Source organism: Allobosea sp. CCNWLY174, from assembly GCF_037120455.1.
Taxonomy (GTDB): Bacteria; Pseudomonadota; Alphaproteobacteria; order Rhizobiales; family Beijerinckiaceae; genus Allobosea; species Allobosea lupini.
On sequence record NZ_JBBBBQ010000010.1, the window covers coordinates 1 to 110,079 of the forward strand.

The 110,079-nt window shown below is 67.5% G+C and carries 114 protein-coding genes (1 of these 114 only partly in view); 55 read left to right on the forward strand and 59 right to left on the reverse strand.

What is annotated here, in order from left to right; translation table 11 throughout:
* From V7S63_RS23295 to rimP, 7 genes are all read right to left on the reverse strand, one after another.
* The coding region (locus tag V7S63_RS23295; RefSeq protein WP_336531989.1) for a methyl-accepting chemotaxis protein at positions 1-1,169 on the reverse strand (1,169 nt) is incomplete at its 3' end.
* Between the two features lie 172 nt (positions 1,170-1,341).
* The gene (gene truB, locus V7S63_RS23300; RefSeq protein WP_336531990.1) at positions 1,342-2,289 is read right to left on the reverse strand and encodes a tRNA pseudouridine(55) synthase TruB; all 948 of its coding nucleotides are present in this window, start codon (positions 2,287-2,289) and stop codon (positions 1,342-1,344) included.
* Positions 2,276-2,734 carry a 30S ribosome-binding factor RbfA gene (gene rbfA, locus V7S63_RS23305; protein ID WP_091835852.1) on the reverse strand — a complete coding sequence of 153 codons (459 nt, stop codon included), beginning with the start codon at positions 2,732-2,734 and terminating at the stop codon, positions 2,276-2,278. The genes truB and rbfA overlap by 14 nt, the downstream gene beginning before the upstream one ends.
* A gap of 100 nt (positions 2,735-2,834) precedes the next feature.
* Complete coding sequence (gene infB, locus V7S63_RS23310; RefSeq protein ID WP_336531991.1) at positions 2,835-5,675, reverse strand: translation initiation factor IF-2; 2,841 nt, start codon at positions 5,673-5,675, stop codon at positions 2,835-2,837.
* Positions 5,672-6,361, reverse strand: a complete 690-nt coding sequence (locus V7S63_RS23315; protein WP_336531992.1) for an RNA-binding protein — start codon at positions 6,359-6,361, stop codon at positions 5,672-5,674. Before V7S63_RS23315 ends, infB begins: the two co-directional genes overlap by 4 nt.
* Positions 6,362-6,377: 16 nt before the next feature.
* Positions 6,378-7,973, reverse strand: coding sequence for a transcription termination factor NusA (gene nusA / locus V7S63_RS23320; protein WP_336531993.1), 1,596 nt, complete (start codon positions 7,971-7,973; stop codon positions 6,378-6,380).
* 5 nt (positions 7,974-7,978) lie between these two features.
* A complete protein-coding gene (gene rimP / locus V7S63_RS23325; protein ID WP_091835838.1) occupies positions 7,979-8,677 on the reverse strand; it encodes a ribosome maturation factor RimP in 699 nt (232 codons plus the stop codon).
* Between the two features lie 243 nt (positions 8,678-8,920).
* On the opposite strand from rimP, the gene V7S63_RS23330 reads away from it, so the two are divergent.
* Positions 8,921-10,036 carry a DUF2336 domain-containing protein gene (locus tag V7S63_RS23330; RefSeq protein WP_100964534.1) on the forward strand — a complete coding sequence of 372 codons (1,116 nt, stop codon included), beginning with the start codon at positions 8,921-8,923 and terminating at the stop codon, positions 10,034-10,036.
* Here the strand turns inward: V7S63_RS23330 and trmB are convergent.
* The 3 genes from trmB to V7S63_RS23345 form a co-directional block, all read right to left on the reverse strand.
* On the reverse strand, positions 9,984-10,676 hold the full coding sequence (gene trmB / locus V7S63_RS23335; RefSeq protein ID WP_336531994.1) for a tRNA (guanine(46)-N(7))-methyltransferase TrmB: 693 nt from the start codon (positions 10,674-10,676) through the stop codon (positions 9,984-9,986). The genes V7S63_RS23330 and trmB overlap by 53 nt on opposite strands.
* 82 nt (positions 10,677-10,758) lie before the next feature.
* Complete coding sequence (metK, locus tag V7S63_RS23340; RefSeq protein ID WP_336531995.1) at positions 10,759-11,964, reverse strand: methionine adenosyltransferase; 1,206 nt, start codon at positions 11,962-11,964, stop codon at positions 10,759-10,761.
* A gap of 159 nt (positions 11,965-12,123) precedes the next feature.
* Complete coding sequence (locus V7S63_RS23345; RefSeq protein WP_336531996.1) at positions 12,124-12,537, reverse strand: helix-turn-helix domain-containing protein; 414 nt, start codon at positions 12,535-12,537, stop codon at positions 12,124-12,126.
* Between the two features lie 147 nt (positions 12,538-12,684).
* Here V7S63_RS23345 and V7S63_RS23350 point away from each other — a divergent pair, with 147 nt between their 5' ends.
* The 3 genes from V7S63_RS23350 to V7S63_RS23360 all read left to right on the forward strand — a co-directional run bounded on the left by V7S63_RS23350 (position 12,685) and on the right by V7S63_RS23360 (position 14,485).
* Positions 12,685-13,416, forward strand: a complete 732-nt coding sequence (locus V7S63_RS23350; RefSeq protein WP_158673584.1) for a LuxR family transcriptional regulator — start codon at positions 12,685-12,687, stop codon at positions 13,414-13,416.
* Positions 13,417-13,560: 144 nt separating this feature from the next.
* A complete protein-coding gene (locus tag V7S63_RS23355; protein WP_158673583.1) occupies positions 13,561-14,205 on the forward strand; it encodes an acyl-homoserine-lactone synthase in 645 nt (214 codons plus the stop codon).
* The gene (locus V7S63_RS23360; RefSeq protein ID WP_091835817.1) at positions 14,198-14,485 is read left to right on the forward strand and encodes a hypothetical protein; all 288 of its coding nucleotides are present in this window, start codon (positions 14,198-14,200) and stop codon (positions 14,483-14,485) included. The genes V7S63_RS23355 and V7S63_RS23360 overlap by 8 nt, the downstream gene beginning before the upstream one ends.
* A 103-nt stretch (positions 14,486-14,588) precedes the next feature.
* On the opposite strand, the gene V7S63_RS23365 is transcribed toward V7S63_RS23360, so the two are convergent.
* The 16 genes from V7S63_RS23365 to hslV all read right to left on the reverse strand — a co-directional run bounded on the left by V7S63_RS23365 (position 14,589) and on the right by hslV (position 30,222).
* Positions 14,589-15,008, reverse strand: coding sequence for a helix-turn-helix domain-containing protein (locus V7S63_RS23365; protein WP_091835814.1), 420 nt, complete (start codon positions 15,006-15,008; stop codon positions 14,589-14,591).
* Positions 15,009-15,114: 106 nt separating this feature from the next.
* A complete protein-coding gene (gene lnt / locus V7S63_RS23370; protein ID WP_336531997.1) occupies positions 15,115-16,713 on the reverse strand; it encodes an apolipoprotein N-acyltransferase in 1,599 nt (532 codons plus the stop codon).
* On the reverse strand, positions 16,710-17,702 hold the full coding sequence (locus tag V7S63_RS23375) for a hemolysin family protein (protein WP_336531998.1): 993 nt from the start codon (positions 17,700-17,702) through the stop codon (positions 16,710-16,712). The genes lnt and V7S63_RS23375 overlap by 4 nt, the downstream gene beginning before the upstream one ends.
* The gene (gene ybeY, locus V7S63_RS23380) at positions 17,699-18,211 is read right to left on the reverse strand and encodes an rRNA maturation RNase YbeY (protein WP_199777568.1); all 513 of its coding nucleotides are present in this window, start codon (positions 18,209-18,211) and stop codon (positions 17,699-17,701) included. The genes V7S63_RS23375 and ybeY overlap by 4 nt, the downstream gene beginning before the upstream one ends.
* An 83-nt stretch (positions 18,212-18,294) precedes the next feature.
* Positions 18,295-19,446: a PhoH family protein gene (locus V7S63_RS23385; protein WP_425285443.1), complete on the reverse strand. Its 1,152-nt coding sequence runs from the start codon at positions 19,444-19,446 to the stop codon at positions 18,295-18,297.
* Positions 19,447-19,557: 111 nt separating this feature from the next.
* Positions 19,558-20,913: a tRNA (N6-isopentenyl adenosine(37)-C2)-methylthiotransferase MiaB gene (gene miaB / locus V7S63_RS23390; protein WP_336531999.1), complete on the reverse strand. Its 1,356-nt coding sequence runs from the start codon at positions 20,911-20,913 to the stop codon at positions 19,558-19,560.
* A 124-nt stretch (positions 20,914-21,037) separates the two neighbouring features.
* Positions 21,038-21,835, reverse strand: a complete 798-nt coding sequence (locus V7S63_RS23395; protein ID WP_091835798.1) for a lysophospholipid acyltransferase family protein — start codon at positions 21,833-21,835, stop codon at positions 21,038-21,040.
* 96 nt (positions 21,836-21,931) lie between these two features.
* Positions 21,932-22,429: a GNAT family N-acetyltransferase gene (locus V7S63_RS23400; protein ID WP_336532000.1), complete on the reverse strand. Its 498-nt coding sequence runs from the start codon at positions 22,427-22,429 to the stop codon at positions 21,932-21,934.
* Positions 22,430-22,547: 118 nt separating this feature from the next.
* Positions 22,548-23,231, reverse strand: coding sequence for a tRNA (adenosine(37)-N6)-threonylcarbamoyltransferase complex dimerization subunit type 1 TsaB (gene tsaB, locus V7S63_RS23405; protein WP_336532001.1), 684 nt, complete (start codon positions 23,229-23,231; stop codon positions 22,548-22,550).
* 35 nt (positions 23,232-23,266) lie between these two features.
* On the reverse strand, positions 23,267-23,833 hold the full coding sequence (locus V7S63_RS23410; RefSeq protein ID WP_336532002.1) for a NifU family protein: 567 nt from the start codon (positions 23,831-23,833) through the stop codon (positions 23,267-23,269).
* A 93-nt stretch (positions 23,834-23,926) separates the two neighbouring features.
* On the reverse strand, positions 23,927-24,421 hold the full coding sequence (locus V7S63_RS23415; RefSeq protein ID WP_091835787.1) for a universal stress protein: 495 nt from the start codon (positions 24,419-24,421) through the stop codon (positions 23,927-23,929).
* Between the two features lie 249 nt (positions 24,422-24,670).
* A complete protein-coding gene (trpS, locus tag V7S63_RS23420) occupies positions 24,671-25,732 on the reverse strand; it encodes a tryptophan--tRNA ligase (protein ID WP_091835784.1) in 1,062 nt (353 codons plus the stop codon).
* A 53-nt stretch (positions 25,733-25,785) separates the two neighbouring features.
* Entirely contained in the window at positions 25,786-27,369 is a 1,584-nt protein-coding gene (gene murJ / locus V7S63_RS23425; RefSeq protein ID WP_336532003.1) for a murein biosynthesis integral membrane protein MurJ, read from the reverse strand.
* Between the two features lie 479 nt (positions 27,370-27,848).
* Positions 27,849-29,156 (reverse strand): ATP-dependent protease ATPase subunit HslU, encoded by a 1,308-nt coding sequence (gene hslU, locus V7S63_RS23430; RefSeq protein WP_100964506.1) that lies wholly within the window; start codon positions 29,154-29,156, stop codon positions 27,849-27,851.
* Positions 29,156-29,656 carry a GNAT family N-acetyltransferase gene (locus tag V7S63_RS23435; protein ID WP_100964504.1) on the reverse strand — a complete coding sequence of 167 codons (501 nt, stop codon included), beginning with the start codon at positions 29,654-29,656 and terminating at the stop codon, positions 29,156-29,158. The genes hslU and V7S63_RS23435 overlap by 1 nt, the downstream gene beginning before the upstream one ends.
* Positions 29,653-30,222 (reverse strand): ATP-dependent protease subunit HslV, encoded by a 570-nt coding sequence (gene hslV, locus V7S63_RS23440; RefSeq protein WP_091835770.1) that lies wholly within the window; start codon positions 30,220-30,222, stop codon positions 29,653-29,655. The genes V7S63_RS23435 and hslV overlap by 4 nt, the downstream gene beginning before the upstream one ends.
* Before the next feature lie 42 nt (positions 30,223-30,264).
* Here hslV and V7S63_RS23445 point away from each other — a divergent pair, with 42 nt between their 5' ends.
* On the forward strand, positions 30,265-30,792 hold the full coding sequence (locus V7S63_RS23445) for a hypothetical protein (protein WP_336532004.1): 528 nt from the start codon (positions 30,265-30,267) through the stop codon (positions 30,790-30,792).
* Here the strand turns inward: V7S63_RS23445 and V7S63_RS23450 are convergent.
* Positions 30,706-31,476 (reverse strand): isocitrate lyase/PEP mutase family protein, encoded by a 771-nt coding sequence (locus V7S63_RS23450; RefSeq protein WP_336532005.1) that lies wholly within the window; start codon positions 31,474-31,476, stop codon positions 30,706-30,708. The genes V7S63_RS23445 and V7S63_RS23450 overlap by 87 nt on opposite strands.
* A gap of 185 nt (positions 31,477-31,661) precedes the next feature.
* Here V7S63_RS23450 and hisB point away from each other — a divergent pair, with 185 nt between their 5' ends.
* From hisB to hisA, 4 genes are all read left to right on the forward strand, one after another.
* A complete protein-coding gene (gene hisB / locus V7S63_RS23455; RefSeq protein WP_291674022.1) occupies positions 31,662-32,249 on the forward strand; it encodes an imidazoleglycerol-phosphate dehydratase HisB in 588 nt (195 codons plus the stop codon).
* 78 nt (positions 32,250-32,327) lie between these two features.
* Positions 32,328-32,813 (forward strand): DUF2628 domain-containing protein, encoded by a 486-nt coding sequence (locus V7S63_RS23460; protein ID WP_336532006.1) that lies wholly within the window; start codon positions 32,328-32,330, stop codon positions 32,811-32,813.
* On the forward strand, positions 32,810-33,466 hold the full coding sequence (hisH, locus tag V7S63_RS23465; protein WP_336532007.1) for an imidazole glycerol phosphate synthase subunit HisH: 657 nt from the start codon (positions 32,810-32,812) through the stop codon (positions 33,464-33,466). Before V7S63_RS23460 ends, hisH begins: the two co-directional genes overlap by 4 nt.
* The gene (gene hisA, locus V7S63_RS23470) at positions 33,454-34,191 is read left to right on the forward strand and encodes a 1-(5-phosphoribosyl)-5-[(5-phosphoribosylamino)methylideneamino]imidazole-4-carboxamide isomerase (protein WP_336532008.1); all 738 of its coding nucleotides are present in this window, start codon (positions 33,454-33,456) and stop codon (positions 34,189-34,191) included. The genes hisH and hisA overlap by 13 nt, the downstream gene beginning before the upstream one ends.
* A 3-nt stretch (positions 34,192-34,194) precedes the next feature.
* Here the strand turns inward: hisA and V7S63_RS23475 are convergent, their stop codons facing one another.
* Both V7S63_RS23475 and V7S63_RS23480 read right to left on the reverse strand, forming a co-directional pair.
* Positions 34,195-34,980, reverse strand: a complete 786-nt coding sequence (locus tag V7S63_RS23475; RefSeq protein WP_336532009.1) for a transporter substrate-binding domain-containing protein — start codon at positions 34,978-34,980, stop codon at positions 34,195-34,197.
* A 202-nt stretch (positions 34,981-35,182) separates the two neighbouring features.
* A complete protein-coding gene (locus tag V7S63_RS23480; RefSeq protein WP_100964542.1) occupies positions 35,183-35,980 on the reverse strand; it encodes a transporter substrate-binding domain-containing protein in 798 nt (265 codons plus the stop codon).
* Between the two features lie 153 nt (positions 35,981-36,133).
* Here V7S63_RS23480 and hisF point away from each other — a divergent pair, with 153 nt between their 5' ends.
* From hisF to V7S63_RS23515, 7 genes are all read left to right on the forward strand, one after another.
* Positions 36,134-36,898, forward strand: a complete 765-nt coding sequence (hisF, locus tag V7S63_RS23485) for an imidazole glycerol phosphate synthase subunit HisF (RefSeq protein WP_092159819.1) — start codon at positions 36,134-36,136, stop codon at positions 36,896-36,898.
* Between the two features lie 3 nt (positions 36,899-36,901).
* A complete protein-coding gene (locus V7S63_RS23490; protein ID WP_091835745.1) occupies positions 36,902-37,222 on the forward strand; it encodes a phosphoribosyl-ATP diphosphatase in 321 nt (106 codons plus the stop codon).
* Between the two features lie 74 nt (positions 37,223-37,296).
* Positions 37,297-38,271 carry a type I pantothenate kinase gene (gene coaA, locus V7S63_RS23495; RefSeq protein WP_091835742.1) on the forward strand — a complete coding sequence of 325 codons (975 nt, stop codon included), beginning with the start codon at positions 37,297-37,299 and terminating at the stop codon, positions 38,269-38,271.
* A 32-nt stretch (positions 38,272-38,303) separates the two neighbouring features.
* Positions 38,304-38,831, forward strand: coding sequence for a DUF1697 domain-containing protein (locus tag V7S63_RS23500; protein WP_336532010.1), 528 nt, complete (start codon positions 38,304-38,306; stop codon positions 38,829-38,831).
* Positions 38,831-39,280: a YqaA family protein gene (locus V7S63_RS23505; protein ID WP_336532011.1), complete on the forward strand. Its 450-nt coding sequence runs from the start codon at positions 38,831-38,833 to the stop codon at positions 39,278-39,280. Before V7S63_RS23500 ends, V7S63_RS23505 begins: the two co-directional genes overlap by 1 nt.
* A gap of 61 nt (positions 39,281-39,341) precedes the next feature.
* Positions 39,342-39,692, forward strand: a complete 351-nt coding sequence (locus V7S63_RS23510) for a RidA family protein (RefSeq protein WP_100964486.1) — start codon at positions 39,342-39,344, stop codon at positions 39,690-39,692.
* A 94-nt stretch (positions 39,693-39,786) separates the two neighbouring features.
* Complete coding sequence (locus V7S63_RS23515; RefSeq protein ID WP_336532012.1) at positions 39,787-41,187, forward strand: hypothetical protein; 1,401 nt, start codon at positions 39,787-39,789, stop codon at positions 41,185-41,187.
* Here V7S63_RS23515 and V7S63_RS23520 read toward each other — a convergent pair whose 3' ends face one another.
* Positions 41,188-42,339 carry an aminotransferase gene (locus tag V7S63_RS23520; RefSeq protein WP_336532013.1) on the reverse strand — a complete coding sequence of 384 codons (1,152 nt, stop codon included), beginning with the start codon at positions 42,337-42,339 and terminating at the stop codon, positions 41,188-41,190.
* A gap of 260 nt (positions 42,340-42,599) precedes the next feature.
* Between V7S63_RS23520 and V7S63_RS23525 the strand changes: the two genes are divergently transcribed.
* The 3 genes from V7S63_RS23525 to V7S63_RS23535 all read left to right on the forward strand — a co-directional run bounded on the left by V7S63_RS23525 (position 42,600) and on the right by V7S63_RS23535 (position 46,854).
* Entirely contained in the window at positions 42,600-44,078 is a 1,479-nt protein-coding gene (locus tag V7S63_RS23525; RefSeq protein WP_336532014.1) for a cobyric acid synthase, read from the forward strand.
* 154 nt (positions 44,079-44,232) lie between these two features.
* The gene (locus V7S63_RS23530; RefSeq protein WP_091835720.1) at positions 44,233-44,829 is read left to right on the forward strand and encodes a TetR/AcrR family transcriptional regulator; all 597 of its coding nucleotides are present in this window, start codon (positions 44,233-44,235) and stop codon (positions 44,827-44,829) included.
* A gap of 57 nt (positions 44,830-44,886) precedes the next feature.
* Positions 44,887-46,854, forward strand: coding sequence for an SDR family NAD(P)-dependent oxidoreductase (locus V7S63_RS23535; RefSeq protein ID WP_336532015.1), 1,968 nt, complete (start codon positions 44,887-44,889; stop codon positions 46,852-46,854).
* Here V7S63_RS23535 and V7S63_RS23540 read toward each other — a convergent pair.
* Both V7S63_RS23540 and V7S63_RS23545 read right to left on the reverse strand, forming a co-directional pair.
* Positions 46,775-47,704: an NAD-dependent epimerase/dehydratase family protein gene (locus V7S63_RS23540; protein ID WP_336532016.1), complete on the reverse strand. Its 930-nt coding sequence runs from the start codon at positions 47,702-47,704 to the stop codon at positions 46,775-46,777. The genes V7S63_RS23535 and V7S63_RS23540 overlap by 80 nt on opposite strands.
* Entirely contained in the window at positions 47,701-48,720 is a 1,020-nt protein-coding gene (locus V7S63_RS23545; RefSeq protein ID WP_336532017.1) for an MraY family glycosyltransferase, read from the reverse strand. The genes V7S63_RS23540 and V7S63_RS23545 overlap by 4 nt, the downstream gene beginning before the upstream one ends.
* 80 nt (positions 48,721-48,800) lie before the next feature.
* Here V7S63_RS23545 and V7S63_RS23550 point away from each other — a divergent pair, with 80 nt between their 5' ends.
* Together V7S63_RS23550 and V7S63_RS23555 are read left to right on the forward strand one after the other, a co-directional pair.
* On the forward strand, positions 48,801-49,265 hold the full coding sequence (locus tag V7S63_RS23550) for an MmcB family DNA repair protein (protein ID WP_091835711.1): 465 nt from the start codon (positions 48,801-48,803) through the stop codon (positions 49,263-49,265).
* Positions 49,266-49,373: 108 nt separating this feature from the next.
* Positions 49,374-49,823: a hypothetical protein gene (locus V7S63_RS23555; RefSeq protein WP_336532018.1), complete on the forward strand. Its 450-nt coding sequence runs from the start codon at positions 49,374-49,376 to the stop codon at positions 49,821-49,823.
* Positions 49,824-49,828: 5 nt separating this feature from the next.
* Here the strand turns inward: V7S63_RS23555 and V7S63_RS23560 are convergent, their stop codons facing one another.
* The 3 genes from V7S63_RS23560 to V7S63_RS23570 all read right to left on the reverse strand — a co-directional run bounded on the left by V7S63_RS23560 (position 49,829) and on the right by V7S63_RS23570 (position 52,298).
* Positions 49,829-50,278: a group III truncated hemoglobin gene (locus V7S63_RS23560; RefSeq protein WP_336532019.1), complete on the reverse strand. Its 450-nt coding sequence runs from the start codon at positions 50,276-50,278 to the stop codon at positions 49,829-49,831.
* Positions 50,279-50,293: 15 nt separating this feature from the next.
* Positions 50,294-50,863: an ActR/PrrA/RegA family redox response regulator transcription factor gene (locus tag V7S63_RS23565; RefSeq protein ID WP_158673581.1), complete on the reverse strand. Its 570-nt coding sequence runs from the start codon at positions 50,861-50,863 to the stop codon at positions 50,294-50,296.
* Positions 50,864-50,948: 85 nt separating this feature from the next.
* Positions 50,949-52,298, reverse strand: coding sequence for an ActS/PrrB/RegB family redox-sensitive histidine kinase (locus V7S63_RS23570; RefSeq protein ID WP_336532110.1), 1,350 nt, complete (start codon positions 52,296-52,298; stop codon positions 50,949-50,951).
* Positions 52,299-52,482: 184 nt separating this feature from the next.
* On the opposite strand from V7S63_RS23570, the gene V7S63_RS23575 reads away from it, so the two are divergent.
* Both V7S63_RS23575 and V7S63_RS23580 read left to right on the forward strand, forming a co-directional pair.
* Positions 52,483-53,784 carry a polyhydroxyalkanoate depolymerase gene (locus V7S63_RS23575; protein WP_336532020.1) on the forward strand — a complete coding sequence of 434 codons (1,302 nt, stop codon included), beginning with the start codon at positions 52,483-52,485 and terminating at the stop codon, positions 53,782-53,784.
* A gap of 52 nt (positions 53,785-53,836) precedes the next feature.
* On the forward strand, positions 53,837-54,577 hold the full coding sequence (locus V7S63_RS23580) for a M48 family metallopeptidase (RefSeq protein ID WP_336532021.1): 741 nt from the start codon (positions 53,837-53,839) through the stop codon (positions 54,575-54,577).
* A 55-nt stretch (positions 54,578-54,632) separates the two neighbouring features.
* Here V7S63_RS23580 and V7S63_RS23585 read toward each other — a convergent pair whose 3' ends face one another.
* From V7S63_RS23585 to V7S63_RS23595, 3 genes are all read right to left on the reverse strand, one after another.
* The gene (locus V7S63_RS23585; RefSeq protein ID WP_100964460.1) at positions 54,633-55,643 is read right to left on the reverse strand and encodes an Lnb N-terminal periplasmic domain-containing protein; all 1,011 of its coding nucleotides are present in this window, start codon (positions 55,641-55,643) and stop codon (positions 54,633-54,635) included.
* Positions 55,644-55,680: 37 nt separating this feature from the next.
* On the reverse strand, positions 55,681-57,291 hold the full coding sequence (locus V7S63_RS23590) for a phosphoenolpyruvate carboxykinase (RefSeq protein ID WP_336532022.1): 1,611 nt from the start codon (positions 57,289-57,291) through the stop codon (positions 55,681-55,683).
* A gap of 212 nt (positions 57,292-57,503) precedes the next feature.
* Positions 57,504-58,253 (reverse strand): HugZ family pyridoxamine 5'-phosphate oxidase, encoded by a 750-nt coding sequence (locus V7S63_RS23595; RefSeq protein ID WP_091835685.1) that lies wholly within the window; start codon positions 58,251-58,253, stop codon positions 57,504-57,506.
* 147 nt (positions 58,254-58,400) lie between these two features.
* Here V7S63_RS23595 and V7S63_RS23600 point away from each other — a divergent pair, with 147 nt between their 5' ends.
* From V7S63_RS23600 to tsaE, 8 genes are all read left to right on the forward strand, one after another.
* The gene (locus V7S63_RS23600; RefSeq protein ID WP_091835682.1) at positions 58,401-59,102 is read left to right on the forward strand and encodes a response regulator transcription factor; all 702 of its coding nucleotides are present in this window, start codon (positions 58,401-58,403) and stop codon (positions 59,100-59,102) included.
* A 64-nt stretch (positions 59,103-59,166) separates the two neighbouring features.
* Positions 59,167-60,963 carry a stimulus-sensing domain-containing protein gene (locus V7S63_RS23605; RefSeq protein ID WP_442896509.1) on the forward strand — a complete coding sequence of 599 codons (1,797 nt, stop codon included), beginning with the start codon at positions 59,167-59,169 and terminating at the stop codon, positions 60,961-60,963.
* Positions 60,960-61,412 carry an HPr kinase/phosphorylase gene (locus tag V7S63_RS23610; RefSeq protein ID WP_336532023.1) on the forward strand — a complete coding sequence of 151 codons (453 nt, stop codon included), beginning with the start codon at positions 60,960-60,962 and terminating at the stop codon, positions 61,410-61,412. Before V7S63_RS23605 ends, V7S63_RS23610 begins: the two co-directional genes overlap by 4 nt.
* A gap of 106 nt (positions 61,413-61,518) precedes the next feature.
* Positions 61,519-61,920, forward strand: a complete 402-nt coding sequence (locus V7S63_RS23615; RefSeq protein ID WP_057189350.1) for a PTS sugar transporter subunit IIA — start codon at positions 61,519-61,521, stop codon at positions 61,918-61,920.
* A gap of 31 nt (positions 61,921-61,951) precedes the next feature.
* A complete protein-coding gene (locus V7S63_RS23620; protein ID WP_091835672.1) occupies positions 61,952-62,284 on the forward strand; it encodes an HPr family phosphocarrier protein in 333 nt (110 codons plus the stop codon).
* A gap of 276 nt (positions 62,285-62,560) precedes the next feature.
* A complete protein-coding gene (ahcY, locus tag V7S63_RS23625; RefSeq protein WP_442896510.1) occupies positions 62,561-63,961 on the forward strand; it encodes an adenosylhomocysteinase in 1,401 nt (466 codons plus the stop codon).
* A 475-nt stretch (positions 63,962-64,436) separates the two neighbouring features.
* Entirely contained in the window at positions 64,437-66,881 is a 2,445-nt protein-coding gene (locus V7S63_RS23630; RefSeq protein ID WP_336532113.1) for a sensor histidine kinase, read from the forward strand.
* Complete coding sequence (tsaE, locus tag V7S63_RS23635) at positions 66,878-68,494, forward strand: tRNA (adenosine(37)-N6)-threonylcarbamoyltransferase complex ATPase subunit type 1 TsaE (RefSeq protein ID WP_100964452.1); 1,617 nt, start codon at positions 66,878-66,880, stop codon at positions 68,492-68,494. Before V7S63_RS23630 ends, tsaE begins: the two co-directional genes overlap by 4 nt.
* 9 nt (positions 68,495-68,503) lie before the next feature.
* On the opposite strand, the gene V7S63_RS23640 is transcribed toward tsaE, so the two are convergent.
* From V7S63_RS23640 to rph, 4 genes are all read right to left on the reverse strand, one after another.
* Positions 68,504-69,715 carry an SMP-30/gluconolactonase/LRE family protein gene (locus V7S63_RS23640; RefSeq protein WP_336532024.1) on the reverse strand — a complete coding sequence of 404 codons (1,212 nt, stop codon included), beginning with the start codon at positions 69,713-69,715 and terminating at the stop codon, positions 68,504-68,506.
* Between the two features lie 190 nt (positions 69,716-69,905).
* On the reverse strand, positions 69,906-71,108 hold the full coding sequence (gene hemW / locus V7S63_RS23645; RefSeq protein ID WP_336532025.1) for a radical SAM family heme chaperone HemW: 1,203 nt from the start codon (positions 71,106-71,108) through the stop codon (positions 69,906-69,908).
* Entirely contained in the window at positions 71,105-71,752 is a 648-nt protein-coding gene (rdgB, locus tag V7S63_RS23650; RefSeq protein ID WP_336532026.1) for an RdgB/HAM1 family non-canonical purine NTP pyrophosphatase, read from the reverse strand. The genes hemW and rdgB overlap by 4 nt, the downstream gene beginning before the upstream one ends.
* Before the next feature lie 4 nt (positions 71,753-71,756).
* Complete coding sequence (rph, locus tag V7S63_RS23655) at positions 71,757-72,473, reverse strand: ribonuclease PH (protein WP_336532027.1); 717 nt, start codon at positions 72,471-72,473, stop codon at positions 71,757-71,759.
* Between the two features lie 137 nt (positions 72,474-72,610).
* Between rph and hrcA the strand changes: the two genes are divergently transcribed.
* Positions 72,611-73,693, forward strand: coding sequence for a heat-inducible transcriptional repressor HrcA (gene hrcA, locus V7S63_RS23660; RefSeq protein WP_091835651.1), 1,083 nt, complete (start codon positions 72,611-72,613; stop codon positions 73,691-73,693).
* Positions 73,690-74,346, forward strand: coding sequence for an ankyrin repeat domain-containing protein (locus V7S63_RS23665; RefSeq protein WP_336532028.1), 657 nt, complete (start codon positions 73,690-73,692; stop codon positions 74,344-74,346). Before hrcA ends, V7S63_RS23665 begins: the two co-directional genes overlap by 4 nt.
* A 3-nt stretch (positions 74,347-74,349) precedes the next feature.
* On the opposite strand, the gene V7S63_RS23670 is transcribed toward V7S63_RS23665, so the two are convergent.
* The 10 genes from V7S63_RS23670 to V7S63_RS23715 form a co-directional block, all read right to left on the reverse strand.
* Positions 74,350-74,703, reverse strand: a complete 354-nt coding sequence (locus V7S63_RS23670; RefSeq protein ID WP_336532114.1) for a cupin domain-containing protein — start codon at positions 74,701-74,703, stop codon at positions 74,350-74,352.
* 1 nt (position 74,704) lies between these two features.
* Positions 74,705-75,319, reverse strand: coding sequence for a LysE family translocator (locus tag V7S63_RS23675; protein ID WP_336532029.1), 615 nt, complete (start codon positions 75,317-75,319; stop codon positions 74,705-74,707).
* 121 nt (positions 75,320-75,440) lie between these two features.
* Positions 75,441-76,568: a DNA replication/repair protein RecF gene (gene recF / locus V7S63_RS23680; RefSeq protein WP_336532030.1), complete on the reverse strand. Its 1,128-nt coding sequence runs from the start codon at positions 76,566-76,568 to the stop codon at positions 75,441-75,443.
* 15 nt (positions 76,569-76,583) lie between these two features.
* Entirely contained in the window at positions 76,584-77,702 is a 1,119-nt protein-coding gene (gene dnaN, locus V7S63_RS23685; RefSeq protein ID WP_100964436.1) for a DNA polymerase III subunit beta, read from the reverse strand.
* A gap of 137 nt (positions 77,703-77,839) precedes the next feature.
* Positions 77,840-79,354: a chromosomal replication initiator protein DnaA gene (gene dnaA / locus V7S63_RS23690; RefSeq protein ID WP_244543846.1), complete on the reverse strand. Its 1,515-nt coding sequence runs from the start codon at positions 79,352-79,354 to the stop codon at positions 77,840-77,842.
* A 789-nt stretch (positions 79,355-80,143) separates the two neighbouring features.
* Positions 80,144-80,410, reverse strand: a complete 267-nt coding sequence (rpsT, locus tag V7S63_RS23695) for a 30S ribosomal protein S20 (RefSeq protein ID WP_091835631.1) — start codon at positions 80,408-80,410, stop codon at positions 80,144-80,146.
* A 169-nt stretch (positions 80,411-80,579) separates the two neighbouring features.
* Positions 80,580-80,975, reverse strand: a complete 396-nt coding sequence (locus V7S63_RS23700; RefSeq protein ID WP_336532031.1) for a RidA family protein — start codon at positions 80,973-80,975, stop codon at positions 80,580-80,582.
* Entirely contained in the window at positions 80,972-81,970 is a 999-nt protein-coding gene (locus tag V7S63_RS23705; protein WP_336532032.1) for a threo-3-hydroxy-L-aspartate ammonia-lyase, read from the reverse strand. Before V7S63_RS23705 ends, V7S63_RS23700 begins: the two co-directional genes overlap by 4 nt.
* Positions 81,971-82,088: 118 nt before the next feature.
* Positions 82,089-82,862, reverse strand: a complete 774-nt coding sequence (locus tag V7S63_RS23710; protein ID WP_336532033.1) for an enoyl-CoA hydratase — start codon at positions 82,860-82,862, stop codon at positions 82,089-82,091.
* A 118-nt stretch (positions 82,863-82,980) separates the two neighbouring features.
* Positions 82,981-83,442 (reverse strand): nuclear transport factor 2 family protein, encoded by a 462-nt coding sequence (locus V7S63_RS23715; RefSeq protein WP_336532034.1) that lies wholly within the window; start codon positions 83,440-83,442, stop codon positions 82,981-82,983.
* A gap of 84 nt (positions 83,443-83,526) precedes the next feature.
* Here V7S63_RS23715 and V7S63_RS23720 point away from each other — a divergent pair, with 84 nt between their 5' ends.
* Both V7S63_RS23720 and V7S63_RS23725 read left to right on the forward strand, forming a co-directional pair.
* Positions 83,527-84,384 carry a LysR family transcriptional regulator gene (locus tag V7S63_RS23720; protein WP_336532035.1) on the forward strand — a complete coding sequence of 286 codons (858 nt, stop codon included), beginning with the start codon at positions 83,527-83,529 and terminating at the stop codon, positions 84,382-84,384.
* Between the two features lie 69 nt (positions 84,385-84,453).
* Complete coding sequence (locus V7S63_RS23725) at positions 84,454-84,927, forward strand: SRPBCC family protein (RefSeq protein ID WP_336532036.1); 474 nt, start codon at positions 84,454-84,456, stop codon at positions 84,925-84,927.
* Here V7S63_RS23725 and V7S63_RS23730 read toward each other — a convergent pair whose 3' ends face one another.
* Positions 84,928-85,509: a chloramphenicol phosphotransferase CPT family protein gene (locus tag V7S63_RS23730; RefSeq protein WP_336532037.1), complete on the reverse strand. Its 582-nt coding sequence runs from the start codon at positions 85,507-85,509 to the stop codon at positions 84,928-84,930.
* Positions 85,510-85,514: 5 nt separating this feature from the next.
* Entirely contained in the window at positions 85,515-86,405 is an 891-nt protein-coding gene (gene mutM / locus V7S63_RS23735) for a bifunctional DNA-formamidopyrimidine glycosylase/DNA-(apurinic or apyrimidinic site) lyase (RefSeq protein ID WP_336532038.1), read from the reverse strand.
* A gap of 95 nt (positions 86,406-86,500) precedes the next feature.
* On the opposite strand from mutM, the gene ubiE reads away from it, so the two are divergent.
* The 3 genes from ubiE (at position 86,501) to V7S63_RS23750 (ending at position 89,795) form a co-directional block, all read left to right on the forward strand.
* A complete protein-coding gene (ubiE, locus tag V7S63_RS23740) occupies positions 86,501-87,262 on the forward strand; it encodes a bifunctional demethylmenaquinone methyltransferase/2-methoxy-6-polyprenyl-1,4-benzoquinol methylase UbiE (protein ID WP_336532039.1) in 762 nt (253 codons plus the stop codon).
* A 151-nt stretch (positions 87,263-87,413) separates the two neighbouring features.
* Positions 87,414-88,973, forward strand: coding sequence for a 2-polyprenylphenol 6-hydroxylase (gene ubiB / locus V7S63_RS23745; protein WP_336532115.1), 1,560 nt, complete (start codon positions 87,414-87,416; stop codon positions 88,971-88,973).
* 183 nt (positions 88,974-89,156) lie between these two features.
* Entirely contained in the window at positions 89,157-89,795 is a 639-nt protein-coding gene (locus V7S63_RS23750; RefSeq protein ID WP_336532040.1) for a L,D-transpeptidase, read from the forward strand.
* Between the two features lie 9 nt (positions 89,796-89,804).
* On the opposite strand, the gene V7S63_RS23755 is transcribed toward V7S63_RS23750, so the two are convergent.
* Entirely contained in the window at positions 89,805-90,689 is an 885-nt protein-coding gene (locus V7S63_RS23755; RefSeq protein WP_336532041.1) for an aldose epimerase family protein, read from the reverse strand.
* Between the two features lie 190 nt (positions 90,690-90,879).
* Between V7S63_RS23755 and V7S63_RS23760 the strand changes: the two genes are divergently transcribed.
* The 4 genes from V7S63_RS23760 to V7S63_RS23775 all read left to right on the forward strand — a co-directional run bounded on the left by V7S63_RS23760 (position 90,880) and on the right by V7S63_RS23775 (position 95,024).
* Entirely contained in the window at positions 90,880-91,776 is an 897-nt protein-coding gene (locus tag V7S63_RS23760; protein ID WP_336532042.1) for a 2-dehydro-3-deoxygalactonokinase, read from the forward strand.
* On the forward strand, positions 91,773-92,681 hold the full coding sequence (locus V7S63_RS23765) for a ribokinase (RefSeq protein ID WP_091835591.1): 909 nt from the start codon (positions 91,773-91,775) through the stop codon (positions 92,679-92,681). The genes V7S63_RS23760 and V7S63_RS23765 overlap by 4 nt, the downstream gene beginning before the upstream one ends.
* A 172-nt stretch (positions 92,682-92,853) precedes the next feature.
* On the forward strand, positions 92,854-93,375 hold the full coding sequence (locus V7S63_RS23770) for a retropepsin-like aspartic protease family protein (protein WP_336532043.1): 522 nt from the start codon (positions 92,854-92,856) through the stop codon (positions 93,373-93,375).
* A gap of 149 nt (positions 93,376-93,524) precedes the next feature.
* Positions 93,525-95,024 (forward strand): phosphomannomutase/phosphoglucomutase, encoded by a 1,500-nt coding sequence (locus V7S63_RS23775; RefSeq protein WP_091835584.1) that lies wholly within the window; start codon positions 93,525-93,527, stop codon positions 95,022-95,024.
* Between the two features lie 23 nt (positions 95,025-95,047).
* Here the strand turns inward: V7S63_RS23775 and V7S63_RS23780 are convergent, their stop codons facing one another.
* On the reverse strand, positions 95,048-95,503 hold the full coding sequence (locus V7S63_RS23780) for a pilus assembly protein N-terminal domain-containing protein (RefSeq protein WP_442896512.1): 456 nt from the start codon (positions 95,501-95,503) through the stop codon (positions 95,048-95,050).
* Between V7S63_RS23780 and V7S63_RS23785 the strand changes: the two genes are divergently transcribed.
* From V7S63_RS23785 to V7S63_RS23830, 10 genes are all read left to right on the forward strand, one after another.
* Entirely contained in the window at positions 95,405-95,719 is a 315-nt protein-coding gene (locus V7S63_RS23785; RefSeq protein ID WP_336532119.1) for a hypothetical protein, read from the forward strand. The two genes, V7S63_RS23780 and V7S63_RS23785, sit on opposite strands and share 99 nt — an antisense overlap.
* A 300-nt stretch (positions 95,720-96,019) precedes the next feature.
* On the forward strand, positions 96,020-96,184 hold the full coding sequence (locus tag V7S63_RS23790; RefSeq protein WP_091835578.1) for a Flp family type IVb pilin: 165 nt from the start codon (positions 96,020-96,022) through the stop codon (positions 96,182-96,184).
* Between the two features lie 159 nt (positions 96,185-96,343).
* Positions 96,344-96,856 (forward strand): A24 family peptidase, encoded by a 513-nt coding sequence (locus tag V7S63_RS23795; protein WP_336532044.1) that lies wholly within the window; start codon positions 96,344-96,346, stop codon positions 96,854-96,856.
* A gap of 125 nt (positions 96,857-96,981) precedes the next feature.
* Positions 96,982-97,758: a Flp pilus assembly protein CpaB gene (gene cpaB / locus V7S63_RS23800; protein ID WP_091835573.1), complete on the forward strand. Its 777-nt coding sequence runs from the start codon at positions 96,982-96,984 to the stop codon at positions 97,756-97,758.
* Entirely contained in the window at positions 97,755-99,239 is a 1,485-nt protein-coding gene (locus V7S63_RS23805) for a type II and III secretion system protein family protein (protein ID WP_336532045.1), read from the forward strand. The genes cpaB and V7S63_RS23805 overlap by 4 nt, the downstream gene beginning before the upstream one ends.
* A 28-nt stretch (positions 99,240-99,267) precedes the next feature.
* A complete protein-coding gene (locus tag V7S63_RS23810; RefSeq protein WP_336532046.1) occupies positions 99,268-99,996 on the forward strand; it encodes a CpaD family pilus assembly protein in 729 nt (242 codons plus the stop codon).
* An 8-nt stretch (positions 99,997-100,004) separates the two neighbouring features.
* Positions 100,005-101,252, forward strand: a complete 1,248-nt coding sequence (locus V7S63_RS23815) for a CpaE/TadZ family protein (protein WP_336532116.1) — start codon at positions 100,005-100,007, stop codon at positions 101,250-101,252.
* Positions 101,253-101,255: 3 nt separating this feature from the next.
* The gene (locus V7S63_RS23820; RefSeq protein ID WP_091835564.1) at positions 101,256-102,701 is read left to right on the forward strand and encodes a CpaF family protein; all 1,446 of its coding nucleotides are present in this window, start codon (positions 101,256-101,258) and stop codon (positions 102,699-102,701) included.
* 18 nt (positions 102,702-102,719) lie between these two features.
* Positions 102,720-103,700 (forward strand): type II secretion system F family protein, encoded by a 981-nt coding sequence (locus V7S63_RS23825; RefSeq protein WP_336532047.1) that lies wholly within the window; start codon positions 102,720-102,722, stop codon positions 103,698-103,700.
* A 12-nt stretch (positions 103,701-103,712) separates the two neighbouring features.
* Positions 103,713-104,690: a type II secretion system F family protein gene (locus V7S63_RS23830; protein WP_336532048.1), complete on the forward strand. Its 978-nt coding sequence runs from the start codon at positions 103,713-103,715 to the stop codon at positions 104,688-104,690.
* Between the two features lie 207 nt (positions 104,691-104,897).
* Here V7S63_RS23830 and V7S63_RS23835 read toward each other — a convergent pair whose 3' ends face one another.
* A complete protein-coding gene (locus tag V7S63_RS23835; protein ID WP_100963865.1) occupies positions 104,898-105,737 on the reverse strand; it encodes a tetratricopeptide repeat protein in 840 nt (279 codons plus the stop codon).
* 141 nt (positions 105,738-105,878) lie between these two features.
* Here V7S63_RS23835 and V7S63_RS23840 point away from each other — a divergent pair, with 141 nt between their 5' ends.
* The 3 genes from V7S63_RS23840 (at position 105,879) to V7S63_RS23850 (ending at position 108,589) form a co-directional block, all read left to right on the forward strand.
* On the forward strand, positions 105,879-107,264 hold the full coding sequence (locus V7S63_RS23840) for a leucyl aminopeptidase family protein (RefSeq protein ID WP_442896511.1): 1,386 nt from the start codon (positions 105,879-105,881) through the stop codon (positions 107,262-107,264).
* Between the two features lie 74 nt (positions 107,265-107,338).
* Positions 107,339-107,692: a MarR family winged helix-turn-helix transcriptional regulator gene (locus V7S63_RS23845; RefSeq protein WP_091835552.1), complete on the forward strand. Its 354-nt coding sequence runs from the start codon at positions 107,339-107,341 to the stop codon at positions 107,690-107,692.
* Between the two features lie 39 nt (positions 107,693-107,731).
* Positions 107,732-108,589 (forward strand): C40 family peptidase, encoded by an 858-nt coding sequence (locus V7S63_RS23850; protein WP_336532049.1) that lies wholly within the window; start codon positions 107,732-107,734, stop codon positions 108,587-108,589.
* 106 nt (positions 108,590-108,695) lie between these two features.
* Here the strand turns inward: V7S63_RS23850 and V7S63_RS23855 are convergent, their stop codons facing one another.
* Positions 108,696-109,640, reverse strand: coding sequence for a 2-hydroxyacid dehydrogenase (locus V7S63_RS23855; protein ID WP_336532050.1), 945 nt, complete (start codon positions 109,638-109,640; stop codon positions 108,696-108,698).
* Positions 109,641-109,653: 13 nt separating this feature from the next.
* Positions 109,654-110,079, reverse strand: the final stretch of a protein-coding gene (gene deoA / locus V7S63_RS23860) for a thymidine phosphorylase (protein ID WP_336532051.1). The gene runs 882 nt beyond the window's last position; 426 of the gene's 1,308 nt are visible here — the last part of the coding sequence; the start codon falls outside the window, past its right edge — the gene reads right to left on this strand; its stop codon occupies positions 109,654-109,656.

Below are 110,079 nucleotides of genomic sequence, written 5' to 3' on the forward strand. Positions count from 1 at the left end.
GCCGCGGTCTCCTCGAGCGAGGAGGCCTGCTCCTCGGTGCGCTTCGACAGATCGTCGGCGCCCGTGTTGATCTCGCGAGCCGCAATCCCGACATCCGACGCCGTCACCTGGATCGTCGACACCGTCGCTGAAAGGCGATCGACGGCTTCGTTGAAATCGGCCCGCAACTGCTCGTACTCCGCCGGGAAGGCATCCTCGATCCGGCAGGTCAGGTCGGCGTGGGCGAGGCGCTCCAGCCCGGCGGCGAGGGCGCGGACGATCGCCTCCTGTTGCCGTGCGTGGTCGCGTTGCTGCTCAGCCGTGCGCTCGCGCTCGGCCTGGTTGCTGCGGCGTTCGGCGTCGCTGCGCTCCGACTGCTCCCTCGCTTCGGTTTCCAGCCGCGCCTTCTCGATTGCTGCCTTCCGCAGCACGGCCACCGCGTCGGCCATGGCCGCGACCTCGTCGCCGCTGCGCAGCTTCGGCGGCTCGCTGGCGAGATCGCCGGCTGCCAGCTTCAGCATCGAATCCTTGAGCTGGCCGAGAGGCCTCAATGTCCGGCGCGTCAGCCAGAACAGCAGCGCGCCGCCGATCGCGGCGATGACGAGGCCGGCGATGACGTTGTTGCGGATCATCTCGTCGATGACGGTGAGGAAATCCGACTGCTTGATGCCGACATAGAGAATGCCGATCACTGCATTGTTCGACTTCTGGACGATCGGCTCGTAGATGGTGAAATAGGGGACACCGAGGATGTCGGCGGCCCCGGAATAGGTACGGCGCTCCTTGAAGACGGCGTCATTGGCTGCGCCTTGCGCCAGCTTGGTTCCGACCGCACGCCCGCCATCCGGCTTCTGGACGTTGGTCGAGACGCGCGTATCGCCCATGAACACGGTCGCGGTGCCGCCGGAGAGCGCCTTGACCTTGTCGACGGCAGCAAAGTTGCCGTTGACCGGCTCCGAGCCGAAATAGAGCTTGTCGCCCTCCAGCCGGGGCTCGCCCTTGGCGCTGAGGATATCCCGCAGCAGGTTGATGTTGACGGTCAGGCTGGCCTGAGCCCGCTCGCGCATGGCGTTGTCGGCGGCGCGGATCGAGACGATCACCGATGCCGCAATCGCGGCAGCGAAGATGGCGAGGCCGACGATCGCGAGCCGGTTGGAAATGGGTAGCCAGAGCGAGGCGAGCTTCTTCACGAACGGCTCCTTGAGGCGGCCGACATGGGCCAGCACTCAAGAACCCGTCGAAACAGGTAAATTTCGCTTTAAAAGGGCTCGAAATCGACCCTAAAGGCGCCGATTTTCAAAGAGTTCGTTCCATTCAGTACAAAATGGACCGCGGCATGGGTGTGTTTTTGAGAGTGCTCCTCTACAGGTTGAACACACGATGCGGGACGAACTCGCCCTGGGTAATCGAGCCCGTAGCGATCAGCACGCCGCCGCTCACCGCGTAGACGGCATCGGCCTCCAGCGGGGCGTCGCGGCCGCGCAGCAGCACGCTCTGGCCGCGCTTGAGCCGGAGCGCGGCGTCGCGATGCACCACGATCTCCGGGATCAGCTGCAGGGCCGCCGAGACCGGCAGCAGCGCTTCTGCGGCGCTGTCGCCGTCGCAGTCGCGCAGCGCCTCGACCGTCGCCGCGTCCGCCACCGCGAACGGGCCGACGCGGGTGCGGCGCAGATGCGCGACATGGCCGAGACAGCCGAGCGCCAGGCCGAGATCCCTGGCGATCGCGCGGACATAGGTGCCCTTGCCGCATTCGGCCTCGAAGGTCGTGGTCGGGCCGTCATGGCGGACGATGCGCAGCGCGGTGATCTCGACGGGGCGGGCCTCCAGCGTCACCTCCTCGCCGTCACGGGCAAGGTCGTAGGCACGCTCGCCGGCGATCTTGATCGCCGAGAACTTCGGCGGCACCTGCTGGATCGTGCCGGTGAAGCGCGGCAGCAAGGCCGCGATCGCCGGCTCGTCCGGCCGGAGCTCGGAGGTCGCGACGACCTTGCCCTCAGTGTCGTCCGTATCGGTCTGCGAGCCCCAGGCAACGGTGAACTCATAGGCCTTGCGCCCGTCCATCACGAAGGGGACGGTCTTGGTCGCTTCGCCCAGGGCGATCGGCAGAAGACCCGAGGCGAGGGGATCGAGCGTGCCGGCATGGCCGGCCTTCTTGGCGTTGTAGGCGCGCTTCACCACGGCGACCGCATGGGTCGAGGTCATTCCGATCGGCTTGTCGAGCACGACCCAGCCATGCACGTCACGCTTCTTGGGCCGCGGCGGCCGGCCGCCATCCGCCTCTGCCGGGCGGTTCTCATCAGTCGTCGTCATGGTGCTTGTCTTGCTGGTCGTGGTCCGTGCCCTGGTCGATGCGCAGCGGCTGCTTCAGGATGTCCTGGCGCACCTTGTCCGAATAGAGCAGCGCATCGATGCGCTCGGCCTCGGCGAAGCTCTCATCCTGCAGGAAGCGGACGTTCGGCGCATATTTCAGGTTCACCCGATGGGCGATCTCGCCGCGGATATGGCGCTTGTGCCCATCGAGGGCCTTCAGCACCGCCGCGACGTCCTGGCCGCCGAGGGGCATGATGTAGCAGGTCGCGAGCTTGAGATCGGGCGAGAGCCGGACCTCGGGCACGGTGATGACGTGCTTCGCCAGCACATCGTCATGGATGTCGCCGCGCGCCAGCATCTCCGCCAGCGCATGCCGGATCAGTTCGCCGACACGCAATTGCCGCTGCGAGGGCCCGGAGCCCTGAGTGTTTGGTTTCTTTGCCATGGTTCTCGTTCTCCGGGATCGGACCGGATGGACGGGTTTGAAACGTCATGGCCGGGCGAAAGCCCGGCCATCTCAAATCATCCGGGAGCAAGCGTGCCTGTCAGAGGCTGCGCTTGATCTCCTCGACGCGGAAGCACTCGATCACGTCGCCAGCGCGCATGTCCTGGTAGTTCTCGAAGGACATGCCGCATTCCTGGCCGGCGACCACTTCCTTGGCGTCGTCCTTGAAGCGCTTGAGCTGGGCGAGCTTGCCTTCGTGAACCACGACGCCGTCGCGGATCAGGCGGACATTGGCGCCGCGCTCGATCGTGCCGTCGGTGACGCGGCAGCCGGCGATCTTGCCGACCTTCGAGACGTTGAAGATCTCAAGGATCTGCGCATTGCCGAGCATGGTCTCGCGCAGGGTCGGTGCCAGCAGGCCCGACATCGCGTCCTTCACATCATCCATCAGGTTGTAGATGATGCTGTAGTAACGGATCTCGACCCCGGCCCGCTCGGCCGCTTCGCGCGCTTCCTTGTGGGCGCGGACGTTGAAGCCGATCACCACCGCACCCGAAGCCTGGGCCAGCGTGACGTCGGATTCGGTAATCGCGCCGACGCCGGACGAGAGTACGCGGGCGCGAACCTCGTCATTGCCGACCTTCTCGAGCGAGCCCACGATGGCCTCGACCGAGCCCTGCACGTCGCCCTTGACGACGAGCGGGAACTCCTTGCGGCCGGCGCCTTCCTTGAGCTCGCGCATCATCTCGGCCAACGAGCGGCCGGCACCCGAGCCGGCGCCGCGGGCGGCCAGCCGATCGCGCTTCTGACGCTCGCGGTAGTCGGTGATCTCGCGGGCACGGGCTTCCGACTCGACGACCGCGACGCGATCGCCGGCTTCCGGCGTGCCGTTGAAGCCGAGCACCTCGACCGGAAGCGACGGCCCCGCTTCCTTGATCTGGGCGCCGGTATCGGAGATCAGCGCGCGGACGCGGCCCCATTCGGCGCCGGCGACGACGATGTCGCCGGTGCGCAGGGTGCCGCGCTGGACGAGGACGGTCGCGACCGGGCCGCGGCCGCGGTCGAGCTTGGCCTCGATCACCGTGCCTTCTGCGGCGCGCTCGGGGTTGGCCTTGATGTCGAGCACCTCGGCCTGCAGCGCGATCGCTTCGAGCAGCGTGTCGAGCCCCTGGCCGGTCTTGGCCGAGACCTCGATCTCCAGCGTCTCGCCGCCGAGCGACTCGACCTGGATCTCGTATTGCAGCAGCTCGGACCGGACCCGGTCAGGGTTGGCGTCGGACTTGTCGATCTTGTTGATCGCCACGATCAGCGGCACCTTCGCCGCCTTGGCATGGTTGATGGCCTCGACCGTCTGCGGCATCACGCCGTCATCGGCAGCGACCACGAGCACGACCACGTCCGTCACCTTGGCGCCGCGGGCGCGCATCGCCGTGAAGGCGGCGTGGCCGGGCGTGTCGATGAAGGTCACCTTGGCACCGTTCGGCGTCGTCACCTGATAGGCACCGATATGCTGGGTGATGCCGCCGGCTTCGCCGGAGACGACATGGGTCTTGCGGATCGCGTCGAGCAGCGAGGTCTTGCCGTGGTCGACATGGCCCATGATCGTCACGACTGCCGGGCGCGAGACCAGGGTCTCGTCGGTGTCCGGCGTGTCGAACAGGCCTTCCTCGACGTCGGACTCGGCGACGCGCTTGACGGTGTGGCCCATTTCCTCGGCCACGAGCTGGGCGGTGTCGGCGTCGATCACGTCGGTGATCTTGTGCATCGCGCCCTGCTTCATCAGCAGGCGGATGACGTCGACGCCCCGCTCGGTCATGCGGTTGGCGAGTTCCTGGATGGTGATCGTCTCCGGGATGATCACCTCGCGCATCACGCGCTCCTTGGCGACATCCGAGGCACGATGGCCGGTCATGCGCTGCACGCGGCGACGGAACGAGGCGAGCGAGCGTGTCCGCTCGTCGTCCCCGCCCGTGGCGGTCGACAGCGTCAGGCGGCCACGCGGCTTATCGCCGACTTTCGGGGTCTTCGGAGCCGGAGCCGGGGCGCCGCGAGGTGCACCGCCGGGGCTGCCGCCAGGGCGACGGAAGGCGGGACGCGCCTCGCCATCATCGGGACGGCTGCGCGGCGCGCCTGCCGAAGAGGGCGCCTGGCGCGCGGGCCGGGCGACGAGCGGCTCGGCGGTCGCATTGGCATCGGGGCGCGGCGGGCGCGGCGAGTCCGAACGGGGCGGCCGGAAATCCAGGCGCGGCGGGCGGGCGCCGACATCGCGCGCCGGCGGACGCGGTCCGCCGAATTCGCGCGTCTCCCGGGGGCCGGACGGAGCAGGACGCGGCGTCTGGGTGTAGGACGGAGCAGAGGGAGCAGCCGAAGGCACAGCATCGCGCGGCGGCGCGGGCCGCGGCGGGGCAGCCTCTTCGCTCATGCGCTGGCGGGCCGCACTCTCGGCCCGGCGCTTATGCTCGTCTTCCTGACGCCTGCGGTCTTCTTCCTCGCGCTGGCGCGCCTGGGCGGCCTCGCGCTCGGCGCGTTCACGCTGCTCACGGGCGGCGCGCTGGCGCGCTTCCTCCTCGGCGCGGGCGCGGGCCTCCGCCTCGGTGGCGCGGGCGTCGGAGAGGGCGCGCTGGCGCGCGTCCTTCTCATCGTCCGAGAGCGTGCGCAGCAGCATGCTGCCGGCCGGGCGGCTGGCCTGTGGCGCGGGCTGCGGTGCCTGTGGCCGCGGCGGCGTCGGAGCCTGCTGCTGTGGCTGCGGGGCACGGGCAACCGGAGCTGCCACGGGTTCGTGGCCGCTGACGCGGCGCTTGACCTCGACGACGACCTGCTTCGTGCGCCCATGCGAGAAGCTCTGCCGAACCGTGCTCTGCTCGACAGGTCGCTTCAGCGACAACGTCTTGGGAGGCGTCACGCTCAAGGTCTTGTCGCCGGGGGTCTTGGTATCACTCATTCCGCTGTCGGTCCTGCCGGTTCGGTCTTCGTCTGGTCGCGTACGTCGGATTCAGCCGGGTCGATGAACGCCGTTTCGCCAGCATCGTTCATCCGAAAACGGATGAGCCGACGCCAGCGCGCGAGGAAACCCTCAGTCGCCGGACCCGGAGCAAGCGCTGCATGTATCACATGCTCACGCCCCAGCGCCAGTTCCAGTTCAGCCGCGGCGAAAATCGCCACGACCGGTATCTCTTTCGGCCCCGGTGCACGCCGCAGCGCCTGGCCGATCTTGCGCTTTCCGTCCTCGGCGCCGTCGCTCGCGGCGATCACCGCGGCAGGGCGCCCTGCTTCCGCCTGGGCCTCGACCTTGGCGAAGCCGGTCGAGACCAGTCCCGCCTTGTTCGCCATCGCCAGCGCCTGGATCGCGTCCCGGACCAGCAGCGCATCGACCTCGGCCGCCAGCTCGGGCGAAACCGTGACCTTCATCTTCAGCGAGCGCTCGAACGCGCGTCGCTTGACCGCTTCGCGGACTGCGGCAGCGCTGAGCGAGACCCAGACGCCGCGTCCCGGCAGCTTGCGCCTGATGTCCGGCACCAGGACATCGCCGGGGCCGACCACGAAGCGGATCAGGTCATCCGGCGCCCGGCCCTGGCGCGTCACCACGCAGGTCCGCTCCGGACCCTCGCGTTCGGCGCGCCGGTTCATCTCGCGCTGCCCCGGCTCAGGCCTGCGACTCCTCGGTCTCGGCCTCGGCCTCGGCTTCCGGCTCCGGCGCCTCGATCCAGCCCGCCTTGACGCGGGCGGCCATCACGATCGCCTCGGCGTCCTGCCGCGACAGGTCGAAGCCGTCGAGATAGCCGGAATGGCGGGTGCTCTCGCCGTCCTTGCGCTCGGTCCAGCCGACCAGATCGTCGGTTGCGCAGCCCGCAAGGTCCTCGACGCTCTTCACGTCGTTCTCGCCGAGCGCGACCATCATCGCGGTGGTGACGCCCTCGACCTCGCGCAGCGTGTCCTCGACCCCCAGCGCTTTGCGCTTGTCGTCGAGCTCGGCCTCGATCGTGGCCAGATATTCCTGGGCGCGATTCTGGATCTCGGCGGCGGTGTCCTCGTCGAAGCCCTCGATCGAGGACAACTCGCTCGGCTCGACATAGGCGACTTCCTCGACCGAGCGGAAGCCTTCCGAAGCGAGCAGCTGGCCGACGGTCTCGTCGACATTGAGGGCGTTCATGAACAGCTCGGTGCGCTGCACGAACTCCTTCTGGCGGCGCTCGGACTCCTCGGCCTCGGTCAGGATGTCGATATCCCAGCCGGTGAGCTGCGACGCCAGGCGGACATTCTGGCCGCGGCGGCCGATGGCGAGCGAGAGCTGCTCGTCCGGCACCACGACCTCGATCTTGTCGGCTTCCTCGTCCAGCACGACCTTGGCGACTTCCGCCGGCTGCAGCGCGTTGACGACGAAGGTCGCGACATCGGGCGACCATGGGATGATGTCGATCTTCTCGCCCTGAAGCTCGCCGACCACGGCCTGCACGCGCGAGCCGCGCATGCCGACGCAGGCGCCGACCGGGTCGATCGAGGAATCGCGCGAGATCACCGCGATCTTGGCGCGCGAGCCCGGATCGCGGGCGACGGCCTTGACCTCGACGATCCCGTCATAGATCTCCGGCACTTCCTGGCCGAACAGCTTGGCCATGAACTGCGGATGGGTGCGGGACAGGAAGATCTGCGGCCCACGCGGCTCGCGGCGCACGTCGTAGACATAGGCGCGGGCGCGGTCGCCGACCTTGAAGGTCTCGCGCGGGATCATCTCGTCGCGGCGGATGATCGCCTCGCCACGGCCGAGATCGACGAAGACATTGCCGTATTCGACGCGCTTGACCGCGCCGTTGACGATCTCGCCGATGCGGTCCTTGTACTCGTCATACTGCCGGTCGCGCTCGGCCTCGCGCACCTTCTGCACGATGACCTGCTTGGCCGACTGGGCGGCGATGCGGCCGAAATCGAAGGGCGGCAGCGGATCGGCGATCACGTCGCCGACCTGGGCGGCCGGATTGTGCCGCTTGGCCTCGTCGACAGTGATCTCGACGGCGCCGTTCTCGACGAGGTCGACGACCTGGAGATGCCGCGCCAGGCGCAGCTCGCCCGACTTGGTGTTGATCTCGGCGTGCACGTCTGTCTCGGCGCCGTAGCGCGAGCGCGCCGCCTTGGCGATCGCGTCCTGCATCGCGTCGATCACGATCTGCCGGTCGATCGACTTCTCGCGGGCGACGGCGTCGGCGATCTGCAACAGCTCGAGCCGGTTGGCGCTGACGGCCATGGCGCTCACTCCTCTTTCTGTGTGTTCTTCACCGGCCCCTTGGCGCCCTTGCCCGGCTTGCGGGCCTTGGGATCACGGGGGCCGAGCGACTTGCCGCGCCCGGGTACGGGCTGGGCGATCTCGTCGGCGGGCGGCATTTCCGGCGCCAGGCCCGATTTGCCGCGCCGGAGCGATTCGGTGACCAGCGCGTCGGTTAGCACCAGCCGCGCCTCGGCGATCAGGCGCATCGGGATCGCGACATCGCGCTCCTCGTCGGCCTTGGCGTCGTCGCGGCTCAGCAGGGCGTCGGTCCCGCTGGCGCCCCGCAGGATGCCGCGGAAGCGCTTGCGCCCGGCAAAGGGCTCGCTCGTCTCGATCTTGGTCAGGTGACCGGCCCAGCGCTCGAAATCGCTCGGCCTCACCAGCGGCCGGTCGATGCCCGGCGACGATACTTCCAGATGATAGGCCGTCTGAACGGGATCGTCGACGTCCAGCGCCGGCGAAACCGCCTGGCTCACGGCCTCGCAGCCTTCGACAGTCATCGTGCCGTCGGGCAACTCGGCCATGATCTGGACGGTGCAGCCGTTCTGGGCGCTGATGCGCACGCGCACCAGCCGATAGCCGAGATCCACGATCGCCGGCTCGATGATCGCCGCGACGCGCGCGGCGATGCCGCTCTCCACGACGATGCGCTCTTCCTGATCCTGGCTGTTCTGCTCGACCATCCGTATGGCTCGCCCGTCTCCCGCCGGCTCCAAAAAACACTCATGGGCGGTTCGGCCAATAAAAAAGAGCGGGCCGGTGGGCCCGCTCTTGATCGCCGGCTTACACCGAAACCAGAGCTGTTGGGCGCTATCTAGTCCCGTTTCCGCGATCTTGCAAGCCTGTCCTCGATTTCGACGATCCTGCTAACCGGCTGGTCATTCTTCATTGCTAGGAGAGGGGATGGTTGTGTGTGGGGTTGCGTGATGAGTCCTGTCGGCGCGTTGCTGCGCGATCTCGAGACGACGATGGCTCGCGGCTCGACCGACGAGCGCGCCGTCATCCTGTCACGCCTGACCGACCTCTTCCTGGCCACGGCCAACGAGATGGGCGAGGACCAGGTCGGCGTCTTCGACGTGGTCATCGGCCGCCTCGCCCGCGCGATCGAGATGAGGGCGCGCATCGAACTGGCGGAGCGGCTCGCTCCGGTCCCCAATGCGCCGAGCGGCGTCGTGCGCCAGCTGGCGCTCGACGAGATCGCGGTGGCGCGCCCGGTTCTCGTCGCCTCGCCACGTCTCAGCGACCATGATCTCGTCGCCATTGCCGCCGCCAAGGGCCGCGATCACATGCTCGCCATCACCGAGCGTCCGGACCTCGGCGAGCCGGTCACCGATTTCCTGATCCTGCGCGGCGGGCGCGTCGTGACCCACGCCGTCGCCGCCAATCAGAGCGCCCGCTTCTCGCGCCACGGCATGGGCGTGCTGGTCATGCGCGCCGCTCAGGACGACGCCCTGCAGGCGACGCTCGGCACCCGCGCCGACATCCCCGGCGATCTCGCCGAGCAGTTGCTGGCTGCCGCCAAGAGCTCGGCCCGTCGCCGGCTCGAAGCCTCGCTCGAGCCATCCCTGCTCGGCTCCGTCGCCGGCGCCGTCGAGCGCGGCGCCGAAGCCGTCTCGGCCCAGGCGACCATCGGCGACGAGCTCGGTCGCTTCGGCAAGGCGCTGGCGGACGTCAAGGCCCTCGACGAAGCCAGCAAGCTCGACGAATCCGTGGTGGCGCAATACGCGACCTCCGGCGCGATCGAACATGCGATCTGCGGCGTCGCCACTCTGGCCCGCCTGACCCTGCCGGCGACCGAGCAGATCGTCTTCGGCCCCGATCGCGACGCAGTGCTCCTGGTGGCGCGCGGCATGGGCTGGTCCTGGGAGACGACCAGGGCACTGATCGGCCTGCGCAAGGGCGACGGCAAGTCCGCTCCGGTGCTGGAGCGGGCCAAGCAGAGCTTCCGCAACCTGACGCCGGTGACGGCGCAGCGCGTGCTCGGCTTCCTCAGGATGCGCGACGGTGCGCAGTCAGATAGCTCGGCACCCGCCCGGCCTTGACCGCTTTGGCCTCGTAGCGGGTGCGGACCCAGCCGGGATAGGGCTGGCGCCAATCGTCCGCGCTCTCGTCGGTCCAGTCGAAATCAGGCGAGGCGGCGAGCCGCGCCAGCGTCCAGCCGACATAGTCGTCGATGTCGCTGGCGAAGCGGAAGCGACCGCCCGGCCGCAGCACCCTGGCGAGCAGGGATAGGGTCCGCTCCGAGACGAAGCGGCGCTTGCGCTGACGGCGCTTCGGCCACGGATCCGGATAGAGCAGGTCGGCCGCGTCGATGCTTCCTGCGGGCAGCTGCGGCAGGAGCAGCGCGGCATCGCCGTCCCAGAGCCGGATGTTGCGCAGGCCTTCCTGCTCGATCACGGCCAGGAACTTGGCCATGCCGTTGATGAAGGGTTCGACCCCGATGAAGCCGATCTGCGGGCTCTCGCGCATGCGCGCCAGCAGATGCTCGCCGCCGCCGAAGCCGATCTCGAGCCTGACGGCCTCGACGGGAATCGGAAAGAGCGCCTTCAGATCGGGGATCGGCCCTTCCGGCAGACGAAGCGCCGGCAGCGTCTCGGCGATGCGCTCGGCCTGGCCCTGGCGCAGTCCCTTGCCCTTGCGGCGGCCGAAGAAGGCCCGGTCTGGATCGTGCTGGTCGGTCATGGCCGCGCTCTAAACGTGTTCAGGCGAAAGAAAAAGGCCGGAGCACAAGCCCCGGCCTTCATGATCCTGCAGGCGGCGTGGATCAGGCGACGGCCTTCTTCAGCGCGTCGACCAGATCGGTCTTCTCCCAGGAGAAGCTGCCGTCACGGCCGGCCTTGCGGCCGAAATGGCCATAGGCCGCCGACTTGGCGTAGATCGGCTTGTTGAGGCCCAGATGCGTGCGGATGCCGCGCGGCGTCAGGTCCATGACTTCACCGAGCACGCTCTCGAGCCTGGCCTCGTCGACCTTGCCGGTGCCGTGCAGGTCGACATAGATCGACAGCGGCTTGGCGACGCCGATGGCGTAGGAGAGCTGGATCGTGCAGCGCTCGGCCAGCTTGGCGGCGACGACGTTCTTGGCGAGATAGCGCGCCGCATAGGCGGCCGAACGGTCGACCTTGGTCGGGTCCTTGCCCGAGAAGGCGCCGCCGCCATGGGGCGCCGCGCCACCGTAGGTGTCGACGATGATCTTGCGGCCGGTCAGGCCGGCGTCGCCATCGGGGCCGCCGATCACGAACTTGCCGGTCGGGTTGACGTGCCAGACGGTGTCCTTCGAGATCCAGCCATCGGGCAGGGTCTCACGGATATAGGGCTCGACGATCTTGCGGACATCGGCCGAGGTGAGCGTCTCGTCGAGATGCTGGGTCGAGAGCACGATCTGGGTGACGCCGACCGGCTTGCCGTTCTCGTACTTGACGGTGACCTGGCTCTTGGCGTCGGGGCCGAGCTTGGCGGCCGGACCTTCGCCGGCGTGACGGGCCTTGGCGAGGACCTCGAGGATCTTGTGGGCGTAGTAGATCGGCGCGGCCATCAGCTCGGGCGTCTCGCGGCAGGCATAGCCGAACATGATGCCCTGGTCGCCGGCGCCGACATCCTTGTTGCTGCTTTCGTCGACGCCCTGAGCGATGTCGGCCGACTGCGGGTGCAGCAGCACGTCGATCTTGGCCTTCTTCCAGTGGAAGCCGTCCTGCTCGTAGCCGATCGCGCGGACCGCCTTGCGCGCCGCCGACTTCACCTTCGACTTGATCTGCTTCTCGTCGAGATGGGTGCGGACCTCGCCGGCGACGACGATGCGGTTGGTGGTCGCCAGCGTCTCTGCGGCGACGCGCACCTGAGCCGGATCATGGCCCGCCTTGATCGCTTCCTTGAAGAACAGATCGACGATCTCGTCCGAGATCCGGTCGCAGACCTTGTCCGGGTGGCCTTCGGAAACGGACTCGCTGGTGAAGAGGTAGTTCTGGCGGGACACGGTCGGGATCCTTCCCAAGCTGCGGGGCGGGCGCCGGAGGAAACCTGCGCACGAATGAAAAATGCGCAGCGTCTTTTGCAGCGGAAAGGTTCGCCGTCAAGGCAGGAAATTCTTTTGACAGATATTTTGTTCGTTAAGTCGAACGAATAGGACGTGGAATCAGGCTGTTTCGCCAGGTTCATCCGCCAGGGCCTCGACAAGGTCGATGACGCGTCGCCGGACACGCGGGTTCTTGATGCGCACGAAGGCCTTGGAAAGTTGTACGCCCTCGCTGGTGGAGAGGAAGTCGGCGACATAGGCCGTCGCCGACGCGTCGGCGAAGCCGCCGGTGGCCACGTCGCCGGCCGGAGCGCCCTCGAAGAAGAAGGAGACGGGTACGCCTAGCATCTTGGCGATCTGCTGCAGGCGGCTGGCACTGATCCGATTTGTGCCCTTCTCGTATTTCTGCACCTGCTGAAAGGTCAGGCCCAACGCCTCGCCCAGCTTTTCCTGGCTGATTCCGGCCAGCATGCGCTGCATGCGTACCCGGCTGCCGACGTGACGGTCGATCGGATTCGGAAGTTTCTTCAGCATGGGCCTTTCACCTCGGGTCTCACTCAATCGCACTTCCGGCCGCGCGTCTACCGCCGGCTCTGGCAGGCCAGGAGCTGGTATGCATTGGTATGCGTTGATTCTTGGCCGTTCTGCGTTGAAGCTGCTAAGATCGGAAAAAGACGGGACATGTCGGGACGACATTTCAACGCGGGACGAGACGCGCTCGACTTCATCGATCGGCTGAGCACTCTCACCGATCCGACGACGGTCGTCGCCGCTTTGCGCGATAAGCTCGCCAGCTATGGCTTCCACGCCTTCCTGATCACCGGCCTGCCGGAAATCGGCGACCGGATCGATCCGCTCGTTCTCCTCAACGGCTGGCCGCCGGGCTGGTTCGAGCTCTATCTGGAGAAGTCGTTCTCGGATTGGGACCCGATCGCGGCCCATTGCAAGACGACGATCGACCCGTTCGCCTGGAACGATGTCTATCAGGAGGGCGCGGCGCTGCCGCGCCAGCGCGAGGTGATGCACCGGGCTCGCGACTTCAACATGATCGAGGGCTTCTGCGTGCCGATCCATGGCGAAGCGGGCTTTCAGGCCGTGGTCACGATGGCCGGCGATCGGCCGGACCTGTCGCGCCAGGCTCGTTCCGCGATTCACCTGATGTCGATCTACGCTCATGGCAAGGCCGCAGATTGCCTGCGGCCGGCACGGCTTGAGCATGTCCTGACCGTTCGCGAGCGCGAGGTGCTGACCTGGTTCGCGATCGGCAAGACGACGGAAGGCGTAGCGGAGCGCCTCGGCGTTTCCGCCGGCACGGCGGAGGCCCATTTCGAGAACGCCGCCAGGAAGCTCGGCGTCAGGGGCCGCACGCGCACGGTGATCGAGGCCTATCGCCGCGGCGAGATCAGCATCTAGGCGTGTTCCGTCGAGGCGGGACTACTTATGCGTTAGGAACAGCTGCTCGAATTCGGTCGATTTCGCCCGCTTCTTCCGGAATTCCGGAATACCCGTGAAACCTGAATGGAGCCAGCTTGCGTCCCTCTAGGGAGGGAAGCGGCGATGATCCACGTTATCGATGCCGGGAACCGGCACCTCTACCGGGCCGAGCTCGAGCAGCACTACCAGATTCGGCACCAGATTTATGTCGGCGAGCGCAAATGGATGGCGCTCGAGCGGCCCGACGGGCGTGAGGTCGACCAGTTCGACAACGCGGATGCGACCTATCTGCTGGCGATCGAGAACGGGCGCGTCATCGGCGGCACGCGGCTCGTCCCCACGACCTGCCCGCATCTGATGGCTGATGTCTTCCCGTTCCTGGCCGATGTGCGTGGGCTCCAGCGCGGCACCGACATCGTCGAATGGACGCGCATCTTCGTCGTGCCGGAGCGGCGCGGCCCCGACAGCAAGGTGCTGCATACCGTTCTGGCCGGGATGTTCGAGTATTGCCTCGCCAACGACATCACGGCGATCACCGTGGTGATGGAGACGTGGTGGATGCCGCGTTTCCTGGAACTGGGCTGGGAGGTCCGGCCGCTCGGCCTGCCGACCGTGATCGAGGGCATGAACTGCGTCGGCACGATCATCACGGTGAGCGAGGACGCCTATCGCCGTACCCTTGCCTTCAAGGACATCGAAGCGCCGGTCATCCTGTCGCGTCGCGACGCGAAGCGGACCCCGGGCGAGCGGAGGATCTCGCATGGCTAATCAGCATGACACCGGCAGCAGCCGCGACAAGATCGAATACGCCCTCGGCCTGCTCACCACCCTGCTGCGCAACCAGCCGGTGCATCAGGAACTGGTGGATGTGGCTCACCGCATGGACTTGCCGGACGAGCTCTGGCTCGCAGTGCAGATCCTGTCCATGTCTGAGCCGGACCAGGTGAAGCTCAGGGATTTCCTGCTGGTGAATCCCAGCCCGCAACTGCAGCGGCTCAATCAGAACACGCTCGTCCTGACTCAGGATACGCCCCCGGCCCTGCACTGAGCCGACGTCCCATCAAGGGAATTGCACTGTCCTTCCGGCCTTTCGCTCTGCGAAGTTCCGGAAAGACAGCACGCCTCGGCAGGAAATCCAGCGGTTCAGTGCGTCACTGCTCGATGGTGTCGATCGGCGCTTCGCCGAGCGATTCGACGAGATCGACGATACGCCGGCGCACGCGCGGGCTCTTGATCCGCACGAAGGCCTTGGTCAGCTGCACACCCTCGCTGGTCGCGAGGAAATCGGCGACATAGGTTGTGGCCGACGCATCGGCGAAGCCTTCCCCGACGCTATCGTCGGCGGGCGCCCCGTCGAAGAAGAAGGCGACGGGCACGCCCAGCATCTTGGAAATCTGCTGCAACCGGCTGGCGCTGATCCGGTTGGTGCCCTTCTCGTATTTCTGAACCTGCTGGAAGGTCAGGCCCAGCGCCTCGCCGAGCCGTTCCTGGCTGACGCCGGCGAGCATGCGGCGCATCCGGACGCGGCTGCCGACATGGCGGTCGATCGGATTCGGTACTTTCTTCAACATGGCAGCCGGTCCCCTTTTTTTATCCGGTCAGCCAGCCGGTGGCCCGTTGAAGGCCTGGCGCGGTTGGCCATTCGGCGGCGGTCCCGAAAGAAAGTTCCAAATGGGATTACCGTCGCCGCATTATTACTCCAGCGAGCATTAGGCTGGCAACTACACCTGCAAAGAAAAGGTCGCCGAAGCGGGAATAGGGCGTCGCCGGACCAGCGCGGGGCAGCGAGGTGTCGATGACGCCGGCCTCGCCGAGCGGCAACGCGGCGCGGATGCGCCCGTAATGGTCGGTCACCGCCGAGATCCCGGTGTTGGCGACGCGCACGAGCGGCAGGCCTTCCTCGATGGCGCGCAGGCGGGCCTGGGCGAGATGCTGGTAGGGCCCGCTGGTCTGCCCGAACCAGCCGTCATTGGTCAGGTTGAGGATGAAGCCCGGCCGCGGCCCGCTCGGCATCGCCTCGCCGGGGAAGATCACCTCGTAGCAGATCAGGCTCGCCGCCGGCGGCAGGCCGCGGATCGACAGCGGCGTGCGTCGGCTGCCCGACGCGAAGCCGCCCGGAACCGAGACGAATTCGGACAGGCCGACCGCCCGGATCAGCCGCTCGAAGACAGCAGGCAGATACTCGCCGAACGGGACGAGATGGACCTTGTCGTAGCTGCCGGTGATCGTGCCCTCGTCGTTCACCACCTGGATCGCGTTGTAGATCGGCGGCCGGCTTTCACCAGGCAAGGTTTCGCCGGCGCGGGCCGCGCCGGTGATCAGCGTCGTGCTCGGCGGCAGCAGCGCGGCGATCCGCGCCAGTGCCTGCGGCGTGCGCCCGAGCAGGAAGGGGAAGGCCGACTCCGGCCAGATCAGATGCGTCACATCCTGCACGCCCGAGGTCGCCGGGCCGGTCGCCCGGTCGCTGAGCGCGAGGTAGTGCGACAGGATCATCTCGCTGTTGCGCGGGCTGAACTTGGCATCCTGCGGCAGGTTCGGCTGCATCAGCCGGAGTTTGACCCCGCTCAGCGCCGGAACCGGCTCTGCAGGAATCCGCCAGGCGCCGAATCCGGCCATGGCTGCCAGCGCAAGCCCCGCCAGCGCAGGCGCGCGCCAGCGCCCTTCGCCCTTTTCGCCCGTTCCGAGAACGGCCGGCGCGGCCCCGATCGCGACGGCCAGCGCCGTCAGCCCGTAGAGCCCGATCAGGCTGGCGCTCTGGGCCAGCCAGGCCGGGCCGGCCAGCATCATGCCGTAGACGTTCCAGGGAAAGCCGGTGAGGACATGGCCGCGCAGCCACTCGCTCAGCGCCAGCACGGCCGCCAGCACCAGGATGCGCCCGGCGCCGGTCGGCCAGAGCGCCCGCGCCAGGGCGAAACCGGCAGCCGGGAAGACGGCGAGGAAGGCCGGCAGCGCCACGACGCCGAGCGGCATCGCCCAGGCGAACTTGTCGGCCTCGACCAGGAAGGCGGCGCCGAGCCACCACAAACCGGCGAGATGATAGCCGAAGCCCCACCACCAGCCGGCGCTCGCGGCCGCCCAGAGCCGCCCGCGCCGGGTTTCCACGACGGAGCCGTCGATCAGCCAGACCGCCGCGGTCATCGGCACGACCATCAGCGGCCAGAGATCGAGCGGGGCCAGCGCCAGCGCGCCGCAGGCGCCGCAAATGAGCGCGATCAACCGGCGCGGCCAGCCCCAGGCGAGGATGACGCGGTCGGCCAGCGCCGAAAGCAGCGTCATGCGGCGTCCGGCGCGGCTGGTGCCTCGGTCGCGATCGCATCGCGGCGATGGATGCGCAGGCGCTTGACCCGGCGCGGATCGGCGTCGAGCACCTCGAATTCGAGGTCCTCCGGCCCCTTGATCAGTTCGCCGCGCACCGGCACCCGGCCGGCCAGGGTCACGATCAGCCCGCCGAGCGTATCGACCTCCTCGGCAACCTCGGCGCTCGACAGGTCGATTCCGGTCGCCTGCTTCAGCTCGTCGAGGGTGGCGCGGGCATCGGCGATGAAGCGGTTCTCGCCGGCCGGCGCGATCGCGGGAGCTTCGTCGAGATCGTGCTCGTCCTCGATGTCGCCGACGACGATCTCGACCAGGTCCTCGATCGAGATCAGCCCATCGGTGCCGCCATATTCGTCGATCACCAGGGCGATATGGGTGCGCGTCGCCTGCATCCGGACGAGAAGGTCGACCGCCGGCATCGAGGGCGGCACGTAGAGCACCGGCCGCAGGATCTTGGCCTGGGCCAGCGTCATCGAGAGGTCGATGGCGCCCAGACTCGGGCCAGCCGGCGCCTCCGCCTCGCCGCGCAGCTTCCGGCCCGGCTTGGCCCGGGCTGCGATGAAGTCGAGGAAGTCGCGGATGTGGATCATCCCCCGGGGGTCGTCGAGCGACTCGCCATAGACGGGCAGGCGCGAATGGCCGGCGGTCCGGAACAGCGCCAGGAGGTCGCCGAGCGTCGCCTCCGAGGAGACCGCGATCACGTCGGCGCGCGGCACCATCACGTCGGCGACGCGGCGCTCGCGCAGGCTCAGCACGTTCGAGAGCATCGCCCGTTCCTGAGGCGAGAGATCGGTCACTCCGCCGCTGTCCTGCGCCAGCGCCTCGGTGATGTCCTCGCGGATCGAACCGCCCTGGCGCAGGCCGAGCCGGTCGAGGAAGTGGCCGAGCCAGTGCGCCAGGCCACGGCCCGTCGGTTCAGACGAGGAGGAAGATCGGGTGTCGTCGCTCATGACGCTGGCTGGGGCTTCTTGGTCTTGGACGCTGGGCGGGGCTGCATGGGTTCCGGCTCGGAGCCGGCATAGGGGTCGGCGATGCCGAGGCGGGCAAGCGCTGCGGTCTCCAGCGCTTCCATTCGCTGGGCCTCGGCTTCCGTCTCGTGGTCTTCGCCGAGCAGGTGCAGCAGCCCGTGGATCACGAGATGGCTGAGATGGTCGCCGAAGGGTTTCTCCTCGGCCTCGGCCTCGCGGGCGACGGTCTCCAGGGCGATCACGATGTCGCCGATCACCGGGCTCGATGCGATCCGCTCGGGCGGCGCGGCCGGGAAGGAGAGGACATTGGTCGCCTTGTCGAAGCCGCGCCAGTCGCGGTTGACGATGCGGATGCGCTTGTCGTCGGTGAGCAGCAGGCTGAGCTCGGCGCCCGGCAGCGGCTTGACTGGAGCCAGCGCCAGCCCGGCATCGACCGCGGCGAGGATCCGCGGTCGCAAATCGCCGATCTCGCGCCATTTCCGGGACTGCATGCGGATATCCAGCGAGGGCCCGCTTATGGCAGGCTCCGCTGCTGTGGTTCGCGGCGCAGCGCGCCGCGAACGAGGTCGGTCGGTCATCGCGGCCGCTCCCGCGACAGCATCCGCTTCAGCCCGTCGGCATCGCCCTCGGCGGGAGCCTCCGGCGCGGGCAGGGCGGCAAGCCGCGCCTCGCGCTCGTCGCGCTCCGCCCTTGCGGCGTCCTCATAGGCCATGACGATCCGGCGCACGAGCGCGTGGCGCACGACGTCGCCTTCCTCGAAGCGGGCATGGCCGACGCCCTCGACGCCCGAGAGCAGCCTGACCGCCTCGACCAGGCCGGAGCGCTGGCCCGGCGGCAGGTCGACCTGCGAGGGGTCGCCGGTGATGATCATGCGCGAGCCCTCGCCCAGGCGGGTGAGGAACATCTTCATCTGCACGGAGGTCGCGTTCTGCGCCTCGTCGAGCAGCACGACGGCATTGCTCAGCGTGCGCCCCCGCATGAAGGCGAGCGGCGCGATCTCGATCATGCCGGTCTGCAGGGCGCGCTCGACATGGCGCGCCTCCATGAAGTCGTTGAGCGCGTCGTAGATCGGCCGCAGGTAGGGATCGACCTTCTCGCGCATGTCGCCGGGCAGGAAGCCGAGGCGCTCGCCGGCCTCGACCGCCGGGCGCGACAGCACCATGCGCTCGACCACGCCCTGCTCGATCAGCGAGACCGCGTGGCCGACGGCGAGCCAGGTCTTGCCGGTGCCGGCCGGGCCTTCGGCGAGGACGAGCTCATGGCGCTTGAGCTGGCGCAGATAAGCGTCCTGGGCGGCGTTGCGGGCCCGGACCGGGCCGCGCTTGCGCGTCACGACCGCGTCGAAGGCGGCCTTGCCGGCATTGTCGGAGGGGAAGAGCGAGCGCTGCACATTGCTCTCCTCGATCGCACCATCGACCTCGCCGAGATTGACGGCCGCGCCGGTCTTGGCGCGGGCATAGAGCGTGCGCAGCACGCGGCTCGCCTGCTCGGCGGTCTCGCGCGGGCCCTTGATGGTGACGTGGTTGCCGTTCGGACTGACGACGACACCGAGGCGCCGCTCCAGATGCGCCAGGTTCTGGTCATAGTGACCGAAGACCAGGCCGGCGGTCTGGTTGTTGTCGAAGGTGAGTTCGACCTCCGCGCCGGGCAGGCCGTCGCGCGTCAGCGCCTCGTCGCGGCGACCGCCGCGCTCGGCTTTCGGATTGAATTGATCGGCCTGGGCCAATGCCATTGTCTCCAGTGGGAATGAGTCGGACAGGCGCAGTCAAAAACCATCACCGCCAAATAACGTTCACCGCAACGCCGACGCCATCGCACGCTACGCACTCGGACCGTCTCAGGCAGCCAACCCCGGCTGTTCCACCGCACGGCCAAACAGCGAGTTCGACCCGGCGCGCTCGATCAGGACCATGACGCGATCGCCGATCCGGTGCGCCGCGCTCTCGATCTGGACCGCCTGCATATAGGGCGTCTTGCCGGCGAGCTGGCCGGAATGCCGCCCGTTGCGCTCGATCAGAATCTCGACGGTGCGCCCGACCATGGCGTGGTTGAACTCCTGCCGATGCTGTTCGACCAGAGCCTGCAGCCGGTAGAGCCGCTCGTCCATCACGGTGGGCGGCACCTGTTCGGACAGCTCGGCTGCGGGCGTGCCAGGGCGCGGCGAGTACTTGAACGAATAGGCCGAGGCGAATCTGACATCGGCGATCAGCCGCAGCGTCTCCTCGAAATCGGCATCGCTCTCGCCGGGGAAGCCGACGATGAAGTCCGAGGACAGGGCGATATCGGGCCGCGCCGCGCGGATCTTGTCGATCAGCCGGCGGTACTCGTCGCCGGTATGCTTGCGGTTCATCGCTGCAAGGATCCGGTCGGAACCGGCCTGCACCGGCAGATGCAGGAACGGCATCGCCTGCGGCAGGTCGCGATGGAGGGCGATCAAGTCCTCGTCCATGTCGCGAGGGTGGCTGGTCGTGTAGCGGATGCGGGCGATGCCGGGCACTTCGGCGATGCGCCGCATCAATCGCGCCAGCGTCCAGACCCGGCCATCGGGGCCGTCGCCATGATAGGCGTTGACGTTCTGGCCGAGCAGCGAGATGTCCTGCACGCCCGCCTGCGCCAAGCGCTCGACTTCGGCGATCACCTGCGCGACCGGGCGCGAGAACTCGGCGCCGCGCGTATAGGGCACGACGCAGAAGGCGCAGAACTTGTCGCAGCCTTCCTGCACGGTAACGAAGGCCGAGACGCCGCGGGCCACGATCGCCGCCGGCTTCGGCGCCGGCAGGTGATCGAACTTGTCCTCCGGCGGCAGGTCCGTATCGACGACGCGGCCGCTTTTCGCCTGCGCCAGCAATTCCGGCAGGCGGTGATAGGTCTGTGGGCCGATGACGAGATCGACGGCCGGTTGGCGGCGCTGGATCTCGGCGCCTTCGGCCTGGGCGACGCAGCCGGCGACGACGAGCGTGGTCTCGCGCCCCTGCGCCTTACGCTCGCGCTTCAGGTCACGCAGCTTGCCGAGCTCGGTATAGACCTTGTGCGCCGCGCGCTCGCGGATATGGCAGGTATTCAGCAGGATGAGGTCGGCATCGTCGGGCGTCGCAGTCTCGACATAGCCCTCCTGGCCCAGGACGTCGGCCATCCGCTGGCCGTCATAGACATTCATCTGGCAGCCATAGGACTTGATATGGACTTTCTTCATCAACGCTGATCCGGCCTCAACCGCGTCTCCTTATCCCAATCGCCCCTAGCTTGGGAATCATATCGCTCTCGCTGGTCGACACGCAATATCCGGGCCGCAACAGTCCAAGCTGTTCGTATCTGGCTCAGCCGCGTGACCGGCCGGTGACGGCTTCCTGCCGCGCCCGCCGGATCGCGATCTCGGCGAGGCGCGTCGCCTCCTTGCGCGAGAGCTTGCGGCCCATCCGGATCGGCTCGCCCCAGGCGAGCTCCACATCGATGGCGCCGGAATTGATCATCGCCTGGAAATGCGGCGCGAGTTCGGTGTCGCCATACCAGGACAGCGCCGAGCGCTCGGCCCGCCCGCCGCGCAGGCCGTGGAAGCCGGTATAGGTGACGCAGAGCGGGTAGATCGTTGTCTCGGCCTCGTCCGCCCCGCGCACGGCTTCGTGAGCGGCCCCAAGCAGCGAGGAGCGCAGCGGCAGGACGCGTGTGCCGTCGCCGGTGGTGCCCTCGGCGAACAGAACCACCGACTGTCCGTTCTGCAGCCGCCTGCCCATCTCGCTGGCGACGCCGGCGGTGGCGCCGCGGCGCATCCGGTCGATGAACACGGTGCGCTGCAGCGTCGAGAGCCAGCCGATCACCGGCCAGGTCGCGACCTCGGCCTTGGCGACGAAGGAGAGCGGCCCGGTGGTGCCGATGACGGGGATGTCGAGCCAGGAAGTGTGGTTGGCGACGATCAGCCCGCCTTGGCCTGCCGGCGGAGGCGCGCCGCGCGTGGTGATGCGCACTCCGAAGCAGCGGCAGCCCAGTTTCTGGAACAGCCGTGTGAAATAGAACGGCCGCCCGAGGCGCATGGCGACAAGCTGCGGCGGAATCAGGACGAGCGTGCCGAAGACGAGCAGCGCAAGCCGCACCATGGCGCCGGGACGGATGCCTTTCATGCTGAGCCGCTCATTCTCTGCGTTGGCGCCCCGCTTCTGCGAGCCCGGCTATAATCGGACCTCCTGCGGCCGTCCATGCCGCCAACGCGACGAAGCTCAACCGAGATCGCGCCGCATCACCAGCGCGGCGGCGCGGCTGCCGTCCGGCTTCGGGTAGTATCCCTCGCGCCGCCCGACGGTCTCGAACCCGAGACGCCGGTAAAGCGCGATTGCCGGCGCATTGCCCTCCTCGACCTCGAGGAAGAGCCGTGCCGTGCCGCGCGCCGCCAATTGCGCGAGATGGGCTGACAGCAGCGTCTGCCCGAGCCCTGACCGGCGCTTCCCGCCGGCGACGACGATGCTCAGGATTTCCGCCTCGTCGGCGGCCAGCCGCGACATCACGAAGCCGCAAGGCTCGTTGGCGCTGCCGATGAACACACCCTCGGCCACGACCGCCCGGTCGGCGAGCAGGGCCGCGCACTCGCCGGGTTCCCACAGCCGCGCGAAGCCGCCCTGGTGATGCAGGGCCGCGACCTGGCGGGCATGGCGGACGTCGAGCGGGCCGGCGCGGCCCGTCTTCTGCCGGCGCTGGAACAGGGATTGGAACCAGTCCATCGCGCTAGATCACGATGATTCGGATCGAATCGATCCGGAATCATAAAACGTGATCGATTCTAACAGTTCAGAGCAGGATTCCTGCGAAAAACCGGTTCCCACTTTTTCGCATCCTGCTCTAGCGCCGCGGGAGCCGGGCGCGGTCCTGCGGCGTCGTTTCCGGCGCCTTGAGATAGAGCGGGCGCGGCGGGGCGCTTTCCGGGTCGGCGATCATGCCGAGGCGCGCCACCCAGATCACGTCCGGCGCCTTGGCGTCGTCGACGACGAGCGCGTCGAGGCCGATCGCCCAGGCCTCGTTGGCGACGGCGAGCGCGGCCGAACCGACCAGCGAGACCGGACCGGCGCCGATGGCGCGGGCAGCGTCGCGATGGTTCACCTGGCGGACCGAGACCAGCTGCTTGCCCTGCGCGTTCATCGCCTGGAACCAGACCTGGCCGTGCTTGGCATCGACTGCGGCGGCGACGACGCGTCCGCCCTCGCGGCCGATGAAGGGCGCGGCACTGGCGGCCAGCGTCGAGATCCCGATGGCGGGGATGCCGGCGGCGAACGCGATCGCTCTCGCCGCACTGATGCCGACGCGCAGGCCGGTATAGCTGCCGGGGCCGATGGTCACGGCGACGCGGTCGAGCGACGAAAAGCCGCCTTCCACCTTTGCCATCACGCGCTCGATCATCGGCATCAGCGCCTCGGCATGGCCGCGTTCCATCGCGGTCTGTTCGATCGCGAGCGGGGCGGGATCGCCGGCGTCGAGCACGCAGGCCGAGCAGGCGCCGAGCGCGGTGTCTATCGCGAGGATGCGCATCGGGGCTTAGGTCCGGTCTGCGATGCGGACGGAGATCAAACCGCCTCGACCTCGCGCACCTGCGGCAGGAAATGCCGCAGCAGGTTCTGGATGCCGTGCTTCAGCGTCGCCGTCGAGGAGGGGCAGCCCGAGCAGGAGCCCTTCATGACGAGGTAGACGGTGCCGTCCTTGTAGCCGCGGAAGGTGATGTCGCCGCCGTCGCCGGCGACGGCCGGACGGATGCGGGTCTCCAGCAGCTCCTTGATCGTGTCGACGGTCGCGGCGTCTTCCTCGGCGAAGAACTCGTCCTCGCTTTCGGCGAGTTCATCGACCGGAGCGCCGTCGCTCATCAGCGGCGCGCCCGACATGTAATGTTCCATGATCGCGCCGAGGATGGCGGGCTTGAGATGCGGCCACTCGCCCTCGGCCTTGGTCACGGTGATGAAGTCCGAGCCGAAGAACACGGCCGAGACGCCCTTGACGCCGAACAGGCGCGTCGCGAGCGGCGAGCGCTCGGCCAGGTTTGGGTCGCGCAATTCGATCGGCCCTTGCGGCGAGACGCTGCGGCCGGGCAGGAACTTCAGGGTGGCGGGATTGGGCGTGGCTTCGGTCTGGATGAACATGGCTTTGTCTCCGGCGCCGGCGGGTCAAGGCCGCCGTTCCTGGTCCCGATATAGGCCGGACGCTGGAATCATTCCAGCAGCTGCAAGCGCTGATCAGGCCAGCGCGTCGATTTCCTCGTCGGCGAGGTGTCCGGGCACGATCGCGACCGGGATCGGGAAACTGCCGGCGCCCTTGCCGGCGAGCGCGGCGACCAATGGGCCCGGCCCGTCGCGACCGGTGCCTGCGGCGAGCACCAGCAGCGAGATGTCCTCGTCGGCATCGATCAGCTTGACCATCTCGTCGGCCTTGACGCCGGTGCGCACGACCTTCTCCGGCTCGAGTCCGGCCAGCGAGCGCACGGCCGCGGCGGCCGCGTCGATCAGCTCCTGCGCCTCGGCCTCGGCGTCGGCCTGGACCATGTCGCCGACGCCGAGCCAGGTCTCGTCCGGTGGCGGGGTGACCACGCCGAGCAGCACGATCGACGCACCCAGGCGCGCGCAGCGGCGCGCCGCGAAGCGCACCGCCTTCGCGCACTCCGGGCTGTCGTCGACGACAGCGAGGAATTTCGGGCGATGGCCCGTCTCATAGGACCGCCGTCTCTTGACCATTGCCGTTGCCTGCCGCCGTTTCAGGACATGTCATGGTGACAGGCGTCGCAACGTCAGTGCAAGCCTCCCAATTGTCCCGATTCCGAAATTAGCCACTGCCCGATATCGAGTGTGGAGCGAATTCCAGAATCGTCAGGGACACTCGTAAACCCTTGATTCCTAGTGCCTTTCTTTGATTTCGACGTTCGCGCCGCACCTGATATCGACCGAGAGCGAACATCGAAATCACGACACTGGGCGCCCGCCGGATCAGCGCCTGCGCACGAAGCCGGTGATGTCCTTGACGTCGAGCATGATCGGCGCGGCGATCGCGGCGGCGCGGTCGGCGCCGTCGCTGAGGATGGCGTCGATATGGCTGGGATCGGCCAGCAGGCGGCGCATCTCGTCGGCAATCGGCGCGAGCTTGCCGACCGCCAGCTCGACCAGCGCCGCCTTGAAGCCGGAGAACTGGCTGCCGCCGAACTGGCCGAGCACCTGCGCCTTGCTCTCGCCGGAGAGCCCGGCATAGATCCCGACCAGGTTTTCGGCCTCCGGTCGGCCCTCCAGCCCCTTCTCCTCGGAGGGCAGCGCCTCCGGATCGGTCTTCGCCTTGCGGATCTTCTGGGCGATCATGTCGGCATCGTCGGTCAGGTTGATGCGCGAATAGTCCGACGGGTCCGATTTCGACATCTTCTTGGTGCCGTCGCGCAGGCTCATCACCCGCGGGGCCGGGCCCTGGATCATCGGCTCGGGCAGCGGGAAATAGCCGAGCTCGCCGGTGCCGAGGTCAAGCTCGGCGATGCGCTCGGCGAAGTCGTTGTTGAACTTCTGGGCGATGTCGCGGGTCAGCTCGAGATGCTGCTTCTGGTCCTCGCCGACCGGCACATGGGTCGCCTTGTAGAGCAGGATGTCGGCCGCCATCAGCACGGGATAGTCGTAGAGCCCGACCGAGGCGTTCTCGCGGTCCTTGCCGGCCTTCTCCTTGAACTGGGTCATGCGGTTGAGCCAGCCGAGGCGGGCGACGGTGTTGAACACCCAGGCGAGCTCGGCATGGCCGGAGACCTGGCTCTGGTTGAAGATGATGCTCTTCTTCGGATCGACGCCGGCAGCGATGTAGGCGGCCGCGACCTCGCGTGTGGCGCGGGTCAGCTCGGCCGGCCCGCCCCAGACGTCGAGCCCTTGCGTGATCGCGTGCATGTCGACGACGCAATAGATGCAGTCATGGGTCTTCTGCATCGCGACCCAGTTCACCAGCGCGCCGAGATAATTGCCGAGATGGAGCGTCGAGGTCGGCTGCATGCCGGAGAAGACGCGGGGAGAGAAAGCGGCCATGGGGCGCTCCGTCGTCAGGGCGAAGAAATCCTTCGAGTCGGGGGTCGATCCGCTCAGGAACGCGGCGTTCTGACGGATGCGCCGCGAAGGCGCAAGAGCCGCGAAGGCAGGACAGCGTCGAAGGCGCCGAGCAGGAAGCCGGCAACGGCGTAGACCGCAGCACCCGCGCAGCACAGCACTGCCAGCGCGCCGACCCGCCACAGGGCCGGCTGGCCCAGGTCGAGCGCGGAGAGCAGCGGCCTGAGCATGGCCTCGAGCACCGCGATCATGAGCAAGGCGGCCATGATGATCGCGAGGATCGTCCGGCCATCCGTCCAGCGCGGTCGCCACAGCCCTGCCCGCAGCAGATGGATCGCGAGCAGGCCCGCCTGGACGATGAAGGCGAGGCTTGCCGCCAGTGCACCGATCATCGCCGCATCGCGCCAGCCCAGCAAAGCGAAACCGGCTAGCGCGGCGACGGCGACAGCGGCAAAGCCGGCGATCAATGGCAGGCGCGGCTGCCGTCGCACGAAATAGACCTGTCCGAACACCTTGGCGGCGAGTGCGAAGGGCAGGCCGCAGGCGAAGGCTGCGAGCGCGGCGGCGGTACGCTCGCGGTCGGCAGCGTTGAACTGCCCGTTCTCGAACAGAACCGAGACGATCGGTTCGGCCAGCACGAACAGGGCCGTCGCGGCTGGGATCGCCAGTGCCAGGCCAAGTGCCAGCGCCCGGCCGAGCAGGGCGTCGTGGTCCGCCTGCGAGCGTTCGCCAGCCATGGCCGAGAGCACGACCGTGCCCATCGCGACGCCGAAGAAGGAGAGCGGCAACTGGAAGACGCGGTCGGCATAATACAGCGCCGAGACCGAGCCGGGCCCGGTCGAGGCGATTTGCGTCGAGATCAGGAGGACGAGTTGCGCGGCGGAGGCAGCGAGCAATGTCGCCCCGCCGGTCCTGACCAGCCTGCTCATATCCGTTGACCAGCGCAGGCCGGGGCGCGGCAGGCCGATGCCAAGCAGCCGCCATAGGATCATGGCGAGATGCGCCAGGCCGGTGAGGCTGAGGCAGGCGGCTAGCAATGTCGCGCTGCCATGGGCGTCACCGCCGCGGAACAGTGCGAACAGCAAGGCCGCGAGCAGGATCGCGTTCATCAGTGCCGGCGCCAACGCCGCCACGGTGAAGCGCCCCTCGGCATTGAGCAGCGCCGCGAGCAGTGCGGCAAGCGTGGTCAACAGCACGAAGGGCAGCATCAGCCGCGTGTAGTAGGCGGCGAGCGCCAGCGTCTGCGGTTCGTCGGCGAAGCCGCCGGCCAGGCCGAGCACGACCCAGGGCGCGAAGATTTCGGCCAGAACGACGAAGCCGAGCAGCAGCAGGCCGAGCTGGCTCGCGGCAGCGCCTGCAAAGCGCTTGGCGGCTTCTTCACCTCGCTCGGCCTTGATCGCGAGGTAGAGCGGCACGAAGGGCGCGTTCAGCCCGCCCTCGCCGAGCACGCGCCGGACGAGATTCGGCAGGCGCAAGGCTGCCAGGAAGGCGTCCGCCACGGGACCGGCGCCGAGCAGGCGCGCGATCAGCACGTCCCGGGCAAAGCCGAGCAGGCGCGACAGGATCGTCGCAGCGCCGACGATCAGCGAATCGCGGGCGAGGCGGGAGGATGTGGCCACTGGGTGCTCAGCGCTCGTTGCGAGCAATTATTTCTGCCGCTGTCAGCAGCAAGTAGTCAGCGTCAGGCACGGCGAACGCGTCCTGGAGTTCCGCCCTGAGCCGTTCGAAGGGCCACTGCTCAGTTCTCTCTTGGACGAGGGTAACGGGTTCGCATGAGGCGTCTGGGGTCAGAGGCGCCGTGTGGCGATTATTGCGTCGGGTCGTGGTCATGATGCGTGAAATGGCCTGCTCCAGCACGATCATGATGCACGAAATCGAGATGCGAGCCAGGGTCGTGGCTTTACGCCTAAGGCTGTGAATCCAAGTCCATATCTGCTCTGTCAGATTCCCTTGTCGTCATCCCGGGCGAGCGCAGCTCGACCCGGGATCCATTCCGGAACGGTTCAGGAATGGATCCCGGATCTTCGCTTTGCTCCGGCCGGGATGACCTCGCGGAAAACCCAAATCTGAACTTGAAACTTAGAGCTCTGGCCTCGTCCTACAGAATGAACCGGCTGAGATCGGCGTTTCTGGCGAGGTCGCCGATCCGCGCTTCGACATAGGCCGCATCGATGGTGATGCTCTCCCCGCCGCGATCCGTCGCCGTGAAGGAGATCTCGTCGAGGATGCGCTCGATCACGGTCTGGAGCCGGCGCGCGCCGATGTTCTCGACGCTCGAATTGACCTCGACCGCGATGCGGGCGATCGCCGCGACCGCGTCCGGCGTGAAGTCGATCGTGACCTGCTCGGTCGCCAGCATCGCCACCGACTGCTTGATCAGGCTGGCCTCGGTCTCGGTCAGGATGCGCTTGAAATCCTCGACGTCGAGCGACGAGAGCTCGACCCGGATCGGCAGGCGGCCCTGCAACTCCGGCAAGAGGTCCGATGGCTTCGAGACGTGGAAGGCACCCGACGCGATGAACAGGATGTGGTCGCTCTTCACCGGCCCGTGCTTGGTCGCCACCGTGGTGCCCTCGATCAGCGGCAGCAGGTCGCGCTGCACGCCTTCGCGCGAGACATCGGCGCCGCCGCGGCCCTCGCGGGCGCAGATCTTGTCGATCTCGTCGAGGAAGACGATGCCGTTGTTCTCGACCTCGCGGATCGCCGCCTGGACGATCGCGTCCTGATCGATCAGCTTGTCGCTCTCCTCGGCGAGCAGCGGTGCGTAGGCTTCCTTGACCAGCACGCGCTTGGGCTTGCCGCGCTGCCCGAAGGCCTTGCCGAGCATGTCGGAGAGGTTGATCGCGCCGATCGAGGCGCCGGGCATGCCAGGCACCTCGAACATCGGCGCGCTAGAGGCCGCCGAGGCGATCTCGACCTCGATCTCCTTGTCGTCGAGCTCGTTGTTGCGCAGCTTGCGGCGGAAGCTGTCGCGCGTGGTCGCGCTCGCCGTCGGTCCGACGAGGGCATCGAGTACGCGCTCCTCGGCCGCGACATGCGCCTTGGCCTCGACATCCTTGCGCCGGCTCTCGCGGACGAGGCCGATCGCGACCTCGACGAGGTCGCGCACGATCGATTCGACGTCGCGGCCGACATAGCCGACCTCGGTGAACTTGGTCGCCTCGACCTTGAGGAACGGTGCATTCGCCAGCTTGGCGAGGCGGCGCGCGATCTCGGTCTTGCCGCAGCCGGTCGGCCCGATCATCAGGATGTTCTTGGGCGCGACCTCCTCGCGCAGCGGCCCTTCGAGCTGCTGCCGGCGCCAGCGATTGCGCAGGGCGATCGCGACGGCGCGCTTGGCGTCCTTCTGGCCGACGATGAAGCGGTCGAGCTCGGAGACGATCTCGCGGGGGGAAAACGACGTCATCAAACAGGTTCCTGGATCATGATCAGCGCGGGGCCGTCGCCGGTCTCGCGAACGTCTAGGGCCGTGAAACCAGCCTTCTCATAGGCGCGGATCGCGGCGAGATTCTCCGGATCGGGGTCGATCACCACCCGCGGCGCGCCCTGCGCCAGCAGATGCCGGGTGAAGGCGCCGATGAAGCGGGTGCCATGTCCCTGGCCGAGCATGTCGGCCTCGCCGATGAACTGGTCGATCCCGCGCGTGCCGGCTGGCTGGTCCTGCAGCGGGTAGTCGGGCCAGAGCGCGGGATCCCAGCTCTGCTGGTGGGCGAAGGGGCGCCCGTCATGGCTGACGATCAGCGCCTCCATGCTGGGATCGCCGAAGATGCGCGCGATCTCGGCGAGCTCTTCGTCGGGGTCGCCCCACCAGCGCCGGACATGGTCCTGTTCGAGCCAGCGCGCCAGCATCGGGAAGTCGTCGGGCGTCGCGGGGGCGAATGAATAGCCGTCGGCGACGAAATTCATGGGGTCTCCAAGCTCTCGATGACGAGGGAATGGTTGGTATAGACGCAGATGTCGCCGGCGATCTTCATCGCCTTCCGCACGATCGTCTCGGCATCGGCCTCGCCGTCGATCAGGGCTCTGGCCGCCGCGAGCGCATAATTGCCGCCCGACCCGATCGCCATCACCGAGCCATGCTCGGACGCTTCCGGCTCGAGCACGTCGCCGGTGCCGGAGATCAGCAGCGAGACGTCCTTGTCGGCGACCAGCAGCATCGCCTCCAACCGGCGCAGATAGCGGTCGGTGCGCCAGTCCTTGGCGAGCTCGACGCAGGCGCGCAGCAATTGCGTCGGAAACTGCTCCAGCTTGGCCTCCAGCCGCTCGAACAAGGTGAAGGCGTCGGCGGTCGCGCCAGCGAAGCCCGCGATCACCGCACCCTTGGCGAGGCGGCGGACCTTCTTGGCGTTGCCCTTCATGATCGTCGGGCCGAGCGAAACCTGGCCGTCGCCGCCGATCACGACCCGGCTGCCCTTGCGCACCATCAGGATGGTGGTCGCGTGCATGACGGGGGCGTTGCTAGTCTCTGACATTGCGATTCGATCTCGGGCAAACGGTCGACGGGAACCGCCAAGATGTTCAGGCTGAAGCCCGGTATCAAGAGCGACCCGGTCAAACGCTGGAATCTGCCCGAGCGGGTCTTCTTCGCCTGCGGCGCCTGCCACATCCTCGCCTACGCCTTCCTGGAAACCTATCCGGAGCAGGGTTTCCACGCCGTCTGGATCAGACCGGCCAAGGGCTTCACCGGCAACCACGTCTTCGTCAGCGATGGCAAAATGGCCTTCGATTTTCACGGCTATCGCTGCGAAGAAGCCTTGGTCGCCCATCACTGGGCCAAGGGCCGGCTCTGGTGGCCGGGCTGGGACGGAACGCTCGTGTCCCTGCCCCAGGACGTCCTGATCAGCGAAGCGAAATCGAAGGCCTATGACGGTCTCTGGCTGCGCGAGCCCGGCCAGTTCCTCCACGATGCGCTGCCGAGGGCGCGGGCGTTCCTGGCCCGCTTCGGGCCGCCGCCGTCAGGCGCCGGCCAGGCTGGCGGCACATTGCTCGACGAAGCGGGCCTGCGCCGCCAGATAGGGGCCGGGGCCGTAGCTGATCCGTGACACGCCGAGCCGGATCAGGGTCTCGCGATCGGGCGCGCCACCCATCATCATCACGTTCACGGGTAGCGTCGACGCAGCGCAGATCGCCGCGATGCCGCTCTCGTCCAGCAGTCCGGGAATGAAGAAACCGTTGCAGCCGGCCTGCTGATAGGCCTGCGCCCGCTCGATCGCCGCGTCGATGAGGCCGGAGTGCCGCGTCTTGTCGGCCTCCAGCAGGAAAAGGTCGGTCCTGGCGTTGATGAACACGGCGATGCCGAGACGATCCGCCGCGCTCCGGATCGCCTTGATCCGCTGCACCTGGTCGGCGATGGCATAGAGCGCGCCTGCCCCGACGATCCGGTCCTCGAAGTTCAGGCCGACTGCGCCGGCTTCGATGATCCGCGCGGCATTCTTCGCGACGCCGTCCGGGTCTTTCGCGTAGCCGCCTTCGAAATCGACGGTCAGCGGCAGCGCGACGGAGGAGGCGATGCGGCCGACGATCGTTTCGATGAAGTCGAGCGGGATCGCCTCGCCGTCGTCGAAGCCATGGGCCGCCGCCATCGACCAGCTGCCGGTGGCGATCGCCTTACTCCCGGCCTTCGCGGCCGAGCGGGCGCTACCGGCATCCCAGATATTGTAGAGGATGAGCGGCCGGCCTTTGACGTGCAGTGCAGCGAACTGGCTCGCTCTGTCAGCCTGTGTCATCGCACCTCGCCCTGCCTCGCCGCGCCGCTGGTAGCGAACCCGGCTGTCGCCTTCTGTCAGCAGATGCGCCAGGCGCCGAGTCAACGAGAAAGGTCGGCCGAGAGCGGATCCGCCTCGATCGCCATGGCCTTCCGGCCGGTCGCCTGCTAAAGCGGGCACGGTTTTGCGAGGGTACAGAGGTCAGCATGCGTTCGGGCGAAGTGAAGCGCCGCACCAACGAGACCGACATCGCGGTCAAGCTCGTGCTCGACGGCACGGGCAAGGCCGAGATTGCCACAGGGGTCGGCTTCTTCGACCATATGCTCGATCTGTTCGCCCGCCATTCGCTGATCGACACCACGGTCAAGGTGAAGGGCGACACCCATATCGACGACCATCACTCGGTCGAGGATGCCGGCATCGCGCTCGGCGAGGCCCTGAAGCAGGCGCTCGGCGACAAGAAGGGCATCCGCCGCTATGCCGATGTCCACCTGCCGATGGACGAGACGCTGACCCGCGTCGCGGTCGACGTCTCCGGCCGGCCTTTCCTGGTCTTCCGGACGCAGTTCAGGGCGGAGAAGATCGGCACTTTCGACACCGAACTGGTGCGCGAGTTCTTCCAGGCCTTCGCGATCAATGCCGGGTTGACCCTGCATGTCGAGACGCTCTATGGCGACAATGCCCACCATATCGCCGAAAGCTGCTTCAAGGGTCTGGCCCGTGCGCTGCGCCAGGCGCTGGAAGTCGATCCGCGCGAGGGCGGCCGCGTGCCCTCGACCAAGGGCGCCCTCTAGAGCATTGCGCGAAAAAGTGGAAACCGGTTTTTTGCTTGAGCAATGCTCTAAACTTTTGGGATCAAAGGGATCGCTGCCATGGCGTTCTATCAGGCTCTGATCCCGCCGCCGGGCGCCGGCGGGCTGCGCGAAGAGGTCGAGCAGGCCAGGCTCCTGCCCGAGACCTTCACCTTTTCGGCGCTGGTCTTCGGCGGTCTCTGGCTGCTGTTCAAACGGCTCTGGCTCGCCTTCATCCTCTATGCGCTGGTGTGGGGCGGGCTGGTCTACCTGCAGCGCCAGATCGGCTTCTCCTTTTTCGCGGTGATGCTGTCGCATACCGCGCTTGCGGTCTTCCTCGGCTTCGAGGGTCAGAACCTGATTGCGCGCAAGCTGATGCGGAAGGGCTGGCGGCTGGTCGATGTGGTCGAGGCGCCGGATCTCTCCAGTGCCGAGCGCCGCTTCTTCGAGCGGGCCCTGCCGGCCGGCGCGCCGCCCCGCATCGTCGAGACGGCACCGGTTCCCGCGCGCTTCGCAGAGAGCTCCGCGCCGGTGATCGGCCTCTTCCCGGAGGCGAACGGGCGATGAGCCAGACCGTCACCATCGTCGATTACGGCTCGGGCAATCTGCACTCGGCCGCCAAGGCCTTTGAGCGCGCCGCCGTTGAGGCCGGCACGCCAGCGACCATCCGCGTCACCAGCGATCCCGCCGAGGTCCGCGCCGCCGATCGCATCGTGCTGCCTGGCGTCGGCGCCTTCGCCGACTGCCGGCGCGGGCTCGACGCCGTCCCCGGCATGGTCGAGGCGCTGGAGGAGACCGTGCGCGGCAAGGGCCGGCCCTTCCTCGGCATCTGCGTCGGCATGCAGCTGATGGCGAGCCGCGGCCTCGAATATGTCACCACCGAGGGCCTTAACTGGATTGCCGGCGACGTCGCGCTGATCCGCCCGGGCGATGACGCCCTGAAGATCCCGCATATGGGCTGGAACACGCTGCACCCGCAGGACGAGCATCCGCTCCTCGCCGGAATCGAGACCGGCCCTTCCGGCTGGCACGCCTATTTCGTCCACTCCTACGCGCTGACGGCCACAAGGCCGGAGGAGGTGCTGGCGCTGACCGATTACGGCGGCCCGGTCACCGCGATCGTGGCAAAGGACAATATTGCCGGCACCCAGTTCCACCCCGAGAAGAGCCAGAAGCTCGGCCTCAAGCTGATCGGCAATTTCCTGAGATGGGCGCCGTGATTCTCTTCCCTGCCATCGACCTGAAGGAAGGCCGCTGCGTCCGCCTGAAGCAGGGCGACATGGATCAGGCGACGATCTTCAACGACGATCCCGCCGCCCAGGCCGCGACCTTCGAGGGACAGGGCTTCCAGTGGCTTCACGTCGTTGATCTCGATGGCGCCTTCGCCGGCAAGCCGATGAACGCGGCTGCGGTCGAAGCGATCCTGAAACGCGTTCTCTTCCCCGTTCAGCTCGGCGGCGGCATCCGCGACATGAAGACGGTCGAGGGCTGGCTCGCCAAGGGCATTGCCCGCGTCATCATCGGCACGGCGGCGGTGCGCGATCCCGGTTTCGTCCGCGAGGCCGCGAAGGCGTTTCCGGGCAAGGTCGCGGTCGGCATCGATGCGCGCGACGGCTTCGTCGCCGTGGAAGGCTGGGCCGAGACCTCGGCGCTCGCCGCCGACGATCTTGGGCGCCGCTTCGAGGATGCCGGCGTCGCCGCGATCGTCTACACCGACATCGCCCGTGACGGCATGCTCCAGGGCATCAACTGGGACGGTACGATCGCGCTCGCCCATGCGCTGACGATCCCGGTGATCGCCTCGGGCGGCCTGGCCTCCATGGCCGATATCGAACGCCTCTGCGCGCCCGATGCCGCGATCCTCGAGGGCGCGATCACCGGCCGCGCCCTTTATGACGGCCGGATCGATCCTGCGGCGGCGCTGGCGCGGCTGGCGGCCGCCTGAGCCTCAGCGAAGATACTGCTCGTAGTAGCGCTGGTACTCGCCGGTCGCTTTGGCGATGTGCAGCCACTGGTCGACGAAGGCCTTGAAGATCACGTCGCCGCGCGGCAGCAGATAGCCGATCTCGATGAAGGTCAGGGGCTTGTCGGGATTGATGGCGCACAGGCCCGGCTTCAGCTTCTGCTGCACGGTCGCCTCGATCGCCTCGGTGACAAACACGTCGGCACGCCCAGCCAGGATTTCGTCGAAGATGCCGACATTGTCCTGGTGAAGCATGACCTTGGCCTGTTTGAAGTTGCTCTTGGCGAAGCGCTCATTGGTGCCGCCGGGATTGGCGATCGCGGTGACGCCGGGCTTGTCGATGTCGGCGACGCTCTGGAACCTGTCCTTGTCGGCGCAGCGCACCAGCGGGATCTTGCCGGTCCGCAGCGCTGGATCCGAGTAGAACACGCGCTTCTGCCGCTCCAGCGTCACGCCGATGCCGCCCATGGCGACATCGCATTTGCCGCCGGTGAAATCGGCCATCAGCTCGGCCCATTTCGTCCGCACGAATTTGGGCTCGACGCCGATCGCCTTGGCGAGCGACTTCGCCATCTCGATGTCGATGCCCTCATAGCTGTCGCTGACGGCATTGGTGAACGGCTTGTAGTCGCCGGTGGTGCAGATCCGCAGCGTCCCGGCGCTCTGGATCGCATCGAGTGCGCTGGCCGGTGCCTGCGCCTGGACGGCGCCGATCGAGATGAAGCCTGCGCAGGCGGCGGAGAACGCCGCGCGGATGATCGTCGACAGCATGAAAAAGCCCTCATCCCCTCTCTTGTCAGTGCCGCAAGGAGAGCAGCGCGCGGGACCAGCTTCAACTGCCAAGCGGGTAAGGGCGCCCGTGCCTGGCATGCATCGCTTGCCTAGCAGGCGTTGCATCGCATCGTGCTGAAACATGCTGCAGGTTGCGCCACGCCACTGTCTGTCAGCGAAGCGGCGCAACCCTGCCGAAAAGTCAGCGAACGAACTGATTGTAGATCGTGCCGAACTCCCCGGTTGCCTTGGCGAGATGCAGCCACTGGTCGACGAACGCCTTGAAGACGATGTCGCCGCGCGGCAGCAGATAGCCCATTTCGCCATATTGCAGCGGCGAGTCCGGGTTGATGGCGCACAAGCCCGGGCGGATCTTCTCCTGGACCTTCGTCTCGATCGACTCGGCCACCATGACGTCGGCCTTGCCGGCGAGGATCTGATCCCAGATCGTGACGTTGTCCGGGAAGATCTCGATCTTGGCCTGCTTGAAGTTGGCGCGCACGAAGCGCTCGTTCGTGCCGCCCGGATTGACGATGACGCGTGTCTCCGGCTTGTCGATGTCGGCGACGGTCTGGAACTTCGAGACGTCGGCGCAGCGTGCGATCGGCGCCTTGCCGTTGATCAGATAGGGCGCGGAGAAGAAGGCGCGCTTCTGCCGGTCGAGCGTCACCGAGATGCCGCCCATGGCGATGTCGCATTTGCCGCCGGTGAAGTCGTTCATCAGGTCGGCCCATTTCGTCTGCACGAACTTGGCCTCGACGCCGATGGCCTTCGCCAGCGATTTTCCGAGCTCGATGTCGATGCCCTCATAGCTGCCGTCCTTGGCGAGCGTGAACGGCTTGTAGTCGCCGGTGGTGCAGATCTGCAGGGCTCCGCGGCTCTGGATTGTCTCGAGCTGGCTGGCCGGAGCCTGCGCCAGCGCGGCGGCGCTCAAACCGAGCCCGGCCACGGCGCTCAGCACAGCCAGTTTCAGGCCCTTGAAGGGCGATGCGATCGTCATGGAAATCCCCTCGGCTTTGCTTGTGGCGCGCAGGAGAGCAGGGATCGTGGCGGCGATCAATCCGGCCTGTGTGCGCTGCGTTTGCGTGCCGTGCAGCGGCAGCGCTATATGCGCCGACCCGTTTTTGTCGCTCCCGCTCGGGCAGGCCCGCCGATGACCTTGAAGACCCGCATCATCCCCTGCCTCGACGTCAAAGACGGCCGCGTCGTCAAAGGCGTGAAATTCGTCGATCTCGTCGATGCCGGCGATCCCGTCGAGGCCGCCAAGGCCTATGACGCGGCCGGGGCCGACGAGCTCTGCTTCCTCGACATCACCGCAAGCCATGAGGCGCGCGGGACCTTGCTCGACGTCGTCACCCGCACGGCCGAGGCCTGCTTCATGCCGCTGACCGTCGGCGGCGGCGTGCGCAAGGTCGAGGATATCCGCGCGCTGCTGCTGGCCGGCGCCGACAAGGTCGCGATCAACACCGCGGCGGTGACCAACCGCCCCTTCGTCAAGGAAGCTGCGGAAAAATTCGGCGACCAGTGCATCGTCGTCGCCATCGACGCCAAGCAGGTCACGCCCGGGCGCTGGGAAATCTTCACCCATGGCGGGCGCAACGCCACCGGGATCGACGCCATCGCCTTCGCCCGCGAGGTCGTCTCGCTCGGCGCCGGCGAGTTGCTGGTGACCTCGATGGACCGCGACGGCACAAAATCTGGTTACGACATCGGCCTGACCCAGCGCATCGCCGACGCGGTCTCGGTGCCGGTGATCGCCTCGGGTGGGGTCGGCGATCTCGACGATCTCGTCGCCGGCGTGCGCGACGGCCATGCCTCGGCGGTGCTCGCCGCCTCGATCTTCCATTTCGGCACCTACAGCATTCCGCAGGCCAAGGCGCATATGGCCGCCGCCGGGCTGGCGATGCGGCTGGATTGAGCGATGACCTCTTTTTCCCTCGCTGACCTCGAACGCATCGTCGCCGAGCGCGCCAGTGTTTCGCCGGAAGAATCCTGGACGGCCAAGCTCTTGGCCGCCGGACCCGAGCGCGCCGCCAAGAAGTTCGGCGAGGAAGCGGTCGAGGCCGTCATCGCCGCTGTTAAGGGCGATCGCGACGAACTGATCGCCGAGAGCGCCGATGTGCTTTATCATCTTTTGGTCGTGCTCAGGTCACGCGATGTTGCATTGCGGGACGTCTTGAGCCAGCTTGAGGCCCGCACCGCGCGCTCCGGCCTGGCCGAGAAGGCGGCGCGACCCCGTTAGGGCATGGTCGTGCCCAAGGTTTGAAAGTCGAGGCCGTTGCGTTGAACCTCGAAGCTTGGAATACGGGGGGCATCATGGATCAGCGTCCGCTCGCGGCGCCCTCCGCCCCCGATCTGGTCTCGCCCTATCGCAGTTTCTCGCGCGACGAATGGGCGCATTTGCGAGCCGATGCGCCGCTGACGCTGTCGGTCGACGACCTGACCAAGCTGCAATCGATCAACGACCCGATCTCGCTCGACGAGATCGTCGCGATCTACCTGCCGCTTTCGCGCCTGCTCTCGCTCTACGTCGCCGCGACGCAAGGGTTGTTCAAGGCGACGCAGCGCTTCCTGATGGCCGAGGCCGAGGTCAAGGTCCCCTATGTCATCGGCGTCGCCGGCTCGGTCGCGGTCGGCAAGTCGACCACGGCGCGCGTCCTGAAGGCTCTGCTCTCGCGCTGGCCGAACACGCCCAAGGTCGAGCTCGTCACCACCGACGGTTTCCTCCTGCCCAATGCCGAGCTCGAACGCCGCGGGCTGATGCAGCGCAAGGGTTTTCCGGAGAGCTATGACAGCGCCGCGATCCTGCGGTTCCTCTCCGATGTGAAGGCCGGCAAGCGCGCCGTCAGCGCCCCCGTCTATTCGCATCTGGTCTACGACGTCGTGCCCGGCGAGCAGGTCACGGTCGAGCGGCCGGACATCCTGATCCTCGAAGGGCTGAACGTGCTGCAGGCGAGCCGCCTGCCCAAGGACGGCACGGTCACCCCGATCGTCTCGGATTTCTTCGACTTCTCGGTCTATCTCGACGCTGACGAGAACGACCTGCACCGCTGGTACGTCAACCGCTTCATGACGCTGCGCCAGACCGCCTTCCGCGATCCGCGCTCCTTCTTCCGCAAGTACGCCGAGATCGGCGAGGACGAGGCGCTCTCGATCGCCGAGAAGCTCTGGACCGGCATCAACCTGCCCAATCTGCGCGAGAACATCGTGCCGACCCGCCAGCGCGCCAGTCTGATCCTGACCAAGGGCGCGAGCCACCGCATCCAGCAGGTCGCGCTGCGGCGGCTTTAGCGCGGCATCGAACCGCCGGGTCCAAAACCACGATGACGACCTATGTCGCCCTGCTGCACTCGATCGTGCTCGGCCCCGGCAGGCGCGTGCTGATGGTGGATCTGAAGGCGATGGCGGCGGAACTCGGCTTTCATGATGTGCGCAGCTGGGTCGCCACCGGCAACCTGATCTTCGAGGGCGAGGATGCGCCGCTTGCGACGGTCGAAAGCCGCTTGGAAGCGGGCTTCCGCACCCGCTTCGGCAAGCATGTCGACATCATCGCGCGCACCGCCGAGGCCTGGAAGCGGCTCGCGGCCCGGAATCCCTTTCCGAACGGCAACGGCGCCGATATCGGCATCCGCGTCATGCGAAAGCCGCTCGGCCCTGACGCCCTGTCCATGCTCCGCCGGCTCGCCGCGCCGGGCATTGCGCTTGCGCTCTCCGACGGCGATCTCTGGATCGATTTCGGCGGCAAGCCGAGCGAGACGAGGCTGCTCTCGCATCTGACGACGAGAAAGCTCGGCATCGGCACGCTGCGCAACGCCAATACCGTCAACGCGCTCGCCGCGATGCTGGACTGATGCCTCTCGATTTCGCGTCCCTCGGCCTGATGGCGGGTGCAGCCTTCGTCGCCGCGACGTTGCTGCCGGCCCAGTCGGAAGCGGTCTTCATCGGGCTCCTGGCGGCGAAATCGGTCGATCCGACGCTGCTCTTCATCGTCGCCTCGGTCGCGAATACCGCCGGCTCGGTCGTCAACTGGTGGCTCGGCCGGCTGATCGCGACGGGTGGCGTCGAGCGGTTGCCGGCGCGGCTCCGGCCAGATCCCGTGCGTTTCGCCAAGGCGCAGGGCTGGTTCGCCCGCTTCGGCTGGCCGTCCTTGCTCTTCGCCTGGCTGCCGATCGGTGGCGATCCGCTGACCTTCGTCGTCGGCTCGCTCAACTATCCGCTCGGACGCTTCGTTTTGCTCGTGTTCATCGGCAAGGCGGCACGCTATGCCTTGCTCTGGGCGGGCTGGGCCGCCGCTGCATAAGCATTTGCGCGGATTCCGGTCTCGGGCTACCAGCGAGGCCCTTTCTGATGGAGACCAGATCATGAGCATCAAGCGCATCGCCCCCGGCCCGCGCATGTCGAAGGCCGTCGTGCATGGCAACACGGTCTATCTCGCCGGTCAGGTCGCCGACAAGGCGGCCGGCAAGAGCGTCGCCGAGCAGACCAAGGACATTCTCTCGATCATCGACGGCCTCCTGGCCGAAGCCGGCACCGACAAGTCGAAGCTGCTGATGGTCAACATCTGGCTCTCGGACATGTCGACCTTCGCCGAGATGAATGCGGTCTGGGACGGTTGGGTCTCGGCCGGCAACACGCCGGGCCGCGCCACAGTCGAGGCCAAGCTCGCCGGCCCGCAATACACCGTCGAGATCGCGGTCATCGCCGCGATCTGATCGCTGTCGCACGAGAGCAGGATCCGCAAAGTGGGAACCGGTCTGTCGCTGAGATCCTGCTCTGGGTTCTTGGGATCGATCACCGTGATCTAGGGTGACGGGAAACGTGAATCCGGAACTCGCCGCCATCCTTGCCCGTGTCTCGCAGCGCGAGGGCGTTCCCCCCGCGCTGCTGCTGGGCGTGCTCGCCTCGATGGGCGACGCTTCCGGCAAGCCCGATTTCACCCGCATCGAGAACAACCTGGCGCGCCGCGCCGGGGATTTCCGCAGCCTGCAGGCCCGGCTCGCCAAGCCGTCCGGGAACGATCCCGAGCGCGACCGGCTCCAGGGACAGGCCATTCAGGCGCTGGCCGACGGCCGGCTCGCCGAAGCTGATCGCCTGCTCGCTTTGGCTGAGCAGCGCAATCTCGATGGCGCCGCTGCTCCCGATGCGCTCTCCCGGGATCGTCTGCTCGCCGCCGCCGCCGGCCGCGCCGATCGTGGAGCCGTGGCGATGCTGCACCTCAATCCGCAAGCCTATCGCGAGGCCGCCGAGCGCTATGCCGAGGCCGCGCTGATCGCCGATTCGGCCGAAGGTGGCAGCGGGCTGACTTATGCCTGGATGCAGGCCGATGCGCTGGCGCGGCGCGGCGCCGACTTTTCCGACAAGGCCGCCTTCGTCGCGTCGATCGGCCAGCTGCGCGGCATGCTCGCCAAGCTCGACAATTTCGACCAGACCGTGCTCTGGGCCGAGACCCAGCTCAGGCTGGCGCGCTCGCTTACCGGGCTGTCGCATTATGAAGGCGGCAGCGCCCTGCTGCGCCAGGTGGTCGAGATCTACCGCACGACGCTGGAGGACCTGACTCGCGCCAAGGCGCCGCGCCTCTGGACCGCGCTTCAGACCAGGCTGGGCGAGGCGCTGGCCCGGCTCGGCGAGATCGAGGACGATGCCGGCCTGCTCGACGACGGAGTCGCTGCCTTTCGCGCCGGGCTGTCAGGGATGACGCGCGCCGACATGCCGCGCGAATGGGGCCGCCTGCAATGGGAGCTCGGCAAGGCCCATGTCGCGCTTGGCCTTCGTGCCAGCGGCGTCTCGGCTTTCGAAGCGGCGGTGAACTGCTTCAAGCTGGTGCTCGACGACCGGCCGCGCGAGAACGTCCCGCTCGACTGGGCCGAGGTGCAGGACCGGATCGGCGCCGCGCTGGTCGGCCTCGCCCGCTATTACAACGAGCCGGTCGTGCTGGAAGAGGCGATCGCTGCCTTCGACGCGGCGCTGGAGGTCAGGCGTCGCGAGATCGTGCCCTCGCTCTGGGCTGAGAGCGCCGCGAACCGGGCCGAGGCGCGGCTGGAGCTGGCCGAGCGCATCCGCCACCGCGCCGAGGCCGAAAGGGCGACCACCGAGCTCGTCATGGCGATCGAGACGCTGCGCGGGCTCGGGCTCGCGGCCGAGGCCAAGCGGCGTGAGCCGAAACTGCGGCGGGCCGCAGTCCTCGTCGAGACCCTTCGGAAGAGCTGATCAGGCCCTGACGCGCAGGGCAGCGAGCCTCTCCAGCGCCTTGTCGAGCGTGGCGTCGTGCTTGGCGAAGCAGAAGCGCACGACATTGCGCACCGCCCCTTCCGCATAGAAGGCGCTGACCGGGATCGCGGCGACGCCGTGCTCGGCGACCAGCCGCTGGCAGAAGGCGACGTCGTCGCTTTGCCCGAGCGGGGCGATGTCGACATTCAGGAAATAGGTGCCGGCGCTCGGCAGCACGCTGAAGCCGAGATCGCTGAGGCCGCCTGCGAAGCGATCGCGCGAGCGCTGGAAATCGGCGCGCATTCCCTCGAAATACCCGTCGGCCTTGCCCAGGCCATAGGCGACCGCCGCCTGCAGGTTCGGCGGCGTGGTGAAGGTGATGTACTGGTGCGCCTTGGCGAGCACGCGCATCAGCTCGGGCGCCGCCATCACCATCCCGACCTTCCAGCCGGTCAGCGAGAAGATCTTGCCGGCCGAGGAGATCTTGACCGTGCGCTCGCGCATGCCCGGCCGGCTCATCAATGGCTGATGGCGGTGGCCGTCAAAGACGACATGCTCCCAGACGTCGTCGCAGATCGCGACCGCATCGTGCCGGATGCAGAACGAGGCCAGGAGGTCGAGATCGGCCTCGCTGAAATTGGTCGCGGTCGGGTTGAGCGGATTGTTGAACAGCACCACCCTGGTCTTCGGCGAAAAGGCTTTCGCCAGCGCCTCCTCGCTCAGCCCGAAATGCGGCGGCGTCAGCGTCACGAATTTCGGGATGCCACCGGCGCGCCGCACCAGCGGCAGGTAGGCGTCGTACATCGGCTCGAACAGCACGACCTCGTCGCCGGGCGAGACGATCGCCATCAGCGCGCCGGCGATCGCCTCGGTTGCGCCGGAGGTGATCATCACCTCGGCCTCCGGATCGAGCTCCAGACCCTGCCAATGCCGAAAATGCGTCGCCGTCGCCTGGCGCAGCTCCGGCAGGCCCATCATTGGCGGATACTGATTCCAGCCCTCGATCACGGCTTGCGCCGCCTTGCGGCGGACGTCCTCGGGGCCGGGGTCGTCGGGAAAGCCCTGGCCGAGGTTGACGGCCTGGTGCTCGCGCGCGAGCCGCGACATGGTCTCGAAGATCGTCGTCGGAAGGGCGGAAAAGATCGGGTTCATCGCGGCTGGCTTCACTCGGGAAGGCGGGCGGAAAGGCTCGGATGCCGCCATAGCACGCGCAACGCCGGTGTGCATCGTCCCGAAAAAGCGGCAGATTATGCGAAGTGATGAATATTGACATTCGTCAGTAGTCAGTGTCTTCTACCCCTCAGCCGGTTCACGACAGCACTTCCGCGGTTTCTTCGCCCCTTTGGAGCCGTGGGACGCTGGCGTGGATCGGTGAGCTTTTTCTGGGGCTGGAAGCGGGCTAGGCAGGCTCCATGCATCCCTCCCACCGAATCCCTGCCCTGATGGTGCTCGGCACCGGCTCCAATGTCGGCAAGTCGCTGCTCGTCGCCGGCCTCTGCCGCCTCTTCGCCGATCGCGGGCTGAAAGTGCGCCCGTTCAAGCCGCAGAACATGTCGAACAACGCCGCCGCGACCGCACAGGGCGAGATCGGCCGGGCCCAGGCGCTGCAGGCGCGTGCGGCCCGGATCGCCGCCCATGTCGACATGAACCCGGTGCTGCTCAAGCCGGAGAGCGAGCGCGGCAGCCAGATCATCCTGCAGGGCCGCGTCGCCGGCCATCTCTCCTCCGGGGATTTCAGCCGCCGCGGCGATTTCCTGCCGAAGGTGCTGGAGAGCTTCGAGCGCCTGAGCGATGGCGCCGACCTGATCCTGGTCGAGGGCGCGGGTTCGCCGGCCGAGACCAATCTGCGCGCCCGCGACATCGCCAATCTCGGCTTTGCGCGCGCTGCCGGCGTTCCGGCGATCCTCGTCGGCGATATCGACCGCGGCGGGGTCATCGCCAGTCTCGTCGGCAGCCATGCCGTGCTCGATGCCGAGGACCGAGCGATGATCCGCGGCTTCGCCATCAACCGCTTCCGCGGCGATGTCGGCCTGTTCACCCCGGCGCTCGACACGATCACCCGGGCGACCGGCTGGCCGAGCCTCGGCGTCGTGCCCTGGTTCGCCGATGCTGCGCGCCTGCCGGCCGAGGACGGGCTCGACCTGGTCCGCGGCGCCCCGGCTCGCGATGGCGGGCTGAAGATCGCCGTGCCGGTCCTGCCCGGCATCGCCAATTTCGACGATCTCGATCCGCTCAAGCTCGAGCCCGGCGTCGAGCTTGTCTTCGTTGGCCCGGGCACGCCATTGCCGGGTGACGCCGCCCTGGTGATCCTGCCGGGCTCGAAGACGACGCTGCGCGATCTCGCCAGGCTGCGGGAGGAAGGCTGGGACATCGACATCCTCGCCCATCGCCGCCGCGGCGGCCATGTCCTCGGTCTCTGCGGCGGCTACCAGATGCTCGGCCGGAGCGTGCGCGACCCGCTCGGGCTCGAAGGCCCGGCCGGCGCCGCCCCTGGGCTCGGCCTGCTCGACATCGAGACCGAGCTCACGCCGGACAAGACGGTGCGCGAGGTCGCGGTCGTCCATCCGGAGAGCGGCACGGCGGGCCGCGCCTACGAGATCCATCTCGGCGTCAGCGACGGGCCGGACCGCGTGCGGGCGCCGTTCCGCGTCGACGGTCGGTCGGAAGGGGCTCGCAGCGCCGACGGAAGGGTGGTCGGGACCTATCTCCATGGCGTCCTGACCTGCGACCCGCTGCGCCGCGCCTGGCTCGAAAACCTGGCGGGAAAGCCGCTGGCGGAGGGAGAAGCCTATGAACCGGCCGTGGAGGCGGCGCTCGACCGCCTGGCCGGGCATCTGGAGCGCCATCTCGACATCGACGCCATCCTCGCACTGGCGCGATCGCGCTCCTGACATCGAACGGTTGTTCCGCGAAAAACTGTCAGGAGGACACAAATAAAGCTTTGCCGTTCAATTTGTTGACGACTGACGAAATTCGTCATAGGCAACGATGGCGTCCGCAGACGGCCTATGGGAACAAGTCATCAGACCGGGAAGTTGCTGTGGCATGAGCACAGTAGAGCGCGATACGAGGCACGACATCATCGATGTCGCCGAGCGGTTCTTCCGCCAGATCGGCTATCAGAAGACCACTGTCGCCGATATCGCCAAGTCGCTGCGCATGAGCCCGGCGAATGTCTATCGTTTCTTCGACTCGAAGAAGGCGATCAACGAGGCCGTCGCCGAGCGCTCGATGAGCGAGCTCGAAGCGACCGTAGCCGCGATCGCCGCCGAGAAGCGTCCTGCGAGCGAGCGCCTGCGCGACATCCTCTCTGCGACCTGCCGCATCAATGCGGCCCGCTATCTCGACAATCACCGCCTGCATGAAATGGTCGCCTGCGCGATGGAGGAGAGCTGGGACGTCGTCCGCGGCCATATCGAGCGCTATGACGCGATCCTGCGCTCGGTCGTCGCCGACGGCATCGCCAGGGGCGAGTTCACCGCCCGCGATCCGGTCACCGCGACCCATTGCGTCCGCATGGCGATGCTGCGCTTCTGTCATCCGCTCCTGCTCGCCCAATGTGCCGAGCTTCCCGGCCCGACCGTCGAGGAGATGATCGATTTCATCCTCGCCGGGCTGGGCGCTGTCCGCTCCGCTGCCTGACCGGCAGCTCCGACCTGCGTTGACAAGGCGCTGGCGGAGCGGGATACCCCGCCGCGCATGCTGAATCTCACCAAACAGAGCGCCAAGAAGCTCGCCGTGGTCGCCCACGACCTGGCGATGACCGCGCTCGCGATCGTCTTCGTCTTCGCCGTGCGTTTCGATGGCTGGCTGTTCGAGGAGCGGATGCGGCAATTGCCGAAGATCCTGCCCTTCTTCGTCGCCTATGCCGGGGCAGTGTACTGGTTCTTCCAGCTCTATCGCTCGAAATGGCGTTTCGCCTCGCTGCCGGATCTCTCGAACATCGTCCGGGCGGTCACGGTCCTGACCCTGACCTTGCTGGTCGTCGACTACGTGCTCGTCGCGCAGAACCTCTACGGCTATTATTTCTTCGGCAAGATCACCATCGTCCTCTATTGGCTGGTGCAGATCGCGCTCCTCGGGGGGCCGCGCCTGGCCTATCGCTACTTCAAATACTCCCGCTCCAAGCACCAGGCCGCGCGCGGGTCCAGCCTCCCGGCCCTGCTGCTCGGCCGCGCCGTCGACATCGAAATCGTGATCCGGGCGATGGAATCGGGCGCGATGGGCAAGATGCGGCCGGCCGGCGTCCTCTCGCCGAGGCCCGATGATCTCGGGCAGTCCATCCGCGGCGTGCCAGTGCTCGGCCTGCTCTCGCAGATAGAGACGATCGCGACCGACGCCAGCGAGCGCGGGGAGCCGTTCCGCCGCATCGTCGCGACGCCGAGCGCGCTCGCGCCCGAGGCTGAGCCGGACAAATGGCTCGCCCACACCCGCAAGCTCGCCATCCCGATCTCGCGGCTCGATACGCTCGGCGAGGGCATGCGCGGCAATGAGCTGGCGCCGCTCGAGATCGAGGATCTCCTGGTGCGCCCCTCCGTCAAGATCGATCGGGCGCGGCTTGAAGGCTTTCTCAAGGGCAAGCGCGTCATCGTCACTGGCGGCGGCGGCTCGATTGGCTCGGAGATCTGCCTGCGCTGCGCTGCCTTCGGCGCGGTGGAACTGCTCGTCGTCGAGAATTCCGAGCCGGCGCTGTTCCACGTCACCGAGGCGCTGGCCGCCCAGGATCTCCCGATGCGGGTCACCGGTGCGCTCGCCGATGTCCGCGACGAGGCGCGCCTCGGCCCGTTGTTCAAGGCCTTCGCGCCCGACATCGTCATCCATGCCGCCGCGCTGAAGCATGTGCCCTATCTCGAGGCCGACTGGGGCGAGGGCATCAAGACCAACATCTTCGGCTCGGTCGTCGCCATCGAGGCGGCGATCGCTGCCGGCGCCGGCATCTTCGTGATGATCTCGACCGACAAGGCGATCGAGCCGGTCTCGATGCTCGGCGCGACCAAGCGCTTCGCCGAGATGTACGCCCAGGCACGCGATGCCGAGTTCGCCAATGGCAATCGCGGCACGCGCCTCGTCGCGGTCCGCTTCGGCAACGTGCTTGGCTCGGTCGGCTCGGTGGTGCCGAAGTTCAAGGCGCAGATCGAGCGCGGCGGGCCGGTCACCGTGACCAGCCCGGAGATGATCCGCTACTTCATGACGATCCGCGAGGCCTGCGACCTCGTGCTGACCTCGGCCTCGCATGCGCCCGAGCACGAGGCGCAGGACGAGCGCGCCGCCGTCTATGTGCTGAAGATGGGCCAGCCGCTCAAGATCATGGATCTTGCCGAGCGCATGATCCGCCTCGCCGGCTATGAGCCGGGCGTCGACATCGAGATCGCCGTGACCGGCGTCCGGCCGGGTGAGCGCCTGAACGAGATCCTCTTCGCCAAGGACGAGCCGATGGCCGAGACCGGGCTCGACGGCGTGATGGCGGCCAAGCCGATCTTCGCCGGGCGCGAACGCATGCAAGGTTGGCTCGAAGAGCTCGAGCGGGCGCTGGCGGCACAGGACAGGCTCGGCGCCGAGGCGGTGCTCGAAGCCGCGATCCCCGATTTCAGCCGGCGTCGGCCCGGCTTGCCGCCAGTTGCGCCAGCGCAGCCTTCGTCGCCGCGGGCGGCCGCCAGCCAGCCTTGATCAGCGCAGCCGGCGAGGCGACGAGCCCGTTCGCCAATCGCTCATAGGCAGCGCTGCGCCCGGCGAGCCGAGCCGCCAGCGCCAGCAGCGCCGACGGGACCGGGATCAGCCCAGGCCCTCGTCCAAGGCCGGCCCGCATCGCGGCGAGCATCTGCGCGACCGACAGGGGTTCCGGATCAGAAACGATGTAGCTGCGCCGCGCCGGGCAGGCCTGCGTCAGGGCGAAGGCGATCGCCGCGGAGAGATTCTCGATCGCGAGCAGCGAGCGCCTGGCCGAGAGCGCGCCGAGCGGTAGCGGCACGGGCAGCTTTGCCAGCTTGAGGAGCGCCGCCATATTGGCCTTCACTCCCGGCCCATAGACCAGTACCGGCCGCAGTGCGACCCAGTCGAGATCGAGCCCGGCGAGGCCTTGTTCTGCCGCGAGCTTGGAGCGGCCATAGGCATCGCTCGGCGCAGGCGTATCGATCTCGCTCAGCGGCTGCTCGCTGATCGGCCCGCTCTGCGCCCGGATCGAGGACAGGAAGATAAAGCGGCGCACGCCTGCCGCCTGCGCTGCCCGCGCCAGTGCCAGCGTCGCCTCGGTGTTCACAGCCCGGTAGCGCTCCCCCGGAATGTTGCCGTCGGCATGGGCCAATCCGGCGCTGTGGACGACGTGATCGACGCCGTCGAGCAGCGGCTGCCAGTCGACCGGCGCGCCGAGATCGCCGATCGCGACATGCTCGACATCGGGGCTGGCAGGGGTTGCGCTCCGCCCTGCCGTCCGCACGCGATAGCCGCGCGCCGCGAGGTCATCAAGCACATGCCGGCCGACGAAGCCGCTCGCGCCGGTGAGCAGGATGCGTTCGCTCATGGCCGCGCCCGCTTGCGCGAGAAGCGGCGCAGCAAGCCGATCGTGAGCGCCAGCGCGATCAACAGGCTGCCGAGCTGCGCCCAGAGTGCGGGCACGGCGATGCTGAGCGCCGCGAGGGCGATGAGGCCAAGATTGAGCAGGCCGATCTGCTCGACGATCTCGATCACCTTGAAACCGTTATCAGTCGCCTGCTGGTAGAAGTGCGAACGGTGCGCTTGCCAGACCTTTTCGCCTCGCGCCAAGCGGCGCAGCAGCGTGATCGTCGAATCCATCACATGATAAAGCGGCAGGATCAGCGCCGCGGTCAGCGCGCCGGTGCCGGCGAGGCGGTAGAGCAGATACGCTCCAAGCAGGCCAAGCGGCAAAGCCCCGACATCGCCGAGGAATATGCGCGCGACCGGCTTGTTGAGCGGCGCAAAGCCCAGCAGCCCGCCCAGTAACGCCGCGGCAAGCAGGCCGGTGGCGGGATCGACGATGCCGTAGCCGCCGGCGAGCGCGATCGCAGCGGCGAGCGGCACCAGCCCGGCGAGGGTGATCCAGTCGATCCCGTCCATGAAGTTGACGAGGTTGACGAACCAGGCGCCGGCGATCAGGGCAAGGCCGCGCTCGGCCCAGAGCGGCAGCGCTCCCGGCAGCAGCCGCACGTCGGGTGCGGCGTAGAACACGACGATGCCGACGCAGAGGAATTGCAGCGGCAGGCGCAGCGCCGGCGAGAGTGGCCTGATGTCGTCCCAGGCGCCGACGACGGCCAGCAAAGCGGAGGCGACCATGACCAGGACGAGCCCGTGCCGGGCCCCCGCATCCATCGGAATGAAGGCCAGTGCGAGCCCGAGCGCCAGGAAGGCACCGGAGAGCACGGCGATGCCGCCGCCCTGTGGTGTCGGCGTGCGGTGGCTGGAGCGGGCATTCGGCCGCGCCAGCGCATAGCGCATCATCAAGGGTCGCAGGGCCAAGCACAGCCCATAGGCCAGGCCGGCGGCAAGCGCGATCAGCAGGAGGGGCGCGAAACGTTCCAAGGCGGGCGGACCATAGCCATGCCGGCGGTCATCGCAAGCAGCTCTTGCATCGGCGAGCACAAAAGCAGAACATAGTGAGCATGGCACTCTCCGATTCCGCCCTCAATCCGCCGCCTGCGCGGCCGGAGATCACCCGTGCCGTCTGCCGCGGCGCCTCGCGCCATCTGCGCGAGCGCGGCTATGCCATCGTCAAGGAGATGACCTTCGCCAATGGCCGGCGCGGCGATATCGTCGCGCTCTCGCCATCCGGCGAACTGCTGGTGGTCGAGGTCAAATCGGGGATCGAGGACTATCGCGTCGACGGCAAATGGCCGGACTATCGCGATTATTGCGACGGCTTCCTCTTTGCGGTCGCGCCTGAATTCCCGCTGGAGATCCTGCCCGAGGATGTCGGCCTGATCGTCGCCGATGCCTTCGGCGGCGAGCTGTTGCGCGAGCCGCCGCGCCATCAGCTGGCGCCGGCGCGCCGGAAGATGCTGACCATCGCCTTTGCCAGGCTGGCGGCGGGGCGGCTCTCCGGCATCGAGGATCCGGAGCTGGGTTGAGAGCCGCGTCTTTCCGCGTGACCGGGTTACCGCATCGGGGCACGTGACCTTGGGTAAGATCTGAGCTAGCAGGTTCGGGCTCGCCGGCCGTTTGCAGGTATCGAAATGATGTACAGGCTCGTGGTTTCGGCCGCTGCCCTCAGCTTTCTTGCTGTCGGGACGGCCTCTGCGGAGACGCCCGAAACGATTGTGCGCGGCATATATGCCGGCGGCCTGACGCAGAGCTCGATCGGGCGGCTGCGCGCGCCCGAGAATCGCGCCCGCTATTTCCAGCCCGGTCTCGTCAGGTTGTTCGCCGCCGATGACAAGACCGAGAACCTCTGCATCGATTTTGCCATTACGAGCAGCGGAAACGATTACGACGACAGGGAAATCGCGCGCACGCTACGGATCGAGACCAAGGCTGGCGACAACCGCGCTGCAGTGGACGTCCGTTTCCGGAACTTCGGCGAGCCCAACCATATCCGCTATGACTTCGTGCGTGTCGGCGAACTCTGGAAGATCGGCGACATCGCCTCGCTGAGTCATCGCTGGCGCTTGTCGAGACTCCGGTGTTGAGTAGCTCAGCCGGAGGTGCTGCGCTCCGGCAGGGCCAGCGCCTTCGGGTCGATGTTCAGGCTGATCTGCAGGCTGTCGGCGATGCGCCGGGCGCGGTCGATGAACAGAAACTTGGCCGGGCCGGTGCAGAGCTCGGTGACCGTCTGCTCGAACAGCGCGAGCCAGCGCTCGAAATGCTGCATCTGGAGCGGCAGCGGCATGTGGACCTGCTGTGGCTTGCCGCGATAGCGCCCGCTCATCAGCGTTACCGACGACCAGAAATCGCGCAGCTTGGCGAGGTGGGCGTCCCAGTCGTCGCCGAGCTTGTCGAGGAAGATCGGGCCGATCAGCGGGTCTAGCCGTACCCGGCCATAGAAGGTGTCGACCAGCTCAGCGATCAGCTCTTCGCTGATGCGCTCGGGGAGTGCCGCAGAGCTTTGCTCAGAAAAGTGCTCGCCGGCTTTCTGAGAAGGCAATGCCCAAACCTTAGTTCATCGCGGCGCGCGCTTGGCCAGGATGCGCTGCAGGGTGCGCCGGTGCATGCCGAGCCGGCGGGCCGTTTCCGAGACATTGCGGCTGCATAGCTCGTAGACGCGCTGGATGTGCTCCCAGCGCACACGGTCGGCCGACATCGGGTTTTCCGGTGGCACCGGCCGGGCGTTCGGCCCGGCGGCCAGCGCAGAATGAATCTCGTCGGCATCGGCGGGCTTGGCGAGGAAGTCATAAGCGCCGAGCTTCACCGCGCTGACCGCGGTCGCGATGTTGCCATAGCCGGTCAGCACGACCCCGCGCGCATCCGGGCGCTTCTCCTTGAGCCGGGCGATCACGTCGAGGCCGTTGCCGTCGCCGAGGCGCAGGTCGATCACCGCATAGGCCGGCGCCGCCTCCTCGACCGCGGCAAGCCCGGCCTGGACGGATTCTGCGATCCTGACCGAATAGCCGCGGCCTTCCATTGCGCGGGCGAGGCGGGTCAGGAACGGCTTATCGTCGTCGACGAGCAGAAGAGACATGTCCCTGCCGGCCGTATCGGTGAGCTCGCCTGTCATCGGCGCCGTGTCCATCGCCATCATCTCCTGCCGGGCGGGTAACTGTCCGGCTCACGATCCATTCTACCGATTGCGCGACGCGCTGAAACGCCGCAACGCCTCATTCTGTCGCATATGGTGCCAAAAGCTCCGGGTTTGAAGGTCCGCTGGGTCGATCATCGCGTTCGAACACGGCCCGCAACCAGGTAATGCGGATGCTGGCGCCGGTCGCCGGCAAAGGTAGATTGGAGAATTCCAGCGTCGCGCCGCTGCGTTCCAGCAGCGTCTTGGCAATGAACAGGCCGAGGCCGAGGCCGCCGCCGGCGCGCGATTCCTTGGCATGCGAGCGCGAAAGATAGGGATCGCCCGCCCGCAGCAGCACTTCCGGCGTGAAGCCCGGCCCGTCATCGGCGATGGTCAGGATGACGGCTTCGTCGGTCCACTGCGCCGTGATCGTCACCTTGGAACGAGCGAAGTCGACGGCGTTGTCGACGATATTGCCGAGCCCGTAGTTCATGCCGGGATTGCGTCGGCAGACCGGCTCCGGCTTCTCGCCGATCAGCGCGATCTCGAACGGCACGCCGAAGGGCCGCTGCGGCCCGGCGGCCTCCTCGATCAAGAGGCTGAGCGAAAGCTGGTCGAGCGGGCCGGCATCGTCGTCCTGCAGCGAGGCGAGCTTGCCGAGGATGCCGCGGCAGCGCTCGACCTGCTCGCGCAGCAGGGTGATGTCCTCCGCCATCTCGCCTTCGGCCGGGGCGAGCCGCGAGAGCTCGCGGGCGACCAGCGCGATCGTGGCGAGCGGCGTGCCGAGCTCATGGGCAGCGGCGGCGGCGAGGCCGTCGAGCTGCGAGAGGTGCTGCTCGCGCGCCAGCACGAGCTCGGTCGCGGCCAGCGCCTCCGACAGATCGCGCGCCTCCTTGGCGACGCGCCAGGCATAGATGCCGGTGAAGCCGAGCCCGAGCAAAAGCGCGATCCAGTTGCCGAGCTGGTATTGCGGCGGCAGCACCGGGCGCTCGCTCCCGGCCCAGGGCAGCGGCCAGTGCAGGATGGTGAGCAGCGTCGCGAGCCCGGCGGCGAGCAGCCCGAGCGCCAGCGTGTGTCGCGGCGGCAGCGCCGTCGCCGAGATCATCACCGGCGCCAGGAACAGGATCGCGAACGGGTTCTGCAGGCCGCCGGTGAGATAGAGCAGGGCCGCAAGCTGCAAGATGTCGAAGCCGAGCAGTGCCGTCGCCGCGCCTTCCCGCAGGCGGTGGCTGAGCGGGAAGCGGATGCGCAGGGCGATGTTGAGCCAGGCCGAGACGGCAATGGCGAGGAAGCACCAGCCGAACGGCAGCGAGAAGCCGAGCCCGAAATGCACGCCGGCGACGGCGACGCTCTGGCCGGCGATCGCCAGCCAGCGCAGGCGTACCAGCGTGTCGAGCCGCAGATGCCGGGGTGTGCCGCCAGGAGCGGAAGGAACGAGGTCGGCGATCGTCACGGCGCGCAATTTTCGCAATGCCGCAAGCGGACGGGAAGGTGGACGTTGTGGCTAATCGGCATCACAAGGAAATCTTAGCCCTTTGGACGATTGAATCAGAACAAATTCTACTTAGGCTGCGTTCCCTTGCTGCACTGCATCGTGGGATGCGGCGCTGCGAAAGAGCGAAGGGGCCGCCATGTCGTTCGCCTATCACGCCTATGAGGCGGTTCATATGATGGTCAGCCCGGCGCGGGCCATGTCCGACGCCATGCAGCTCGCCTTCAAGAACCCGGCGAACCCGCTGACCTATACCCCGTTCGGCCGCACGATCGCCGCCTCCTGCGAATTGTTCGAGCGCACCACGCGCCGCTACGGCAAGCCGGCCTTCGGCCTCGACACCACCACGATGGGCGGCGTCAAGGTCGCGGTCGAGGAGCGCGTCGTCTGGCAGCGTCCCTTCTGCAACCTGGTCTATTTCGACCGCAAGATCGAAGGTCGCCGCAAGCCGCAGCCCAAGGTGCTGCTGGTCGCGCCGATGTCGGGCCATTACGCCACGCTGCTGCGCGGCACCGTCGAGGCCTTCCTGCCCGATCACGAGGTCTACATCACCGACTGGGTCGATGCCCGCCTAGTGCCGCTCTCGGCCGGCCGCTTCGATCTCGACGACTATGTCGATTACGTCATCGCCATGCTGCACAAGCTCGGCCCCGACACCCATGTCATGGCCGTCTGCCAGCCTTCCGTGCCGGTGCTCGCCGCGATCGCCCGCATGGAGGCCGAGAGCGATCCCTCGTCGCCGCGCTCGATGACGCTGATGGGCGGGCCGATCGACACGCGCTGCTCGCCGACCGCGGTCAACCAGCTTGCCATGGAGCGCGGCACCGACTGGTTCCGCCGCAACTGCATCACCCGCGTGCCGTTCCCGCATCTCGGCGCTTTCCGCGAGGTCTATCCCGGCTTCATGCAGCTCTCCGGTTTCATGGCGATGAATTTCGACCGCCATCTCACTGCGCATTACGACATGTACAAGCATCTCATCGCCGGTGACGGCGATTCGGCCGAGAAGCATCGCGACTTCTACGACGAGTACATGGCGGTGATGGACCTGACCGCCGAGTTCTACCTGCAGACCGTCGACACCGTCTTCGTCAAGCACGCTCTGCCCAAGGGCGAGATGATGCATCGCGGCAAGCTGGTCGACCTCACGGCGATCCGCAGCGTCGCGCTGATGACGGTCGAAGGCGAGAAAGACGACATCTCCGGCGTCGGCCAGACCAGGGCGACGCATGATCTGTGCGTCAACATCCCCGACGACATGCGGGTCGAGTACCTGCAGAAGGGCGTCGGCCATTACGGTGTCTTCAACGGCTCGCGCTTCCGCTCCGAGATCGCGCCGCGCATTGCCGACTTCATGCTGACCCTCGACATGAAGGCAGCCAAGGAGCGCCGCAACGAGACCGCGCAGACGGCGCGCAAGGCGCTGAAGGTCGCGGGCTGAGTTAAGCTCAGCCCCCTTCCGCTTCCGCTGCGAATCCCGCACAATCGCCGGGATGCGGTTCTCCCTGTTCAGGCGCCAGCCCGATCCCGACCGGATCGAGGTCGCCCATGCCGGCACGCTCTACCCGGTCAGCGTCAAGCGGCGCGCGACGGCGCGCCGCTTGACGCTGCGCGTCTCGCAGGCGACGGGCGAGATCACCCTGACGCTGCCCGAGCGCGTCGACTTCGCGACCGGCCGCGTCTTCGCCGAGAAGCATGGCGGCTGGATCGCGGCGCGCCTCGCCAAGCGTCCGCAGGGCGTCGCCTTCGAGCCGGGTGCGGTCGTGCCGCTGCGCGGCGTCCCGCACCGCATCGTGCACTGGACCAAGGTACGCGGTGTGACCCGTGCCACGCTCTCGGCCGAGGGCGAGCCGATCATCGCGGTCTGCGGCGAGGCAGCCCATGTCGCGCGCCGGGTCACGGATTTCCTGCGCCGCGAGGCGCTGGCCGATCTCGAGAAGGCGGTGCGCACGCATACCGCCGTGCTCGGCATCCCCGCGCGCAAGATCACGCTGCGCGATACTACCAGCCGCTGGGGCTCATGTTCCTCGAAGGGGCATCTCAGCTTCTCCTGGCGCCTGATCCTCGCGCCGGCGCTGGTGCTCGACTATCTCGCTGCCCATGAGGTCGCGCATCTCAAGGAGATGAACCATTCGCACCGCTTCTGGGCGCTGACGCACAAGCTCTGCCCGCGCACCGAGGAGGCGGAGGCCTGGCTCAAGCGCCATGGCGCGAGCCTGCACGGCTATGGTTGAGCCTTGAGCATTTTCAAGCGAAGTGGTCACCGGTTCGCGTGAAGAAAATGCGATATCAAAAATTACCGGTTGGCACGCCCTCGCGGATGACCCGCGAGAATTCCGGACTGTCGGGCTTCAGGCTGCGCGCCTTCTCGCCGATATGGCTCAGCTTCACCAGCTCGTCGAGCGGCATGTCCTGGCGGACCGCGCCGATGTCGCGGAGATAGCCCGGCAGGTAGCCCGAGAGCAGGACGCGCGGATCGAGCGGCAGCGAGAACCTCCAGCCGGGCGCGACCTGGCCGACGAGATGGTAGACCACGGTGGTGCAGTTCGTGGTCAGCGTGTTGTACCAGCGCGGCTCCTGCGCCAGGCGGTTGACGTCCGCGGCATAGGCGAGGAGCAGGTCGCGCGCCTGCTGCGGCGTGGCGCTCAGCCGGAACAGCCGGGTGTCCTCGCCGCGCGCCTGGGTTCTCAGGCCGATCAGGTCGCGCTCGTCGGCGGCGACATAGGCCATCTCGTAATTGCGGAAGAAGCCGGCCAGCGCCGACCATTCCTCACCCTTCTCGCGCCGGATCTCGATCGAGATCGTCAGCGGCTCGCTGTCTGCGAAGGTGAAGCTGATCAGAAGATGCGCGATTGCCTCGCCCGACCAGTAGGACAGGAAGAGATCGGCGCCCTGGATGCGCGAGAGGTCATAGCTGCGGGTTTCCCAGCGCTGGTCGTAGTCGCTCTCCGTCCGCCAGGTGAAATGGCGCAGATTGGTCACCGTCAGGCGGTTTTCGGCAACGCTCATCTGCGGCAGATGTGCGAGCTCGGGGATCCAGTTCCGCTCATGCGAAGGCTTGAGCCCGGCCCACCAGCCGAGCAGGCCGATGAAGAGCACGGCGAAGGCGAGCGGCAGGCGCGGCGCGCCGCTCCAGATGCCGATCGTGCCGGCGAGACCGGCGAGGCCGAAGCCGATCGCGCCGACGATGCCGATCGCACCGGGCAGGCGGAATATCAGAAGCCCCGCGCCCCAGGCGGTGGCACCGAGGGCGGCGAGCGTCAGCAGCAGCTGCAGCAGAACGAAAAAGAGGCGGCTCATCGCCGCCTCCCTTAGCACGCTTTTGCGCGGATTGTGTTCAAGCCGCCAGAGAGCTCGTCGGTGCCGCGGCCTTCACGGCGTCGTCGACATGGGCCTCGAACTTCTTGAAATTCTCCGCGAACATGCCGACCAGCTTCTTGGCCGTCTCGGCGAAGGCGGCCTTATCCTGCCAGGTCTTGACCGGGTAGAGGATGTGCGGCTCGACACCGGGCACCGAAGTGGGAACGGCGAAACCGAAATAAGGGTCCCGGCGGAAGTCGGCGCGGTTGAGCGAGCCGTCGAGCGCCGCCGTCAGCAGGCGACGCGTCACGCGGATCGGCATCCGCCGGCCGGTGCCGTAGCCGCCCCCGGTCCAGCCGGTGTTCACCAGCCAGCAGTCGACATGGTGCTTGGCGATGAAGTCGCGCAGCAGATTGGCGTATTCCGACGGGTGGCGCGGCAGGAAAGGCGAGCCGAAGCAGGTCGAGAACTCGGGCTGGACGCCGACCAGCCCGCGCTCGGTGCCGGCGACCTTGGCGGTGTAGCCGGAGAGGAAATGGTACATCGCCTCGGCCGGGGTCAGCTTGGCGATCGGCGGCATCACGCCGAAGGCGTCGGCGGTCAGCATCACGATGTTCTTCGGCGTGCCGGCCCGGCCGGTGCGCGAGGCGTTCGGGATGGCGTCGAGCGGATAGGCCGAGCGCGTATTTTCTGTCTTGGTCTCGTCGTCGAAATCGACCTCGCGCGAGATCGGATCCATGACGATATTCTCGAGCACCGTGCCGAAGCGCTGCGAGGCCGCGAAGATCTGCGGCTCGGCCTCGGCCGAGAGGCGGATGGTCTTGGCGTAGCAGCCACCCTCGAAATTGAAGATGCCCTCCTTCGACCAGCCATGCTCGTCATCACCGATCAGGGTGCGGTCGGGATCCGCCGAGAGGGTCGTCTTGCCGGTGCCGGAGAGGCCGAAGAAGACCGCCGGATCGTCCTTGGAGCCGACATTGGCCGAGCAGTGCATCGGCACCACGCCCTTCGCCGGCAGGGTGTAGTTCAGATAGGTGAAGACCGACTTCTTCATCTCGCCGGCATAGGCGGTGCCGCCGATCAGCACGATCTTGCGCGAGAAATCGATGGCGATGACAGTCTCGCTGCGGCAGCCATGGCGGGCCGGATCGGCCTTGAAGCTCGGCAGGTCGACGATCGTCAACTCGGGCACGTAGCTCGCGATATCGCCGGCCTCGGGCCGGATCAGCAGGTTGCGGATGAACAGCGAGTGCCAGGCCATCTCGGTGAAGACCCGAGCCTTGACGCGGTGGGCCGGATCGCCGCCGCCATAGAGGTCCTGCGCGAACAGCTCCTTGCCTTCGGCGTGCTTGATGAAGTCGCCGAGCAGGGTCTCGAACTGTTCAGAGGAGATCGCGCCGTTGTTCTCCCACCACACCGTCTTTTCGGTCAGTGCGTCCTTGACGACGAACTTGTCCTTGGGCGAGCGGCCGGTATGGCTGCCGGTGTCGGCGCAGAGCGCGCCGCCACGGGCGAGCTGGGATTCGCCGCGCCGCAGCGATTCCTCATAGAGGCGCGCCGCCTCGAAGTTCCAGTAGACCGCCTTGAGCCCACGGAAGCCGAACGAGTCGGCGCCGTTGTTCGGGTTGACGTGACCGATGGTCTCCACTGGCAATTCCTCCTGCCGAGAAGCCGTCGCCTGGCGATGCCGGCGCCGTAATTGAAGCGGGAGCAAGAATCCCGCCATGACCCTGATGGGCCGGTGAAGTGGAGGGCTCTTTAGGCGGATGATGACGCCGGCTCAAGTCACGAGGCCGGCTCACGAATGGCCTTAGTAAATTTAAATCGTTTGAAAAATTCAGCTGTGGTGAATCGCCGCGCTCAGGCGGCCTCGCGGGCCTTGCCGGCGAGGGCAGCCAGGGTTCTGCGCAGCGCGTCCGGCGTCGTCACCGGCTCGTCGAAGGGCAGGCGCAGCGCCTTGTCGCCGAGCATCAGGTCGGCTCCGTCGGGATCGACGCCGGAGAGGCGCCAGGCGCCGTCCTCGCCGCCGAGCAGCCTCGTGGCGTAGAGCCCGATCGCTTCGGCATGGTCCTCGTTCATATGGTCGACCGCACCTTCCTCGGCCTCGATCAGCGCCCCGGCCTGTGAGCAATCGCTGAGCACGTCGGCGGCCTCGAGCTCGTAAGCGCGGCCGAAGCCGCCATTTAGGCTGGCACGCTGGAGCCTGAGCGCGAAGAACGAGAAATCGGGAAAATCGACGTAAAGAGAAGCCTTCGGCTGGCGTGCCAGGAAACGACGGCGCGCGCGCCGGCCGAATTCCGACTCGCGCTCGACCTTTTCCGCCGTGGCCAGCAGCGTGATCCTGGCATGGGCGAGCGGATCTCCCTTGCCGCCCGGCGCGATCAGCAGCGAGCAGCGCGGGTCGGCGACGAGGTTGCCGGTATGGCCGGAAAGCGAGGACACCAGGATCAGCGGCGTGCCATCGATATCGGTGGCGAGGCTGGTCAGGCTGGCGAAAGGGTGGCCTTCCGGCGTCAGCGTCGCAAGGGATGCCGAGCGCGCACTGCGCAGGAGGCCGCGCGCCAATCCGCGTGCGCTGGCATCTGTCGGCCTGATCGGATCGGTCGCCATGGCACTTTTCGCCGTCTTGAAGGTTTTCGCGGGCAGACGTAGCGAAACCGCCTTGGCTTGGCTAGATTGCAGCCATGCTTTGGCCGTTCTCGCGCGAGAGTGGACCCTTTGATTGTAACGCCAGCACACAAAGAGCCGGAAAAGCTTATGCCAACCATTGCGCTGGTCGATGACGACCGCAACATCCTGACCTCGGTTTCGATCGCATTGGAAGCCGAGGGCTATCGCATCCAGACCTATACGGATGGCGCCTCGGCCCTGGACGGTCTGAAGCAGAATCCGCCCGACCTCGCCATCTTCGACATCAAGATGCCGCGCATGGACGGAATGGAGCTGCTGCGCCGCCTGCGTCAGAAATCCGACCTGCCGGTGATCTTCCTGACCTCGAAGGACGAGGAGATCGACGAGCTCTTTGGCCTGAAGATGGGCGCCGACGACTTCATCCGCAAACCCTTCTCGCAGCGCCTGCTGGTCGAGCGCGTCAAGGCGATCCTGCGCCGGGCCGGCGCCAAGGATGCGAGCGCGGCACCGCGCACCGAGGATGCCAAGGCGCTGGAGCGCGGTCTGCTGCGGATGGATCCGGAGCGCCACACCTGCACCTGGAAGGGCGAGCCGGTTACGCTGACCGTCACCGAGTTCCTGATTCTGCAGTCGCTGGCGCAGCGCCCGGGCGTGGTCAAGAGCCGCAACGCCCTGATGGACGCGGCCTATGACGACGAGGTCTATGTCGACGACCGCACCATCGACAGCCACATCAAGCGCCTGCGCAAGAAGTTCAATCAGGTCGATGTCGATTTCGACATGATCGAGACGCTCTACGGCGTCGGCTACCGCTTCAAGGAGTCCTGAGAAGCACCCCGGCGCACGCCGCGATGACGTTTGCGCGGGCACCGGGACAGGGTATGAGCCGCTCATGGCGACCATCGAACAGGAAGGGGCCCGCACCGGCGGGCCGCGGCCGGGGCTGACGCTGCGTCGTCGTGCCGCGCTGTTCGGCCGCCGCATGCTGCGCGCCATCTCCGGGCGCGCGGCCTCCAGCCTGACCCGGCGCATCGTCGTCCTTAACCTCGCCGGCCTCGTCGCGCTGCTCGTCGGCTTCCTCTATCTCAACCAGTTCCGCGAGGGCCTGATCGAGGCTCGGGTGCAGAGCCTTCTGACCCAGGGCGAGATCATCGCCGGCGCCATCGCCGCCTCCGCCACGGTCGAAACCGACACGATCGCGATCGATCCCGACAAGCTCCTGCAGATGCAGGCCGGCGAGAGCGGCGCCATCGCCGAGGATCCGCTCGATTTCTCGATCAATCCGGAAAAGGTCGCTCCGCTGCTGCGCCGGCTGGTGACGCCGACCAAGACGCGCGCCCGCATCTACGACAAGGACGGGATGCTGACGCTGGATTCGCGCAACCTCTATTCGCGTGGCGACATCCTGCGGCTCGATCTGCCGCGCATCGGCGAGAGCGACGAGCCGCCCTTGCTCGAACGAACCTGGAACCTGCTGCGCAACCGGCTCGGCCGCGCCGACGTGCCGGCCTATGACGATTTCGCCAACGCCAATGGCAGGTCCTATACCGAGGTCGCCCGGGCGCTCGCCGGCTCGCCGGCTAGCGTGGTGCGCGTCAACACCCGCGGTGAGACCATCGTCTCTGTTGCGGTGCCGGTGCAGCGCTTCCGGGCCGTGCGCGGCGCGCTGCTGCTGTCGACCCAAGGCGGCGACATCGACGCCGTCATCGCCTCCGAGCGCTACGCCATCTTCCAGGTTTTCGCGGTCGCGGCCGGCGTGATGATCATCCTCTCGGTGCTGCTCGCCGGGACCATCGCCGAGCCGATCCGCAAGCTCGCCGACGCCGCCCAGCGCGTCCGCCGCGGCGTCAAGTCGCGCGAGGAGATCCCGGACTTCTCCAGCCGCCATGACGAGATCGGCCATCTTTCCGGCTCGTTCCGCGAGATGACCCAGGCGCTCTACAATCGCATGGAGGCGATCGAGCGCTTCGCCGCCGACGTCGCCCATGAACTGAAGAACCCGCTGACCTCGCTGCGCAGCGCCGTCGAAACCCTGCCGCTGGCCAAGAGCGAGGACTCGCGGGGCCGCCTGCTCGCGGTGATCCGCCATGACGTGAAGCGGCTTGATCGGCTGATCACCGACATCTCCGACGCCTCGCGCCTCGATGCCGAGCTCGCGCGCGACGATGCCGTCCCGCTCGACGTTGCCCAGCTGGTCGAGGCGGTCGTCTCGGTCCAGAACCAGATCCGCCGCGATAGCCAGCCGGTCGTCGAGCTCACGGTCGACCGGCGTGGCGGCCAGCGCCCGGGCGCGGATCCCTTCCGCGTGCTCGGCCACGACTCCCGCCTCGGCCAGGTCTTCGTCAACCTGATCGAGAACGCTCGCTCCTTCTCGCCGGCCGACAAGCCGGTCAGGGTCAAGCTCTCGCGTGTCGCCGGCGACGTGCTGATCACCATCGAGGATGACGGTCCCGGCATTCCGCCCCATGCGCTGGAGCGGATCTTCGAGCGCTTCTACACCGACCGGCCCGAAAGCGGCTTCGGCCAGAATTCCGGCCTCGGCCTGTCGATCTCGCGCCAGATCGTCGAAGCCCATCGCGGCACGATCCGGGCCGAGAACCGCTATGCCTCCGAGCAGTCGGAAGGCGAGGACAAGCGGCTCGGCGCCCGCTTCATAGTGCGCCTGCCGGCCGCGGTGCAGCCGGCATGAGCGCGGCGCCTCCGCTTCGCCTGCATGCCAGTGCCGTCGTGATCGGCGAGGCCGGCATCCTGATCCGCGGCCCCTCCGGTGCCGGTAAGTCCACCCTGGCCCTGGCGCTGGTCGGGCTGGCGCAATCGCAGGACCGTTTCGCCAGGCTGATCGCCGACGATCGCACTGAAATTGCCGTCAAGGCCGGCCGCCTCCTCGCTGCGCCGGTGCCGCCGATCGAGGGCCTCGTCGAGCGCCGTGGCCTAGGCCTGACGCCGGAGCCGCATCTGGCCGCGGCGGTGCTCCGGCTGGTGATCGATTGCGGCAGCGAGCCCGAGCGCATGCCGGAGCCGGAGGCGCTGGTCGAGGCCATCGCAGGCATCACCTTGCCGCGGCTGTCCGTGCTGCCGAGGGCCGGCGACGAACGTCTGATCCTGACGGCGCTTGCACTGTTCGCCGGCTCTGATTGAATTGCTTTTCGACGAGTTCGAGACAAGCGCCTTGCCTATCCTTCGCACCTGCCGCATAAACCGCGACCTTGTCCGGGCGCCGATGGGCGCTCTTCGGTGGGACTGAATGATCGGACTCGTGCTTGTTACGCATGGGCACCTGGCGACGGAATTCCGCGCCGCGCTCGAGCATGTCGTTGGCCCGCAAGCCAATCTGGCCACCATCGCCATCGCCCCCGATGACGACATGGAGGGCCGTCGGCGCGACATCATCGCGGCGGTGGAGCAGGTCGAGACCGGCAAGGGCGTGATCGTCCTCACCGACATGTTCGGCGGTACACCCTCCAATCTCGCCATCTCCGTGATGGAGCCGGGCCGGATCGATGTCGTTGCCGGCATCAATCTGCCGATGTTGATCAAGCTCGCCAGCGTGCGCGAGGAGAAGACCCTCGACGAGGCCGTCAGCAGCGCGCAGGATGCGGGCCGGAAATACATCACGGTGGCCAGCCGCGTGCTCGCGGGCAAATGAGTTCGGGTAAGTGAGGTTCGGCGTGCAAGGCATGCGCGAAGACGAGATCCGCGACGAAGATTGCGACTGCACCGAGGTCGAGATCCCGGCCGGTGCCGTCTATGGCGAGTTCCAGATCGTCAACAAGAAGGGCCTGCACGCCCGCGCCACCGCGAAATTCGTGCAATGCGCCAGTCAGTTCGATGCCGATATCACCGTGTCTCGCTGCGGCGAGACGGTCGGCGCCACCTCGATCATGGGCATCCTGACCCTCGGCGCCGGCATCGGCTCGACCATTACCGTGGTCGCCAAGGGCGCCGACGCCAAGGATGCGCTGCAGGCACTGGGCGCGCTCGTCGCCGACCGGTTCGGCGAGGGCGAATAGGCGGCGAATAAAGCGCGCTCTCGGCGCCGTCCGCGTCTGTCGACCGCATCGTCATGCTCGTTCCCTGATCGGCTTTTTCCGAATGCTCATGACCGGGCGCCTCTCGATCCGTCGCATCCGGGAAAAGGCTGGTGGCCGCAGCCGCGGCCCCGGAGCAGGGTTTGCCGCGCGGTTTGCTGCGGATATAAAGACATCTTTATATCTTTGATTGCCTTCCGGCAGGCTCCCTGCTAGAGAGCCGCCATCATTCAAAGAACGATCGATTGGAGCCTCCCCGTGTCGAAGCAGGATTACGTCGTCAAGGACATCAGCCTCGCGGATTACGGCCGCAAGGAAATCAACATGGCCCAGGACGAGATGCCGGGCCTGATGGCGATCCGCGCCGAGCACCAGGGCAAGGCCCCGCTCAAGGGCGCCCGCATCGCCGGCTGCCTGCACATGACCATCCAGACCGCCGTGCTGATCGAGACCCTCAAGGAGCTCGGCGCGGACGTGCGCTGGTCGTCCTGCAACATCTTCTCGACCCAGGATCATGCCGCCGCGGCGATCGCCGCCACCGGTACCCCGGTCTTCGCCATCAAGGGCGAGACGCTGGAGGAGTACTGGGAGTACGTGCTGCGCACCGCGACCTGGGGCGACGGCGGCACGCCGAACATGATCCTCGACGATGGCGGCGATCTGACCATGCTGATCATCCTCGGCGCCGAGGCCGAGGCCGGCAACGCCGCCTTCCTCGACAAGCCGGGCAATGAGGAAGAGACGATCTTCTTCGCGCTGATCAAGCGCGAGCTGACGGCCAATCCGGGCTGGTTCACCAAGACCCGCGCCGCGATCAAGGGCGTCTCCGAGGAGACCACCACCGGCGTGCACCGCCTCTACGAACTCGCAAAGGCGGGCCGCCTGCCGTTCCCGGCGATCAACGTCAACGATAGCGTCACCAAGTCGAAGTTCGACAACCTCTATGGCTGCCGCGAGTCGCTGGTCGACGCCATCCGCCGCGGCACCGACGTGATGATGTCGGGCAAGGTCGCGGTCGTCGCCGGCTATGGCGACGTCGGCAAGGGCTCGGCCGCCTCGCTGCGCCAGGCCGGCTGCCGCGTGCTCGTCACCGAGATCGACCCGATCTGCGCCCTGCAGGCGGCGATGGAAGGCTATGAGGTCGTCACCATGGAAGATGCCGCGCCGCGCGCCGACATCTTCTGCACCGCGACCGGCAACCTCGACGTCATCACCGTCGACCACATGCGCGCGATGAAGCACCGCGCCATCGTCTGCAACATTGGCCACTTCGACTCGGAAATTCAGGTCGCCGGCCTGAAGAACTTCAAGTGGGACAACGTCAAGCCGCAGGTCGACGAGATCGAGTTCCCCGACGGCAAGCGCATCATCCTGCTCTCGGAAGGCCGCCTGGTGAACCTCGGCAACGCGACCGGCCACCCGTCCTTCGTGATGTCCTGCTCGTTCTCGAACCAGACGCTGGCTCAGATCGAGCTCTGGAACCATCACGCCAAGTACGAGAACAAGGTCTACACCCTGCCCAAGCACCTCGACGAGAAGGTCGCGGCGCTCCACCTCGCCAAGGTCGGCGCCAAGCTGACCAAGCTCAACGACGCTCAGGCGAAGTATATCGGCGTCGCGCAGGCCGGCCCGTTCAAGCCGGAGCTCTATCGCTACTGACGCCCTCGCCCGGCGGCTGCCGGCCGGGCGAAGCGACATCGCGCATCGGGAACCGGTTTCCCGGACGAGGCGCCCATCTTTCGAAAGCCCGGCCTTGCGCCGGGCTTTTTTGCGTTCGGGGCCGGCCGCAGCCTTTCATACTACTAATAGATGCGAAACGGCAGCTGGCATCAACTTGTTGACGCTCCTCTGGTGACCTCAAATCCGGCCGTCGCCATTTGGCCTTTACCGTCGATTAAGCACTTCCTGCCGGAGTCGTGCGGTGATTACAGTGGCACTGATTCGGGCTGCCGGCAGGCTTCGCATGTGGCGCCCGGTTTCGTGCAGCGGTGGCTTTGCGGGTTGCGGGCGTGGATCCCTGGAGGGAGCCATGGCCGATTGTCGCGTTGGCCGCGACCGGCCGGCTGCGACCGGAAGATTGGCCTGGAACAGGACGGATGCGAGAATGAGACGGGCAAGGCAGGTCGGGCGGGAGATGAACGGAGTGGTCCGCCTCCTTCTGCCCGGACTTGCCGGCGCTGCGCCGGCTCCGGCTCTCGCGCAGGCCGAGGCGCTGCTGCCCTTGCGGGCGGACTGGCTGAGCACTGGCGGACTTTCCCTGATTTTCGTCGGCCTCGTCGTCTTCGCCACAACCACCTCGATCCTCTATGTCCGCGAGCGCTCGCGCTGGACCCGCCGGGAAGGCGAGCTCGCCGCCGGCCTGGAAGCGGCGCGCGGCCATCAGGAGCGGCTCAGCGCCCTGCTCGCGAGCGACCGGCAGGTCGTGCTGAGCTGGGACGGGCCGAAGGCGAGCCCCATGGTCGAGGGCGATAGCGGCTTTCTCGGCATTGGCGGCCCCGCCCCGGCGCTGGCATACGGAACCTGGGCGCCGCCGGCGGAGGCCAAGCGTCTCGAGCTGGCGACCGAGGCCCTCAAGGAGCGCGGCGAGGCCTTCTCCTTCACCTTCAGGGCCAAGGCGGGGCGTTTCGTCGATGCGGAAGGCCGGCCCGTCGCCGGTCGCGCCGTGATCCGCCTGCGCGAGGTCGGCGGCGAACGGGCGCGGGCGCTGGCGCTGGAGAATGAGCTCGGCAAGCTCGCCACCGACCATGCCGCGCTCACGACCTTGCTCGCCGGCGTGCCTCAGCCGGTCTGGATGCGCGCGACCGACGGCCGCCTGACCTGGGTCAACGCGGCCTATGCGCGTGCCGTCGAGGCCGCCGATTGCCAGCAGGCGGTCACGGCCGGGCTCGATTTGTTCGATCGCAGCGAGCGCGAGGCGGCGGCCAAGGCCCGCAAGGACGGGCGCGTCTTCCAGCTGCGCGCGCCCGTCGTGATGGCCGGCCAGCGCCGCATCGTCGACGTCATGGAGACGCCGACGCCTTCGGGCTATGCCGGCATCGCCACCGACATGAGCGAGCTGGAGGCGGTCCGTGCCGACCTGCAGCGCCAGATGGACGCGCATGTGCGCACGCTCGACCGGCTGAAGACCGGGGTCGCCGTCTTCGACGCCTCGCAGCGCCTGGTCTACCGCAACAGCGGCTACGAGGCGCTCTGGTCGCTCGACCCGGGCTTCCTCGACTCCAATCCGACGGACGGCGAGATCCTCGACCGCCTGCGCACCGAGCGCCGCCTGCCCGAACTCGGCGACTACCGCACCTGGAAGGCGCAGGTCCACGCCGCCTATACCGCGACGCGCGCCAGCGAGGATTGGTGGTACCTGCCCGATGGGCGCACCGTGCATGTCGTCGCCAGCCCGAACCCGCAGGGCGGCGTAACCTATCTCTTCGACGACGAGACCGAGCGCTTCACCCTGGAATCGCGCTTCAACGCGCTCTCGCGTACCCAGCGCGAGACACTCGATTCATTGCGCGAGGGTGTCGCGGTGTTCGGTTCGGACGGTCGCCTCAAGCTCTCCAATCCGGCCTTCGCCCAGCTCTGGAAGCTCACCCCGGAGCGCGCCGCCGCGGCGCCGCATATCGACGAGGTCGTGACCCTGAGCCGCCCGCTCTTCCCGGATGACGCGGTCTGGACCGAAATCCGCAGCGCCGTCGCCGGCGTGCGCGATGCGCGCGAGGATTATCGCTGCCATATGGAACGCCGCGACGGCACGGTGCTCGACTGCACGGCCACGCCGCTGCCCGATGGCGCGACGCTGATCACCTTCGCCGACGTCACCGCTGGCGTGAACGTCGAGCGGGCACTGACCGAACGCAACGACGCCCTGGAGCGCGCTTCACGGCTTCGCGAGGAGTTCGTCCACCACGTCTCCTACGAGTTGCGCTCGCCGCTGACCAACATCATCGGCTTCGCGCAACTGCTCGGCGAGGAGACGGTCGGCGCGCTCAACGAAAAGCAGCGCGACTATACCGGCCACATCGTCCGGTCCTCCGGCGCGCTGCTCGCCATCATCAACGACATCCTCGACCTCGCCTCGATCGACAATGGCGCGCTGGCGCTCGATATCGAGGAGGTCGATGTCGCCAAGAGCATCGCCCAGGCCGCGACCGGGCTGCAGGATCGCCTGGCCGACAGCAAGCTCAGGCTGCAGGTCGACATCGCCCCCCAGACCGGCCCCTTGCGCGCCGATCCCAAGCGCCTGCGCCAGATCCTGTTCAACCTGCTTTCCAATGCGATCGGCTTCTCGCAACCCGGCCAGACCATCAGCGTCAGCGCCGGCCGCTTCGGCGGCGAGATCCGCATCACCGTCGCCGACGAGGGTCGCGGCATCCCGGACGAGGTCAAGGAGAAGGTGTTCGACCGCTTCGAGAGTCATTCGCTGGGATCGCGCCATCGCGGCGTCGGGCTCGGCCTGTCGATGGTCCGCTCGATTGTCGAGCTGCATGGCGGCCGCGTCGAGCTCGACTCCGCCCTGGGCAAGGGCACGCGTGTCACCGTCGTCTTCCCGCCTGAAGGCATGCGCATCTCGGACGCTGCTGAATGAGTGACGAGGCCGCGCGCGCGGGTACCCATACCGTCATCCTGCCGAACGAGGCCGCGACGGTCCGGCTGGCTGAGGACATCGCCGACATCCTCAAGACCGGCGACATCGTCGCGCTCTCCGGACATCTCGGCGCCGGCAAGTCGCTGCTGGCGCGGGCCATGCTGCGCCGCCTCGCCGGCGATCCGGCGCTGGAAGCGCCGAGCCCGACCTTCACCTTGGTGCAGAGCTATGACAGCGCGCGTGGGCTCCTGCTCCATGCCGATCTCTACCGCGTCCGCAGCCCCGACGAGCTCGACGATATCGGCCTGATCGAGGACCTCGACCTCGCGATGACCATCGTCGAATGGCCGGACCGGGCCGGCACGCGCCTCCCGGCGGGCCGACGGCTCGACATCGTGCTGGAGGTCGATCCGGACAACCCCGAGCAGGGCCGGATCGCGACGCTCTCCGGCGGCGTGCTCTGGCGCCAGCGGCTTGCGCTTGCGATCGGTGCCCGCCGCCTGATCGACGAAGCCGGCTGGAGCGAGGCGAGGCGCGAGTTCATGCTCGGCGATGCCTCGAGCCGCGCCTATGAGCGCCTGATCAGGCCGTCGGGCGAGACCGCGATCCTGATGATCTCGCCGCCGCGTCCGGATGGGCCGGCGATCCGCCAGGGCAAGCCCTACAGCGCCATCGCCCATCTCGCCGAGACCGTCGACGCCTTCGTCGCCATGGACAAGGCCCTGCGCTCGCTCGGCCTCTCGGCTCCGGACATCCTGGCACAGGATCTCGTCACCGGCCTGCTGATCATCGAGGACCTCGGGGCCGAGCCGGTCGTCGGCGCCGACGGGCCGATCCCCGATCGCTACGAGGCCGCCGCCCGCCTGCTCGCCGAACTGCACCGGCATGCCCTGCCGACGATTCTGCCGGTGGTCGAAGGGCGCGATCATGTCATGCCCGACTATGACCGCGAGGCGCTTGCCATCGAGACCGAGCTGGTGCTCGACTGGTATGCCCCGCACATCGCGGGCGTCACCTTGCCGGCGGTGACGCGGGCCGAGTTCAGCCGCATCTGGGACAAGCTCTTCGACGAGCTCTTCGAGACGCCGGCGACCTGGACCTTGCGCGATTATCACTCGCCGAACCTGATCTGGCTCCCCGATCGCGTCGGCCATGCCAGGCTCGGCCTGATCGATTTCCAGGACTCCGTGCTCGGCCACCCCGCCTATGATCTCGTCTCGCTCGGCCAGGACGCGCGTGTCGACGTGCCGGCGGCGCTGGAGCTGCGCCTGCTCGCCGCCTATGCGGGGGCGCGGCGCGGCACCGATCCCCATTTCGACGTGCCGGGCTTCGCCCGCGCCTATGCCATCCTCGGCGCCCAGCGCAATACCAAGATCGCCGGCATCTTCGCGAGGCTTGACCGCCGCGACGGCAAGCCGGGCTATCTCAAGCATTTGCCACGGATCGAGGCCTACCTGCGCCGCAATCTCGAACAACCGGCGCTGGCGGAGCTGAAGGCCTGGTACGAGACCTATCTCCCCAAGCTCTATGCCGGGCAGGAGAAGCCGGAGGCGAAGGTCGAGGCCGATCCCGCGGAGCAGGACCGGCCCGAGCCCGAGCAGAGTGAGGCCTGAGCCGGGCGCTCAGCCCGGCCCGGCCCCCTGCGTGCCCAGATAGAGCGCATAGATCGACTGGCTCGCCGCCATGAACAGCCTGTTGCGCTTGGGTCCGCCGAAGCAGACATTGCCGCAGACCTCCGGCAGCCGGATGCGGCCGATCAGCTTGCCCTCCGGGTTGAAGCAGAGCACGCCGTTGTAGCCGACCGCGCGCCCAGCATTGCTGGAGGCCCAGAGATTGCCCTGCACGTCGCAGCGCAGTCCGTCCGGTCCACATTTCACCCCGTCGACCATGCAGTCGGAGAACAGCTTGCCGTTGGAGAGCTTGTTGTCGGCGCCGACGTCGAAGACGTGGATGTCGCCCTTGCCACCGGCGCCGGTATCGCCAGGGCCCTTGCCGGTCGAGGCGATGTAGAGCTTCTTGTAGTCCGGCGAGAAGCATAAGCCGTTCGGATCGGGGACCTGCTGCTCGGTGACGACAAGATCGACGCGGCCGCTGGGATCGATGCGATAGCAATTCGTCGGCAATTCGCGCTTGTAGAAGCCGATCTCGGGCGGCTGGCCGAGCCGGGGATTGATCTTGCCGCTGGTGTTGCTCGGCCCGCCGGCCGCATCGGGCGCGCCCTCATAGAGCTGGCCGCCATAGGGCGGATCGGTGAACCAGTAGCTGCCATCGGGATGCTGGACGACGTCATTGGGCGAATTCAGCCGCTTGCCGTCGAACTTGTCGGCGAGGATCGTCACCGAGCCGTCGAGTTCGTAGCGCACGACGCGGCGGTTGAGATGCTCGCAGGAGAGCTGCCGGCCCTGGAAATCGAAGCTGTTGCCGTTGCTGTTCCCCGAGGGCGTGCGGAAGACGCTGACGCGGCCGTCATCCTCGAGCCAGCGCATCTGCCGGTTGTTCGGGATGTCGCTCCAGACGAGATAGCGCCCCTGTGCGTTCCAGGCCGGGCCTTCCGCCCAGAGTGCCCCGGTCCACAGCCGCTGGATCGCGGCATTGGGCTGGGCTAGCCCTTCGAAGGCGGGATCGACGGCGAGGACGTCCGGGTCCCAGAAATAGGTGGTCGGCGCGCCGCCACGGCTGAAATCGCGCGGCGGCGTCGTGATCGTCGTGGGCGGGCCGGGCCTTGCAGCCGGAGCCTGCGCCAGGGCCGTATCGGCGGCAGCGGCGAGGGCTCCGGCGCCGGCAACCTGCAACAGGCGGCGGCGTGACAAGGCGGGGCGTGATTCATCGATCATGCGTTGCTGCATCGGTGACCTCCCTGGGTTGAACTTATGCTGTTCTTACCCGGCCATCGGGAGCGCCGATTGCGGCGGTGACGTGGCGGAAGGAGACCGCCCGGTCATGACGAGGCCTGCTCCAGCAGGGCTTCTCATCTGACTAAATCGGTTTAATGATGTGGAGTCCGGCTGCCGCCGGGATCGGCGCTCACGCTGCGAGATCGGCGACGAGCGCATCGAGCAGCAGCGCACCGTCCGGCGTCGCGGCGAGCCGGCCATTGGCCCTGCGGGTGAGGAAGCCTTCGGCGATCAGGCTGCCGATACGGTTGCCGTTGAGCTTGCGCCCGGCCAGCCCCTCGAACACGTCGAGATCGATGCCTTCGACGAGCCGCAGGCCCATCAGCAGGTACTCGTCGCCCTGCGCCTCGGCCGAGAGTTTCTCGTTCTCGATCAGGGCGTCGCCGCCGGCCTCGATCCGCTCCAGCCAGGTCTCGGGGCGCTTCTCGGTCGATTGCGCATAGCGACCATCCGCCGTCACCAGCCGGCCATGGGCGCCCGGCCCGATACCGGCATATTCGCCGTAATGCCAATAGATCAGGTTGTGCCGGCATTCCGCGCCCGGCCGGGCATGGTTCGAGATCTCGTAGACCGGCAGCCCGTGCTTGTTCGTGATCTCCTGCGTCAGCTCGTAGAGCGCTGCGCCCGCATCAGGGTCGGGAATGGCGAGTTTGCCGGCCTTGTAGAGCTGCTCGAACGCCGTGCCTGGTTCGATGGTGAGCTGGTAGAGCGAAAGATGCTCCGCCGCATGGCTGATCGCGAGCTCGAGCTCGGCCTGCCACAGCGCCGGTGTCTGGTTCGGCGAGCGGGCATAGATCAGGTCGAAGGAATAGCGCTCGAAATAGCGCCGCGCGATCGCGACCGCATCGAGCGCCTCCTGCGCCGAATGCATCCGCCCGAGCGCCTTGAGATCGGCATCGTTCAGCGCCTGCACGCCGAGCGAGACGCGGTTGACGCCGGCGGCGCGGAAATCGCGGAAGCGCCCGGCCTCGACGCTGGTCGGGTTGGCCTCCAGCGAGACCTCGCAATCGGGATCGACGGCCCAATGCTCACCGATCGCATCGAGGATCGCCCCGACCGTCGCACCCTCCATCAGCGAAGGCGTGCCGCCGCCGAAGAAGATCGAGGACACCGTGCGTCCCGGCGCCAGCTCGGCACGCTGGGCGATCTCGCGGCGGAAGGCGGCGATATAGCGCGCCTGGTCCGGCGGCTGGTGCCGGACATGGGAGTTGAAGTCGCAATAGGGGCATTTGGCCAGGCAGAACGGCCAGTGCACATAGACGGCGAAGCCGGCATCCGCAGTCGGATGCGCCGGCACGCCGGGCCGCGCGGCAAGGGCGGCCGAAGGGCTCAAGCGGGGGCCCTCAGGCAGGCGGCGGCGAGCACATGGAAGGCGCGGGCCCGGTGCGACAGGCCGGGGGAGCCGTCCTTAGGGATACCGTGCTTCTCCTCTGCGCTCATCTCGCCGAAGGTCTTGCCATGCCCGGCCGGCTGGAAGATCGGGTCGTAGCCGAAGCCGGCGGTGCCACGCGGCGCCTCGACGATCGTGCCGAAGACGCGGCCTTCGAACAATTCCTGATGCCCGTCCGGCCAGGCGATCACCAGCGCCGAGACGAAATGTGCCTTGCGCTGCTCGGGCGTGGTCGCGCCGCGCTTTGCAAGCTCGGCCTGCACACGGGCCAGCGCCGGGGCAAAATCCTTACCCGGCCCGGCCCAGTTGGCCGAGAACAGGCCGGGCGCACCATCGAGCGCATCGATGCAGACGCCGGAATCATCGGCCAGCGCCGGCAGGCCGGAAGCCTTGGCCGCCGCCACCGCCTTGATCGCGGCGTTCTCGGCGAACATGTGGCCATCCTCGACCGGCTCCGGCAGGCCAAGCTCGCCGGCCGAGACCAGCTCGACGCCATAGGGCGCCAGCAGCTCGCGCATTTCGCGCAATTTGCCTTGGTTGTGGGTCGCGATCACGACCTTGCCGGTGAGGAGGCGGTTCGTGGTCATGGCGTCAGGCCACCGCCGCCTTCTGCAGCGCCACCAGCTTCGACACCCCGCCCTTGGCGAGCTTCAGCAGCGCCAGCAGTTCCTCCTCGGAGAACGGCGCGCCCTCGGCGGTGCCCTGCACCTCGACGAGACCGCCGGAGCCGGTGATGACGAAATTCGCGTCGGTCTGCGCGCCGGAATCCTCGACATAGTCGAGATCGATCACCGGATTGCCGGCGACGATGCCGCAGGAGATCGCTGCGACATGATCCTTCAGCGGATTGGCACCTTTCAGCATACCGCGCCCCTCCATCCATTTCAGCGCGTCGTGCAGTGCGACCCAGGCGCCGGTGATCGAGGCGGTGCGGGTGCCGCCATCGGCCTGCAGCACGTCGCAATCGACGACGATCTGGCGCTCGCCGATCGCGGTCAGGTCGACCACGGCGCGAAGCGAACGCCCGACCAGGCGCTGAATCTCCTGCGTGCGGCCCGAGGGCTTGCCGGAGGTGACCTCGCGGCGGGTGCGCTCATGCGTGGCGCGCGGCAGCATCGAATATTCGGCGGTGACCCAGCCCTTGCCGGTGCCGCGCAGCCACGGCGGCCCCTTTTCCTCGACGGTGGCGGCGCAGAGCACCTTGGTCTCGCCGAAGGTGACCATGCACGAGCCTTCCGCATAGCGCACCACGCCGCGTTCCAGCGTGACCTTCCGCATCTCGTCGGCTGCGCGCTTCGAGGGTCTCATCGTGTCTTCCTGTCTTTTGGAGTCGGCGGCTTGTAGGCGCTTAAGCGGGGTGCGGCAAGGCGAGCGGGCCATGGGACTTGATCCCGCCGCGCCCAGCGGGGACAATGGATCATGCAGTTGAGGTTGTTCGCCACGGAATGAGCGCCCATACGCGCCCCGAGACACCCGGCGGCCTGGTCGAGATCGACCAGCGCTCGCGCGAGATCTTCCGGCAGATCGTCGACGGCTACCTGACCACCGGCGAGCCGGTCGGCTCGCGCAACATCGCCCGGCTGCTGCCGATCGCGCTGTCGCCGGCGACGGTGCGCAATGTCATGACCGATCTGGAGATGGCGGGGCTGATCTACGCTCCGCACACCTCGGCCGGGCGGCTGCCGACCGAGCGGGGCCTGCGATTCTTCGTCGACGGCATGATGGAGGTCGGCAATCTCACCTCGGACGAGCGCGGCCGCATCGAGGCGCAGATCAGGGCCGCCGCCAGCAATCGCTCGCTCGACCAGACGCTGACCGAGGCCTCGGCCTTGCTGTCTGGCCTGTCGCGCGGCGCCGGCGTCGTCGTCACCACCAAGGCCAATGCGCGCCTGCGCCATATCGAATTCGTCCGGCTCGATGCCGGCCGCGCGCTCGCCGTGCTCGTCGCCGATGACGGCACCGTCGAGAACCGCATCCTCGCGCTGCCGGCGGGCTTGCCGGCGTCGGCGCTGGTCGAGGCCGGCAACTTCCTCAATGCCCGCATCGTCGGCAAGACGCTCGACGAGCTTCGCCGCGAGATCGCCGACAGCCGCGCCCTGATGGAGCGCGAGCTCGACGAACTGACCGCCCGGCTGGTCGAGACCGGGATCGCGACGAGCTCCGGCCCTTCCGGCGACCGGCATCTCATCGTGCGCGGCCAGGCCAATCTGCTCGAGGACCTGAAGGCGCAGGAGGATCTGGAGCGCATCCGCCTGCTCTTCGCCGATCTGGAGACGCAGACCGAACTGATCGACCTGCTCTCGCGGGCTGAGGCCGGCGATGGCGTGCGCATTTTCATCGGCTCGGAGAACAAGCTGTTCTCGATGTCGGGTTCGTCGATCATCGCCGCGCCTTTTCGCGATGGCGGCCAGCGCATCGTCGGCGTGGTCGGCATCATCGGCCCGACCCGGCTGAACTATGCCCGGATCGTGCCGATGGTCGACTACACCGCCAAAGTGGTCGGGCGCCTGCTCGATGGCGGGCGATGAGGCGGCCGCTGCCGGCTGCTGCGTTGCTGGCGGGAGTGCTGCTGATGGCCGGAGCGAGCGAAGCACAGACCGGTCTGCTCGAAGCGGCCGCCCGTGGCGATCTTGCCGCGGTGAATCGCCTGATCGCCGCCAAGGCGGATCTCGAACAGCGCGATGGCCAGCGTCAGACGGCGCTCCTGCTCGCCGTCGCCGGCAATCATGTCGCCGTCGCCAAGGCGCTGCTGGCGGCAGGCGCGAGTCCCAACGCCCAGGCGTCGAACCAGGACACGCCCTGGCTTCTGGCCGGCGCCAGCGGCCGCACCGAGATCATCGCGGCGATGCTGCCGCTGAAGCCCGATCTCACGATCCGCAACCGCTATGGCGGCAATGCCCTGATCCCAGCCTGCGAGCGCGCCCATGTCGAGACCGCCAAGCTGCTCCTGACATCAGGCATCGACGTGAATCACGTCAACAATCTCGGCTGGACCTGTCTGCTGGAGATCGTGATCCTCGGCGATGGCGGCCCGCGCCATCGGGAGGTGGCCCGGCTCGTGCTCGCTGCGGGCGCCGACCCCAATCTCGCCGACAAGGATGGCGTCAGCCCGCTCCAGCACGCCCGCAAGCGCGGCCAAAGCGAGATCGCCAAGCTGATCGCGGCGGCCGGCGGGCGCTGAGCGTTATTCCAGCCAGTCGGTGACGAAGCGCTCGCTGGCGTGGATATCGATCGATTCCAGTACCTGCGGCCCGAGGCTGCGGAATTTATGTGGCACGCCGGCCGGCACGACCAGGATTTCCCCGGGTCCGGCCTCGATCTCCCGGTCACCGATCGTGTAGAGCGCCCGCCCGGCGCGTACGATGAAGGTCTCGGGATAGGGATGGCTGTGCAGCCTCGGCCCCTTGCCGGGCTCGGCCCGGACGAAGATCAGCGAGACCTCGCCGCCGAAGCCCTGCACCTCGCCATGCCATTCGCCTGGGGTCTCGGACCAGTCCTCGCGGCGTATGGCGCGCTGTGTCGTGGTTTCGTCCGCCATCTCAGCCACGCGCCGCGATCGCCGCCGCGGCGCCCGCCATCACGCCGCCGGTGACGCGGTTGATCCGGCGCATGGTGCGCGGACTAGCCACCAGCCGGCGCGCCCTGTCGGCGGCGAAGGCATAGCCGAGCAGGGTGGTGTTGATGATCAGCATGGTCAGCACGGCGACCTCGGCGAAGGCCAGCGGCGTGATCGCCTGCAGATCGACGATCAGCGGCAGGATCGAGACGAAGAACACCATCACCTTGGGATTGCCGAGCGTCAGCGCGACGCCGCCGAGGAAGAGGCGGACACCCTCGCCGCGCATCGCCGGCTGGTCTTCCAGGCTCCTCACCGGCGCGGTCCAGAGCTTCCAGGCGAGATAGACGAGATAGGCGCAGCCGGCATATTTGATGATCAGGAACAGGCCGTGGAAGTTCTGCATCAGCACGGACAGGCCGAGCGCCGAGAAGGCCAGCCAGACCAGGTCGCCGGCTGCGATGCCGAGCACGAAGGGCACGGCCCGCCGGAAGCCGGTCGAGAGCGAGCGCGCCACGATCGCCGCGATGCCTGGCCCCGGCGAGGCGACGGCGAGGAAATAGACACCGGCGAAAACCAGAAGCCCGGCGAAATCCATCGAGCGTTGCTCCCCGAAAAGACGTTGTTGGCGCCATGCTAGCAGCAAGCCGATCCCGCGTCTTATCGGCAAGCGTGATGGTGCTGATCAGCGATTCTGACGCATCGCCGCCCTAATGCTGTCAGGAGACCGGGCGGACCTCGCCCGGCGTGACCAGCAAACGCTGGGCTCCGGCCGGGAGATCGCCGAACAGGGCCGGGTCTGCGCCGGTCATCCAGACCTGGCAGCCGAGCTCGGCCAGCGCTCCATAGAGCGCCGCCCGCCGGCGCGGATCGAGATGGGCGGCGACCTCGTCGAGCAGGACGAGCGGCGGCAGCTCGCTCATCCTCGCGACCAGACGGGCATGGGCGAGCACCAGCCCGATCAGCAGCGCCTTCTGCTCGCCGGTCGAGCCCTGTCCGGCCGGGATATCCTTGGCGGCATGGCGCACGGCGAGATCGGAAGCCTGCGGGCCGGCGAGGGTGCGCCCTGCCGCCTTGTCGCGCGGGCGCATCTCCCGCAGGAGCTCGCGATAGCGATCCTCGGCGTCGAGCGCCGGCAAGGTTGCAACCAGAGCGTCGATCTCGCCTTCCAGCGCGATCTCGGCCTGCGGGAAGGGCGAGGTCTCGTCCGCGGTCTGCGCGATGATGGCGGAGAGGCGGGCCACGGTCTCGGCGCGGGCGGCCGCGACGGCGACGCCGAGCTCGGCGATCTCGCGCTCGACCGCGTCGAGCCAGCGCTGCTGATGCGGGCTCTCGTCGAGGATGCGGTTGCGCGAGCGCAACGCCTTTTCCAGCGCATTCGAGCGCGTGCCATGCCCGGGATCGACCGCCAGCACCAGCCGGTCGAGGAAGCGGCGGCGATCGCCGGCGGCGCCGCGGAACAGCCCGTCGAGATCGGGCGTCAGCCAGACCAGCCTGACATAGTCGCTGAAGGCCAGCGCCGAGCCGGCCGGAGCGCCGTCGATCCGGGCGATCCGGGCCCGCCGGCCCTCGGCATCGGGCGGCTCCAGGCCGATGCCGAGCCGCGCCCCGTCATCGGTGAGACCGATCGAGGCGGCGAAGCCGCCATCGCCGGGCTGGCGGACCATGTCGGAGAGGTCGGCGCGCCTGAGGCCGCGGCCGGGCGCGAACAGCGACAGGGCTTCGAGCAGATTGGTCTTGCCGGCGCCGTTCTCGCCGCACAGCGCAACGAGCCGACCCTCGATCGCGAGATCGAGGGTCGGATAGGAGCGGAAATTCTGCAGCGTGAGGCGTGCGACCGCGGTCAAGATGCGCTCGCGGGATCAGACCCGCATCGGCATCAGCACATAGAGGGCCGAAGCGCCTTCGCGGTCCTGGATCACCGTCGGCGAGCCCGGATCGGCGAGCTTGAGCAGCGCAGTGTCGCCGTCGAGCTGGGCGGCGATGTCCATCAGATAGCGCGCGTTGAAGCCGATATCGAGCGGGCCCGCGTCGTAGTCGACCTCGATCTCCTCGGTCGCCGAGCCGGAATCGGGATTGGTCACCGAGAGCGTCATCCGGCCATCGGCCATGGAGAGCTTCACGGCGCGGCCACGCTCGGACGAGATCGTCGAGACGCGGTCCACGGAGGCCGCGAAATCGCCCCGGTCGACGGTGAGCAGCTTGTCGTTTCCGGAGGGGATGACGCGCTGATAGTCGGGGAAGGTGCCGTCGATCAGCTTGGAGGTCAGCACGACCTCGGCCGTGGCGACGCGGATCTTGGTGGCGGAGAGCTCGATCTGGACCTCGCTCTCGCCGTCCTCCAGCAGCTTCTGGATCTCGGCCACGGCCTTGCGCGGCACGATCACGCCGGGCATGCCGAGCGAGCCCTGCGGGGCCGCGGTGTCGACGCGGGCGAGGCGATGGCCATCGGTCGCGACGGCGCGCAGCACCGGGCGCCCGTCGACATCGATGGCGTGCAGATAGATGCCGTTGAGATAGTAGCGCGTCTCCTCGGTCGAGATCGCGAACTGGGTCTTGTCGATCAGGCGCTTGAACTCGCCGGCCGGCAGCACGAAGCGGTGCGCCATCTCGCCGGCGGTGATGTCCGGGAAATCGCTTTCCGGCAGCGTCTGCAGGGTGAAGCGGGAGCGGCCCGAGCGCAGCACCATCTGGCCGGTCTCGCCGGTGGTCTCCAGCGAGACCTGCGAGCCGTCTGGCAGCTTGCGGACGATGTCGTAGAGCGTGTGCGCGGGGACCGTGGTCGCGCCGGACTCGACCACGTCGGCCGGCACGGTCTCGACCACCTCGATGTCGAGGTCAGTCGCCTTCAGCTTCAACCCATCCTCGCTGCCGCGCAGCAGGAGATTCGACAGGATCGGGATCGTGTTGCGCCGCTCGACGACACGATGGACATGCCCGAGCGACTTCAGGAGCGTGGAGCGTTCGACCGTAACCTTCATGGCGTCTTCTGGCATGCTGGCGCCCGCGGCGAGCCGGCAGGCAGAAAGGTGGCCCGCGACATTGCCGGACGGCCGGGCCGCGCGCAAGGGCGCGCGAGCCCGCCTGCACAGTTAACGCAGAAGGGGAGGCTGACGCCTCACTCCTGCAGCATGCGCTTCAGGAGGTCGACCTCGTCATGGAGGAGACGGTCCTCGACGATGGCCTTCTCGATCTTGCGCACCGCATGCAGCACGGTGGTGTGGTCGCGCCCGCCGAAGCGGCGTCCGATCTCGGGCAGCGAGCGCGGCGTCAGCGCCTTGGCGAGATACATCGCGATCTGGCGCGGCTTGACCACCGCCGCTGTCCGGCGCTCCGACAGGATGTCGGCGCGGCTGACATTGTAGCGGGTCGCGACCAGCTTCTGGATGTCCTCGATCTTGACCCGGCGCGGCTCGCGCGTCCGGACGAGATCGCGGATCGCCGCTTCCGCCGTCTCCATCGTCACGCTGGCGCCGGTCAGCGTCGCATGCGCCAGGATTCGGTTGGCGGCGCCGTCGAGATCGCGGCCATTGGTGGCGACGAGCTTGGCGACATAGGCGATCACGTCCGGATTGACGTGGAAGCTCGGATGGGCGGCCTTCAGCCCGTCGAGGCGAGTGGTCAGGATCTTGACCCGCAGCGCCTCGTCGAGCTCGCCGATCTCGACGACTAGGCCGCCGGCGAGCCGGGAGCGGATGCGCTCGTCGAGCGCCTCCAGATCGGTCGGCAGCCGGTCGGCGGCGACGACGATCTGCTTGCCGGCATCGATCAGCGCATTGATCGTGTGGCCGAATTCCTGCTGGATCGAGCGGCCCTGGATGAACTGGACGTCGTCGACGATCAGAAGGTCGATGCCGCGCAGCTTCTCCTTGAAGGCGAGCGCCGTCTGCGACTTCAGCGCGGCGACGAAGCCGTACATGAAGCGGTCCGCGGTGAAATAGGCGACGCGCTTGCCGTGCTGGCGCGCATCCTGGGCGATCGCCTGGATCAGATGCGTCTTGCCGAGGCCGACACCGGCATGGAGATAGAGCGGGTTATAGGGCGTCGAGCCGGCGGGCGCCGCCGAAATCCGCTCGGCCGCGGCGAAGGCGAGCGCATTCGACTTGCCGACGACGAAGCTCTGGAAGGTCATGCGCCGGTCGAGCAGCGTGCCGCAGGCGTCCATGGGGTCGCGATCGCTCGCCGGAGTGGCGGCCGAGGCGGGGGCGACATCCGACATCGGGGTGGCCGGGCGAGCCTGGGCCGGGCGCGCCCGCTGTGCCGAGAGGTCCTGGCAGGGCTCGCTGCTCTCTCTCGCCACCTGGCGCACCGAAAGGGCGACGCCGTTGGGCGCATCGAGCTCGGCCATGCAGTGCGCCCGCAGGCGCTCGGCATAATGGGCTTCGAGCCAGCTCTTGAGGAAGCGGGTCGGCACGGTGAGATGGGCGACGCCCTCGACGACCGCGCCGATCTCGACGCGCGCGAACCAGCTCGAGAAGACGTCCTCGCCGAGTTCGGCGCGCAGGCGCCGGCGGACCCTGTCCCACCGGTCCTTGGCCCCGGCGACGCTCGCCGGCTCAGTCGGGGCAAGCCTGGTCACCACAGGGGTGGCCGCAGCCTCAACCAGATTGCCAGTCTCCATCCGCTCGAACATTCCAATTGCCCCATTTCATTGTCGTGCATTTTGCCACCGCGTTTTCCGAGGTTGGCCATGCAGTGATCTGTTCATCGAGAAAAACGCTGCCCGCCTCCGGCGGCACGAAAGCCGCGAAGCGAGGTCTCCCCAACGCTTTTCGAGGTAGAGCCGCGCGCTCTAAAAAGATCGGCCGCGGCTATGACTAATTTCTAGGCTTTTAAATCTTTGAGACATAGAAGCGCATTCTTCCAACCCCGCCTGGTTGTAAGCCAAAACCATCAAAAATTCTTTGGAGAGGCGGTTGGACATCGCTGTCCGCCCGCCGATGAAAAGGACCTTACAGGGCCGCCTCGAACGGGGGCAATATCCCCCTCAGCCGGCTGCGTGGTGGAGGGGTGCTACGACCAGTGTCTGCCCTACCGGAAGGTGTCTCGCAATCAGTTGGGGAAGTTAAGCTTTTCTTTACCGGGCGGGTCTCGTGCCGGCTCCGAATCTTTTTTTTCGGAGTCCCTCCACCGCGCCATCCGGCCCCCGGTGATTCACCCAGCTGAATTGCTTTGCCCACTAAGATGATGAAAAATATGGAGGAATTTTGTGCGGTCAAAAGTCACGGGCGGGACGATCTCCGACCTCTAAATCGGCCTTGAAGTCAAGACCGTAAAGGCGTGGAAAGATTGCGGAATTACCGTTGACAGCGGGTGTTGCGCGGCGGCATCGGGGCGCCTCGCGCAAGCTCCCAGGCAAACAAAAACCCGGCCTTTCGGCCGGGTCGAAAACTGCTCGCAAATCCGCTCTGATGAACGGCGATCAGGAAGCCAGCGCACCGATACGATGTGCGAGACGCGAAACCTTGCGCGACGCGGTGTTCTTGTGAACCACGCCCTTCTGTGCGGCCCGCATCAGCTCCGGCTGGGCAGCCTGCAGGGCAGCGGCAGCGGCGCTCTTGTCGCCGGAGGCGATCGCCTCCTCGACCTTGCGCAGGAAGGTGCGCACGCGGCTGCGGCGCGCCTTGTTCACTTCGGTACGCCGTACGATCTTGCGCGCGGCCTTCTTGGCCGAAGTCGTATTGGCCATGGTCTGTCCTCGTCCTCATCGCGGTGAGCGCCTGGCTATCGCCGGCTGGCACGACCACGGACCTTCAGTTGAAAATGCGAGCGACGGTCCTGCCGGAGCAAGACCGCCGCGAGGCCCGACCCTATAGTTCCTGCAGCGCTTGGCGTCAACGCCGGAATCGCTGACGTTTTCAACCCGCCTTGCGGCGGACCGCCACGGCCTCGATCTCGACGAGGTAGCCATGGTGCAGCTCCGGCACCGGGACGACGGCGCGCGCCGGCCGATGCGGCCCGAACGTCTCGGCATAGATCGCATTGAACGCCGGCCAATGCGCGGCGCCGACCAGATAGGCGGTGACCTTCAGCACATCGGCCGGGCCGCAGCCGGCGGCGGCGAGCACCGCCAGGAGATTGTCGAGCGCCTGGCGTGCCTGCACGGCGAAGGGTTCGCCGGCGGTATGGCTGCCGTCGGGGCGCGGCGCGAGCTGGCCGGAGACGAAGACCAGGTCTTTGTAGGCGACGGCCTGCGCATAATGCCCCGCCGGCGCCGGGACATCGGGCGACAGGATCGTCTCGATCTCGCTCACGCGCCCTCGCCGACGAAACGGGCGAAGCTGGCGAGGTCGACATTGCCGCCGCTCAGGATGACGCCGACGCGCTTGCCCTGGACCGGGACTGCGCCGGTAAAGGCGGCCGCCGCCGCAAGGCAGCCGGTCGGCTCGACCACGAGCTTCATCCGTTCGGCGAAGAAGCGCATCGCCGCGACGAGGGCGGCGTCCGGTACGGTGACGATGTCCTCGACGAGATCGCGGATGATCGGGAAGGTATAGTTGCCGAGGAAGGCGGTCTGGGCGCCGTCGGCAATGGTCTTGGGCACGTCGATCCTGACGATCTCGCCCTTGCGCAGCGACTGCTGGCCGTCATTGCCGGCCTCCGGCTCGACGCCATAGACCTTGCAGCCGGGATTGAGCGCCCTCGCTGCCAGCAGTGCGCCGGCGAGGAGCCCGCCGCCGCCGAGACAGACCAGCAGCACGTCGAGCTCGCCGGCCTCCTCGATCAGCTCCTTCGTCGCCGTGCCCTGGCCGGCGATGACGTCGGGATGGTCGTAGGGCGGGATCAGCGTCAGCCCGCGCTCGGCCGCCAGCCGGTCGCCCAGCTCGAGTCGGTCCTGCGTATAGCGATCATAGGTGACGACCTCGGCCCCATAGCCCTTGGTCGCGGCGACCTTCGCCGCGGGCGCGTCGAGCGGCATGATGATCGTCGCCGGTGTGCCGGTGAGCTTGCTGGCATAGGCGATCGCCTGGGCATGGTTGCCGGAGGAATAGGTCAGCACGCCGGCCTTGCGCTGCTCCGGCGTCAGCGCCGCGATGGCATTGTAGCCGCCGCGGAACTTGAAGGCGCCCATGCGCTGCAGGTTCTCGGCCTTGAAGACGAGATTGGCGCCGGTGCGCTCATTGGCGGTGCGCGAGGTCAGCGCCGGCGTCCGATGCGCGACGCCGGCGATGCGCTGTGCCGCCGCTTCGACATCGGCATAGCTCGGCAGCGCGATGCCGTCGGTGAGGGAGCGGGCTGCGGCGGTCATGGCAATTCCTGCGTGCTCTTCAGAGTGAGCAGCCATGGTCCAGCAGCGCCGCGGGCCTTTCAAGTGAAAGAAACTGGCCCCGGCCATGCGTGGCGTTGAGCTGCCGGGGCCTGTGGCCTCAGTAGTTCTTGAATTCGGGCTTCCGCTTCTCGATGAAGGCGGTCATGCCTTCCTTCTGGTCGTGCGTGCCGAACAGCGCCGAGAAGACGCGGCGCTCGAAGCGCAGGCCCTCGGCCAGCGTCGTCTCGAACGCGCGATTGACCGATTCCTTGGCCGACAGCAGCGAGGGCAGCGACTTCGAGGCAATCTGCTCGGCCGCCTTGAGCGTCTCGGTCATCAGCTCGGCGAGCGGCACGACACGGGCGACCAGCCCGGCACGCTCGGCCTCGTTCACGTCCATGAAGCGGCCGGTGAGACAAAGGTCCATCGCCTTGGCCTTGCCGATCGCATGGGTCAGGCGCTGGGTGCCGCCGGCGCCGGGGATGACGGCGAGATTGATCTCGGGCTGGCCGAACTTGGCGTTGTCGGCGGCGATGATGAAATCGGCCATCATCGCGAGCTCGCAGCCGCCGCCGAGCGCGAAGCCCGCGACCGCGGCGATGATCGGCTTGCGGCGCTGGCCGATCCGGTCCCAGTCGGCGAACTTGTCGTCGAGATAGGTGCCGGGATAGCTGCGCTCCTGCATCGCCTTGATGTCGGCGCCGGCGGCGAAGGCCTTCTCCGAGCCGGTCATGACGATGCAGCCGATATTGTCGTCGCGCTCGAAGCCGTCGAGCGCCGCGTTGATGTCGGCGATGAGCTGGACGTTCAGCGCGTTCAGGGCCTGCGGCCGGTTCAGCGTGATGACGCCGACCTTGCCCTTCACCTCGACGAGAATGGTCTCATAAGCCATGGCAGCCTCCCAATGCGCTGTGTCCGGGCCAGGAATAGCGGCCACCCGGGCCGTGGTCCATGCGCGCGGACGCACGGCGCGATGCGAGCCTCGGCGCAGGCAGCCAGGCTCAAGGCCTCTAGATCGGCGGGCCGTCCTGCGATACGACATGAAATCCCTTCGAGGTGATCAGCCAGGTACCGTCGATGCGGTGCCAGGTCAGATGATCGACGAACACCATCGTGTTGACCCTCACTCGTACTTTCGTCATCGCCTGCGTCGTGGAGGCGAAGTCGATGAACAGAATCTCGTCCTCGCGCACAGCGTTGACCGACTTCGGCGATTGGCGCTTGTCGAGAATGTCGCGGTAGACCTGCATCGGCCACGCCATCAACTTGCCGTCGCGAAAGCCGTGCAGCTGGGCCGTCGGCGCGAAGGTTTGCTCGAGGCGGGACGTGTCGCAGTCATACATCCGGTCGAAATAGGTCTCGATCGCCTCGGTCAGCTCCGCAACGGACGAGCCGTCGACCGCGGGCTCCCTGGTCTTCGTCATCGCAAACTGCTCCTGCTTTCCCCCGCGAGCGGGGCCGGCTGTCGCCAAGGGCGTTCGTATTGGTTTGACGCTAGCGACAACCCAGCTATTTTTGAACGCTATCGACCTTGATTTCAGCCATAACGAATGAAAATGACATCGGCTCCGCTCGACCTCGATTCCGTCCAGGCTTTCGTTCACATCGTCGATCTCGGCAGCTTCACGCGCGCCGCCGAGGCGATGCGGACGACGCAAGCTGCCGTCAGCCTGAAATTGAAGCGCCTCGAGCAGCGGCTGGGATGCCGGCTCGTCGAGCGTACGCCGCGGCATGTCGATCTCTCGGTGCGCGGCGCGGCCTTCCTCGACCATGCCCGCGAGCTTCTGGACGCGCATGAGCGCGCGCTGTCCGCCTTCGTCTCGGCCCGAGAGCGCCTGGTCATCGGCATCAGCGACCATGTCGCGGGGCCGGACCTCCCGGCATTGATCGCACGCATGAACGCGCAGGACCCGCAGCTGGTGATCGAGATCAGGATCGGGACGTCCAGTGAACTGCTCCAGAGTTTCGACCGGCGTGAGCTCGACACGGTGATCGTGCGCCTGCATGCCGGGCGCAGCGATGGCGAGCAGCTTGCCGACGAGAAGTTCGGCTGGTTCGCGGGGCCGACATGGCAGCATCGGCCGGGCGAGCCGCTGCCGGTCGCCACCATGGCCGAGCCCTGCGGCGTGCGCGTGATCGCCGGGCGCTTCCTTGACGAGGCCGGCATATCCTGGACGGAGAGCTTCGTCGGCGGTGGCGTCACGGCGGTCGTGGCTGCCGTCACCGCCGGGCTCGGGATCGCAGCATTGGCGCCGCGCATGCTGCCCTTTGGCGCGGTCGATGTCGGACACAGGCTCGGTCTGCCCGATTTGCCGCGCCTGCCGATCCTGCTGCACACGCGGGTCAGGGATGGCCGCCCGCGCGATGCCCTCGCCGCGCTTTCGGCCGCATTCAGGAGCGTGGTGAAAGGCTAGTCGCCGCAGTTGGTCCCCTTGGGCCACCTCGCGCGTTGATCAGGCACGGCCGCCGAGCAGGAGGTGCGCATGACCGGCAAAACCCGAACCGATACCGCCTCGCGCCTCGTCAAGGCCTCGCCCGGGGCGGTCTACAATGCCTTCGCCGACCCGGCCGTGCTGTCGCGCTGGCTGCCGCCCAAGGGGATGCGGGCGAAGATCGAGCGCTTCGAGCCGCATCCGGGCGGCAGTTACCGCATGGTCCTGACCTATGACGATCCAAGCGGGGCTCCCGGCAAGGCCACGGCCGACAGCGACATCGTCGAAGGTCGCTTCGTCGCGCTCGATCCTGGCGAGCGCATCGTCTGGGAGGTCGGCTTCGTCTCGGATGACCCGGCCTTCGCCGGCACGATGACGATGACCTGGCGCTTCAAGGAGGTGCGCGACGGCACCGAGGTGACGATCCTGTGTGAAAACGTTCCCGCGGGCATCGGCAAGGCCGATCACGATGCCGGCCTGCGCTCGACGCTGGAGAACCTCGCGCGCTTCATCGAAAACGCCTGATCAGGCGGCTGGCCCGGCCTCGGCGAGCAGGCGTTGGAAGGCCGAGGGCGTCGCGCGCGAACGCCAGGCGGCGATCAGCCTGTCGGCATTGGCCTCGGGCGAGACGGCCGAATCCAGCTCGGCATCGTAGCGGCAATAGCTGTGGACCTGGTGGAAGTCGCGGCGGGCATCGCCGATTCGCCGGTCGCCGCGGGCGGCCTCGCGCCGCTCCAGCTCGCCGAGATCGCAATGCAGGCCGACGAAGAATACGTCCTGCCCCGCCAGAAGTCCGGCCAGACGCAGCAGCCAGGCGCGGCTCTCCATGATGTGCTCGACGATCAGATTGTTGCCGCAGCGGACATAGGCGAGCAGCGACTGTTCGAAGCCCTCGAAGAAGGCGTCGCGCATCGCGGTCCACTGGAACTCGCCTGAGCGGATGCGCGCCGTCGGCAGCACGCCCGAATCGCGCAGATGGTCGATCGAGATGTGCCAGAACGGCTCCTCGATCCGGGCCTGGACGGCGCGCGCCAGCGAGGATTTGCCGCTGCTGGAGGCGCCGTTGAGCAGGATGATCCTGCCGGGCGGCCGAGGCGTGTCCGGCATGATCCTCAGCCCCGCTTCTGGCAGCTCTCGCAATAGAAGGTCGAGCGGCCCGATTGCACGATACGCTTGACCAGATGGCCGCAGCCCGGCGTGACGCAAAGCTTGTCCTCGCGGTCATAGACCTTGAAGCGATGCTGGAAATAGCCCAGCGAGCCGTCGGCATGGGCGAAGTCGCGCAGAGTCGAGCCACCGGCGGCGACCGCCTCCTCCAGCACATCGCGGATGATCTGCGCCAGCAGATGCGCTTTGTCGCGCGGCCTGCCGGTCGGCGTCGCCAGCGAGCCGGCCTCGGCCTCCGGATGAAGGCCCGCGCGGAACAGCGCCTCGCAGACATAAATGTTGCCGAGCCCGGCGATCAGGCGCTGGTTGAGCAGCGCCGCCTTCAGCGGCGCGATTTTCCCTGAGAACAGCTTTGCCAGGAGCTCGCCGGAGAGCTCGTTGCCGAGCGGCTCGATGCCCATCCCGGCGAAATGCTTGGAGGTTTCGAGCCCGGCGCGGGGCAGCAGATCCATGAAGCCGAAGCGGCGGACGTCATTGTAGGTGACGCGGGCGCCCGAGCCGAGATGGAAGACGACATGGTCGTGGATCAGGTGCCGGCCGATCTCGTTGTAGTAGGCGCCGGGCTCCGTCGGCTTCGTGCCTGGAGCTTCGACGATGAAGCGCCCGCTCATGCCGAGATGCATGACCAGCGCCTGCCCGTCGTCGAGATCGGCGATCAGGTATTTCGCCCGCCGCGACAGCGCCTCGATGCGCCGTCCGGTGAGGCGCTCGGCGAAGTGCTCGGGTAGGGGGAAGCGCAGATCTGGCCGATTCTGCTCGACGCGTGCGACGCGCTCGCCGAGCATGGCGGGCTCCAAGCCGCGCCGGACGGTTTCGACCTCGGGAAGTTCAGGCATGGCATCGGCTCTTCAGCATGCGTCGAGAGGGCCCGCGACAAGCCCCGACGCTTTCGCTATTCATCGCCTCACCCGAACACAAGAGCGGCCCAACCGTGACAGCAGCCTCCGACACCACCCATTTCGGCTTCGAGAACGTGCCGCTCGGCGAGAAGCAGGCCAAGGTCGACGACGTCTTCCACAAGGTCGCCGGCCGCTACGACCTGATGAACGACCTGATGTCGGCCGGGCTGCACCGGGTCTGGAAGGAAGCTTTGCTCACCGCGCTGAAGCCGCCGCGCGACCGGGCCTTCCATCATCTCGACGTTGCCGGCGGCACCGGCGACGTCGCCTTCAAGGTGCTGGAGGAGGGCGGCCCGCAGACCGATGTCACCGTGCTCGACATCAACGCCGAGATGCTGGCCGTCGGCCGCGAGCGCGCGAACAAGCGCTTTCCGGAGGATGAGCGCATCCGCTTCGTCCAGGGCAATGCCGAGGAGCTGGCGCTGCCGGACAACAGCTTCGATGCCTATACGATCGCCTTCGGCATCCGGAACGTGCCGCGCATCGAGAAGGCGCTGGCCGAGGCCTATCGTGTGCTGAAGCGCGGCGGCCGCTTCCTCTGCCTCGAATTCAGCCATGTCGACGTGCCTGTCCTCGACAAGATCTACGAGGCCTATTCATTCAACGTCATCCCGCCGATGGGCAGGATGGTGACGGGCGAGGCCGAGCCCTATCAGTATCTCGTCGAGTCGATCCGCAAGTTCCCGCGCCCGCAGATCTTCGCCAACATGATCGCGGACGCCGGCTTTCGTCGTGCCGGCTTCACGCCGATGACCGGCGGGGTGGTGGCGCTGCATTCCGGCTGGAAGCTGTGAGTGAGGCTGAGGCCGTGACTGCCCACCGCCGTCATGCTCGCCCTTGTGGCAAGCATCCACGTCTTGAACTCCGCGCTGCCCGAAGGAAGACGTGGATGGTCGGGACAAGCCCGACCATGACGGGGAAGGCGCGTTCCGCGTTGCTATCGGCATGATCTCCGCGCTCGCCCATCTCGCCCGCTCGGCGCGGGTCGGCTTCGTGCTGGCGCGCGAGGGCGCGCTCGCGCTGGTCGACCCGTCCGTGCTGCCGCCGGCGGCGCGGGGCCTGATCGCGCTCGGCCGCCTGATCGAGCGGCGCGGCGCCGGCTCCTCCGCGACGAGGCTTGCCGCGGCGCTGACCCGCCTCGGCCCGTCCTATGTCAAGTTCGGCCAGTTCCTGGCGACGCGGCCCGATGTCGTCGGCATGAAGATCGCCGAGGATCTTTCGGCCCTGCAGGACCGGATGGCGCCCTTCCCGATGGCGCAGGCCCGCGCCGCGATCGAAGCCGCCCACGGCAAGCCGGCCGAGGCGATCTTCGCCGAATTCGGCGAGCCGGTCGCGGCGGCCTCGATCGCCCAGGTCCACCGCGCCCGCCGCAAGGACGGCAGCGAGGTTGCGGTCAAGATCCTCAGGCCCGGCATCCGCGACCGCTTCCACCGCGACCTCGCGGCGATGCGCTTTGGTGCGCAGCTCGCCGAAAGCCGCTCGCCCGAGGCGCGGCGCCTGCGTTTTGTCGCCATCGTCGAGACGCTGGCGCGCTCGGTCACCATGGAGATGGACCTGCGCCTGGAGGCGGCGGCGCTTTCCGAATTTGCGGAGAACACCAGGGAGGATGCCGATTTCCGCGTGCCGGTGCCGGATTGGCAGCTGACCGCCCGCGAAATCCTGGTCGACGAATGGATCGACGGCATCCGCCTCTCCGATGTCGAAGCGCTGCGCGCGGCGGGGCACGACACGGTCGCCCTCGGCCGCAACGTCATCCAGTCCTTCCTCAGGCACGCGATCCGTGACGGCTTCTTCCATGCCGACATGCATCCGGGGAACCTGTTCGTCGATGCGCAGGGGCGACTCGTCGCGGTCGATGGCGGCATCATGGGCCGGCTCGGCCACAAGGAGCGGCGCTTCCTCGCCGAGATCCTGTTCGGCTTCATCACCCGCGACTATCGCCGCGTCGCCGAGGTGCATTTCGAGGCCGGCTATGTGCCGCCGCACCATTCGGTCGACGACTTCGCCCAGGCGATCCGGGCAGTCGGCGAGCCGATCCACGACAAGCGCGCCGACGAGATCTCGATGGCGAAGGTGCTGACGCTGCTGTTCGAGATCACCGGCCTGTTCGACATGGCGACGCGCACCGAGCTCGTCATGCTGCAGAAGACCATGGTCGTGGTCGAGGGCGTCGCCCGCACGCTCGATCCGCATCTGGACATGTGGACCACGGCCGAGCCGGTGGTGCGCGACTGGCTGACGCGCAATCTCGGCCCGATCGGGCGCATCGAGGATGCCGGCCGCAGCGTCCGCACCCTGGCGGTGAGCCTCGCCAACCTGCCGGAGACGGTCGGCCGGGCCGAGCGCGTGCTCGGTCAACTGGAAGAGTCGTCGCGCCACGGCTTCTCGCTCGACGAGGCCAGCATCCAGGCGATCGGCCGGGCGGAAGCGGCGCGCAATCGCTGGGGCAACTGGGCGCTCTGGCTGATCGCGGCGCTGCTCGCCTGGATCGTGTTCTTCGACTAGCGCAGGACAGTCGCTTCAACAGGACGCGACTGGAAACCATTTTAGCGGTTTCAGCTTTACAAGCATCGGCCCCTCGGGATTCCTTTAGGGCAAGGCCGGGGCTGGCTTCGCATGGCGCACGCGCCCGAGCGACAGCGACCAAAGAGCCGTTTTCTTCAGGTTGCGTCGTTCAGGAGTCGCGTCATGTCCCGCCTTCTCGGCATTCTCGCTTTCTTATGCGCCTCGCTCGCCGGCCTCGCCGCGGCGCAGGCCAAGGTCGATGTCCGCGTCGATATCGCCAACCAGCGCATGAGCGTCGCCACCAGCGATGGCGAAACTTACAACTGGGCGATCTCGTCCGGCCGCAAGGGCTTCCGCTCGCCCAACGGCGTCTATCGCCCGACCCGGCTCGAGCGCAGCTGGTACTCGCGCAAATATGGCGGGGCAATGCCCTATGCCGTGTTCTTCCGCGGCGGCTACGCCATCCATGGCACGACAGCCGTCGGCGCGCTCGGCCGCCCGGCCTCGCATGGCTGCATCCGCCTGCATCCGGCCAACGCCGCCAAGCTCTTCGCGCTGGTCAAGAAGCACGGCGCTGGCGACACGCGCATCGCCTTGAACGGCGCCGCGCCCGACAATCTCTCGCGCTTCGCCAAGGCGTCCTCGGGCGGCAAGCAAAAGATCGCCAAGGCCAAGATCAAGACGCAGAAGGCCGTGCTGACCGCCAAGCAGCAGCGCCAGGGGCCGGCCTGGGGCGAAGCACGCGAGCAGATGCTGCTCAGACCGGCGATCCCGGCCGGCGCGATCGGCTTCCAGCCGTTGTCGGGGCCGGGCTGGCGCTAGCTTCGAGGTTCAGATCGCTTCGGCGGCGATCCGAACCCAGCCTGCCAGCGTCTGGCCCGGTTGCAGCCGGGCGAGGGGCGAGGCCTCGCGCACGATCTTTTCGCTCGGCGCGCCCGCGGCGTGGCTCTGCGGCTCGGCGCAGAGGAAATCGACGCCGGCCGGGGCCCAGACCACGGGATAGCGCAGGTTCTCGCTCGCACTCAGCGTGATGGCGAGGCCGGTCGAGGGCGTCTCGATCCGGGCGGTACCGTCCCAGCCGAGGAAGCTCCAGGCGGTCTCGGCGCCGGTGGCGAAAATCGGGTTGCCGGCATAGGGTCCGCCATCGCCGAAGGCTTGCGTGCCGGTGGCGCGGAACTGGTCGCCGAAGATCAGCGCGCCGGTGGCCGTCATGCGCAAGCGGGTGTCGGCGGCGCAGGGAAACCAGGGATGCAGGCCCATGCCGAACGGTAGGGCCTGGTCGGCCTCGTTGGTCAACCCAAGCGTCACGGTCATACCGTCCTCGCCCAGCCGGATCTCTTGCCTGGCGAGGTAGCGATAGGGATCCGCGCCGTCCGTCCGGCGGTGCACCAGCACGGTATGACCGGCGGACTGTTCCGCGACCTGCCAGGCGGACTGCCAGCCGAATCCGTGGATCGTCCCGGAGGGATTGTTCGAGGGCACGCTGAAGCGGGTATGGCCGTCGTCGACCACACTGTCGAAGGCGCGGTTGGCGAAAGGCAGCATGGCCCAGGCCCCGAACTTATTCGGCGTCTCCGTCTGCGGCGCGACCCCGGCGGGCGCATGCAGCAGCGGCAGCGTGGTCCCGTCCGGCTTCTGCCAGTCGAGCGCGGCGATCGTCCCGCCGGCGTCTGGGGCGATCCGGGCCTTATAGCGGCCTGACGAGAGCGTGAGCATGGCAGTGTCCTTCGGCAATCGGAGTGACGAACGCGGCATTCGCTCCCCTCGCCTCGATTGCGCCGGCACGAGGTATCGTCAAGGGCCGGCCGGGCTTGACCGGGCCGCGCTGGCCGGGGAGATTCCACGCCTCTTCGCTTCGCCTCGGCCGGAACGCCGGACAAGCCATGCAATTCCGCCGGAGCCTGCCATGCCCACACCCCTGATCGCGCTCGACTGGGGCACGACGCGAGCCCGCGCTTTTCTCGTCGGCGAGGATGGCGCGGTGCTGGGCAAGCGCGTCGCCGATCGCGGCATCCAGTCGGTGCCGCCGGGTGGCTTTCCGGCCGCCTTCGCGCAGATCGCCGGCGAGTTCCGCCAGGCGCGGCCCGACGCGGCCGTGCTGCTCGCCGGCATGGTCGGCAGCCGCAATGGCTGGGTCGAGGCGCCCTATGTCGCCTGCCCGGCGAGCCCGGACGAGATCGCGGCAGCCGGCCTTGCCGTCACGCTCGACGACGGCACGCGTGCCACCATCCTGCCCGGCCTCTCCTGCGACGATGGCGCCTTCGACGTTATGCGCGGCGAGGAGACGCTGATCGTCGGCCTCGGGTTGACCGACGGCATTGCCTGCCTGCCCGGCACCCATTCGAAATGGGCTGAGGTCAAGGGCGGCCGCATCACCCGCTTCGCCAGCTTCATGACCGGCGAGGTCTACGGCCTGCTGCGCGAGCATTCGATCCTGTCTCGCCTCGCCACTGAGCCGAGCGGCGACGACACGGCCGAGGGCATCAGGCGCGGGCTCGCCGCAGCGCAGCGGCCGGGCGGCCTGCTCAACGCCGCTTTCCACGCCCGCAGCGATGTCCTCGGCGGGCGCATGCAGGGCGGCGCTGTCGGTCCCTACCTCTCCGCCCTGCTGGTGGCGCAGGAGATCGAGGGTGCCCGCGCTTTGTTCGGCGACCTCGCCAATCTGCATCTGGTGGCGGACGGCGTGCTCGCCGGGAGCTATGGCCGGGCGCTGGCCGCCGCGGGGCTCGACCATGGCCTGACCACGCCCGAGGATGCCTTCGTCGCCGGCGTCACCCGCCTCGCGCGGGGCCTTGCGGCATGATCACCGTCTTCGGTTCGCTCAATGTCGATCTGGTCACGCCCGTCGAACGCCTCCCCGGCGCCGGCGAGACCGTGCTTGGGCCGGGCTATGCGCTGCATCCCGGCGGCAAGGGCGCCAACCAGGCGCTGGCAGCCCGCCGCGCCGGCGCCGAGGTGACACTGGTCGGTGCCGTCGGGCGCGACGGCTTCGCCGAGATCGCGCTTGGGCTGCTGGCTGAGGATGGCGTCGACCTCGCCCATGTCGCGCGCGTCGAGGCGCCGACCGGCGCGGCCTTCATCGCCGTCGATGCGGCCGGCAGCAACCAGATCGTGGTCGCGGCCGGCGCCAACGCGCTGGCCAAAGCCGATGCAGTCGAGACGCTGCGGCCGGGCGAGGGTGACCTGCTGCTGCTCCAGCGCGAGGTGCCGGAGGGCGAGTGCCTGCGGGCGGCGCGGGCGATGCGCGCCGGCGGCGGCCGGGTCGTCCTCAACCTCGCCCCGGCCGGCGAGCCTGCGCCGGAACTACTGGCTCTGACCGACATCCTGATCGTCAACGAGCACGAGGCTCTGATCCTCGCCGGCTCGCTCGGCTGGAGCGAGACCGAGCCCGACGCGATCGCTCGGCGTATCGACGGTGAGCGCGGCATCGCCTGCATCGTAACGCTAGGGAGCGCGGGCGCGGTCGGCTGGCATGGCGGGGTTCGGCGCCGGCTCGAGGCGCCGGTCGTCGATGCCGTCGATACGGTCGCGGCGGGAGACAGCTTCGTCGGCGCCTTCGCCGCGGCGCTGCAGGCCGGCTTCGGCTTTTCCGGCGCGCTCCAGCGCGGGCTTGCCGCCGGCTCGCTCGCCTGCACCGTTGCCGGCGCTCAGCCGAGCGTGCCCCGTCGCGAGGCGATCGAGGCCCTGGCCGGCAAGAGCGTCCTGTAGCGAGCGAGCTTTGTCTCGAATGCGACCGACTCCGGTGACGACCGATTAGGACTGAACGCGCTCGGCGAAGCGAGACCGCGCCGGCGACGCTGGTTTCGGCGCGTCGGTTTACTCTTGGTCAGCACCTTTGCCCGCAGCGTCGCAGGCATGAGGCGGGAAGGGGAAATCGATTATGGCCCAGCGGCCGGTCCTCTGGTTCCTTGGCGTTGCCGGGATCGCCGGCCTTGCCGCTTTCCATGCGGCGGGCAGTCTCGACCGGATGACGAGCGCGGCCCCCGCACCCGCGAGCGCGGCTTCGAGTCCGGCAGTGCCAGCGACGGCCGAGCGCGTGTTGACGGTGAATGCCGATTATCGCGGCCACTATCTCGTCCATCCGTCGATCGACAACTACCGCGTCAGGATGATGGTCGACACCGGCGCGAGCCTGATCGTATTGACCGACGGCGACGCGCGGGCGCTCGGGATCAGGCCCGACCGCTCCGCCTACTCAGTAAGTCTCGGCACGGCCAACGGTCTGGTGCGAGGCGCGAAGACGATGCTGCGCGAAGTCCGGCTCGGCGACATCTCAGTCCGCGATGTCGAGGCCGTGGTGATGCCGGCCGGCGCGCTCTCGATCAGCCTGCTCGGCACCTCCTTCCTGCGCCGACTGCGCAGTTATCAGGTCGAGGGCGGCCGCATGGTCCTGCGCGGCTGAGCGGCGCGTGTCGGTTCCCAACCCCATGCCGATCCGCTATGCCGCCCTTGCGTTCCCGCTTCATCATGCTCAGGCTGCATTCATGTAGCTTGTGGCCTGTCCGTTCCGCAGCTGCTCGCTGCATGATGTCCTCGAAACTGGATGGCCCGATGTTTCCGAAGCCCCTGCCCGAGCTCTTCCCCAACACCTTCGAGTACGAATCGCTGCCGATGGTGAAGCCGACCGGCTTCCGCGAATACGATGCACGCTGGTTCTTCGGGAAAGAGCTCAACCTGATGGGCGTGCAAGCCGTCGGCATGGGGCTCGGCACGCTGATCAGGCGCATGGGCGTCAAGCCCGAGATTGTCACCGCCCATGATTTCCGCAGCTATTCGTCCTCGATCAAGATGGCGCTGGTCACCGGCCTGATGGCGGCAGGCTGCAAGGTCCACGACATCGGCCTCGCCATGTCGCCCATGGCCTATTTCGCCCAGTTCGAGCTCGACGTGCCTTGCGTCGCGATGGTCACCGCCTCGCACAACGACAATGGCTGGACCGGCATCAAGATGGGCGCGCAGCGCCCGGTCACCTTCGGCCCCGACGAGATGGGGCAGTTGCGCGACATCGTGCTTGCCGGCGATTTCGACCTGCCGGGCGGCGGCTCCTATCAGTTCGTGCCCGATTTCCCGGCGCGCTACATCGCCGACCTGACCAACCGCCCGAAGATCACGCGCAAGCTCAAGGTCATCGCCGCCTGCGGCAACGGCACGGCCGGCGCCTTCGCGCCGCAGATTCTGGAAGCGCTGGGCTGCGAGGTCATCCCGATGGATGCCGAGCTCGACCATACCTTCCCGCGCTACAATCCCAACCCCGAAGACATGAAGATGCTGCACGCCATGGCCGATGCCGTGAAGCAGCACGGCGCCGATGTCGCGCTCGGCTTCGATGGTGACGGCGATCGCTGCGGCGTCGTCGACAACCATGGCGAGGAGATCTTCGCCGACAAGATCGGCGTGATGCTGGCGCGCGACCTCGGCAAGCTCAATCCGGGCGCGCAGTTCGTCGTCGACGTCAAGTCGACCGGCCTGTTCTCGACCGACCCGGAATTGCAGAGGCTCGGCGTCAAGACCGACTACTGGAAGACCGGGCACTCCTACATCAAGCGCCGGGTCCGCGACCTCAATGCACTCGCCGGCTTCGAGAAGTCGGGCCACTTCTTCTTCAACGCCCCGGTCGGGCGCGGCTATGACGACGGTGTCGTCACCGCCATCGCCGTGATCGACATGCTCGATCGCAACCCGGACAAGTCAATGGCCGAGCTCTATGCCGCGGTACCGAAGACCTGGGGCACGCCGACCATGGCGGCCAAATGCGCCGACGAGATCAAGTACGGCGTCAGCGACAAGATCACCCAGCGCATCCAGGCGATGCAGGCGGCGGGCGACAAGATCGCCGGCCAGAAGATCGTTGACGTCATCACCGTCAACGGCGTGCGCGTCGTCAACGAGGACGGCACCTGGGGCCTGATCCGGGCGTCCTCGAACAAGCCGGAGCTGGTCGTGGTCTGCGAGAGCCCAGTCTCTGAAGCGCGTATGCGCGAGATGTTCAAGGCGATCGACGGCGTTCTGCGCGAGAACCCTGAGGTCGGCGCCTACAACCAGACGATCTGATTGCTCTCGCGCGGGGCGGGGAGCTATTTCTTCTCCGCCCCGGTCGCCGCGGCGTTGCGAGCCCCACTCTGGCCGCTGGTGCCGTCGAAGAACGCCTTGGAGTCGCCGAGCTGGGCGCTCGGCTGGCAGCTCGGCGTGCAGGAATAGCTCTCGCGCTCGAGGCCGCGCTGCACCGTCAGGATCGAATCGCTGGCGGCGCCGACACGGACCGAGGATTCCGCCAGCAGGGCGCCGGTCGCGTCGAGCGCGATCAGGTTGGTGACGCCGTAGCTCTTGCCGGTCACGATCATCACGCCGTTGCGCTGGACGGTGACGTCGGCGATCGCCGGATTGCCGACGATCACCGTCTGGGCCTTCTCGGGCAGTCGCAGCACCTTGGCGTGATCGACCGTCACCTGGACCGCTTCGATTCTTGCATCGCCGGTTTCACCCCGTGTTTCCGGGGCCGGCGCTGGAATAAGCCGGGCCTGCGCGCGCACGACATCGGCCGAAAGGCTCGAGCCGCCAGCCGCTACGAGTCCGGCAAGGGCCAGCCTCTGGAAGGATTGGAAGAGCCGCGATCCCGGCATCACAATGGACCTCGCACGCGTCTCAAGGTTTCGAACGCGACGAGGAAAGCCGAAAATGATGAATGGATTGCTAAGATGGCGATTTCCCGAGCCAATCCGGCTCCCGCGTCGGTGCTGGAAGCCTGATCGCCCACAATGAAGAACGCTTTGTGGTGCCGGCGCGCGCACGCTAACGAAGCGTCATGCGGCGTTTGTCTGATTTGCAGGGCGGGTTTTATTTTAAGTATCGAAGGGTTTATACCTCTCGTTAACTGACGCGCCGCGCTAAAAGCGCATTAACCATCGAGTGAAGACCTATAAAATTCGGCGAATTATTGGGTCTCTTTAACTGATCGGCAAGACGGGCGCCGTACTGTCACTCCTGTCGCTGACCGAAGCCATCTAGAGCGAAGGCAGCAGTCAAACGTGGTGCAAAGGAGCTACCCCATGAAGAATCTGTTCGCGCGCTTCGCCAAGGACGAGTCGGGCGCCACCGCCATCGAATACGGCCTGATCGCCGCCCTGATTTCGGTCGTCTGCATCGGCATCTGGGGCACGATCGGCTCCAGCCTGACCGCGAAGTTCGGCCTGATCAACCAAGGGCTCCAGTAAGCGTCTGCCTAGCGGTTGCTCTCGAACGCTGCGAAACGCCCTGGGATATCCTGGGGCGTTTTGCGTCTGGGGTTCGGAGCTGCTCGGCGGCCGAATTGGTAAGCCTTTGGTGAGGCAGTCGCGGCAAGATCGCATGCGACTCCTTATCGGATACTTATGATGTCGACCTCGTTTTTCCTGATCCTCGTCGTCTTTCCCGCGGCCATGGCTTACGCCGCGGCCAGCGATATGGTGTCGATGACGATCTCCAATCGGCTCTGCCTGGTTCTCGTCGCCGGCTTCGCGATCTGCGCGGGGAGCGTTGGCTTGAGCTGGATGCAGCTGGGCTGGCATCTGGCTGCCGGCTTCCTCGTCCTCGGCGTCACCTTCGGCTTCTTCGCGGCGGGCTGGATAGGCGGCGGCGATGCTAAGCTCGCTGCGGTGACGGCGCTCTGGTTCGGCTTCGATCAGCTGCTGCCCTATCTCTTCATCTCCGCGGTGGCCGGTGGAGTCCTCACCCTCGCGTTGCTCAGCCTGAGGAGTATGCCCTTGCCTCGCCCGGCATTGGGCTGGAGTTGGGCGCAGCGCCTTCACGACAAGGACGAAGGCGTGCCCTACGGCATCGCCCTCGCCTTCGCCGCGCTCGTCGTTCTGCCGGAGACGGCGATCTGGCGCGCCGCGATCGGTTCCTGACCGGGCGGCCACGCACCGGCACCGCCGATACGCACAAAAAGATACCTCCGGTTAACCATAAGTTGACGATTCGAAGGCCACGATCCGGCTGAGGGTTGGCGCATGCCGACCAAGGATCCTGCGCCATGAGTTCCGCCCGCATCATCATTCTCGCCATAGCGGTCGTCGCCGGCCTCGGGGCTGCGCTCCTGATCGGCCGACCGCCAAAGGTCACGACGCCGTCGGTGACGAAATACGAGCCGGCACCGACCGTCGAGGTGCTGGTGGCCGCCGCAGATGTCCCGCTCGGCAACAAGCTTTCGGCCGGCGATCTGAAATGGCTGGCCTGGCCGCTGGCGAGCCTGCCTACCGAGGTGATCCGCCGCCAGGACCTTCCCGGAGGCGAAGCCGAATTCATCGGCCAGATCGCCCGCGCGCCGCTGTACGGCTCGGAGCCGATCCGCCGCGATAAACTGCTCAAGGCCGATTCCGGTTTCCTTTCGGCGATCCTGCCAGCCGGCAAGCGCGCCGTCGCCATCACCACCGACAATCGCGGCGCCAACACCGCCGGCGGCTTCGTCCTGCCCAATGACCGTGTCGATGTGATCCGCACGAGCCGGGACGACAGCAACTCCAAGGATGGGTCGCCGCCGGTCAGCGAGACCCTGATCGCCAATGTCCGCGTTCTGGCGATCGGCCAGAGCATCCAGGAGAAGAACGGCGAAAAGGTCGTCGTGGGTGAGACCGCGACGCTCGAGCTCGATCCCAAGCAGGTCGAGGCCGTGACGCTGGCCCAGAAGACCAGCAGCCTCTCGCTGGCGCTGCGCAGCCTGCAGGATGCCGGCGATAAGAGCACGCCGGTCGATGACGGCGGCCTCACGCTTGTGCGCTACGGCGTTGTCACCAAGGCGGTGAAGCCATGATGTCCATGTCGAACTCCAATCCGCTAGTGCGTCGGCCGCAGCGTGCCCTTGCATTGTCTCTGGCGATTCTGCCGCTGGCCTTGCCGCTTTGCGCCGGTCCGGCGCGTGCGCAGGGCAAGGGGGCGGCGCCGGTTCTGAACGTCGGGGCCAGCGAGCACGCGATTTCGCGCCGGCTCGATCTTTCGATCGGCCGCTCGTTGATCGTCGAACTGCCGCGCGATGCCAAGGAGGTCTTCGTCGCCAATCCCAAGGTGGCGAACGCAGTGGTCCGCTCGGCCCGCAAGCTCTTCGTCATCGGCATGGCCGACGGCTCGACCTCGATGTTCGTGATGGACGCCGAGGGCAGACAGATCACGGCGCTGGAGATCGAGGTCGGCCGCGATCTCAACGTGCTCCGCACGACGCTACGCACGGCCATGCCGGGCGCCGACATCCAGGTCAAACCGGCCGGGAATTCAATCCTGCTGGTCGGCAATGTCTCGAGCGCCTCCGAGGCGACGCAGGCCATGGACATCGCCAATGCCTTTGTCGGCATCTCCGGCGAGGGCGCGAACGCGACCAAGGGCGCGGTGATCAATTCGCTGACCATTCGCGGCCGCGACCAGGTCATGGTCAAGGTTACGGTCTCGGAGGTCTCGCGAAAGGCGATCAAGCAGCTCGGCATCAACTCGACGGGCGAATGGAAGCTCGGCAAGTTCAGCCTCACCCCGACGATCGACACCCCGTTTTCGCTGCAACCTCAGCAGCTGGCTGCGACCGCGATCGGCGCCGGCATCGGCAACTCGACCAACATAACGATGCGAGCGCTCGAGCGCGCCGGCCTCTCCCGCGTGCTGGCCGAGCCGACCGTGACGGCGATCTCCGGCGAAAGCGCCAAGTTCACTGCCGGAGGCGAGATTCCGATCCCGAAAGGGTATTCCTGCGACACGACCAACCGCTGTAATCTCAACATTGAGTACAAGCCGGTCGGCGTCTCCCTGAATTTCACGCCGATCGTGATGTCCGAGGGCAAGATCTCGATGCGCATCGCCACCGAGGTCACCGAGCTCGATTTCGAGAACCAGCTGCGCCTCAACCCCACCGAGACAATCGCGGTCAACGCGCCCGGCTTCCGCGTGCGCAAGTCCGACACCACTGTCGAACTGCCGTCGGGCGGCACGCTGGCGACAGCCGGGTTGATCCAGCGCGTCTCGCGTCAGGCCATCAACGGGCTGCCGGCTCTGATGAACATCCCGATCATCGGTGCGATGTTCCGCTCCCGCGACTATCAGCGCGAGGAGACCGAGCTGATGATCGCAGTAACCCCCTACATCGTGAAGCCGGTCGGCCCCAACGGGTTGCAGCGCCCGGATGACGGCTTCGTCGAGGCGCATGATGCCCAGACGATCCTGATGGGCCGGTTGAACAAGATCTACGGGTCGACGAGCGGCGGGCCGATTCCGCAGGCCTACAAGGGCCGCGTCGGCTTCATCGCCGATTGATGACGGGGCCGCGACAAGGATGGCGATCGTGACCAGCAAGCCCTCTCGGACATACAAGGCAGCGTTGCCCGTCACGCTCGGTGCCGCGCTCCTGCTCGGAGCCTGCGCCAAGGGCGATATCTCGACGTCCGGCATTCCCACCGACATCCGCGAGCGTCATCCGATCGTGTTGCGCGATGCGCCGCGCTCGCTCGATGTCTTCGTCGGCCGGGCTGGCGGCGGGCTCGACCCGCGCCAGGCCGACGACGTCGCCCGCTTCGGCGAGGATTATCGCCGCAGCGGCAAGGGCGGGCTGGTTGCCGAGGTCCCGACTGGGACCGGGCGCGATCTTGCGACTCATGACACGCTCGACGGCATCCGCCGCTCGCTCGGCCGGGCGGGCGTCTCGCCCGGCGCGCTTTCGGTCAGGACCTATCGCATCGCCGATCCCGGGCTCGCATCGCCGATCCGCCTGACCTACGCCTCCTTGCAGGCCGGGCTCCCGCATTCCTGCGGGCAATGGCCGGTCGATCTCGGCGTCGCCAGCTACAAGACGGATGCGATGAACGAGCCATACTGGAATTTCGGCTGCTCCACCCAGGCCAATCTCGCGGCGCAGATCGCCGATCCGCTGGATCTGGTGCGCGCGCGCGGCGAGGGCCGACTCGACACGCAAAAGCGCATGGAGGCGATCAAGAAGCTGCGCGAGGGCAAGGATCCCTCGACGCAGTATCGCCAAGAGCAGACCAAGATCAGCGACGCCGTCGGAGGCAAATGATGGCGAGCATGCCGGGATTCGAGCCGGAGACTGGCGGGGACGAGATCATCGCGCCGCTGCCGCGCGTCACCTTGCAGGCCTTCTGCGAGACGCAGGACGTCGCCGCGGCGATGCAGGCGGTGACCGCCGACCGGCGCATGGACAAGGTCCAGGCGCGCATCCAGATGGGCGGCCCGGCGGCGGCGGTCGAGGCCTTCCGCGGCGCCCCGACGCCGAATGTGATCGTGCTCGAGACCGTCAGGGAACCGGCAGTGCTGGTCTCCAACCTCGATGCACTCGCGGAGAGCTGCGACCCCGGTACCAAGGTCGTCGTCATCGGCCATGTCAACGACATCCAGCTCTATCGCGAGCTGATCCGGCGCGGCGTCAGCGACTATCTGGTCGCTCCGTTCGGGGTCCTCGACCTGCTGCGCACCCTGTCCGAACTCTATGCGACGTCGGGTTCGGCGACGCTGGGGCGCACCATCGCCATTGTCGGCGCCAAGGGGGGCGTCGGTTCCTCGACCGTCGCGCACAACGTCGCCTGGGCGATCGCCCGCAATCTCGACGCCTCGACGGTGATCGCCGATCTCGACATCGCCTTCGGCACCGCTGGGCTGGATTTCAACCAGGATCCGCCCCAGGGGGTCGCCGACGCCGTGTTCGCGCCGGAGCGACTCGACGCCAACATGCTCGACCGGCTCCTGTCGCGTTGCAGCGAGAATCTCTCCCTGCTCGCAGCTCCGGCGATGCTCGACCGCACCGTCGATCTCGGCGAGGACGCGTTCGAGCTCGTGCTCGACCTGCTTCGGGCCAGCGTCCCCTGCATCGTGCTCGACGTGCCGCATCTGTGGACAGGCTGGGCCAAGCGGGCGCTGGTCGGCGCCGACGAGGTCGCGATCGTCGCCGCCCCAGAGCTCGCCTCGCTGCGCAACGCCAAGAATCTGATGGACTTGTTGCGTGCCGCCCGGCCGAACGATTCCGTGCCCCGCCTGATCCTCAACCAGGTCGGCTTGCCCAAGCGGCCGGAGATCGAGGCGAGCGAATTCGCCAAGGCGGTCGGGATCGAGGTGATGACGTCGATCCCCTTCGACGCCCAGCTCTTCGGTACCGCGGCCAATAACGGCCAGATGATCGCCGAGGTCCAGCCGGGCAGCAAGGTGGCGGACGCCTTCGTGCAGATCGGGACGGTTCTCACCGGTCGCGGCGAGCAGAAGCGCAGCAAGCGCAGCCTGTTCGAGCCTCTGGTGGCCAAGTTGATGCGTCGGAAGGCCTGACCCATGTTCGGCAAGCGACAGCAGACAGCCCCGGCTCTGGCAGGCGCGCCGAGCGCCGCGGCGCCTGCGCCGATGCGCGCGGCCGAGCAGCGACCCGCGGCTGTCGAGGCGCGGCGGGCGCCGCCGCCGCCACCAGCACCGGCGGACATGCCGCGGTCCGACGAATATTATCAGATGAAGAGCATGATCTTCGGTGCTCTGATCGAAGCGATCGACCTTTCGCAGCTGGCCAAGCTCGACGGCGAGTCGGCTCGCGAGGAGATCCGCGACATCATCAACGAGATCATCTCGCTGAAGAATGTCGTGCTCTCGATCGCCGAGCAGGAGGAGCTGCTCGACGACATCTGCAACGACGTGCTCGGCTATGGACCTTTGGAGCCGCTGCTGGCACGCGACGATATCGCCGACATCATGGTCAATGGCGCCGGCCGGACCTTCATCGAGACCGGCGGCAAGATCCAGCTCACCAGCATCCGTTTTCGTGACAACGCGCAGCTGATGAACATCTGCCAGCGCATCGTCAGCCAGGTCGGCCGCCGTGTCGACGAATCCTCGCCGATCTGCGATGCGCGTCTCGCCGACGGCTCGCGCGTCAACGTGATCGCGCCGCCGCTGGCGATCGACGGGCCTGCCCTCACCATCCGCAAGTTCAAGAAGGACAAGCTGACGCTCGACCAGCTCATGCGCTTCGGCGCGATCTCGCCGCCTGGCGCAGAGATCCTGAAGATCATTGGGCGGGTCCGCTGCAACATCGTGATCTCGGGCGGCACCGGCTCGGGCAAGACGACGCTGCTCAATTGCCTGACCAACTATATCGAGCACGACGAGCGCGTCATCACCTGCGAGGACGCCGCCGAGCTCCAGTTGCAGCAGCCGCACGTGGTGCGCCTGGAGACCCGCCCGCCCAACCTCGAAGGGTCGGGTGCGATCACGATGCGCGATCTCGTCAAGAACTGCCTGCGCATGCGGCCGGAGCGTATCATCGTCGGCGAGGTGCGCGGGCCGGAGGCCTTCGACCTGCTCCAGGCGATGAACACCGGCCATGACGGCTCGATGGGCACGCTGCACGCCAATACGCCGCGCGAGTGCCTGAGTCGTATCGAGTCGATGATCACCATGGGCGGCTTCAGCCTGCCCTCGAAGACCCTGCGCGAGATGATCTGCTCCTCGATCGACGTGATCATCCAGGCGCAGCGGATGCGTGACGGTTCGCGCCGCATCACCCACATCACCGAGGTGATGGGCATGGAAGGCGACGTGATCATCACCCAGGACCTGATGGTCTACGACATCCTCGGCGAGGACCCGAATGGCAGGTTGATCGGCCGGCATCGCTCGACCGGCATCGGTCGGCCACGTCTGTGGGAACGTGCCCGCTATTTCGGCGACGAGCAGCGGCTCGCCGCGGCGCTCGACCAGCTCGAGGCCGATGGCCGGGTCGACGCCTGAGCAGGAAGAAGGCACGTCATGGACTATGGCCAGATCGCCGCCGCCATCCTCGCCGCCGTCTCGGCGGGCGGCATCGCCTATGCCCTCTTCTATCCGAGGCTGAGCGGCCAGGCGCGCGCCGAGCAGCGCCGTCGTGAGTTCGCCGCCCCGGCCGCGATCCGGGCTGCGGCCGATCGCGAAGCGCAGAGCCAGGCCCGGCGCGGTCAGGTCGCGCAGAGCCTGAAGGACATCGAGAATCGCGAGAAGGCGCGCCACAGGGTCACCATCGAAGGCCGGATCGAACAGGCCGGGCTGTCCTGGTCGCGCAAGCAGTACTGGCTGCTTGGCGTCGTCCTGGGCATCGTCATGGCCGTCGTGCTTCTGCTCACCTCGGGCAACTGGGTCGTGATGCTGGTCGGCTTCGTCGTCGGCCTGCTCGGCCTGCCGCGCTGGTACCTGTCCCATCTCGGCAAGAAGCGGATGATGCGCTTCATCAACGAGTTCCCCAACGCGCTCGACGTCATCGTGCGCGGCATCAAGTCGGGCCTGCCACTGAACGACTGCCTGCGCATCATCGCCAACGAGGCCCAGGAGCCGGTCAAGTCCGAGTTCCGGCTGATCGTCGAGGCGCAGACGCTCGGCCTGTCGCTGACCGACGCCGCTACCAAGCTGTATGAGCGCATGCCTTGCGCGGAGGCCAATTTCTTCGGCATCGTCCTGGCGATCCAGCAGAAGACCGGCGGCAATCTCGCCGAGACCCTGGCCAACCTGTCTCGGGTGATCCGCGAGCGCCGCAAGATGCGCGACAAGATCAAATCCGTGTCGATGGAGGCCAAGGCCTCCGCCGCGATCATCGGCTCCTTGCCGCCTGCCGTCGCCGGCCTCGTCTATCTGACGAGCCCGGGCTATATGGACGCCCTTTTCTACACGGATGCAGGGCGTGTCGCGCTGATTGGCTGTGGCGTCTGGATGCTGATCGGCGTGCTGGTCATGCGCAAGATGATCAACTTCCAGATCTGAGGAGCCTTTGCCATGCTCGCGCTCCTGATCGAGAATATCACGGACCAGAGGGTCCTGTTCGCCCTGATCGGCGGAGTGGCCGTGGCCGTCACGATCATGACCGTGGCAGCCCCCTTGGTCGAAGGCAACGTCCTCGGCAAGCGCATGAAATCCGTCGCCTCCGAACGCGACAAGATCCGCGCGCGGGAGCGCGACCGGCTGGCGCGCCAGGTGGATAAGGTCTCGCTCCGCCAGGAGCCGAAGGCGTTCATGCGAAATATCGTCGAGCGCTTCAAACTCGGCGATTGGCTGGGGACCGAGACCGCCAAGCGGCAGCTCGTCATGGCCGGCTTCCGCGGTCAGCAGGCCGAGGTCGGCTTCCTCTTTTTCAGGCTGGTCACCCCGATCGGCCTCTTCCTGTTCGCGCTGTTCTATCTGTTCGTGCTCAACGATCTCGGCCAGACCGTCATCGTGCGGGCGGGGATCGTGATCGGCGCCGCCTATGTCGGCATCAAGGCACCTGAAATCTACCTGTCCAACACGATGGCCAAGCGCCAGTTGTCGATGCGGCTAGCCTTTCCGGATGCGCTCGACCTGATGCTGATCTGCGTGGAATCGGGCATGTCGATCGAGCTCGCCTTCCGCAAGGTCTCGACCGAGATCGGCAGCCAATCGGTGGCGCTGGCCGAGGAGTTCGCGCTCTGCACGGCCGAGCTCTCCTATCTCTCCGAACGTCGGCAGGCCTATGAGAACCTCGCGCTGCGCACAGGTCTGGAATCGGTGAAGTCGGTCTGCACCGCGCTGATTCAGGCCGAGCGCTACGGCACGCCGCTTGGCACCGCCTTGCGCACGCTGGCGCAGGAGAGCCGCGATCAGCGGATGAACGAGGCCGAGAAGAAGGCGGCGGCCCTGCCGCCGAAGCTGACCGTGCCGATGATCGTGTTCTTCCTGCCGGTGCTCTTCGTGGTGATCATGACCCCGGCGGTGCTGAAGGCCCTCAGGGCCTTCTGACAGTCGGATCTCGCCGCGATCGAACCTGAGGCCTCAATCCTGCAAGACGAGCCCGAGATCATCGCGCATCCAAACGGATGCGGTCACGATGGTATATCACATGCTGTAGAAGGGTGAGGCCTGCCCGCAAATGGCCGCGCTACCGATCGCGACAACGCAATCTCACGCAATCGCAAGCCAATCTTAGAACCAAAGAAGGACCGGCGATCAGCCGGTCGGCTGGGGCGCTTTTTCGGGAGCGGCCGTGCGGGCGGCCGGCTTGGCCTTGCCGCGCAGCATCTCCCAGCTATTGGGCTGGCTCACCGAGCGGCGCAGATAGGCGATGGTCGCGGAGGCTTCTGCCGGGCTCATGTCCTGGCGGGCGAGCTGCTCGGCCTCCTGGAAGCGCCCTTGCAGGCCGAGCACCAGGACGAGGTTCTGGCGCACCCTGCCGTCGGCGCCCGGCACCGTCGCCGCCTCACGCAAGATGCGCTCGGCGTCGGGCAGGCGCTTCGACAAGGCGAGCGACAGGCCGAGATTGGACATCACCGTCGGCTCGTTCGGCACGAGCTTCAATGCCGCCGCGTAGAGCTGCTGCGCGCGATCGTGCTCGCCGAGCTGGTCGGCGACGGTGCCTTGTGCCGACAGGATGCGCCAATCCGGCTTCTCCGGCGAATGGGCGCGGCCGAGCACGTCGTCCGCCTGCTTCAGGCGGCCATTGTCGGCGAGCGAGCGGCCATAGGCGCCGAGCAACTCCTGATCGTCGGGATGGATGATCACGGCGCCTTCCAGGATGGCGAGCGCCTGGGCGTTCTTGTCGAGCGCCCGCAGCGCGCGGGCATAGAAGAAGGCGGCGTTGCGGTCCTTCTGGTTCGCATCGTAGCGCTTGCCCCAATCGGCCTCTTCGCTGCGCCATTGCGCTTCCGTGCGGGGCTGCGTCTGCCGGGTGCCGATCGAGCCGGTGACGTCACCGGGGCCGCCGCGCATCTGGCAGGCGCCGAGCGCGAGGCAGAGAGCTGAAGCCGCGGCGAGATGGCCGAAACGGAGGGCGCGAATGCGGATGGACATAGGCCTGGGATGCCTCGCCGATACGGGAAAGCTGTTGCTCCTGGTGATAAAACGTTAACCCTAACGAACTGTTAATCATGCGGATCGGCGCCCGCCTTGCATGCTGGCGCTCGAGATTGCGTCATTCGAGGTTCGTCGACCGTGCATCCGTTGCTGCTGCCTGCCGGAACATCCGCCATTCCAGTCCATTGCGTCGCCAGGACCGATTGGCCGGCTTTGCGGGACGGGTTCGCGCCGCTGCCACGCAGCTTCGCGCAGGCGCAAGGCTTCGAGGCGCGGCCCGGCCAGCATGTCGTGCTGCCGGATGCCGCCGGCGCGCTCGCTGTGGTGCTGCTCGGCGTCGATCCATCAGGTCCGCGCCGGCGCGACCCCTTTGCGCCCGGCCGCCTCGCCGCCATCCTGCCGCCGGGAGACTATGCCTTGGTCGGCGATATCGGCGATCCCGGCCTCGCCGCGCTCGGCTGGCTGCTGACCACCTACCGTTTCGAGCGCTATCGCAAGCCCAAGGCCGCCGCGGCGCGGCTCGTCCTGCCCGACGGCGTCGACGGCGAGGAGTTGAGCAATCTCGCGCAGGCGAGCGCGCTGGCGCGCGATCTCGTCAACACCTCGGCTGCCGATCTCGGCCCGGCCGAGATCGAGGCAGCGGTGCGCTCGCTCGGCGAGAGCCATGGTGCCGAGGTCGACAGCATCGTCGGCGACGATTTGCTCGCGGCCAATTTCCCGATGATCCACGCGGTCGGACGGGCTTCGCCGCGGGCGCCGCGGCTGGTCGAGCTATGCTGGGGCCAGGAGGGCGATCCGAAGGTTACCCTCATCGGCAAGGGCGTCGCCTTCGACACCGGCGGCCTCAACCTGAAGACCGACGCCGGCATGCTGCTGATGAAGAAGGACATGGGCGGCGCGGCGGCGGCGATCGCGGCGGCCGGCATGATCATGCGGGCGAAGCTCAAGGTGCGCCTGCGCCTGCTGGTGCCGGCGGTCGAGAATGCCGTCTCCGGTTCGTCCTTCCGGCCCGGCGACGTGCTGCGGAGCCGCAAGGGGCTGACCGTCGAGATCGGCAACACCGACGCCGAGGGGCGGCTCATCCTCGCCGACGCGCTGGCGCTCGCCGACGAGGAGGCGCCCGAGCTGCTGCTCGACTATGCCACCTTGACCGGTGCGGCCCGGGTCGCACTCGGGCCCGATCTGCCGCCGTTCTATACCCATGACGACGGACTTGCCGCCGAGATCGCCCGCCTCGGCGCGGCGGTGAACGATCCGGTCTGGCGCATGCCGCTCTGGCCGCCCTATGACGGCATGCTCGATTCCAAGATCGCCGATATGAACAACGTCTCCGGCGGCGCCTTTGCCGGCTCGGTGACGGCGGCGCTCTTCCTCAACCGCTTCGTCGAGAAGAGCCGCTCCTATGCCCATTTCGACATTTACGGCTGGAACCCCTCGACCAGGCCCGGCCGGCCCGAAGGCGGCGAATGCCAGACGGCACGGCTGACCTACGCGCTGGCGAAGCAGCTCTACGGCGTGCGTTAAGCCTGCTGCGTGGCTCTGCTTGCGCGACGATCACGCTGCGATAATGATACGGACCCGTAACGATCGGGGACGCGATGGTGCTGGAGATCAAGCCGACGCAGGCGCTCAGGCTCTGGCGCGAGGTGCATCTCGATCTGGTGCGCGACACGCAAGCCGATCTCTCGGTGCGCCAGACCGCGATCCTTCTGACCATCTATCTCGAATTGCCGCCGCACACCGTGCGCGGCCTCGCGGCGAGGCTCGGCGTCACCAAGCCGGTGATCACCCGCGCCCTCGACAGCATGGGCAAGCTCGGCCTCGTCAGCCGCAAGCGCGACGAGCTCGACAAGCGCAACGTGGTCATTCAGCGGACCGTCGCCGGCGCGCTGGCGGTCGAGCACCTCGCCGATCTCGTCACGGCGCGAGCGCGCGAATTGGGGCCAGCCTGAACGCTTCGCGCGTTAAACGGACAGGATTACAGTGCCGGCATGAGCCCGATTCTCGACCGCCGCCTCACCCCCGCCCGCCCGGATCTCGCCGCCCGCCATCTCGATGGCCAGGTCGAGGCCCTGGCCTTCGTCGATCCGATGCCGATGCGGGTAGTGACGCCCTCAGTGCCGCTGCGGCGCGAGCCCCGGCCGGATGCGCCGCTCGACACCGAGGCGCTCGCGGGAGAGGCGGTCAGGGTCTACGAACAGCATGAGGGCTGGGCCTGGGGCCAGCTCGTCGGCGATTCCTATGTCGGCTACCTGCCCGAGGATTGCCTCGCCGGCGACGCGCCGGTGCCGACGCATCGCGTCAGCGCGCTCCGGACCTTCGTCTACCCCGGCCCTTCGATCAAACTGCCGCCGCTGGAGGCGCTGTCGCTCGATGCAGGGGTGGCGGTGACCGGCGAGAGCGGCGACTTCTTCACCACCGGCCATGGCGGCCATATCTTCAAGCAGCATCTGTGCCCCCGCGAGCAGCACGAGCCGGATTTCGTCGCCGTCGCCGAGCGCTTCCTCAACGTGCCCTATTTCTGGGGCGGCAAGACCAGCCTCGGCCTCGACTGCTCGGCGCTGGTCCAGCTCTCGCTGGCGGCTGCCGGGGTGGCGGCGCCGCGCGACTCCGACATGCAGGAGCGCGGGCTCGGCGAAGCCGTCGCCTTTGACGACGGCCTGGAGGGCCTTCGCCGCGGCGACCTCGTCTTCTGGAAGGGCCATGTCGGCATCATGACCGATCCAGATACGCTGCTGCACGCCACCGCCTATACGATGAGCGTGATCAGCGAGCCCTTGCGTCCGGCGCGCGATCGCATCCTCGCCCGCAATGGCGGGCAGATCACCGCGATCCGGCGATTGGGTTAAATTGCGCCGCTGCTGTCCCGACCATCCACGTCTTCGCCGGTCGAAGATGGTGTTCACGACGTGGATGCTCGCCACAAGGGCGAGCATGACGAGCTGACGGCGTGCCTCAATAACCCCGGCTGGGGTCGACGACGTTCTGCAGCTCGCCGCCGGCCTCCAGACGCCTGATCTGCGCCGCGATCTGGTCGGCGACCGCCTCGGGCGCCGACATGGCGGAGTTGTGCGGCGTCACCGTCACGGCCGGATGGGTCCAGAGCCGCGAATCCTGCGGCAATGGCTCGGTCTCGAACACGTCGAGCACGGCTTCCCGGAGCTCGCCGGCGTCGAGCGCGGCGAGGATGTCCAACTCGACCTGCAGTTTCCCACGGCCGGCATTGATCAGTACCGGCCCGCCGAGCCGGCCGTCGCGCGCCAGCCTGGCGAGCAGCGGGCGGTTCAGGATGCCTTCCGTCTCCGGCGTATGCGGCAGCAGCACGACCAGGATGTCGGTGCGGGCGAGAAAGGCCGCCAGGCCGTCCTCGCCGGAGAAGGTGGCGAGCCCCTCGATCACCTTCGGCGAGCGGCTCCAGCCGGCGACGTCGAAGCCGATCACCTGCAGCTTGCGCGCCGCGTCCTGGCCGAGCTCGCCCAGCCCCATGACGCCGACGCGGACCTCGCGCGCCGCCGGCTGGTGGCGGTCGTCGTCCCAGGACTTCTCGCGCTGCTGGCGCTCGTAGCGGCGCTGCTGGCGCAGCTGCATCAGGCAGTGCATGACGACATATTCGCTCATCCGCGTCGTCAGGTCGGGATCGATCACGCGAGCGATCGGCGCCTGCGGCAGGCGGCCGTCGGTGAAAAGGTGGTCGACGCCGGCGCCGAGCGAGAAGATCGCTGCGAGATTGGGCAGGCCGGCAAGGCTGCCCTCGGGATGCTTCCAACTCGCGACATAATGCACGGCGCGCCGGTCGAAGGGCTCGCCGAGCGTGACGATCGGCAGGTCCGGCAGCAGCGCCGAAAAGCGCTCGCGCCAGCTCTCGACATGCCAGCCGGTGATCGCCAGAAGCAGGCTCATGGAAAGGACTCTCCTAGGCAGGGATGATCAGCGGCCCACGCGTAACAGCGGCCTCGCCGCGGCGATAGGCGCTCTTCAGGCGGATGCGGGCGGCGTCGAAGCCGGCCTCGCTGCGGGCATGGATGATACCGAGCGGCCTGTCCGGCCCGACCCGGTCGCCGAGCCCGGCGAGCTCGGTGATCCCGACGGCATGGTCGATCTCGTCCTGCGGCCGGGTACGTCCGCCGCCGAGTGCGACCACGGCGAGGCCGACGCCGCGCGTGTCGATCGCCTCGACCAGGCCGGGACGATCGGAGAAGACCGGGCGGACGATCGGCGCCCGCGGAAAATGTCGCTCGGGATGCTCCAGCAGGTCGGCCGGGCCGCCGAGCGCCGCGATCATGTGGATGAAGCGCTCCGCCGCCGCGCCGCTGGCGAAGGCGTCCTCGATTTTGGCGAT

Coding starts and splice junctions, on each gene's coding strand:
- V7S63_RS23475 (WP_336532009.1), bottom strand. CDS start 34,980: ATGCTGTCGACGATCATCCGCGCGGCGTTCTCCGCCGCCTGCGCAGGC.
- V7S63_RS23760 (WP_336532042.1), top strand. CDS start 90,880: ATGCCCACACCCCTGATCGCGCTCGACTGGGGCACGACGCGAGCCCGC.
- V7S63_RS23770 (WP_336532043.1), top strand. CDS start 92,854: ATGGCCCAGCGGCCGGTCCTCTGGTTCCTTGGCGTTGCCGGGATCGCC.
- V7S63_RS23755 (WP_336532041.1), bottom strand. CDS start 90,689: ATGCTCACGCTCTCGTCAGGCCGCTATAAGGCCCGGATCGCCCCAGAC.
- dnaA (WP_244543846.1), bottom strand. CDS start 79,354: ATGTTCGAGCGGATGGAGACTGGCAATCTGGTTGAGGCTGCGGCCACC.
- V7S63_RS23505 (WP_336532011.1), top strand. CDS start 38,831: ATGCCTCTCGATTTCGCGTCCCTCGGCCTGATGGCGGGTGCAGCCTTC.
- hisF (WP_092159819.1), top strand. CDS start 36,134: ATGACCTTGAAGACCCGCATCATCCCCTGCCTCGACGTCAAAGACGGC.
- V7S63_RS23775 (WP_091835584.1), top strand. CDS start 93,525: ATGTTTCCGAAGCCCCTGCCCGAGCTCTTCCCCAACACCTTCGAGTAC.
- V7S63_RS23710 (WP_336532033.1), bottom strand. CDS start 82,862: ATGGCTTATGAGACCATTCTCGTCGAGGTGAAGGGCAAGGTCGGCGTC.
- V7S63_RS23640 (WP_336532024.1), bottom strand. CDS start 69,715: ATGATCGATGAATCACGCCCCGCCTTGTCACGCCGCCGCCTGTTGCAG.
- rimP (WP_091835838.1), bottom strand. CDS start 8,677: ATGGTCGAGCAGAACAGCCAGGATCAGGAAGAGCGCATCGTCGTGGAG.
- V7S63_RS23730 (WP_336532037.1), bottom strand. CDS start 85,509: ATGCCGGACACGCCTCGGCCGCCCGGCAGGATCATCCTGCTCAACGGC.
- V7S63_RS23720 (WP_336532035.1), top strand. CDS start 83,527: ATGACATCGGCTCCGCTCGACCTCGATTCCGTCCAGGCTTTCGTTCAC.
- coaA (WP_091835742.1), top strand. CDS start 37,297: ATGGATCAGCGTCCGCTCGCGGCGCCCTCCGCCCCCGATCTGGTCTCG.
- V7S63_RS23500 (WP_336532010.1), top strand. CDS start 38,304: ATGACGACCTATGTCGCCCTGCTGCACTCGATCGTGCTCGGCCCCGGC.
- V7S63_RS23675 (WP_336532029.1), bottom strand. CDS start 75,319: ATGGATTTCGCCGGGCTTCTGGTTTTCGCCGGTGTCTATTTCCTCGCC.
- V7S63_RS23365 (WP_091835814.1), bottom strand. CDS start 15,008: ATGTTGAAGAAAGTACCGAATCCGATCGACCGCCATGTCGGCAGCCGC.
- V7S63_RS23750 (WP_336532040.1), top strand. CDS start 89,157: ATGTCCCGCCTTCTCGGCATTCTCGCTTTCTTATGCGCCTCGCTCGCC.
- infB (WP_336531991.1), bottom strand. CDS start 5,675: ATGAGTGATACCAAGACCCCCGGCGACAAGACCTTGAGCGTGACGCCT.
- V7S63_RS23480 (WP_100964542.1), bottom strand. CDS start 35,980: ATGACGATCGCATCGCCCTTCAAGGGCCTGAAACTGGCTGTGCTGAGC.
- tsaE (WP_100964452.1), top strand. CDS start 66,878: ATGAGTGACGAGGCCGCGCGCGCGGGTACCCATACCGTCATCCTGCCG.
- hrcA (WP_091835651.1), top strand. CDS start 72,611: ATGAGCGCCCATACGCGCCCCGAGACACCCGGCGGCCTGGTCGAGATC.
- V7S63_RS23595 (WP_091835685.1), bottom strand. CDS start 58,253: ATGGCGACCGATCCGATCAGGCCGACAGATGCCAGCGCACGCGGATTG.
- truB (WP_336531990.1), bottom strand. CDS start 2,289: ATGACGACGACTGATGAGAACCGCCCGGCAGAGGCGGATGGCGGCCGG.
- V7S63_RS23355 (WP_158673583.1), top strand. CDS start 13,561: ATGATCCACGTTATCGATGCCGGGAACCGGCACCTCTACCGGGCCGAG.
- dnaN (WP_100964436.1), bottom strand. CDS start 77,702: ATGAAGGTTACGGTCGAACGCTCCACGCTCCTGAAGTCGCTCGGGCAT.
- miaB (WP_336531999.1), bottom strand. CDS start 20,913: ATGAAGAAAGTCCATATCAAGTCCTATGGCTGCCAGATGAATGTCTAT.
- rpsT (WP_091835631.1), bottom strand. CDS start 80,410: ATGGCCAATACGACTTCGGCCAAGAAGGCCGCGCGCAAGATCGTACGG.
- V7S63_RS23450 (WP_336532005.1), bottom strand. CDS start 31,476: ATGACACAGGCTGACAGAGCGAGCCAGTTCGCTGCACTGCACGTCAAA.
- V7S63_RS23825 (WP_336532047.1), top strand. CDS start 102,720: ATGGACTATGGCCAGATCGCCGCCGCCATCCTCGCCGCCGTCTCGGCG.
- V7S63_RS23585 (WP_100964460.1), bottom strand. CDS start 55,643: ATGAGCCGCCTCTTTTTCGTTCTGCTGCAGCTGCTGCTGACGCTCGCC.
- V7S63_RS23410 (WP_336532002.1), bottom strand. CDS start 23,833: ATGTTCATCCAGACCGAAGCCACGCCCAATCCCGCCACCCTGAAGTTC.
- V7S63_RS23525 (WP_336532014.1), top strand. CDS start 42,600: ATGCATCCCTCCCACCGAATCCCTGCCCTGATGGTGCTCGGCACCGGC.
- V7S63_RS23815 (WP_336532116.1), top strand. CDS start 100,005: ATGCCGGGATTCGAGCCGGAGACTGGCGGGGACGAGATCATCGCGCCG.
- V7S63_RS23790 (WP_091835578.1), top strand. CDS start 96,020: ATGAAGAATCTGTTCGCGCGCTTCGCCAAGGACGAGTCGGGCGCCACC.
- V7S63_RS23605 (WP_442896509.1), top strand. CDS start 59,167: ATGGCGACCATCGAACAGGAAGGGGCCCGCACCGGCGGGCCGCGGCCG.
- V7S63_RS23550 (WP_091835711.1), top strand. CDS start 48,801: ATGGCACTCTCCGATTCCGCCCTCAATCCGCCGCCTGCGCGGCCGGAG.
- hslV (WP_091835770.1), bottom strand. CDS start 30,222: ATGTCAGAGACTAGCAACGCCCCCGTCATGCACGCGACCACCATCCTG.
- rbfA (WP_091835852.1), bottom strand. CDS start 2,734: ATGGCAAAGAAACCAAACACTCAGGGCTCCGGGCCCTCGCAGCGGCAA.
- V7S63_RS23565 (WP_158673581.1), bottom strand. CDS start 50,863: ATGGACACGGCGCCGATGACAGGCGAGCTCACCGATACGGCCGGCAGG.
- mutM (WP_336532038.1), bottom strand. CDS start 86,405: ATGCCTGAACTTCCCGAGGTCGAAACCGTCCGGCGCGGCTTGGAGCCC.
- V7S63_RS23705 (WP_336532032.1), bottom strand. CDS start 81,970: ATGACCGCCGCAGCCCGCTCCCTCACCGACGGCATCGCGCTGCCGAGC.
- V7S63_RS23350 (WP_158673584.1), top strand. CDS start 12,685: ATGTCGGGACGACATTTCAACGCGGGACGAGACGCGCTCGACTTCATC.
- rph (WP_336532027.1), bottom strand. CDS start 72,473: ATGAGACCCTCGAAGCGCGCAGCCGACGAGATGCGGAAGGTCACGCTG.
- V7S63_RS23610 (WP_336532023.1), top strand. CDS start 60,960: ATGAGCGCGGCGCCTCCGCTTCGCCTGCATGCCAGTGCCGTCGTGATC.
- nusA (WP_336531993.1), bottom strand. CDS start 7,973: ATGGCCGTCAGCGCCAACCGGCTCGAGCTGTTGCAGATCGCCGACGCC.
- V7S63_RS23845 (WP_091835552.1), top strand. CDS start 107,339: ATGGTGCTGGAGATCAAGCCGACGCAGGCGCTCAGGCTCTGGCGCGAG.
- V7S63_RS23330 (WP_100964534.1), top strand. CDS start 8,921: ATGAGTCCTGTCGGCGCGTTGCTGCGCGATCTCGAGACGACGATGGCT.
- ybeY (WP_199777568.1), bottom strand. CDS start 18,211: ATGCAGTCCCGGAAATGGCGCGAGATCGGCGATTTGCGACCGCGGATC.
- V7S63_RS23615 (WP_057189350.1), top strand. CDS start 61,519: ATGATCGGACTCGTGCTTGTTACGCATGGGCACCTGGCGACGGAATTC.
- tsaB (WP_336532001.1), bottom strand. CDS start 23,231: ATGCGCATCCTCGCGATAGACACCGCGCTCGGCGCCTGCTCGGCCTGC.
- V7S63_RS23400 (WP_336532000.1), bottom strand. CDS start 22,429: ATGGACTGGTTCCAATCCCTGTTCCAGCGCCGGCAGAAGACGGGCCGC.
- lnt (WP_336531997.1), bottom strand. CDS start 16,713: ATGACGCTGCTTTCGGCGCTGGCCGACCGCGTCATCCTCGCCTGGGGC.
- hisB (WP_291674022.1), top strand. CDS start 31,662: ATGCGTTCGGGCGAAGTGAAGCGCCGCACCAACGAGACCGACATCGCG.
- V7S63_RS23445 (WP_336532004.1), top strand. CDS start 30,265: ATGTTCAGGCTGAAGCCCGGTATCAAGAGCGACCCGGTCAAACGCTGG.
- V7S63_RS23580 (WP_336532021.1), top strand. CDS start 53,837: ATGCGGTTCTCCCTGTTCAGGCGCCAGCCCGATCCCGACCGGATCGAG.
- trpS (WP_091835784.1), bottom strand. CDS start 25,732: ATGGCCGCTTTCTCTCCCCGCGTCTTCTCCGGCATGCAGCCGACCTCG.
- V7S63_RS23435 (WP_100964504.1), bottom strand. CDS start 29,656: ATGAATTTCGTCGCCGACGGCTATTCATTCGCCCCCGCGACGCCCGAC.
- V7S63_RS23345 (WP_336531996.1), bottom strand. CDS start 12,537: ATGCTGAAGAAACTTCCGAATCCGATCGACCGTCACGTCGGCAGCCGG.
- V7S63_RS23855 (WP_336532050.1), bottom strand. CDS start 109,640: ATGAGCCTGCTTCTGGCGATCACCGGCTGGCATGTCGAGAGCTGGCGC.
- V7S63_RS23530 (WP_091835720.1), top strand. CDS start 44,233: ATGAGCACAGTAGAGCGCGATACGAGGCACGACATCATCGATGTCGCC.
- ubiB (WP_336532115.1), top strand. CDS start 87,414: ATGATCTCCGCGCTCGCCCATCTCGCCCGCTCGGCGCGGGTCGGCTTC.
- hisA (WP_336532008.1), top strand. CDS start 33,454: ATGGGCGCCGTGATTCTCTTCCCTGCCATCGACCTGAAGGAAGGCCGC.
- rdgB (WP_336532026.1), bottom strand. CDS start 71,752: ATGACCACGAACCGCCTCCTCACCGGCAAGGTCGTGATCGCGACCCAC.
- V7S63_RS23805 (WP_336532045.1), top strand. CDS start 97,755: ATGATGTCCATGTCGAACTCCAATCCGCTAGTGCGTCGGCCGCAGCGT.
- V7S63_RS23830 (WP_336532048.1), top strand. CDS start 103,713: ATGCTCGCGCTCCTGATCGAGAATATCACGGACCAGAGGGTCCTGTTC.
- V7S63_RS23395 (WP_091835798.1), bottom strand. CDS start 21,835: ATGAAAGGCATCCGTCCCGGCGCCATGGTGCGGCTTGCGCTGCTCGTC.
- V7S63_RS23765 (WP_091835591.1), top strand. CDS start 91,773: ATGATCACCGTCTTCGGTTCGCTCAATGTCGATCTGGTCACGCCCGTC.
- V7S63_RS23540 (WP_336532016.1), bottom strand. CDS start 47,704: ATGAGCGAACGCATCCTGCTCACCGGCGCGAGCGGCTTCGTCGGCCGG.
- V7S63_RS23670 (WP_336532114.1), bottom strand. CDS start 74,703: ATGGCGGACGAAACCACGACACAGCGCGCCATACGCCGCGAGGACTGG.
- V7S63_RS23520 (WP_336532013.1), bottom strand. CDS start 42,339: ATGAACCCGATCTTTTCCGCCCTTCCGACGACGATCTTCGAGACCATG.
- V7S63_RS23820 (WP_091835564.1), top strand. CDS start 101,256: ATGTTCGGCAAGCGACAGCAGACAGCCCCGGCTCTGGCAGGCGCGCCG.
- V7S63_RS23555 (WP_336532018.1), top strand. CDS start 49,374: ATGTACAGGCTCGTGGTTTCGGCCGCTGCCCTCAGCTTTCTTGCTGTC.
- hslU (WP_100964506.1), bottom strand. CDS start 29,156: ATGACGTCGTTTTCCCCCCGCGAGATCGTCTCCGAGCTCGACCGCTTC.
- V7S63_RS23535 (WP_336532015.1), top strand. CDS start 44,887: ATGCTGAATCTCACCAAACAGAGCGCCAAGAAGCTCGCCGTGGTCGCC.
- V7S63_RS23510 (WP_100964486.1), top strand. CDS start 39,342: ATGAGCATCAAGCGCATCGCCCCCGGCCCGCGCATGTCGAAGGCCGTC.
- V7S63_RS23725 (WP_336532036.1), top strand. CDS start 84,454: ATGACCGGCAAAACCCGAACCGATACCGCCTCGCGCCTCGTCAAGGCC.
- V7S63_RS23620 (WP_091835672.1), top strand. CDS start 61,952: ATGCGCGAAGACGAGATCCGCGACGAAGATTGCGACTGCACCGAGGTC.
- V7S63_RS23630 (WP_336532113.1), top strand. CDS start 64,437: ATGAACGGAGTGGTCCGCCTCCTTCTGCCCGGACTTGCCGGCGCTGCG.
- V7S63_RS23415 (WP_091835787.1), bottom strand. CDS start 24,421: ATGGTCAAGAGACGGCGGTCCTATGAGACGGGCCATCGCCCGAAATTC.
- V7S63_RS23460 (WP_336532006.1), top strand. CDS start 32,328: ATGGCGTTCTATCAGGCTCTGATCCCGCCGCCGGGCGCCGGCGGGCTG.
- hisH (WP_336532007.1), top strand. CDS start 32,810: ATGAGCCAGACCGTCACCATCGTCGATTACGGCTCGGGCAATCTGCAC.
- V7S63_RS23600 (WP_091835682.1), top strand. CDS start 58,401: ATGCCAACCATTGCGCTGGTCGATGACGACCGCAACATCCTGACCTCG.
- V7S63_RS23375 (WP_336531998.1), bottom strand. CDS start 17,702: ATGAGCGACGACACCCGATCTTCCTCCTCGTCTGAACCGACGGGCCGT.
- V7S63_RS23360 (WP_091835817.1), top strand. CDS start 14,198: ATGGCTAATCAGCATGACACCGGCAGCAGCCGCGACAAGATCGAATAC.
- V7S63_RS23835 (WP_100963865.1), bottom strand. CDS start 105,737: ATGTCCATCCGCATTCGCGCCCTCCGTTTCGGCCATCTCGCCGCGGCT.
- cpaB (WP_091835573.1), top strand. CDS start 96,982: ATGAGTTCCGCCCGCATCATCATTCTCGCCATAGCGGTCGTCGCCGGC.
- V7S63_RS23490 (WP_091835745.1), top strand. CDS start 36,902: ATGACCTCTTTTTCCCTCGCTGACCTCGAACGCATCGTCGCCGAGCGC.
- V7S63_RS23795 (WP_336532044.1), top strand. CDS start 96,344: ATGTCGACCTCGTTTTTCCTGATCCTCGTCGTCTTTCCCGCGGCCATG.
- V7S63_RS23850 (WP_336532049.1), top strand. CDS start 107,732: ATGAGCCCGATTCTCGACCGCCGCCTCACCCCCGCCCGCCCGGATCTC.
- V7S63_RS23665 (WP_336532028.1), top strand. CDS start 73,690: ATGAGGCGGCCGCTGCCGGCTGCTGCGTTGCTGGCGGGAGTGCTGCTG.
- V7S63_RS23315 (WP_336531992.1), bottom strand. CDS start 6,361: ATGAACCGGCGCGCCGAACGCGAGGGTCCGGAGCGGACCTGCGTGGTG.
- V7S63_RS23575 (WP_336532020.1), top strand. CDS start 52,483: ATGTCGTTCGCCTATCACGCCTATGAGGCGGTTCATATGATGGTCAGC.
- trmB (WP_336531994.1), bottom strand. CDS start 10,676: ATGACCGACCAGCACGATCCAGACCGGGCCTTCTTCGGCCGCCGCAAG.